This window comes from Fibrella aquatica, assembly GCF_041321135.1.
Classification (GTDB): Bacteria; Bacteroidota; Bacteroidia; order Cytophagales; family Spirosomataceae; genus Fibrella; species Fibrella aquatica.
Genome location: NZ_JBGGWF010000002.1, coordinates 403701 through 519043, shown reverse-complemented (window position 1 = coordinate 519043; position 115343 = coordinate 403701). Strand labels below are relative to the sequence as shown.

Genomic DNA, 115343 nt, shown 5'->3' with positions numbered 1-115343 from the left:
GATGACCCCATTGGTGTATGGTCCACTGGGAGTTGGATCTGTGTCGCTGTTACAGGCGGTAAACAGGGTGGCTACGGTGAAAGCGATAGCCGTTGCGCTTAATAAACGTGAGCTGATTGCGTGTTTCATTTTTTACTTTTGATCAGGTTTTGTATTCGCCGTGAAAACAAGGGTTAACGCCACGCTACGGCCCGGCATGACGTTATTTTTTACGTTGAGGTAAAATTCGTTGAAGAGATTATCCACTTGCATGACCGCTTTCCCTTGCCAGCCATTGATACGGACAGCGGTTTCGAGTAGGAGATTAACCAGTTGGTATTCAGGAAGGTATTTGCTATTATCGAAGGTAGAAGCCCTGCGGTCGCTACCCTGCCAGGTGAGGGTAAGTCGATGAAGTCCATGCTGTACGAAGGCGGTAGCCGAACCGGTGTGTAGTGGTAGGTAAATCAATTGCTTGCCAACCACATCAATGGCCGAAGGGTCGTAAACGCGCAATTGCGACGACCGGGTATATGCATACTGTGCGAAGGCACCAACCCGGAACGTACCCAACTGCTTTGCTGCCTGTCCCTGTACCTCCAGCCCGCGCGCCAGCACTTCCTGCAAATTCTCGACCCGATAATTTTTGGCCGGGTTCCAGTACGTCCAGTCATCTACGTGGTTACGGAAAGCGCTTACACTGACAGACATCGACCGGCCAGGGACACTGTTTGACACGTTCAAACCCAAATCCTGTGAAAAGCCACTTTCGGGCCTGATGTCGGGATTCCCCAGGGTTCTCCAGTAGCGCTCGTTGAGGGTTGGGACGCGATAGGAGCGGGCCACATTGCCCCGTCCGTCGAGCCGCCAATTGCCCAGATTGAGCAGTCGGTACTCAACCCCAAATGACGGGGTGAAGGGTGGATCGTAGCGTGTCACGAAGGCCTGCCGCAGGTTCAGCGCCGTAACAAGGCGGGCGGTTGGCTGATAACGGATGAGTGCGTAGATATCGGCGCGTTGCTCAGTCAGTGTTCCGTCGCTGTACCCATCTACGCGGGCGGTGTAGTGAACCCATTCGGACCCGGCCCGTATGTTCAGTGATTGCCCCGACGTGCCCAATGATTGCTCGATTTCGTGTTCGGCCCTGACGAGTAACCGGTCGGTTGCCGAATGACTGGGCGCGGTTTCGAAGGTTTCGCCTTTACCATAATCAGTAATGTCGCGGATGAAGCCCGCCCGCAGCAACGTCCGGCCCGACAGCCACTTCCCCGCCTTGCTTTCGCCAAATTCGTAGTTGGTCAGAAAGCGATACGCCTGGGTACGTGTCACCTCGCGACCAGTTGGACTAGTGGGCGAAATAGTGAGTTTGTTATCGGTCAACCACATGTTGAGCGATAGTTGATGTTGTTTTTTTGTGCGGTAAAACAGGTCCTGAATGAAGCCCCGTTGCGTGGTTTCCGATGGTTCAACCAAATAACCCTCGCGTTGACTGTAGTTGGGTGCGTAGCGGTTGATACCGCCATAGACCAGCGTTTTTCCCGCCAATTGCCGACCTCCGGGGAGACCAGTGCCAAACCGGATTCCCGCCTGTGTCTGACCTGATTGCCACGTGCCGAATCGGTGACCTACGGTAGCTGTAATGCCCTGCCGTTTCCAGGCGGGCGTGCTGTTCAACAGAATACTTCCCCCTACGGCATCGCTACCCACACACGAAGCCGCTGATCCGTACTGAATGCTCAGTTGATCGAATCCGTTGACGGGAATGGTAGAGAAGTCGGTTTGGCCAAGAGTAGGCGGATTAATGTTGACGCCATTCCAGAGTAACGCCGTATGGCTGGCCGACGTACCCCGTAAACCAACCGTGGTGAGCTGACCCGGTCCATAACTCTTAAACTGCATGGGAGCCTGCAACGCTAAAAAATCGGCCAGCGTTTGGTAACGATACGCCTCGGTCAGGGCCGAATCAGCCCGTTTTACTTTCAGGCCCGCCATGAACTTCTCAGGGGCAAAGCCGCGCACGGTTACCGTCTGTAGCTGCCGTACCGACGAAGAGTCCTGCGCGTATGCCGTGCATGAGACGCAACACCACAGCAATAGTGCTGTGAAACGAAAATCCATTAGTTATTCATCAACAACGACCCTCCGGCGAATGGGTCTGGGTATTCGGGCGGTAGGTGGCACATCCTCCGTGTGGCCCCTGCAGCAGCGAATCATGGGTAGGTCTCCTGGCTTCGCTCACCGATTGGCACCTTCCCAAGCTAAAAGAGCTCAGTGGTGATGTAGATCAATCGGCTCAAAATGTGAGCGTTACAGTTGCGGGGACAGCCCCGGATTAGCCAAATAGCGTCACCGATGTTCCCTATTAAGCCGTCGGGCCAGCGCAGAGGCTGGCAGTGGGCACCCATAATCTGGCGTAAAAGTAGTGGATTTATCTGATCAAGTTAGCGTACTACCGAACAGATTGCTCAAAAGTCCACTTAATCTTCCGGGTAAGGGATGTAAATAAAGCCGGTGAATTCACCGACGACCACAAACAGGCAGCAAAACTCGTCGGGGTTTTTGTAATGCTCTTTCCAGAGGTCGTACGAGTCTTCGCCGATGAGTTCGCGCTGCACGAACTCATCAAAAAAAGAGGCTTTGTAAGTGAATGAATTGCCCAGATCGCCTTCTCCGTATAGGAGTTGCCCAACCGGAAGGTCTTTTTTAGACGCCACAAAGACCGGATAATCCGAAAAGCCACGCTTGCGAATCTGGTAGGAGGCTTCTTTCAACTGATCGGCCACTTTCACAAAGTCGGTCGACACCATGCCCATCAACTTCTTGTTCAGGTCGGGCGAATTAGCATCGTCCATCAGGACGTTTTCGTTGCTGTTGTTAATCAAAATAGTTTGTGGTTTGTTGTGAGTGGTTTGTGGTTGCGTTGCCAATCCATGGAACGCGTGCTTCAGCAGCGCAACCACAAACCACTCACAACAAACCACAAACTATTTTAAAACCTTGAAGCGCCGAGCAACAGTTCCAGGTCTTTGAAACGCATGCCGAATTTGCGGGCCATGTAGAGGTTTGTGAGCGAGCCTTTGTGGCAATAAACGCCTTTCATGAACCAGCGGTTGGCGTAAATCATGGCTTCAATACCACCGTTTGTGCCGGTTTGAAGCAGGAACGGCAGGAAGATATTACTGAGGGCGATGCTTGCCGTGTGCGACACGCGGGCGGCAATATTGGGCACGCAGAAGTGAATGACATCATGCACCCGAAACGTGGGGTGCTTGTGCGATGTCATCCGTGAGGTCTCGAAATTGCCGCCCTGGTCAATCGCCACGTCGATAATAACCGAGTTTGGTTTCATGCGGCTTACCATGGTATCGGTCACAATGACTGGGCTATGGCCATCTTCGCCACGTAATGCTCCAATTACAACATCGGCCCGTTCAATGGCTTCGGTAAGCGTATCCGAGTCGAGGATCGACGTGTAGACCGACGTACCTACGGCGTATTTAAACCGCTGTAGTTTATACAGGTCTTTGTCGAATACCTTCACGTCGGCACCCATACCAAGGGCTGTTCGAGTGGCGTATTCGGTAACGGTTCCTGCCCCCAGAAAAACCACTTTGGTAGGAGGGACACCCGTAATGCCGCCCAGAATGATGCCCCGTCCGTTGGCGCTACTGCTGAGGTACTCACCCGCGATGAGCATTACGGTACTACCTGCCATCTCGCTCATCGAGCGGATTACAGGCATACCACCTGCCTGATCTTCAATATATTCGTAGCCAATTCCGGTAACGTTACGTTCATTGAGCTTCTCGAAGTAGGAACGTTCACGTGCGGGTAAATTCAAGGCTGAGATAACCGTTGTTCCGTTCTTGACATGCTCAAACTCCTCATCGACGAGGGGTTCAATTTTCAGAATCAGATTGGCCTCAAATACTTCCTTCGGTGAATAGGCGATCTGTGCCCCTGCTTCGCTATAGTCTGAATCGCTGAACTTAGCGCCTACACCGGCATTGGTTTCAACAATGACCTGATGCCCGTTTCTAACCAGAATCGCAACTGCTTCAGGGGTCAGTGCAATTCGATTCTCCTGTAAGGAAACCTCTTTGGGCAGGCCGATAAGCAAGCTGGTCTGCGAGGTTTTTACCATCGCCGGAGACTCTCTGGTATACAGAGCCGTTTGTTTCGCTAATTGTTCAAAACCAGTCATACATGGGTGGCAGTTGGGCAGTGGCCGTTGGCTACTTTAGTTGGGTTGTCACTGTCCGAATACCGGCTGGATCGGAAGAAAGGTGAATGTGATAGTAGTGGATCGGCCAAAGTGATTCGATACGTTCGGGCCATTCAACGAAGCAGTAAGCACCCGAATCCAGGTATTCTTCCAGACCAATGTCCATCGCTTCGGCTTCGTTTCTGAGGCGGTAGCAGTCGAAATGATAAACCGATTCACCGGTTTGGGTCGAGTATTCGTTGACCAGTCCATACGTAGGGCTCTGAACAACACTCACTACGCCTACTGCCCGGCAAAGGGCTTTGATCAGTGTTGTTTTACCTACTCCCATTTCTCCGTCGAAAAGCCACACGTGTTGATTGGCAGCCTCAGCAATGAGTTGATGAGCCACATCGTTTAGCTCGTCGAGTTGGGCGAAGGTCTTAGTCATAGACGTTGTTGGTTGGCTGGCAAAGATACGAATTTCGGGGTGCAGCGACGCGGTGGCAACCCGCATTTACCCGCCATGATCTGTTTACTGATCATAAGGCGGCGTCTTTTTGAGTGGTTACCGGGCTGTGAGCGAACGGAGTAACTGACGTATCGACGAATGCCCCAGTAAAACCAGGTAGTTGCCGGTCAGAAACCTTTTTTCGCCCACAGCCTTCACCAATCCTGCTTCATACGCCAACTGGTTATAATAGTCATCCGATGCTCGAAACAGGGTAGGCCATTGGTCACTTATGTTGGCGCAGAGGGGCTTGGTATGCACTACCAACTGATGATCCAGTGGGTTTTGGAAACGCCGTATGTGACGAACAAACTGCTGGGCAAACTGTAAGACGTCTGGAGTTAGTCGACCGTTTTTGAAATGTACCAGTCGGTGTTGAACCGACAAGATCTGCATGAGCCGGGGAGTGGGTGTTCTGATGGCAAACGCGTATTTTTTTAGAAAAAAGAACCTGCCGAGGGTGTGTTGCATGTAATAGCGGCTAAGTCGATAGCCAACGCCTCGCCCGGCAACGGAATTATCCTGAAAGGCGAGACCCCCGTATATGAATGGCACCTGACGCTGAAAAAACGGTGTCTTGAGCCGATACATATTGTACGATTGAAACCCGACCAACCGGCTGTTCCGGTACGCCATGACCAAGGTAGGATTATGCTCGAAATGAGCGCGTTCCAGGTAACCCGACTCAAGTGGAAAGCCAGTACGACGGGCTAATTCATACAAGGTATCAACCTCTTCCGGCGATAAGTCGCTGGCGGGTATAAGCGTGATGGTGAGCACAGTGGTTACGGCCTTTAGAGGTAGCAACAAGATACGACCGTATATACATTCATTTATTTACCGTTGAATCAAAAGGTTACTATAGGTTAGGGTTAGTATTGGCAACAAAACGAAAAAAACTGGGCAGTACACGGGCCTGAGGTTTTAGTTCAGGTACGTATACTGCCCAGCTGACAAAATAAAGGCTATTTACTTCATATTATGGTAGACCATCTGCACATCATCGTCTTCTTCGATGCGTTCAATGAGTTTTTCCACGTCGGCTACCTGCTCATCGGTAAGTTCTTTGTAGTCGGTAGGAATCCGCTCAAATTCAGCGCCCTTTAACTCATATCCTTTTTCTTCAAGATACTTTTGCAAGGCACCAAACGCAGTGAAATCGCCGTAAATCACGATCTGATTGGTTTCTTCATCCATTTCCAGTTCATCGGCCCCATAGTCGATCAACTCAAGTTCCAGTTCGTCGATGTCTACCCCTTCCGCGGCGATCCGAAACACCGATTTGCGGGTAAACATGAAGTCTAACATACCCTGTGTGCCCAAACTACCGCCCAGCTTATTCAGGTAGCTTCGAATGTTGGCTACGGTGCGATTCAGGTTATCGGTAGCTGTTTCGATGACCAGACCAATGCCGTGCGGTGCGTAGCCTTCGTAGACAATTTCCTTATAATCTTCCTGTTCTTTCGATGATGCCTTTTTAATCGCCCGCTCTACGTTCTCTTTCGGCATGTTGGCGGCTTTGGCGTTCTGAATGATAGCCCGCAATCGCCCGTTGGAGTCGGGGTCGGGTCCGCCAGCTTTTACAGCAATAACAATGTCTTTACCGATGCGGGTGAAGGTCTTAGCCATCTGCCCCCAACGTTTCATTTTTCGGGCTTTCCGGTATTCAAATGCGCGTCCCATTTTTTAGGAATTAAGAATTACGAATTAAGAAGTAAAAGTTGGCGGGGAAGTTTCCTGCGACTCTTACGTCTCAATGCTTAATTCAATATGTTTAACTCTTCACTATTTATTTTTAATTCTTCGTCGAGCGCAGCGACATCGACCATCCCACGGGTCAGGTCGGTAAACGTTTCCCGTTCACGAATCAGGTGCGCTTGCCCTTCGTAGATCAATACTTCGGCTGGTCGCTCACGGAGGTTGTAGGTCGAGGCCATACTGAATCCATAAGCCCCGGCATTCTCGAACGATAGAATATCGCCGGTGCGAACCTCAGGTAGCAGGCGGTCGGTGGCGAATGTATCGGTTTCACAGATATAACCCACTACGTCATACAACGTAGGCTCTCCTTCCGGATTCGATACGTTGACAATATCGTGCCAGGCATCGTACATCATCGGGCGAATGAGGTGGTTCAATCCCGAATCGACCTGTACAAAGCGGCGGGTTGGGTGTTGCTTCACCACATTTACCTGAGCCAGCAAATGTCCGGCTTCGCTCACCAGGTATTTACCCGGCTCGAACCAGAGTTCCAGCTCACGACCATATTGCTGACAGAACGTTTGGAAAGCGGCTGATACGCGGTTGCCTAAATCATTCAGATCTGTGACTATATCGCCTTCCCGGTAAGCCACTTTAAAACCGCTGCCGAAGTCGATAAACTGAAGATCAGGATAGTCGGCGGCCATGTCGAAGAGCACGGCGGCACCCTTCAGAAACGTGCCTGCATCTTTGAAATCAGAACCAGTGTGAATGTGCAACCCAACCACCGGTATACCGTACTGAGCAACTACGGCCAAAACCTGAGTGCGGTAATCGTTGGGGATACCAAATTTAGAGTTGGCATGGCCTGTCTGAATCTTGAAATTACCACCGTCGGCAACGCTCGGGTTAATGCGCAGACAAACAGGCACGTCGGCCCCGTAGGTCTCTCCAATCTGTTCAAGTAACGGTAGGCTATCAACGTTTAGCCGCAGCCCCAGACGAATAGCTTCCTGAATTTCAGACCAGGCATTGCCGCTCGGCGTATACATGATCTGTTTCGGCGTGTATCCGGCCAGCATCGCCAGTCTGGCTTCGTTGACCGAAACCACATCGACCTCTACGCCATGTAGGCGCATCAGCTTCAGGATAGACAGGTTAGTGAGCGATTTAGCGGCGTATTTTATCTTCAGATTTACCCCGGTGAACGATGAACGAAACGTGTCGATCTGACGGATGATCCGGTCAGCATCGTACACGTAGAGGGGCAGGCCAAAGTCACCGGCAACAGTGAGTATGTCGAGGCCCTGAATCTGATAAGGAGCTTGCATAGTTGTTAAAAACAGGCCGCAAATATACGATTTCATCCACGGAGGGGCAACAGATAGACTGATGGGGTTCCCTCAATAGGGAGCTACTTTGGGCCGAAAGTTTCAGCATCTACGCTCAGTTAGCTTAAAAATACAAACTCGGTATTACCACCAGCTTCCGGTAAAACGTAGATTGGTGTACATTTAGCCCATTCTTACTGAAACGTTCCTTCATGATCTATCGAGTTACCTGGTTTATCTGGCTGCTTTTTTCTCTTTCGAATACCCGTGCCGTTGCGCAATCGTCAGCTTTGGTCAGTAAGGCAAAGTTGTCCCTTGCATTTCCTCTGCAATCGGGACCAATGCTAGGCTACGCCGAGATGCGTGAGGTGATGGTATGGGTACAGACGAAGAAACCAGCGCGGGTACAGATCCGATACGTTGAGCAGGGAACTAAATCGCCTGTTATGCTGACTCAGGAAGTGAAAACGTCTGTTGACAAGGCGAATACGGCTCATCTGGTTGCCAATGAGGTAATGCCCGGCAAGCGATATAGCTACGAGGTATTGGTGAACGGTAAACCGGTAGCCTTGCCTTACGAAACCACGTTTCAAACGCAACCACTCTGGCAGTTTCGGACCGATCCACCCAACTTTACGTTCGCACTTGGTAGTTGCACGTACGTGAATGAACCGCCCTACGATCGTCCTGGCCGTCCTTATGGTGACAACTACGGCATTTTTGCGAGTATGACGGCGAAAAAACCTGATTTTATGCTCTGGACCGGCGATAACACCTACACCCGGGAAGTTGACTGGAACTCAAGAACGGGGGTGTTGAAACGGTACACGCATACCCGGTCGTTGCCCGAAATGCAGCCCTTGCTGGCCAGTACACATAATTATGCCATCTGGGATGATCACGACTATGGCCCTGACGACTCTGATCGCAGCTTCTGGATGAAAGATGTTACGTTGGAAGCGTTCAAGCTGTTCTGGGCTAACCCGAATTACGTATTCGACGAAGGATGTGCAGGTACGTTTGTATGGGGTGACTGTCAATTTTTTCTGCTCGATGACCGCACGTTCAGAGCCCCGAATGCCCAGCCTGACGGTGGGGCTGACGGTGCTGTAAAGGCGTATTTTGGCAGCAAACAACTCAACTGGTTTGTCGATGCCCTTCGGTTCAGTAAAGCAACTTTCAAGTTTGTCGTTACGGGGGGGCAGGTGATAAATCCCACGGCGGCTTTCGAAAACTATGCTAACTACGCAACAGAGCGTACCCAATTGTTAAATCGACTGGCGGAAGCTACTATTCCGGGACTTCTCTTCATCACCGGCGACCGACATCACAGCATCATTCATAAGCTCGACCGACCAGGAACGTACCCACTTTACGACGTGACCATTTCGCCCCTGACGTCGGGCCCAGCTCAGCCAACGCCCGCCGAACTGGCTCAGCCAACTGTAGTTGAAGGAACCCTGTTGGGTGAACGTAATTTTGCTACAATGGCCGTTAGCGGTCCACTGGCGAATCGTTTACTGACAATTCGGGCCTTCGATGCTACCGGAAAAGAGAAATGGGTACAAACACTTAAGGCCACAGACCTCCGGTAGTTGGCTATTTGGCTATATTTGACCACTATACTTCTATCCAGTGAAGCATCAATCCTATCTAGTCTCAGAAGAGCTACTACTTCGTAAGCTGAACAAGCGCGACGAAGTAGCGTTTCAGTGGCTATACGACCAATACGCCCACGTACTTTATGGTGTCGTGATCACCAGTTTGGGGCAATCTACACTGGCCAACACCGTAGTCGAAACCATCTTTGTGAAAGCTTGGGCTGATTTTGACCAGTTTAACCCCCGCAAGACTCGGTTGTTGACATGGCTTCTTAACAGAGCTCGTGCCGAGGTAGCTACAGTACTGGCAAAAACTGCGCCTGATCCTGCTAAATCTACTATTGATTACGAAGTGGTTGACAATCCAATTTCCGAAGAAAACCGTACTTTATTAGACGCTGTTTTTTTTCGAGGGCAATCTGTTACCCAATTGGCTAATTCAAGTCAAGAACCTGAACCTTCAGTGCACCATCGTCTACATACAGTTCTTCATGAACTCAAATCACTATTTAGCCAATGAACATTCCCGACTACATAACCTCTGGTATCCTTGAATCCTACGCATTGGGTACGGTCAGTGATCAGGAAAGACGTGAGGTAGAGTGTATGTCGGCGATTTATCCTGAACTCCGACAGGAACTCGATCGGCTTACGCTGGCGCTGGAGAATTATGCACTCCTGCACAGTGTGGCTCCCCCTTCAGATTTACAGGACAAAATCCGACAGCGGTTAACATTTGCCGATCCGCAAATGGCTGCGGAGGAATCGGAAGAAACGAAAGTAATTCCGTTAATACGCGAGCGTCCGGTTTTTCAGGTTGCCTGGCTGGCTGCCGCTGCCGTTGGGCTGGTGCTTATCGCGTTTGCTTATTTTCTGATGAATCAGCTCCAGCAAAAACGGGCGTTTGCTGATGAGATGGCACTGTCTAATTCGCAGTTGCAAACCGAGATGGGGCAGTTGCGTCAACAGCAAACGCGCGATTCTCAGCTTTTGACGCTGTTACGTCAGCCCGGGATGGAAACTATCCGGCTGGCCGCGGCCAAGCCGGAGGGAGACCCTGCCGATGTACTTGTATACTGGGATCGTCAGAAAAAACAGGTAACCCTTGAAGTAGAGCGTTTACCAACGTTGGCTGCCGACAAACAATACCAGCTTTGGGCACTTGTTGACGGTAAGCCGGTTGATGCCGGGGTTTTCAACAATCGCGTAGATCGGTATTCGCTTCAGCAAACCAACCGCCCTATCGGCGCCGCTGACACATTCGCAATCACCATTGAAAAAGCAGGGGGTAGTCCTGTTCCTACGCTGTCGGCACTGGTTGCCTTAGGCAAAGTAAGCTAGCCAACTTCATCAGAAATTGATGCTACTTGCAGCATGATTCAACAACTGTACCGGAATGCCTATTCAGGTCTGTCGAGACCTGTTTGGTTGCTGGCGGGGGTAATGCTGATCAACCGGTCGGGGACGATGGTCCTGCCGTTTTTATCACTTTATCTGACGCGGCATCTTCATTACAGCGTTGAGCAGGCCGGCATTGTACTGGCTTTGTTTGGGATGGGCTCTTTGCTGGGTACGTTCCTGGGCGGCAAACTAACCGACCTCATTGGATTTTACCCGATTCAGGTATTCAGTCTACTTTTTGGCGGGTTGATGCTGATCGGGCTCCAGTTTGTTACCCGGTTTGAGTGGCTCTGTGTCACGGTTTTTATCTTCACAACGCTCGGTGATGCATTTAGGCCCGCTAATTCGGCAGCGTTCGCTTTTTACAGTTCTGCCGATAACCGAACGCGGGCGTTTTCGCTCAACCGGCTGGCTATTAACCTGGGTTGGTCTGTTGGCGGTGGGCTTGGCGGTTTGCTGGCAGGGATCAACTACCGCCTGCTATTCTGGGTAGATGGACTTACCTGCATAGGGGCTGCCCTGTACCTGCTTATTGCACTGCCTCGGCCCGACAAAATTACGGGCACAGCGAATTCGGCTTTTGGGCATCCGACTGCCGTTCGGTCGCCATACCGTGATGGGCTATATCTCGTGTTTATGGCATGTCTGTTTTTGTTTCTCACGGTGTTCATGCAGTTTTTCAGCATGCTCCCCCTTTATTTCAGAAACTATCTGGGTGCCAGCGAAGGACAAATCGGTCTGTTTATGGCTACTAACGGATTGCTCATTGTGGCTGTTGAAATGGCGCTGGTTTACGGCCTCGAACAGCGGGTAAAACAACGGTTGCTGATCTCAGTGGCCGGGGTATTGTTGACGGGCCTTTCACTGTTCATTCTGACCACTACAGATTGGCCTGGTATTGCCTGGGTATCGATCATCCTGATTACTACCGGCGAGATGTTGGCCATGCCGTTTATGATGAGCTTTGCCGCCAATCGGTCTGACGAACGAAACCGGGGGCAGTACCTTGGCTTGTATTCAATGGGCTGGGCACTTGCGCAGGTGATCAGCCCAATAATTGGCTCGCAACTAGCCGAGCGATTTGGGTTTCAAACCTTATGGACCGTGATGCTTGGTATTGCCATTACGGCGGCAATAGGGCTGTCATGGGTGAATCGGGAGGTAACCGCAGAGCAACCTGTAGCTGCCTGACTCTAGGCTGTAATTGGGGTCAACCTGCGTTGTAACACCAGGTATTCGACCAGCAAAATCCGGCAATGGTCATCGCAACGCCATTTGATGTGCCAAAAAGGTCTATTTGCCCACCGGTACAACCAGGGTTGCGGATAAGCCGATAACATGCCCGCCAAGAAGAACGAAAAAGAGGCAAATTCGTGCTCAATGCCCGAAAGTTGTATTGTTGCGGGCGGTATTTTGCCCAATCGCATCAGCGAAATCGCCAGCAACACCTGATCCAATCGACTGTTCGACTGCAAAAAAGCGGCCTTTACATCGTCGATGAGTTTTTGACGAACGGGCTGTAGTAACTCCGGGTCGAACGTACCTATTAGTCGGGCAATATGGTACTGGATAAGTGGTGTCCGGGCGTAATTATGGGCGCTACGGAAGGGGTCCGTGCGGTAGCGATCAGTGCTGATGAGGTCAGCAATGTAAATCAGGCTATCCCGGGCGTGTACATCGATTGGAAGGCCGTATTCATACACCCCATACAGCATATTGGCTATGGCACAAGCATCGAACTCGATCGGCATGGCCAGACCGAACCAGGTCGAATAGGCCCTTAAATCGCGGTATTCCTGAAACGTGTTTTGAATCGTTAGCCGCGTGCGATTCGCGTGTTGCGCCAGCTTGGTGGTCAGAAAATGCAGTTCATCGGCCGAGGGTTTGGTAGTCAGGTACACCATAGCCGTATCATCGATGTCGTCGGGTAGCTTAAAATGCCTGAACCGGTGCATAAGCCAGCCATGCGGAAAATGAGCGCCCGGTTGGGTAGCGTAAAAATTATAAGTCGCTAGCCCGTCTTTGTTTCTAAAATGCGGGAAGGCGGGTAAAGCTCGGGCAATAATTGTATCGGCAATTGCCTTTTCGTCTATTGTTAAAAAGGAGCGTAAACGCTGAAGGGTGAAAACGCTGATTGCGGTAAAGAACAGGTTTTGATCAGGTCTTTTGTAACCCCAAGCCGGATTATACCGATAAGAAGGTAAAAGTCCATTCGTGAAAAAACGGGCGTTTACAGACTGGTTATCAGCGATTGTGTGGAGTAAGTGAGCAACGAGCTGCGATTGCATAAGCGAAAGAAAATCAGCAAGGAGTACTTTTTGGCACTGCATTTGTGGTATGGGTTAACAACCAACTATAGTGCTGATAACGAACACCTTTATCATGAAACGGACCGCTTTACTTTTGTTGCTGTTGCTGTTGCTGACCACCTCTGTGGGTATGGCGCAAAAAGCATTTATTTTTAATACGCTTCAAAAGAACGGATTTATTTCGGTATCTGCGGGCATTAGCCAACCCATGGGTACGTTCAGTCAACGCACGGCTGCGCAAAGTAGTGGCATGGCGCTCCGTGGACAATCGATGAGCGTATCGGGTGGTTACCGGCTTGCCGGCCCCCTCGGGCTGATGGGGCGGTTTGAACAGACCTTTAACGGCATAGATCCCACCGCCCTACTGGCTAATTTTGTCCCCTCTCCAGGAGATCACCTTACCGCTTCAGCCGCCACAGGCCGATCGGGACAATGGCAAAGCCGCAGCATCATGGCGGGGCCGTATATAACCATTCCGGCGGGCCGTTTCTCTTTCGATATGCGCGCGTTGGCTGGCCAAATCTGGGCTACCTGTCCCGAAACCTGCGTAGAAGGTCGGGTAAACCGGGAGACAACCATGATTCGTACAGCCAGTCAGGAATCGAAAGCAATTTCTGGTGGCATAGGGCTCACAACCCGCTATCGCATTACACCGTCTGTAGCCCTGAACGTAAATGCCGACTATAGCTCGTCGACATTTACGTTTGCTAACGTACCTGTGGCATCGCAGGTGGGTACTGTGACAAAAATTGCTGGTGTGACTAGCCAGAAATCGCTCAGTATGGCCGTTATTTCGATGGGCTTAACCGTTCAGTTTCGGGCCCGTAACTACGTTTTCTAGGGTTACTACCTGCTACGTCCAATACAGAATAGGCGCAGCCGGAAACCGTTTGGCCCATTCGTCGTAAAAGAACTGTTTCAGTTCCTTCATATCGGTCGGCTGATAGACATACTTCGTTCCCCCGAATTTATTTCGTTTCTGCGCCCGCCCCGCTTCGTCCATATCGAGTGATGTATTCGGGTACCATTCCATCAACACATCTTTTGAACCGGGCGTAAACCGGTGGCTGATAAACTCCACGTTTAGATCGATGGATGCCGCGTTGTTGCCGTAATCGAGCGCCTTGTGAATACGATCAAGTAGGAGGGAGTACTCTTCCCGCCAATTCGGAATGGGCATGATGGGCGCCAACACAATACCTACCGGGTAACCGCCGCCGCCCTGTTCGCGGGGGAATGCCAGTTTGCGTAACGCCGTTAGTCGGGCTTCAACAGAGGCTGTGCCCCCTTCGAGTTTGCGCGCTACCGGCTCTGCATTCAGGCTAAATCGGGCACGTGTTTGTCCGTTATGCGGCAGGTCGAGCAGCGTATCTACCTGATCGTATTTGGTGACGAAACGCAACTGACCCATCTCGCGGGTACCATAATACCGGATACATTCCGCCAATCCACCTGTCAAATGTTCAATGCCGAGTACGTCAGTATAGCAACTCACCTCAAACGTGGTGGGTCTGTTCTGGTCGGTGGCTTGCCAGCTTTTATTCGGTGGGTACGTTCCTTCGTAGGTAGCAGTATGGGCTAGCATAGCCGGTAAATTGGCGTAGACCCGCACAACGGGTGGCCCCTGCAAGCTACCGGCCAGATAACAATACTGGCAATGCGCCGGACAGCCTTCGGCCAGATTCATCTGCCAATCAGCCGAGGGGGGAATGGGTTGCAGACGCATTGCGGAAGGCGGCGCGTTGACTACCGCCAGTGTGTTTTTGGCAATGCGGTATGTCTCGCGTTCATCGGCACCGCGCAAACCAGTGAGGCGGTTGTTTTTCATTACCTCTATGGGCAAATTCATCGCAGTAACCCGCTCGTAAATTTGTTGCCCAAATGGCTCATTCAGGGCGTCGGGCGTAAATAAAACCCGTTTGGGCATCCACAATCGCGCTGACCGAACATCGGGTTTAAGCGCATTTTCTACACGATTCTCCAGCACATCTTTCATCATCTAGAAAACACTAAAACTGGACCAAACGGTCCATTTTGGCCTGTTTATGGGCAAATAATCGTCCGATTCTTCGCGCTAAATCAGTATCTGTTCAGGCTAAAGTTGACCAGAAAATTAGTTTGTGTTGAGCCATACTGGATGTATCTGTTGTTAAATAGGCAAAAAGACTGGCACCTAAACTCACTTACCAAAGGCTGGCTGTACTTTTACCAATCTATGACCACAATACCCTTACTGAGTAGTCTTCTTCTGCTCACGTTAACTCCTGTCCTGGCTCAGCAGTCGGCCGAAGAGTCAACGAATACTCAGGACACACTCATTGCCCAATCGCTCAATGAAGTGGTAGTCCGGGCCTACGAAAGCAACCGGTCTCTACTGACTACGGGTGCGTCGGTCGGTTTGCTGTCGCGGCGTGAGTTGGTACAGCGCTTTGCTACACCCACGCTGGTTTCGTCGATGAACACGCTTCCCGGTGTGCGAATGGATGAACGGTCGCCGGGAAGCTATCGGCTCTCCATTCGCGGTAGCCTGATTCGGTCGCCGTTTGGTGTTCGTAATGTGAAAGTGTACTACCAGGATATGCCCCTTACGGATGCCGCCGGGAATACGCCACTCAACGCCCTCGACGTCCGAATGCTGGGTCGGGTAGAGGTGATTAAGGGCCCATCGGGGAGTCTATATGGAGCCAATACCGGCGGTACAGTCTTGCTCAGTGGTCCGGCCGTTTCGCCCGGCACCAGCCGTGTAGAGATCAGTGCACTGGGTGGTGGGTATGGTCAGATCGGCTATGGTGTACTGGCACAGACAGCCAACGAACGGTCTTCTATTTCGCTCAGCGTAAATCACTTACAGGCAAGCGGCTATCGCGATCACAGCGCCATGTCGCGCGATAACGTCTCGTTTACCGGTAGCTTCCGACCCGATGATCGGCAAACGGTAACAGCCTTGCTCATTTATTCCGACCTGGCCTACCAAACGCCCGGCGGACTAACCGAAGCTCAGTTCCGGGCTAATCCGATGGCGTCGCGCCCTGCCACGCGTACCTTGCCGGGTAGTGCTGAACAGCGGGCCGGTATTTATCAGAAAGTGGGCTATCTGGGTCTGTCGCACAACATGGCCTGGAACAGCCGCTGGCAAACAACGAACGTAGTCTACGGTTCGTCCACCGAATTTAACAACCCCTTTATCACCAACTACGAACGCCGCACCGATCAGGGAATGGGGTTGCGGTCGGTGACGCGTTTTACGCAACAAAGCGATGCTGATGTACCGATGGCGCTGGTTTTTGGGGGCGAATGGCAAACTAACCGTACTGGGTCGCGCAATTTCGGTAACCGGGGCGGCCGGACTGATACGCTTCAAAATGACGACGAGCTTCGGGCCAAACAGTGGAATCTGTTCGTGCAGGAGGAAGTCAATCTGAAACCATTGGGCCTGCTGCTGACTGCTGGCTTAAGCCGCAACGAGTCGGGTTATGACTTTAACCGTTTTTCGCTGGCAGGTAATCCGGGGCCCGGTCCACAGCAACGGGCATTCAAACCGGCCTGGTTACTCCGGGTTTCTGCGCTGAAAACGCTGGGTCAGCAGGCATCGCTGTTCGTTAATGCCAGCACCGGTTATTCGGCTCCTACCAGTCAGGAGGTACTTTCATCGGCCGGGTTTTTCAACGCGAATTTGAACCCCGAACGGGGTAGTCAGGTGGAACTTGGCGTGCGGGGTAGCCTTGCCAACCGTCTTCAATTCGATCTGGTTGGTTATTCGCTACAATTGCGCGAAACTATTGTTCGCCGGTCGCTTGAAAATGGAGCTGAGTTTTTTGTAAACGCAGGTAATACGCAGCAAACCGGACTGGAAACGTCGTTACGTTACGCCCTGCTTCGTCCCGGGAGTAGGGGTACTGGTTCAGGTCTAACGGTGTGGCAAACATTGACCCTGGCTAATTATAAGTACCTGAACTACCAGCAGCTTGCTGTTGACTTATCGGGTAACAACGTACCTGGCGTAGCCCCTTTCACGGGCGTGTGGGGGATAGATTATACGCATTCAACGGGTCTGTATGCCCATTTGACGTTTCAGTTCCTGCCGCCTTTTGCCCTAAACGATGCCAACACCGCCATGGCCGACCCAACCCGGTTGCTCCAGACCACGGTAGGCTACCAACATAAGGTGGGCAAACACCTTATTGCTGATCTGTTTGCGGGGGGCGATAACCTGCTCGACCAAACCTACAGCCTGGGCTATGACCTTAATGCGGTTGGAAATCGTTACTACAACGCCGCCCCCCGCCGAAACTTTACCGCCGGACTGAGGTTGGCTATTCGGTGAAGGGTGAATTGTGATTTGGTGAGGGGTGATTTGGTGAGGGGTGAATTGGTGAAGGGTGAATGCTCTGCAGGGTGAATGCTCTGCAGGGGGACGGTTACCACCATTAGCGGAGCCCCTCACCCTTCACCAAATCACCCTTCACCCTTCACAAAATCACAATTCACCACTCAAAACTAAATGCAGAAATTATGAATATTGGTGATAAAGTTCGGATGATCCGGGCGAAAGAACAGGGTGTAGTCGTTCGCTTTTTAAGTGGAAATCGGGTCGAAATTGAGATCGAAGATGGATTCCGGATTCCGGTGATGCAGTCGGAATTGGTCGTGGTGTCGCCTATGGAAGCGGAGCGGTTCAAACCATCGGGTCAGGCGGCCGAAGCGCGGGATACGTTTGCTCCCCAGCGTACGGCAACGCCCTTGGGTAGGGCAGCAGGTCAAATCCTGTCAAATGTGGGGTTGTACCTGGCGTATGTGCCTCAGAACGATCGCGACATTGCGCTCCACGTTGTGAATAACACCGACTGGGATGTTTTGCTGACTGTGACCGAAGAGCGTGACAACAAAACGCGGGGACTGCAATCGACCACGCTGAAAGCTAAATCGCAGCTTAAACTCAACGAAATGCACCTGATCGAGCGTTTCGAGCAGTGGCCTACCTTGTTGTTTCAGGCGTTATACTTTCGGCCCGGAGCTGGTCAGCCGCCTCGCATTCCGCTGGTGAAACGATTGAAACCACGTGCTCAGGCGTTCTTCAAAAGTAAGCAGAACGTACCTGTGCTGAATCAGCCGGGTCATCTGTTTCAACTCGATGATGAAAGCAGTAACGCGACCATGAACCCTCCGGCCGATTCGATCAAGGCGGCGTTGCTGGAACCCAAAGCAGAACAGGGTACGGTCACGGTCGATAAGCCCGCCGCCGTGGTGGATTTGCACATCGAAAAACTGATGCCGGGCGGGCAAACCGGCAAATCGCCGGGCGATCTGGTCGACGTGCAGTTGCGTGCCTTTGAGAAAAACCTGGAGAACGCCATTGCCAACGGAATGCCCGACATTACATTCATTCACGGTGTAGGCACCGGCAAACTGCGGCAGGAACTTCACCGTCACCTAAGCCGCCACCCTAACGTTCGCTTCTTTGAAGATGCCCAAAAACAAAAATTCGGCTACGGTGCCACTAAGGTCACGCTTAAATAGTAGGCGGTTGGCTGGGACACTAAGCCGTTTTAGAAGGCTCCTGCCTATTGCCATTGCTTGCTGCCTGGTTGCCTGTCAGCCAAAGACAAATCATGTGAATCCCGCCGCACCCAAAGCGGCTTACCAGAACTCGAGTATGGACGTACGCTCCGATGCCCTGATATCGACCGTCAACATTCCCGTCGCCATTGCCCTTGCTGATGTAGAACGTCAGATCAACGCACAGGTAAACGGATTAATCTATGAAGACAATTCGTTTGATGACGATGGGGGCGGAACGCCGTTTATGACGAAAGTCTGGAAGCGGGCTCCTATTGGGGTGAAAGCTGGTGTGGTACAGGGAGATAGCCTGTTCTATTTCCACGTACCCTTGAAAATCTGGGCGAAAGCTGGGAAAAAAGTGCTGGGTTTCATGCAGTCGGGCGAAACCACGTTCGAGATCGACTTGCGCTTTGCCACCCGCTTTTCAATTGACAAAGACTGGACCGTAAGCACTAAAACAACGGCCGAAGGTTTTGACTACATCACCAAACCCACCATTCGACTCGTAGGCATCGAGGTGCCGATCACGGGGCTGGTAAGCAAAGCTATCAACACCAACTTGGGAACCGTTACCCAAACGCTCGATAAGCAGGTGCGGGCCAAAATCGACCTGCGCACACCCGTATTGCGGGCCTGGAACCTGATTCGCGAACCCTACAACCTGTCTGACGAATTCAAAACGTGGTTGATGGTGGTGCCGCGCCGGGTTCTGATTACGCCGCTCCGTTTCGAGAATGGCGAAATCAGAACCACCATTGGGTTGGAGGGACATACACTGACTACTGTTGGACCCAAACCCGTGGTAAAACCCGCCATTGACTTGCCCGATTTAACGTTGGTCAATACCGTAAAAGATGATTTCAGGGTGGGCATCATCAGCGAAGCTACGTACCCGGAAGTTGCCGATCTAGCCAAGAAACAGCTTGTGGGCCGATCGTTTACATTCCGCGATGGCGCGTATTCAGTGACTATTACCGATCTGGATTTGTACGGTCAGAACGAAAACCTGATCATTAAGGCAGGCTTGACTGGTAGCGTAACGGGCGATATTTACCTGCGTGGTCAGCCGTACTACGACGTTAACACACGGTCGGTTACGTTGAAAAATCTGGTGTATGATCTGGATACCAGAAATCTCCTTCAGCAGGCCGCGAGCTGGATTTTGAAAAGTACGCTGGCTAAAACGCTCGAAAAGAACCTGACTTTCCCCGTCGGCGATCAGATCGACGCGGTTCGCCAGTCAATTCAGGAGCGAATGACTAACTATCCATTGGCCAAAGGGGTGACGTTATCGGGTAAGATAGAAGGCGTCAGCCCCGATCAGGTTTTTCTGACACCAACAGCCATGGTAGCGGTCGTACACGCTAATGGAAAAGTAAACATTCGCGTGCAAGGTTTGGAGTAGTTTCCGTGGAAACTACTCCAAACCTTGCACGCGGATGCCAATCTACGGAAACAATGGATCGTTAAAAATCCAGATGGCAGTTGGTCCAGCCGTCGTCGAAGCGGGTGCCGAACTGTTTGTAGAAACCAATAGCGGGCTCATTCCAGTCGAGCACCTGCCACATCATGCCGGTGCAATTCAGTTCACGGGCTTTAGCAATGGTGGCATCGAGCAGCACCTTACCCAAGCCCTGACCCCGGTGGCTTTCTGTGATAATGATGTCCTCCAGATAGAGTCTTTTTCCCTTCCAGGTCGAGTACCGGAAATAATAGAGCGAAATGCCAACGAGTTTCTTCGTGATGTCATCTTCGGCTACCATGAAATGAAACAGCGGATTAGCACCAAACCCATCTTCGCGAAGTTGCTCAACGGTGTTGGTCATTTGGTCGGCGGCTTCTTCGTAAACAGCCAATTCAACAATCAGGTCGAAAACCTGGAGAATGTCGGCTTCAACGCCGGTGCGGATGGTGATCATACTTTGTTACGCCACTTGTCTAGAGTAGCCTGAAAATCTGTGGGTAGGGGTGAGTCAAACTGGTACCATTCCTGGGTACGTGGGTGTTCAAAACCAAGCGAACGGGCGTGGAGGGCCTGTCGGGGCAAGAGGGCAAAAGCGTTATCGACGAAGGCCTTGAAGGTTCCGTTGGGGTTTCCCCGCAAAATCTTGTCGCCGCCATAAGTTGCATCGTTGAAGAGCGGGTGGCCGATATGCCGAAAGTGAGCCCGAATCTGGTGGGTACGTCCGGTTTCCAGGTTACATTGCACCAACGAGACGTAGTTTAGCGCCTCTAGCGTTTTGTAATGCGAAACTGACCACTTGCCTTTCGTCTCGTCATCGTAGACGGTCATCACTTTCCGGTCGCTGGCCGACCGGCCAATATAGCCCGTAATCATGCCGTCGGCCGGGTCGGGAATACCCCAAACCATCGCATTGTAGGTACGTTCGATGGTATGCTCGAAAAACTGCCGGGCTAGGTGACTCATAGCGAACTCGGTTTTGGCGATCACCATCAGGCCAGACGTGTCTTTATCGATGCGGTGCACCAGTCCGGGGCGGCCTTCTCCGTTGCGGGTAGTAGGCAGGTTTTGCAGGTAGTAGACCAGCGCGTTCACCAGCGTACCATCCCAGTTGCCGTGGGCGGGGTGAACCACCATGCCGGCAGGTTTATTTACCACCATCAGTTCATCATCTTCAAAGACAATGTCGAGCGGAATGTTTTGTGGAATGATGGTGGTGTCGCGCATCGGGTGAGGCAGCGAAACCGTAATTAAATCAACGGGTTTGACTTTGTAGCTGGCCTTCACAACCTGACCATTCACTTTCACGCCGCCCGCATCAATGGCCGACTGTAGTTTGGTGCGTGAAGTAGTCGCTAATTTCGTATCCAGAAACCGGTCGATCCGAAGCATTGCCTGGCCCGCATCGACTACGATTCTGTGATGCTCGAACAGGTCATCTTCTTCAATATCGTCTGGCTGGGTATCTTGATCGATCATAATGTACGTGGGCAACGGTCAGGGCATAGTACCCGGCCTGTCGCCCCTAATTTCCCCAAAATTACACACCATGAGCGATTTAGCGGCTCACCTTAACCAGATTGTCGGCCATTCATCAATAGACTACCTACCCGATGCCTTTCCCGAGCCGGTCCCCATTCGCCTTTATCTGAAGCGCGACGACTTGTTACACCCTCTGGTATCGGGTAACAAATGGCGCAAACTGAAGCACAATCTGCTCGAAGCCAGCCGATCAGGCTTCACAACCTTATTGACGTTTGGCGGGGCTTATTCCAATCATTTATATGCCACAGCCGCCGCTGGACGGGTTTTTGGGTTTCAGACGATCGGTATTGTCCGGGGCGATGAACTGGCGCACAAACCGCTGAACCCCACGCTGGCGTTTTGTCGGGAACAGGGCATGACTCTTTACTTCGTTGATCGGGCCACGTATCTGCGGGCCGAAGATCCAGCGTTTCTAGCTGAACTTCAGGTACGTTACGGTCCCTGCTATACGTTGCCCGAAGGCGGCACAAACGCGTTGGCGATCAACGGCGTGGCTGAAATTATGCCCGAACTACACGAGCAACTGGGTAAATGGCCAACGGTGGTGGCCGCTGCGGTAGGTACAGGCGGCACGTTGGCGGGACTGATGCAGGCGGCTCCCTCAACGGTTCAGGTGCTGGGCGTTTCGGCCCTGAAAGTGCCCGAACAGAGCGTTGCCAGCTTTGCGGGATTGCCGGGTGTACTACCCCCAAACGTGACTATCTGCACCGATTATCACCACGGCGGCTATGCCCGAACAACGCCCGAACTACTCCGCTTCATACGCGATTTTGAGTGCCGGACCGGTATTCAGCTAGAGCAGGTTTATACGGGAAAACTGCTGTTTGCGCTATATGAACTGGCCCGGCAAGGCTGTTTCCCCGATCAGGCTCGGGTGGTGGCCATTCATACCGGCGGGATACAGGGCCGAAGCGATCAAATCTGAGGGTGGACGGTACTGTCAAACGCAAACGGCCGCCAATGCCAAGAGTCGGTAGCAGAAAGTGTCGTCGACAATCGAACTTGTTTCGCCAACTTTGTGTCTTCGATTCATTTCGCCATCAACATGCCCGCTTCTGTACTCAACCGTTCGCTCGAATCCCGCTTACAGCACCTGATTGACCATAAAACAAAGCCCCTGGGGTCGCTTGGACAGCTCGAAAAGCTGGCCTTACAAATTGGTTTGATCCAGCAAACGGAAACGCCCGTATTAACCAATCCGCACATTCTTGTCTTTGCCGGTGATCATGGCATTGCGGCCGAAGGTGTAAGCGCTTACCCCGCCGAGGTGACCTATCAGATGGTGCTCAACTTCATGCAGGGCGGCGCAGGCATCAACGCCTTTACTCGACAGAATGGCCTTCGACTGCTGGTGTGCGATGTGGGTGTGCGGGGTACGTTCGAGGCCAACACGCCCGAATTTGTGAAATTTAAAGTGCAGCCGGGTACGCAAAATATGCGCTTCCAACCCGCCATGAGTTCCGACGATACCGAAGCCGCAATGGATGCCGGTCGGCTTCTGGTGGATGGGGTGCAGCATCGGGGGTGTAACATCGTTGGCTTTGGCGAAATGGGAATCGGCAACACTTCGTCGGCCGCGTTGCTCATGCACCGCCTCCTTGACCTGCCACTTGATCAGTGCGTTGGGCGCGGAACCGGGCTAACTGACGAGCAACTGACGCACAAACTGGATATACTGACCGAAGTGGCCAGCCGTTACGCCCACCTGACCGAGCCAATGGACTTGTTGTCGGCCATGGGTGGGTTTGAACTGGCCGCTATTGCGGGTGGTATGCTCCGGGCTGCCGAAAACGAAATGGTCATTCTGGTCGATGGTTTCATTACAACGGCGGCCTTGCTGGTTGCGCGCGCGCTAGACCCCGCCGTAACAGACTACTGCATTTTCACCCATCAGTCTGACGAACATGGCCACCGATTAATGCTGGAGCAACTGAACGCCAAACCATTACTCAATCTGGGCTTACGCCTCGGCGAGGGAACAGGCTGTGCGCTGGCTTATCCGCTGGTACAGGCCGCCGTGACCATGCTTACCGATATGGCCACGTTCGACAGTGCCGGAGTGTCTACCAATCAGGCCTAACAGCGGCAAAGCCTTCTCCTACTACCGTGTTTCCAGTTTACCTATGAAAACTCTTTTCTTCACGGCGTTGATGTTCTATACCCGGTTGCCGGTGCCGAAAGGCATTGACCACTCGGAAGATCTGCTGAACCGGTCTACGCTCTTTTTCCCCTTCATAGGCTGGATCGTGGGCGGTATTGGCGTGGGTACGTACTGGATCGCCAGCATCCTGTTTCCACCCGAACTGGCCGTTTTGTTCAGCATGGTCGCCACGATCTGGGCAACGGGTGCGTTCCACGAAGATGGCTTTGGTGATGTGTGCGACGGATTTGGCGGCGGCTGGACAAAAACACAGATCCTGACCATCATGAAAGATAGTCGGCTGGGTACGTATGGCGTGGTGGGGTTGGGTTTGTTGCTGGCGATTAAATTTTTTGCGCTGATGAAACTACTTCCCGGCGAACCCTTCGGCTGGAAACTGGCGTTGAAATACGTCTCGGCGCATAGCCTGAGCCGCTGGGTAGCTACTACGCTTATTGCCAGTATGAGCTATGCCCGTGAAGACGAAATGTCGAAAGCTAAACCCATTGCCAAAGGTGGTATTGTGGGTTGGCCGCTGGTGATCGCCACTTTTTTCGGGCTGGCACCAACCATTCTGCTGATTGTGTTAAGCGGTTTGTGGATATACATCACCTTCCTGATACCGCTTTGGCTGGTCCGGTGGCGACTGATGCGCTTCTTTACCAAGTGGTTAGGTGGGTATACCGGCGACTGTTTGGGAGCTACTCAACAACTGACCGAAGTAGTGGTTTATCTGTCATATGTTTCATTAGTCTGGGTAAGCGTTTAGCAAAACGGTGAGTCAACACGAGATACAACTACGAACGGTTAATGTAACCAGGTACGTTACCCCGCTTCGCGAAGGCGGTTCACTACCCGCGCTGGTCGAGGCCGACGATGATTTTTTGTACGTGCTCAAATTCAGGGGTGCGGGGCAAGGGACCAAAGCCCTGATTGCCGAACTTATCGCCGGCGAACTGGCCCGAACTCTAGGCTTCCGAATACCTGAAATTGTGTTCGTAAACCTGGATCCCGCCTTTGGTCGAACGGAACCCGACGAAGAAATTCAGGATCTGCTGAAAGCCAGCGCGGGGCTGAATTTGGCCCTCCATTACCTTTCCGGGGCTATTACGTTCGACCCGCTGGTAACCACCGTTGACGCGCGGCTGGCCTCGCAGATTGTGTGGCTGGATTGTTTCGTGACTAACGTAGACAGAACGGCCCGCAACACCAACATGCTGATGTGGCACAAAGAACTGTGGCTCATCGACCATGGCGCGTCGCTGTACTTTCATCATAGTGGTCAGCCCTGGGAAGAGCAGGCTCGCCGTCCGTTTGCCTCCGTAAAAGACCATGTACTGTTGCCACAAGCCGCAGAACTCACCGCCGTTGATGCCGAGTTTAGGGCCATATTGACCACCGAACGTATCCGGGAAATCGTAGCCCTGATTCCCGACGATTGGCTGCTGACCGAAGGTGCCGAACTCTCGCCAGCCGACCAGCGTGAAGTGTATGTTCAGTTTTTGACGACCCGGCTTGCTGAGTCGGACCGATTTGTAAACGCCGCCAACGATGCCCGACATGCACTTGTTTGAATATGCCGTCATCCGCGTGGTACCAAGGGTAGAACGGGAAGAGTTTCTGAACGTAGGGGTCATTTTGTACTGTGCCTCGCAGGGATTTCTGCAGACCCGTTTTCACCTGCCCGCCGAGCGGTTGCTGGCTTTTGCCAACGTACCTGATCTGGATGAGATTACGGACCGGCTCCGGGCTTTTGAGCGTATTTGTGGCGGACGAAAAACCGGCGGGCCCATCGGTCAGTTACCAATTGCATCCCGTTTTCGCTGGCTTACGGCCACACGCAGTACCGTGGTGCAAAGCTCGCCGGTGCATCCGGGTCTTTGCGCGGATCCCGAACAAACCCTTGACCGGCTATATACACAACTTGTTTTATGACGACAATCTATCTGATCCGGCATACCGAAGTAGCCGTTGGGAAATCGGTCTGTTATGGCGGTACCGACGTGGAACTGGCTGATAATTACGCTGCACAGGCATTGGGGCTAGTCAGGCATTTGCCCGATAAAGCACCTGATGTTGTCTTTTCCAGTCCGCTGAGCCGTTGCCGTCAACTGGCCGAAGATCTTGTCTTTTCGGGGTTTTCTACCAGTGAAGAGCGGCTTGAGGTTGCCGGGAAAAGGCGGCTGACCGGGTCGGCCACGGAGTCTCCCATTTCCTTTAAGCTCGATGACCGCTTGCGGGAGTATCACTTTGGCGATTGGGAAATGCAACCCTGGAGTGCCATTCCACGCGAAGAACTCGATGCCTGGATGGTAGATTTCGTGAATCTGGCCCCGCATTACGGCGACTCTTTTCAGGAGGTATATGACCGGGTTAGTGCTTTCTGGCGTGATGAAGTGTTGCCTTTAGCCGATGCCGAGCAACCCAAAACAGTCTATATTGTTAGTCATGGCGGCGTAATCCGGGCTTTGCTGTGTTTAATCCTGGAGTTACCTTTGCAGAATGCCTACCGGCTCCACCTCGACTATGGCGCGGTTTCCAAACTAGCCGTTCAAAATGGGACCTACACGGTAGCCTACATCAACCGCTAATAAAATAAAGGGTATCCAAACCTATTCAACGATTTACAAACGGTCTATTTTCTTCTATGAAACCACTTCATATTCGCCTGACTACTACGGCATCACTCGTGCTACTTGTTGCTCTTTCGCGGTTCTTACCTCATCCGCCCAACGCAACGCCGGTGATGGCTATGGCTTTGTTTGGCGGTGCTCTTTTTGAGCGCAAATGGCTGGGATTTATCATTCCCATGCTGGCCATGCTGCTCAGCGATGCCCTGATCGGCTTCCATGGCACCATGGGCGCTGTATATGGCTCGCTGGCGTTGGGCTGGCTTATTGGTGTTGTTGCCCTGCAAAGGCCTACGTTCAGCCGGGTTGTAGGCGGTTCGCTGGCCGCGTCGATCCTGTTTTTCCTGATCACAAACTTCGCCGTTTGGTTTGGCAGCAGCTATTATCCGCAAACGGCGGGTGGGCTGTTGGCCTGCTACACCGCTGGTATGGCTTTCTACAACAACCAGTCGTTTTTTCTGAATGGTATCCTGGGCGACCTGTTTTTCAGCGGACTACTTTTCGGAGGTTATGCGCTTCTTCAGCGTCGTTTCCCCGTATTGCGGCCAACAGTAGCATAAAACGCTTTTCTTTCTTAGCGAAAGCCCTGCCTGATTTGGCGGGGCTTTTTTTGTGAGTAGAATCTCAAACTGGCAACGTACCCACAAAAAAAGCCCGGACCATTGGGTCCGGGCACATCTACATAGGTAGTAAATCGTGCGCCTAGTTAGGCATCAGCACGGTATCGATTACGTGAATTACGCCATTCGATTGATTGACATCGGCGATCGTCACGGTTGATTTGCCACCTTTTTCGTCGGTCAGCATAATTTTTTTGCCTTTCTGAGTAGCCGTCAGTGTGCCGCCAGCTACCGTTTTAAGCGTAGCTTTTCCGCCGCCGCTTTTGATTTGGTTCATCAAATCCATGGCACTTACTTTACCAGATACCACGTGGTAAGTCAGGATTCCGCTCAGCATGGTTTTGTTTTCTGGCTTCACCAGTGTTTCAACTGTACCGGCTGGCAACTTCTCGAATGCCTTATTGGTAGGCGCAAACACGGTAAACGGACCTGCACTCGACAGCGTCTCTACCAAACCGGCTGCTTTAACCGCCGCCACCAGTGTGGTATGGTCTTTCGAGTTTACGGCATTCTCAACAATATTTTTCGAAGGGTACATCGGTGCACCACCTACTGTTACTGTTTTCTCCTGGGCAAAAGCTCCCGTACTGATCGCGGCTACGGCAAGCATTGAAAAAAGAAGTTTAATCGTCTTCATGTTGTGTAATTAGTAATACTGATTTTGTGAGTGAAACTATGTGCGATCGATCGACGGGAAGACCTACGGGATAAGTTGCTGGTCTGGATTTTGTAGACTAATAAATAATTGTTAAGTGATTGATAGTTAGTCATATAAATTTGAAAGTCTCTTGATCCTTAAGCGAATATCGGCTCCGCCTGAGGAAGAAGTACGAAAAGAAACTACTCAAAAAAAGTCGAGTCCCTGCCCATTGATGTTCAATGGGCAGGGACTCGACTTTTTAATTGATCAGAACCAACTAACAACACATAAAAGCACGTTGCTATGGCTGACTTTGACTGCTGTTTAGCGAGCACCCGGTGGACAATTTTTCTTCAGAAAGTCAGTGTACATCGTGCTCAGATGCTGCCGTGTGCCCGCCCCTTCATAAATACCATGAGACCGGTTTGGGTACGCTATGAATTGAAACAGCTTGTTGTGCTTTATCAGCTCATCCAGCAACATCTCGGCATTGGCATAATGCACGTTATCGTCGCCTGTACCGTGAATGTACAGGAGGTTTCCTTTCAGGCCTTTGGCGTGCGTAATGGGTGAGCCTGCCACAAAATCTTCCCGGTTTTCCTGTGGCAATCCCATGTACCGTTCCTGATAGATGTTATCGTAGGTTAATTGGTTGGCTACGGCGGCTACGGCAATACCTGTCTGATAAAGGCCTGGATATTGGAACAGTAAGTTCAGCGTGGTTGATCCGCCGCCGCTCCAGCCCCACACAGCTACCCGACTGGTATCGATGAACGCGTGGCGGGCAAAGAGTGCTTTAGCACCCAGCGCCTGATCACGAATGTTCATTCGGCCAATCTGCCGGTAAATGCTTTTACGCCAGGCAGCCCCTTTCAAAGCCGGTGTTCCCCGGTTGTCGAGGGCGGCGTAGATGTAGCCTTCTTTCAGCATATCGCCCATGAAAAGGTCGTTGTTCCCGGCCGAAAATACATCGTTAGTCGTCACTGCCGCCGGCTCACCGTATACCTGAAAAACAATCGGATAGCGTTTGGTACTGTCGAAAGCGGGTGGTAGGGCCATCCAACCGTCGAGGGTGACGTTTTCGGAAGTGGTCACGGTGAAAAACCGAATATTTTTTCCTCTTGCCTGCGTTGGCCGCGCCCCAGCATTGGCCCGCAACGGCGCATGATCGGGTAATGACACCCACTGACGCGATGGGGGAGTGGTTGCATTGGTAAACGTATGCATGGCTATCTGCCCGTTGGGCGACACCTCGTAACCATGCGTTCCCGCCTGGTTCGCGGGCGATAATCGCTCTGCTTTGCCCGATCCGTTGAGGGGAACCCGGAAGAGGTACCGTTGAGTGGCATTATCGGGTGAGGCAGTGAAATAAACGTACCCGTTTCCGCCACTTCGCTCATCGATGCGCTCCATTTCGGCCATATCGTAGTTACCAGGCGTTAGCAACGTCTGTGATTTGCCATCGCGGCTGAGCTGGTAAATGTGCCGCCATCCGTCTTTTTCAGAGACCCAGATAAATGAATTGCCTCCGTTTGTCCATTCCCAGCCGGTTGGATCGTCGCCATTCCAGCGTGCCTTAATATCGATCCAGGCATTGTCCGTTTCCTTGAAAATAGGTGTAACGGTGTTTTTGGCTGGCTGACATACATACAGGGTACTCTCATTCTGTTTGCGGTTCAATTGCTGAATAATGAGTTCATTGCCAGTGGCTTTGGTCGATGGGAACCACTCGGCACGGACCAGATAATGTTGGGCCGGATCGCCGGGAATAGCCAGCCACTTGGTCTGTCCACCTGTAGCCGACACTACGCCGAGACGGGCAGGAGAGGGGGATTCGCCCACTTTGGGATACTCGACGGGAATGGTATACGAATAGATCGAATCGGTATTGTTGATCATCAGAAAATCCCGGATTTTGCTGGCGTCGACCTGCCAGTAGAGCAGTTGCTTGCTGTCGGGGCTCCAGCGAAAACCATCGCGGCAGCCAAATTCTTCTTCGTAGGCCCAATCGAAGGTGCCGTTGATGCGTCTCCGGGTGCCGTCGGTAGTGAGTTGCGTTGTTTTGCGGGTCGCAATTTCTTCTGAAAAGAGATTGTTCTTGCTAACGTAGGCCACCCGTTTCCCGTCGGGAGACAGCTTGGCGTATAGCATCGACTGACTGGGCTGATTGGCTCCAACCTGCCGCAACGTACCTAGGCTTCCATCGGCGTTTTTCCGGGTAAGCACGTAGTAGTCGCCGCGGGTATTATAACGCCACACACGCGCCGTGTTTGTGAAAATCAGGACCGTGTTCGAATCACTGCTAAAAGCGAAATCGGCGACTGTGACGGGCGTTTTGCTGCCCGTTGGGGTGAGTTGGGCTACTGATACCAGTTCTGTTTCGGTGCCGCTCCTAACATCGGTGCGGACAATCGCGTTTCTTGTACTGGATAAGGTTGCATTGCCGTCGGCCGACCAGCGAACGGCTCGTGAACGAAACTGAGCCGGGGCCAAATGGACTGTCAGCAACCCGGTAATCAGGAGTAGGGATCGATAAAGGTGCATAGATGATGAATTGAAAAAGTGAAGTTACGTGCTTTTTAAACAGGTGACCCGCCCTTACTGTCGTTTCACTATTTTTACGGCCACCATTTGGGAATTATGCACCTTTTTTATCAGCCTGCTCTTACACCCGCCGATGCCGCGGGTCTGCTTACCGACGACGATGCCCGGCACGCCACCCGAACCCTCCGCCTAGGCGTTGGCGACGTAATATCCGTTACCGATGGGCGCGGAAATCGGTACGATAGCGTTATAACAAGAGCCGATAAACACTGCGCATTTCGGATTGTATCAATCGAGTCGACGCCACCTCGCCCGTTTTCGGTGCGTATTTGCGTGGCACCGACCAAAAATCTGGATCGGATAGAGTGGTTTGTTGAAAAAGCGGTTGAAGTGGGTATCGAACGCATCAGCTTTTTCATCGCTCAACACTCAGAGCGGCGGGTGCTCAAACTGGACCGGATAGAGAAAATAGCGGTAGCCGCTATGAAACAATCACTCCAGTGCTGGCTACCAAAGCTCGACGATGCCATGCCGTTTGCCAACTTAGTGCCAACAGTTGCTGAAAGTCAACGTTTCGTGGCTCATCTGCCCGAGAACGTACCTGTGGGCTCGCTGATGCGAACGGCTGAGCCTACCGGGCAGTATGCTGTTTTAATTGGCCCGGAAGGTGATTTTTCGGCATCCGAATTGCAGCAGGCTACACAGGCGGGGTTTCAGATGGTCACGCTTGGTCCAAACAGACTGCGCACCGAAACGGCGGCATTGGCCGCCTGTCAGGCCCTGAATTTTTTGAATCAGTAGTTATCGCACCGTTATCGTTTAGTCAATCAGGAATACCAACCGATCTATGAAAAAGCTGCCCGCTATTGCCTTATTCGTGTTTGTTCACTGCTTTGTATTTGTCGACCTGGCAAAGGCGCAACCGTATGCCTATCGCATTGCGAAGCTTAAATATAACGGTGGCGGTGACTGGTATGCCAACAAAACGGCCTTGCCCAACTTGATCAAGTTTGCCAATCAACAGCTTCGCATGAATATTTTTCCTGAAGATGATATTGTAGATGTGGGAAGTACCGATCTGTTTTCGTACCCGTTTGTACACATGACCGGGCACGGCAACGTGTCTTTCTCTGAAGCCGAGGTGCAAAACCTGCGACGCTATTTGATGTCAGGTGGTTTCATCCACATCGACGATAATTACGGGCTTGACAAATTTATACGCCGGGAGATGAAGCGCGTTTTCCCGGACTTGTCTTTCGTAGAGCTGCCGTTCTCACACCCGATCTATAATCAGAAGTTCAAGTTCCCGGCTGGTCTGCCCAAGGTGCACGAACATGATGGGAAAGCCGCTCAGGGATTTGGCCTTATTTATCAGGGCCGATTGGTGTGCTATTACAGCTATGAGTCAGACCTGGGCAATGGGTGGGAAGATCAGGCGGTATACAATGATCCGGAGTCGGTGCGGCAGGCGGCCCTTCGCATGGGCGCAAATTTATTGCAGTACGCCACGACAATAGCCAACTAAATGCCCCTAAATTTCGTATATAAGGCATAGCAACCCGGAAAAATTGTATTTTTGTTCTGTTTGTTGTCTAACACCTTTTAACGTATTAACCCGTGATATACGTCGTAGCCGCCTTTGTCGCGCACTGGTATCTCTCTCTATTTTGTCAAACGTTTTTCCTGCATCGGTACTCGGCGCACAAGATGTTCTCGATGAGCAAGTTCTGGGAACGTTTCTTCTACGCGCTCACCTACATTTCGCAGGGGTCGTCGTACCTGAGCCCACGGGCCTACGCCGTGTTGCATCGGATGCACCACGCGTTCAGTGATACGCCGAAAGATCCGCATTCGCCGCATCACACGAAGAATGTATTCACGATGATGTGGCAAACGAAAAATATTTACAACGCCGTGTTGCACCGCAAGCAAGCCATCGAACGTCAGTTTGATCGCAACTACCCCGAGTGGAACCTGATCGAAAAATTAGGTGATTCGTGGGTTTCGCGGGCTGGTTGGGGTATTGCCTACAGCTTGTTCTACATCTTTGCGTTCATTTACCTGGACATGCATTGGGCGTTCTTCTTCCTGCTGCCCGTACACTTCGTGATGGGACCGGTACATGGAGCTATCATCAACTGGAGCGGCCACAAATACGGATACAGCAATTTCGATAACCACGATAAATCGAAAAATTCACTGATGCTTGATGTGGTGATGATGGGCGAATTGTTCCAGAACAACCACCACAAACGGCCCAATGCTGCCAACTTCGGAGCTAAATGGTTTGAGTTTGACCCAACGTACCCCATGATCAAAGTACTGTCGGGCTTGAAGATTATCAAGATGCGCCCCGCCAAGGCTACGGCTGAGTTTGAAACCGGCCACGATCGCCGTGTAGAGGAAACGGTCAGTCACTAACTGCACCAGCCAATAAAATGACCGATGGCCTGGATCAAAGCGCACTTACCTCGCTTCGATCCAGGCCATACTTTTGTCGTTCCTCCTAAAAGGGCCACAGTCGCCTTTTTTCCACTATCTAACGTCTGATGGCCAACGCCCAGTGAGCTTTACTTTTCATTGAAAAAGACGTATAACCCATCTTTTCCGGCTACTACGATATCGGTTCGGCCAGTACGGCGGAGATCGGCGGTGGCAAACTGAATACCGGTCCCCTTTCCTTCACCGGCCTGACCAAAGCTGATTACGTTCTTCCTGAACACGCCTTTATCGACGTTAAAATAATAGAGGCCAACCGGATCATTGGCTCCGGGGTCGCTGTCGTTATGCGCCCGGAAACGCTTGCCTGTTACCAGTTCAGGCCGACCATCACCCGTAATATCTACCCATTTCATGACATGATATTGCGCGTTTTTTTCGTCTATGTTGTGTTTCGTCCAGGTACGTTGTCCATTCGAACCCTTCGCCTGACTGTACCAGTGTAGCCCATACCCATGCCCTTGCCCAACAATCAGGTCGGCTAATTTATCGCCATTCACATCGACGGCTAAGACGGGTACACTAGCCGTACCGAGGCTAAATTCTGCGTGGAAAGTCCAGGTCGGATTGTTCCGGTCTCCGCCTTGCTCAAGCCAGCCGTCGCTGATAATAAAATCGCCGCGTCCATCGCCGTTGATATCCCCAAAGCCCAGGCCGTGGCCCTGGGTGGAGTGGACCACTACCGATTTAAACGTGTGATCGGGTTGATATTTCAGGTAAACCAGCGGTTTACCGGGATTATTAGGGCAGATTTCCAGCTTACCATCGCCGTCTACATCCCAGGCACAGGTAGTCTCTACATTGCCGACCTGAGCTATTTCGTGGATCGGCCAGTCGCCTTTGGGTACGTTCTCCAACCAGCGTAACCGGCCGCTCCACCAACCGCCCGTAATAATATCCGGTCGTCCATCGGCATTGACGTCGAAGGGAATTGTCGAAAAGTCGTCGTAGTACTGGTCTTCGCGTTTCTGGTGGCCAATCAGGTGCCGTTTGCGGAAAGTAGGTTGCGCGCTGCCATCGTTCTCGTACCAGAAATCGCCGGATACAATATCCAGTGTACCGTTCCCATCTACATCTACTACCCCGGCCGATTCATAGCTTTCGGCCGCCACGAAATATTTCACAAAACGCGGGGGATTGGCCGATTCGGATAAGGCAAAGCCAGAGAGAAGCAGACTGGTGAAAGCGAGGAGTGGTTTCATAGGTCGAGTTTTTCAGGTACGTCGTTATGCGCGTGGATTAAATTCCTCGGATCAACACCACTTTAGTTACTTCATCCGGTTGGCCGACACGCCTTCTTTTGTAATCTGAACCGGTTTTATGCCTCCTTTCTCATCGAATTCAAGGCGGTCGATGCAGGTTTCGCGGTGATTACCATCGGTTTCGGTTAGTGGCCGACGGTGATACACAATGTACCAGGCATCGGGTTCGCTACCTTTCTTGCCGGGTACCCTAAGCATAGAGTGGTGACCAGCCCCAGTGGCCACGTTAGGATCTTGCTGCAGAATTTTCCCCACCCGCTCGAAAGGTCCGAATGGTGAATCGGCCACGGCATAAGCTACTGAATAATCGGGGCCTGTCCAGCCTCCTTCCGACCACATAAAGTAGTATTTACCTTCCTTAATGAACATCACAGGGCCTTCTACGTATCCTTTTGGGGTTATTTCGCGAAACGTAGAGCCATCTGAAAAGGGGATGAAGCCTTTAAAATCGCTGGTCAATTTGGCAATGTTGCAATGGCGCCAACCGCCATAGATCATATAATATTGGCCGTCTTTGTCCTGAAAAACGAACTGATCGATTGGCTGAGCTCCGTTATGAATTTGGCCAATGAGTGGTTTACCCAGGTAATCGCGGAATGGCCCTTCGGGTTTATCGGCCACGGCTACGCCAATGCCGCCTACTTCGCCTTCGTGTACATCGTTGGCCCCGAAAAACAGAAAATACTGACCTCCCTTTTCAATCACAGACGGAGCCCACATGGCCCTCTTAGCCCATTTTATCGCTGTTGTATCGACAATACGGGGGTGTTTGGTCCAGGAAACCAGATCGGGCGATGAGAAAGCGTCCATAAAGACCTGTTCTTTGTAGGGGGCAGAAAAAGTGGGATAAACCCAGTATTTCTTTTCGAAAACAGCCACTTCGGGGTCGGCATACCAGCCCGGAAAGATTGGGTTGCCCGACATTTTTTTTGATACTTTCTGGGCGTTGACCATCGGGTAGAGGGTAAGCAGCAGCAATGCAGTGAACAGACAATAGCGCATAGGGTCGTTGATTGTTTGATTTCAAAAGGGGAAAAGGCTTTTGAATTACCCCTAAGAGGCTTTGTTGCGCTACCCGTTCAGCCATATTTTAGTTGGTTTACCCCCCTTAGTGGTAGCATTACTTCTATAGCCTGTAAATGTTAATTGGCTATTAAGTTGCTTACATATGAAAGTATTCATTGTAAAATAGTCATTTTTGCAGGAGTTTTATTACTAAATACATAATTGTCTGGTTGAGAACGAAATTGGGTGAATTCGCCTTTTTACCAAACAAAGCAACGTGTATATTGCGTGGCTTTCATCACAAACAAATACGAATAACCGTCCCTTTAGTACGTCGTTTATTCGAGACCAGAATCGCTCGTTGTTATCATCGTAATACAGCGTCGGTTCCAATGAGCCGCATTTCGGCTCGACGGCTACCGGCCACCTAACCTACATCTCGTTTATGGCTGACCAAGTCGACCTGAGTACAGATCAACCTGTTCAAGCGGGTTTATACCGTTCTGAATTTGAGCACGACAACTGCGGTATTGGGTTCGTTGCCCACATTAAGGGCCGTAAATCCCATCGTATCGTGTCGGATGCGCTGTCTATGCTCTGCCGGATGGAGCACCGGGGTGCGGTTGGCGCCGAAGGTAATTCGGGCGATGGGGCCGGATTGCTGATTCAGATTCCACACGAATTTTTTGTTGATGAATGCCGTAAGCTAGGCGTTCATCTGCCCGCTGCCGGTGCCTATGGCGTAGGCATGGTTTATTTTCCGAAAGATGTCTGGCTGCGCGAAGAATGCCGGGCTGTTCTGAATCGGAAGATGAAAAAGCTTGGTCTTGAACTGCTTTGCTACCGGGTTGTTCCGGTAAACAACAGTAACCTGGGCGGTACCTCCCGCTCTTGTGAACCACAAATGGAGCAGGTGTTTATTAAACGCCCCGCTACCGTAACCAACACCGATGATTTCGAGCGTAAGCTGTACGTATTGCGCAACACGAGCACCCGGATCATTAATGAGACCATTTCGGGTGTTGGCGATTTTTACTTCTCGTCGCTGTCGTGCCGGACAATCACGTATAAAGGACAGTTAACCACCGAGCAACTCGAGCCGTACTTCCCGGATCTGGAAAACGAAGATGTGGTGTCGGCTCTCGGCGTAGTACACTCGCGTTTTTCAACCAATACGTTCCCCGCCTGGCGACTGGCGCAACCCTTTCGGTATATTGCCCACAATGGCGAGATCAACACCGTAAAAGGTAATGTAAACTGGATGAAGGCTGCCGAATCGCTGCTGGTGTCGAGTCAGTTTACTCCTGAAGAGATGGACATGCTATTGCCCATCTGTGACCCTACCCAGTCCGATTCCGCTAACCTGGATAACGCCATTGAGCTGCTGGTAATGAGTGGTCGCTCGCTGCCCCATGTAATGATGATGCTGATTCCCGAAGCCTGGGACGGTAACACACACATGGACCCCGTTCGGAAAGCGTTCTACGAATACCACGCCGCCCTGATTGAACCCTGGGATGGCCCCGCCTCTATTTCCTTTACCGATGGCCGCATTGTGGGCGCAACCCTCGATCGGAATGGCCTGCGTCCATCGCGTTTCTGGGTGACCAACGACGACGTGGTTATTATGGCTTCTGAGGCGGGTGTATTGGATATTGACCAAAGTAAAGTGGTCAGCAAGGGCCGGCTTCAACCCGGAAAAATGTTCGTGGTCGACATGGAACAGGGCCGCATCATTGCCGACGAAGAGATTAAGCAATCGATCTGTTCGGCGCAGCCTTATCAGCAGTGGCTCGACGAGAACAAAATAAAAATTGCGGACCTGACAGCCCCGGCACGTACCTACAGCCGGTACGATGAAAAGGCGCTGCTGCGGATGCAACAGGCATTTGGCTTCACTACCGAAGACCTGCGCATGATTCTGGCTCCCATGGTGGAAACAGGCAAAGAAGCGCTGGGTTCGATGGGGACGGATGTGCCGTTGGCTATTCTGTCGGAGCAAAGTCAGCACCTAAGCCATTACTTTAAGCAACTGTTTGCCCAGGTGACCAACCCGCCCATCGATTCCATTCGGGAGCGGGCTATTATGTCGCTGATTTCGTTTGTTGGTGCCACAAGCAACCTGTTGACCGAGTCTCCCGAACATTGTCGGCAGGTAGAGTTGGAGCAGCCGGTTTTGACTACTCAGGAGTTCGACAAGCTACGGTTTATTGACCGCCCGAATTTCCAGGCGAAAACGGTGAATACCCTGTTTCTGGCCGATGGCAAAGGTGAATCGCTCGAACGAGCTATTGACCGGGTATGCCGATACGCAAAAGATGCGATTGAGGATGGCTACTCGATTCTGGTCTTGTCTGATCGGGCTATCGACTCTAACCACGCGCCTATTCCTTCATTACTGGCAACGGCTGCCGTTCACCATTACCTGATTCGGGAGGGGCTGCGCGGTAAAGTGGGTATATTGGTTGAGGCAGGTGATGTGTGGGAAACGCACCACGTAGCTACCCTGATTGGCTACGGTGCATCGGCAGTGAACCCTTACATGGCGTTTGAAACGATTGCCAGCCTGAGAGAAAAGAATCAGTTACAGGTTGATTACGATCTGGATAAGCTAAACAAAAACTACATCAAGGCGGTCAACGGCGAGTTGCTGAAGATTTTCTCGAAGATGGGCATTTCGACGTTGCAGTCGTATCAGGGTGCCATGATTTTCGAGTGTCTGGGCCTGAACAAGTCGGTCGTTGATCATTACTTCAGCGGTACGGTGTCTCGTATCGGCGGTATGGGTCTGGCCGAGATTGCCCGTGAAGTACTGGTTCGTCACCACACGGCCTTCCCACCCATTCCATCGGTATCGGCCCGGCGGCTGGAAGTGGGTGGTATCTACCAGTGGAAACAGCGCGGAGAGAAGCACATCTTCAACCCTGACACCATTCACCTGCTCCAACAGTCAACACAAAAGAACGATTATAAAATCTTTAAGAAATACAGTCAACTGATTGATGATCAGACTAAGAACGCGCTCACATTGCGCGGTCTGCTGACCTTCAAAAAATCGACGCCGGTACCTATCGAAGAGGTTGAGCCTGTCGAGGCAATCTTCAGGCGCTTTGCTACCGGGGCCATGTCATTTGGCTCTATTTCGTGGGAAGCGCACACCACGCTGGCCATTGCCATGAACCGGATTGGTGGAAAAAGCAATTCGGGCGAAGGAGGAGAAGACGAACTTCGTTTCGCCCCCCTGGCCAATGGCGATAGTATGAACTCGGCTATCAAGCAGGTGGCATCGGGCCGGTTTGGGGTGACAAGCTATTATCTGAGCAATGCCCGCGAGTTGCAGATCAAGATGGCGCAGGGTGCCAAACCCGGTGAAGGAGGACAGTTACCCGGTCATAAAGTAGACGACTGGATTGGACGTACCCGGCACAGTACACCTGGCGTAGGTCTGATTTCGCCCCCGCCACACCATGATATTTACTCGATTGAAGATCTGGCCCAGCTAATTTTCGATCTCAAGAATGCCAACCGTGCCGCCCGTATCAGTGTAAAACTGGTATCGGAAGCAGGTGTAGGTACCATTGCAGCCGGGGTTGCCAAAGCGCACGCCGACCACATTCTGGTGTCGGGACACGACGGAGGAACCGGGGCTTCGCCGCTATCGAGTATCCGCCATGCGGGATTACCCTGGGAACTTGGCTTAGCCGAAACGCACCAAACACTGGTGAAAAATAAGCTCCGTGGCCGGGTAACGGTGCAGGCCGACGGACAAATTAGAACAGGTCGCGATTTGGCTATTGCAGCCATGTTGGGCGCTGAAGAATTTGGCGTAGCTACGGCGGCCCTGGTAGCGGCGGGATGTATTATGATGCGTAAGTGTCATTTAAATACCTGCCCGGTAGGCGTTGCCACACAGAATAAAGAACTCCGGGCCATGTTTACGGGTAAGCCCGAGCATGTGGTGAATATGTTCACTTTTATGGCCGACGAACTGCGCGAGATCATGGCCGAACTCGGATTCCGTACGGTAGCCGAAATGATTGGTCAGGTTCAGATGTTGCAGATGCGTTCTGATATTTCTAACTGGAAATATAAAACGCTCGATTTGTCGGGTATGCTTTACCGGGAGCCAGAAAGCCTGGATGTTGCTCTGTACAAACAGGAAGATCAGGATCATGGTATTGATCATATTCTTGACCGTCAATTGATTGAGTTGGCTCAGCCATCGTTGCTTCGTGCTGAATCGGTATACGGCGAGTTTTCGGTGCAGAACATCAACCGGAGTATTGGCACGATGCTGTCGAACGAAATTTCGAAAGTGTACGGTGGCCCCGGTTTACCAACCAATACCATTCACGTAAAAATGCGTGGTACGGCGGGTCAGAGTTTTGGGGCTTTTACTACTGCCGGTGTGCGTCTTGAACTGGAAGGTGATGCCAATGATTACTTTGGTAAAGGCCTTTGCGGTGCGGAGCTGATCGTTTACCCCGACCGGACAGCCACCTTCAAGCCCGAAGAAAACAGCATCGTTGGTAACGTATCGTTCTATGGTGCCACTTCGGGCGAAGCCTACATCCGGGGCATGGCTGGCGAGCGATTCGGGGTACGTAACTCGGGCGCGAAAGTGGTAGTAGAGGGTGTGGGTGACCACGGTCTTGAGTACATGACAGGCGGTTTGGTGATCATCCTTGGTCAAACTGGTCAAAACTTCGCGGCTGGGATGTCGGGTGGTGTTGCTTATGTCTACGATGTCGATGGCACGTTTGCGCCGAAGGTAAACCGCGAAATGGTGAGTCTGGAAGCACTTAATGAGGAAGATCAGGGCATTGTTCGGCAGTATGTAGAGAAGCACTTTCAGCACACGACCAGTAACGTAGCGTTGTCGCTGATTCAGGATTGGGACACGCAAATCGCTAAATTCGTGAAAGTGTTGCCCGACGATTTCAAGCAGGCTTTAGCTAGCCGGGGTATCGCACTAAGTGACCAAATTCGTGACAAAAGCGTTGTTTATCAGGATATCGTCGTCGACGCCACACAAGGCTAGTGGGCATGAAATTGCCGAATTGTGAACAGGCACTCGTTCAGGAGATTAAGCTCACGGGCTATCTTCTGAACGAAGAAAATTCGAAAGGAAAATCGTATTTATATAACCGGATCGGTTTTACCGTAACAAATGCTTCTTTACTCAGTAACGCGTTGACAACACTGGCTTGTAGCGGTGAGGTTACCGGAACACAGCAAACCGAATTTGGCCTTAAATACTTTGTTGTCGGTGAATTAATGAATCCAATGGATAGGCACGTTGTTGTATTGAGTATCTGGATATTTGATCAAAACGGCCTTTTTCCCAGATTTGTTACGGCTTACCCAAACTGATGTAGCATTATGATCGAATTGTTCAAAGAAGCGGTTTTATTGATTGATCTGCCCGATAAAGGCTTGATGAAAGGTGATGTGGGCGTTGTCGTCGAAATCTACAAGGATCACAAAGCCTATGAAGTCGAATTTATGACGAAGGAAGGTCGAACATTTGCTGTTGAAACACTCTATGCCGATCAAATACGTGCAATCGGTAAACAGGATGTTTGGCATGTTAGAGAGCTGGCAATCATCTGATTTTCATTAGTCTGATTTTGCTAACCAATCACGTATATAACAAGTAGTTTCCTTTTCATAGGAGCATTATTCATACTGCTATTCTTTCACTCATTACCACTAATGGGAAAACCTACCGGATTTTTAGAATTTACCCGCGAACTGCCTAAAAAGCGTGATATCACCGCGCGGTTGCACGATTATAAGGAAATTGAACAGCCTTTTTCGGAGGCAGATAGCCAAAAGCAAGCAGCTCGTTGTATGGACTGTGGCACCCCGTTTTGCCACAGCGGGTGTCCACTTGGGAATATTATTCCCGAATTCAACGACGCCGTGTACGAACAGAACTGGGAATACGCCTGGGAAATCCTGTCGTCGACCAACAACTTTCCTGAGTTTACCGGCCGTATCTGTCCGGCACCCTGTGAATCCGCTTGTGTGTTGGGTATCAATAAACCGCCCGTTGCCATCGAGTTTGTTGAGAAGTCGATTGCCGAGGTAGCATTTGCCAAGGGCTTCGTAAAGTCAACTCCTCCGCTGAAACGCACCGGCAAAACGGTAGCCGTTGTGGGCTCTGGTCCCGCCGGATTGGCGGCGGCGGCTCAGCTTAATAAGGCCGGTCATACGGTAACGGTATTTGAACGGGCCGATCAGGTTGGCGGTCTGTTGCGGTACGGCATCCCCGATTTCAAGCTTGAAAAATGGACGATCGATCGCCGTTTAGCGGTGATGGAGGCCGAGGGTATCACGTTCCGTACCGGGGTGAATGTTGGCGTCGATGTGAAAGCCAAGGATTTACTGGCCGACTTTGACCTGGTTATGCTAACCGGTGGGTCAACTGTACCGCGCGATCTGCCGATACCGGGTCGGGAGTTGAAAGGTGTTTACCCCGCTATGGAATTTTTGAGTCAGCAGAATAAGCGGGTTGCTGGCCGATCCGTGACGATAGATCACCGGGGTGTACCGTATTACAACGGCGAACTGCTGGCTACGGATAAAAACGTCGTGGTAATTGGCGGGGGTGACACTGGCTCCGACTGCGTAGGTACGTCGAACCGGCACGGGGCAGCTAGTGTAACGCAGATTGAACTGATGCCGATGCCGCCCAAAGAGCGGGCCGACAGCACACCCTGGCCACACTGGCCAATGATGCTACGCACCAGCACCAGCCACGAAGAAGGGTGTGAACGGCGCTGGTCGATCAACACAAAAGCGTTTATTGGCGACGAAGAGGGTAACCTCAAAGCGCTCCGGCTGGTAGATTTGGAGTGGAAAAACGAAAACGGCCGGATGCAGATGGTTGAAATGCCAGGCACCGAGCGCGACGTTCCCTGCGAACTGGCGTTACTGGCCGCGGGTTTCCTGCACCCACAACACGAAGGTTTGCTGACGGATTTGAATCTGGAACGCGATGAGCGAGGTAATGTGAAAACGAACAACTACCAAACCGTCTCTAATCCAAATGTATTTGCGGCTGGCGATATGCGTCGGGGCCAATCACTGGTTGTGTGGGCAATATCGGAAGGTCGTGAAGCGGCTCGTGCTGCTGACACGTACCTGATGGGCGAGAGCATGCTGGAGGCTAAAGCGGTGTCTATGCTGGCTACCGCCTGATCGATCAGTTAGTTAAGTAAACATAATAGCCCGAACGTTGGTAATAGACGTTCGGGCTATTATGTTTAAGCGTATTATAGTTCACGACTGTTCGGTACCTTGTATGCAACAACCAGATTATCGCATTAAGCTGCTAACAAACAGGTTACCACTTTCCGTATTTACCTGTTTCAGTATATTCTTTTTCAGTGCCTGTCAGTCTGTTACTGACACAGAACCGAACCGTTTATCCGGTACATATCTCCTCACAAGTGTAAAACCTCTGAATGAAGATATGGCAGAGGATTCTGCATTGAACAGTAACCTGAAATTATTGGAGTATAGTTTCTATTTTTTTACGCCCGATGGTGTTGGACGACGGCTACTAAACGGGCGATACTCGGAAGATAACTATGTACTGGATAATGCCGAGTTAACCCTGTTCGATGATAAATTCAGTCAGGTTGTTCTAAATCGACAGTCATTGGCAATGTTGGCTGTGCGGCAGGTGAATGGTCAAAACGTAGTTTTACGCTATAAAGCCTACCGGCTACCAATGCCCACCGACGAATTGCGGTTTCATGCACTTGCCCGGGTTGCATTTACGCACCCAATTAAATCAGAGACCGATGAACAAATAAAGGAACGGGTGAAAAACACACTCTACTTTTACTCACTCTTCTTTAAAGCGGTCCATCGAAACCGTTTCAACCGGTTTAAACCAGCGGCTATCTACCTGCCAATTCGTTATTATCGCCGTGGTATCGGGGTTACCACCTCCTTCGATTCAACGGCCACCTGGACAACACTTTATGCCACAGAAGCCGATGCCCGTAAGGCGCAGCAGTTCATGAGAAAAGCCGCAATGGCCCTAAAAAAGTATCCGGTTCGAGAGAATGGTATTCAGCAATATGCGCTTGTGCTCGAGCAAATGGCTGATACGCTTTAATTAGTGTAATGTGTTGGCGATTGTGTTAAGCCAAAGGGCACGGCCGGTACAGTTCCAGTGTGAATCGCCTAGTGCATAAACCGATTTAGTCTGTTGACGGTACAGGCTGTATATATCAACCACAGGTACGTTCAGATCTGGGTGACGCTGAACTCGTTCGATCAGGTAATTATATGGTTTAAGCGTTGGATCGAGAATAGTGGCTTTATTAGGAATTATTGATAGAATAACTTTATCGAAACCCACTGACTGATAGTGTGTTGCCGTTTTATTGATAGTACTAACCAACCCATTCACTTCCTGGTCTGAAAGCGGAGACGTACCTGCGTTGAGCAATTTGGTTGAGTCGGTATCGAGGGCGATGAATAGATGTTCCTTATTTTGAGATAGCGATACGTTCGGGCTCACCCGCTCAAAAAAAGCCAGATTGAGTGTTGCTTTTAGTTCTTTGAACCACAAGAAAATAGCCTGGCTGAAGAGTACAGTTTCGAGTCGTTCTTCTATACCCTCCGAGTGAATAGCGTCAGCAAGCTGCTTGCCTAGTGAGGGGACATCTGTTTCTGGACTGTTCGTTCTGTTTGTGTCTTTTACCACAAGCAAGTTCTGGATAGATGCTGATGCAGCAGCGTGTTCCCGAAAATGACGTTCCACCGATTCGATTAGTAATACATTATGGGCCGCCGGATCTAGCTGCACCGTGTCTTGTTTATCCCATTGCACACGTTTGAAATAAGAAACTGGTAAATCCTGTTTTCCTAATCGTTCAGGTTCAGTAAAACTGTCGCCAATTACATACAGATGCGTACGGGCCGTGTCGGATAGGAATGTTCGGGGTGGGCAGGGAGCAACTGGGTCTTTGAACTGAGGCAGGTTCGATAACCGATATAGATCACCGTATTGATAGTCGTCGGCAATAACGTTGGTTTTATACAGATACCGCATCATCGTTTGCGAGCATCCGCCAAGCCACAATAGGCAAACAACCAGAAGAAGAAGAATTTTAGTGAACTTCATCGAAGACGAATAGTGAATAGCTGAACGGCTTTTTGAATACTGCTCACAATATACAGTTCATTGGTCTGCGCATCGTACTGGAGCGTCACCGGAAATAGACTGGGTATGGGGCGGTCGCCAATGCGCTGGCCGGTCAGCGTATAGAGTGTAGTAAAGTTGCCCGATTTTACGGCGAGCATATCAACGCCATTCCCAAGTCGGTGATATTGTAGGTGGGTGTCTGCCGGACGAAGGTTTCTAAGCTCAAACTGCCTTGTTCCGGCGGCATCCAGGATGGCTACGTCGGTGTCGGTATAACGAAGTAACACGTAACCGGTTTGTTCGGTATCAGGGAAAAGCCGGAAAAGTCCACCCCGAAGTGGTCTGTACAATTGTTTTCGTTTAGCAATAAGCCCGTTGGCGTTTAGGGATAATAATTCGCCCGACGTGGTAATCGTAGCAATTCGGTCTTCGGCAGGAAGCCAAAGGGCAGGGCCCGCAAATCGGGTACTATCTCCCTGTGGATCAAGTAGTGCCGGGAAACGGGGCGTCTGCAGCAGACCGGCTTTCCCGCCCTGATCGGTCCAGCGATTTAGCATACGGTTGGTCTGTAAGCCTAGTACAGAGGCTGTTTGACCTTGGTTAATAACTTGAAACGGAAGCAATAGGGGAGATGGGGTTCGGCTACTAAATAGACGGATCAACTTTTGCTGTCGACGATCAAGACCATAGATAGACCCGTCGCGGTGAGCGATGAGTGCCACTACATCGGGTAATTGACTACTACCGCTAAATCGGGTAATTAATGATGTTTCCAGTCCAGACGGTCTGCTAATTCGCTGAAGCTGAACGGTACGATTGCCTAAATCGGCGATATACAGAGACCGATCTGTCAGGAACAGATACTGAAGACGGCCATTGTTGCGCCAATCCACACCAATTACGTTGCTACGTATAGCGCCATCCGTGGTATCCTGCACAATTTTATCCTTGTCGGTGGTCAAAAGCACAAATTGTCGGGCAGAATTTTGTGCCCAAATCTGAGCGTTCGGATCCGCCAGTCGACCAACCACAACGGGCGAAGCAATCAAACTGGCGTTGAATGGAATTCGTTTGCGCAGCAGGACTTTGTTAAGAACAGTTGTGTCGGCCTGCCGGGTTGTTCGTCCTAGTACTACTGTCGACAGGATATGATCTTCTCCATAGGAAGCTTGATAAGCGAGGTTTTCGACCTGACCGAATGGGAATGTACCCAACAACGACTGCCAGGCGGTGGGCCAATTCCGCATAACAGATAACCCTGACCGATTGAGCTGGGTAAACGTAGTCAGGTGGGCGGGGCGTAGGGTCTGATTCAGCAGTTGATTCAGTCGGTTGTTGGTTGTCCAAACGGCTTTGCTATTCAGTTGTGTCAGGTACGTTTGCAATGCGGCCTCTGAGTTGCCGAGTATAACGTACCTGTCATGTTGAGTGATCCAGGTTTGAGAAAAACCGGTAAATAGGTTAGAGAGTAGGGTTGCCGGCAGTTCGTTGGTGGATAAAGGCAACAGTTGATGACCTAGAAACGAACGCGGTGCTCCCGCCTTACTGGCTCCTAGTCGGTACGCTATTTTTTGAATGGCCTGGCTCAGGGCGCGTACATCCGTTGCTTCCAGCACAATAATCTGACTGGTGGCTTCGCTCGTCGCTTCAGAACGGCACAATAATAAGTCGCCTGCTAACGCGGCGTAGAAATCAGGTAAAAGAGTTTCTGAACGTTCAATACGCTCTTTAAGATACTCGTTATCAGTATCTTTCATTAGATTAATGAGTGCTTTACCGAAGCGGGGGCTATCTGACAAGCCTACATGATACAGCGTAGCCACCCTCGATGGAATCAGATTTCCGCTACGAATACGATGTGGCGTTTGGCCAGCAAACAGATTCGCGACCGCCTGCCGATCACCAACGGCATCGGAGGCAAATCCCAACCATTGGGTAGGTGACGCTGACCGCCGAAATTGGAGGGTCATTGTTTGGGGAAGAAACACACGTAACAATGATCCTGACGACGTTTTATCAGCCAGTAATTTGTCGATCGTTTCTGAGCGCACGTAGAGCGTAGCCAGATTATCGGGTGAATCGGGTAAAGTAATACCGGTAGCGTGTATCGTTTTCTGAAGGTGCCGGGCCACATTTTCGGCCAGTACACCCGAGGCGCTACCGATCAGGCAATTGTTGTGTAGCAGATAAAAACCATACGACTGATTGGTCAGGTCGCGCAGGTTATAAATGGTTTGGCCTTTGTATTGGCGGCTGAGCACCCGAAATCGATTAGGGTCGGGGCGTTGTAATTGCTCAACCAACAATTGATCGTTGGCCACTGGAATATAAAAAATAAAGTCGAGGGCATCGCGGGTGACTTGATGCAGCGAATAGCGAATGTTTTTGCGGGTTAAAAAACGGGCGGCTCCGCTCGAATCGAGTCCTGAAGCGATAACGCGTTGAAGCCGGTCGGCAGCCGTAGCGAAGAGGGGAAGTTGCCGGATCGATAACCCTCGCTGTACGTTTTTGAAAGTATATTGTAGTTCACGGCTATCAACGATCAGTTGGGCGTCGTCGGGAACGTAGCTGGCAATAGATTGCCGGGTTCCGGCCCAATACTGGTACCCCAACCATGCCAGCATGGCCAGCACGGCGCTACCCAGTAGCCACCATACGGGTCGTTTCATCGCGCAGTAATCATAAAAAAAGGCGGCTGGCAAGTGCCAACCGCCTGTAGATCAAATCTATTTTCCCCACATGGCGTTAGCCGTTTCGGGAAAGAATATTGTTAATTCAGGTACGTCTGCTACCACTTTGTTCGCCCATTCAACACCCTGCATCAGCGAGTGATCCTGGTTGCTAACCTCGTATTTCCAGGCGCCAAAGCGGCCACGTGATTTAATGCCGAAGGGTTCCAGGGCAGGTAGTACTGCCTTCAGGATGCCATCACGCTCAACCGAAGGTGTTGGATAACCGTATTCAAAAGCCTTGTGGAAAGTAGACACCACATCATCAGCCGATTCGATCAGTTGATCTTCAATTAGGGCTTTAATAGTATCCTCAATCAAGGTTTCCCGGTTCACTGGTTTGGCCGACGACTCGCTGGTTTCGGTCATCAGTGACCAGTATTGCTCGGCGTCAGGTACGTTGTTAGGACTGTAGTTCGAGAATACCGTCACCCGGTAATACGGGCTATTCGATTCTGGGAAGTACATCCAACACATGGTTTCCAGGCTCTTTTTAGGCTTGCCTTTCAGGCCAATACCGACCACGTTGGTCGAAGAATGCTTCAATCCCTGAGCGGTTTCAACTACTTCAGGACTCAGACCTTCTATTTTCCGGGTGAAAATATCGAGGGGTACTGTGCTCAGCAGATGATCGTACGTGATGGTCTCACCGCTAGCCAGAACAATTTTCTTTTCCGGCCCGACCACTTTTTCTACCGTAGCGTTCAGCTTGATCTTGTCACGACCAATCAAATCACCTACAGATTCCCAGATACCACCGGTACCACCCTGTTTAGGGAACTGGAAGGTGCTGTTCGGACCCCATGAGAAGTCGTCCTGATCGAAGAGAATGTTCTTTGTTACCCGGCCTAAATCGGTCACGGCAACGCGTTCTCCCACCCATACGGCGTTCATTTCTTCGGTTGGGTAGGCCCATACCTTGAAATTGTAGGGGAACATAAATGTTTCTCCTAAACCCGGTCCGAAAGTCTGAAGAATCCACTCCCGGAAGTTTTTAGGCTTTTGGGTAGTTGGGTTTTTGTAGACGTGGATAATCCCTTCAAGGCATTTCCACATAGTTTCGGTAGTGAGGTACTTGATGTTGTTCTGGAATGGATACGGAACAAACCGGTTTTCGATCCATACCCACGACTCGCGTTGGTGTTTCAGCCAGCCATCTTCGCCTAATGCCTTTAGCATCAGGTCATCAAAGTACTTATAGTGCGAGAACTGCACGTGGCCGCCCACGTCCCAGGTAAATCCCTTTTCATCGACGAAACTTTTCGATAAGCCTCCGATCCGGTTTTCTTTTTCAAGGACGACAAAGTCTGTGACGCCCAGTTCGTTGAGTCTGTAAGCAGCCCCCAAACCAGTTGGTCCAGAGCCGATTATTACGTATTTAGTGTGCATTTGAGAGAATGAATAAAACGAATTGACAACGGAAAAGTCATTGCCTATAATTTACTGTAAAACAGATTCGGGTTTACGAAGAGCCGCTACTTTGCCGCCCAATTCAAGGCGGAACTGAGCCAGCTCCTTAAAACTTTGAATACATACTTTCAACAAATTCCATTTAAGAATAGACACCGTACCCGTCTGACGCTCTTTGTGGGTAATCGGAATATTAAAGAGGTCGTTACCTGCCTTCCGGGCCATAACCGCCAGAAAAATATTGGGAGCAAAAGGCGTTGGTTTAGGCAATTGATTCAGCAACCGTTTCAGGAAGTTACCGTGTATCAGCCGGAAAGGAATATTACTATCTTTAATATAGGTTCCGTAAATGAGGAAGATGCTAACACGCAGGATTCGGGTAATCACCAACCTGGCGAGAGCATCGTACCGAACCTCACGACAGCCCAGAATAAAGGGTGATTCGTGGCGTTTGGCCCACAATTTCATAAAATCGTCGGTCACAAACTGATCGTCGCTGTCGGTTTGGAACACGTATTCAGAGTCGATGGCAACAGCCTGCCGATAGGCATGTACTACCGCATTCCCATGCCCTCCGTTAGGCTGGTGAACGACAATCAGCTTAGGGTAATTTGGTTTGATCCGATCGAGTATAGCACCCGTTTTATCTTTAGATCCGTCGTTAACGACAATCAGCCGTGTGGATTCTGTAGGGAACTGCTGGTCTAACAGGGTTGTCCACAGGTTTACAACGTCTTCGATACAGGCTTCCTCGTTGTAGGCCGGCATGACAATCGATAACAATACGCTCATGAAAGTTGGTTGGTCAATAGGTGCTGAATGATGGAAAACAGCGTGCAAGTGTCACTATGCTATAAACTACACAAAGATAGGTATTTGTTTGGCCCACTCACCTTTGCAGCGATGCGGGTTAGGCAGTGGACTTACATTAATACGCGAATCGATCTTTTAATCGATTAACTGGTTTTTCGATCAGGAACCAAGACAGCGTTGCCAGACTCACGGTTATCAGGAAAAAGTACACAAACTGAAAAGCAAACGTGGTATTCAGCATCGGAATCCAATCGGTAATCTTTCGCCATACACGTAATACAATGTGCGATTGAGGCGTGTGGTACGCATTGTAGATGAAGTTATGGTACAAATAGAGTCCGTAACTGATCTGACCTAAATACTGACTGTAGGGATGTTCCAACAGTGCTTTCATTGGTCCATTAAAGCCTACGATCGCTTTACCGATCAGAAAAAAACCGATAAAAGAGGCCGCTAGCCGCTCCCATACATGAACATACACGTTGAACGATTGATGCTCGACGAGCGGATTCTGAGCAGCATATGATTTTGATGCCCATATGATAAGTCCCAACGCAGCGATACTCAAAATGAGCCCAATCGACGAACTGAACAGAGCATCGAACCGGGGGCGATGATACAGCCATAACCAGGCCATAGCCAGCCCTAGCCCGAACGCATCCAGACAAGTCGGCATTGAGACGTATCCAACAAACCAGGGGTCACCATGAATCATCAATCCGTAGCGGAGCGCTACGCTACCGATCAGCATGATCAGTGCGGTGGGCATTACCCAATTGCGCGGCAGGAGAAAAAGCAACATGGGCATAAACAGATAAACCTGTTCTTCTACGGCGAGTGACCAGAGGTGATCAACCGTGCCCATCCAGGTGGCGTAGCGGGCAATATAAATATTACTGGCGTAAAGCGACAGCCACCCTATGGTGCGCCGAACTGGCGGCTCATTCAGCAGGTACAGCACAAACAGGGTCAGGTAATAGATCGGGAAGATGCGGAGTGTACGCCGGATGTAAAATGTTTTCAGGTATCCGCCCAGGTACGTTGTTTTGGGTTGTGGTAGTTTGTCTTTCCCGGCCAGTAAAATGCGTGAGATCAGAAAACCACTTAAAACAAAAAAGATGGTTACACCCAGTGAGCCAAGCGGAAAAGTGAGTGAAGCCGGGAGTTGTTCGGCGGTCCAGTGATCGAAAAGTACAAGGGCTACGGCCAAAAATCGGACACCATCCAGTTGGGTAAGGTGGCCCAGGGTAGGGCGGGTAGCTGTCTTCGGAGAGGTTGTCATTACGTTTGTTGATCTACCAGTTTTTGGCCGGACCGGTACTGAGTTGATGGGGTGCGGCGGTGAGCAACTGGTTAGTAGGCCTTACAATTCCCTGAGGCCGATCGGGGCTATACGTCACTACGGCTACCTCATACGTACCTGCGTCGATCTCGTTGTCAGGAATAATCACATCGAGGGGTTGGTTCGCCGTGTAGAGCGGGAGCAGGTTTACCAACACGCGCCAATGCCGACGGGGTTGCGGAAGCGCGCCAAACAAATAGGTACGTTTAGCCGATCGCAACAGCACGTTCACACCCATATCGGGCCGACCTAATGTAGGAAGAAGCGCACCCGTTTGTGCATCTATGCCAAGTCGGATTGTGTAGATCCGTCCCGATTTATACACCGTGTCGATGGGGAAAGGCATCTCATTACTGGGTGTGAAAAAACGGGGCAACGTAGCGTCGTAAAAAGCTGGTGCATTGTCGATCAGGCGGCGAGTGGTGTCATCAATAGTCGATACGGGTTGGCCGGTAGTATAGGTCCAGTTGTACTGGCTGGTCAGTAACATTTTCCGGAGGGAAATGCTCTCGTGTGTGTTGAGTCGGAAGGCGCTCCACCACAGTAATCCACTGGCACCAAGCCCCAAAATGGCGAGAATCCAGGCTTGTTTAAGCGAAAAACGGTTACTAATATAATGACTTGATAACCAGTAAGCATACGTCAAAGCTAACAGTGTTAGGGAGTAGATTCGATAGCGACTTGTTAGTAGCATGTCATGCCCGTAGCCGTAGCGTCCCCAAACCACAACTAGCGCTGTACCAACCAGAAAAGCCAACGCGCCAAAACTGAATGCCTGCACCCTTGTCCAGGCAATTTTTTGGCGAATAGCGGGTACTGATCGCGCAACATCAACCACCCAGAAAAGGAGTAATGCCCCGCCTAGTAGGGTGCTGTAGAAGTAGGGTTTCGTGGTTGGCAACGCCTCGACAGCGGCCCCCAGAAAGGCCAGACAGCCCCCGATTAATTCGAGTAAGCTACCCCTGGTAGGCGGGTGCGTAGTTGGCTGTACGTAATCGCCGAAGTAAACGGCAATTAGAAGAACAGCAGCAATGCTCCAGGGAGTCAACACTGCAAATCGACGTTGGGCGAGCAGCAGCACAAGGCCGATAGGCCAGACTAAAAAACCGTTGCCGCTCACCAACGTCGCAATCATGGCCAGACCAATGGCCCAGCCAATTTGGTGCCGGTGTGAGAGGGCATACAAAGAGGCCAAAGACCAAACGACAATGGAGAAATTCTGGATGGATGACAGTGCCCAATACAGGTTTTCCCATTGTGCCAGCGAAATGATGAGCAGGGCTACAGGGGGGACAAACAAATACCATTGTTTGATGTGCTGTCTTAAGAATACCCCAAACAGCGCAACCAATGCAAGCAAGCTCAGGTCGCCGTACACCATCAGGCGTTTGAAACTGAGTTTGCCAAAGACGGTATAATCGGCCCAGGTGAGCAGACGGTCGTAGGCAATCCGGTGTTCATTGTGTTGCTTAACCACCTGATTGAACCAGCCGAGCGGCGAGGTTTCGTGTTCAAGAGAAATCAGAAACATTTTCAGGGCGTGATCGTCCCATTTGGGTACGTTCACGGCGGCACTCGACCAGGCCCATGCCACCGCGCCGATGGGAAGGGCCGTGAAAATGACCGCATAGAGCCAGCCTATCCAGTGCGGGGCACTGGACTTTTGTGCTGTAGAAAAAACAGCGGGTTGGTTTGGCTGACGGTGTTGTGTAAACGACATGAACGCTAATGGGACGGCCTTTAGTACCGGTAAGTCTGACCTTTAAAATCAAAGATAAGCACGCGCTGCCCGGTTTTCCCCTTTACCAGCCAAATACGGTCCGACTGGGTAGTGTCCATGCGTTGGTAATAGCGGGCGTCTCTGGGCAGGTACAGGTTTGTCATCTGCGCATCCTTGATCGAGAAAGGCCAGTAGGTTTTCTCGATTTCGTCGGCGGGTTTTAAACGAATAGCAGGGTAAAGAATGGTATCACCCGGCGCATATTGTTGCTTGATAGATGAGGCCGCTGTCATGTATGGGTTTTTGATTCTTGGGACGCCAAATTGGGTGTATTTAGGTGCCCGATCATCCAGAATGCGTTTGTTGAGGGCTAGAATGTAGTAGCCCTGTACCAGAGTCACTACCCCTAGTGTCCATTGCAGGTAGCGTGGCATACGGAGTAGCTGATCAAACAGCATACCGAGCAGGATAAGCGCGTAAGGAAACGAGAAACTGGTGTAGCGCTGTGTGATGCCATAAGTATGGTCGTTTTTGAAAGCCATAGCCAGCAAAAACAGCGTTGGTGTCACCAGTAGCATGCCCATCAATACGATAAATCGGCGTTGCTCGGGCTGCTTGTACTGCCCGATTGCCTGATACAGTACGTAGCCAAACAGCGGTATGGCGGCGAGAACAACCTGTTGCCCCGTTTTGATGGTGGCAATAAGCAATACGCCGCTGAGCAGGACAGGAACGGCTACCGGTAACCAGACTGGCACTGTAACGGCACGCCGATAACGCCAGACCAGGGCCAGCGCACTGATACCGGCCAGTAAGCCAACCACCGTATTGCGTCGGCCCAGTGCGTCGAGGGTAAGTCCGTTGGTGAGCCAGAAGAGGTCGGCAAAAACGGGTAATGCCATCTTCAGCACGTTGGGTACCGTGCCGGGCAGCATAAAGCCAAATCCATTGTTTACTGGGTTAGTATAGGCCAGATTGCGGTAAAACTGAGCCTGATAAGCCATAGTCATGAATATGTACTTCCCGCCGCCGATGGTAAACCAGGGGAGAAGCAAGACAACGGTGGCTATCAGCCACGTAAGGCCAAGGGCCAAGTACGTTTTCAGCTCACGGATGTAGAAGAGCAGGTAAAGCCCGTGGGCCACGAACACCATCGCGCCCAGACTATGCCCTAAAATGGTCATGGCATACGTCAGGCCATAGGCGACATACATACCCCAGGGATGTTTGCCTGCCGACCGTCGTTCCAGAATGAGTAGAAATAGGTACGTTGACAGCAGCGAGACGAAGATCGTCATGCTATAGCTACGGGCCACGTGGGCATAAGCAACAAAAAATGGTTCGGTGGCGGCGAGGGCGGCGCTAAAGAGTCCAACGCGTTCAGAGCCTGTATAGCGAACGGCGAGCAGGTACGTTAGCACCACAACGCCCATGCTGAAGATGACAGAAAGAAAACGGGTTGAATAGTCGCCGATGCCAAAGAGTTCAATCCAGAGGGCCAGCAGACCGGTATAGGCCGGACTGTTGCTGATGTCGCTGCGAATAATGGCCTCGTTATAGTCGGCCAGCGTTTTGGGCTTCCAGAATTCGGCGGGTGTAAAATACGTTTTGCCGGGGGTGAAGAATACGTCTTTCTGATTGGCTCCTTCCTGTACTACACCCTGCGTGCATACCAGCGTAAATTTTTCATCGAGAAAGATACCGTGGGCATCCAGCTTATAAATGCGGAGCGCAAAGGCAACCAGCAAAATCAGGGAGAGAATAAGCAGGGTACTCCGGGAAGCAGAAACGGGGCCGGTTTGGCGAAAATTCATGGGTGATCATAGCCCGCAGGCATCGGGGGATAGCTGCAAAGTTAAACCAACCCCCCGCTAACTTACAACGTCAGTATAGTGAATTCTACCCGCCGGTTCAGTTTTCGCTTCTCTTCCGATTCGTTACTGGCAATGGGTTTACTAGGGCCCCACGCTTTGGTTTGAATGCGGGATTCACTCACTCCTTTCGCGCTAAGGTATTGTTTCACACGAAGAACCCGATCTTCTGCCAGCTTCATGTTCAGGTTCCACTCGCCCTGATTATCCGTATGGCCTTCCACTAAAATAGACATGGTCGGGTATTGCCCCAGCAGTGCTGTGAGCTGATCCAGTTCGGCTTCTGATCCGGGAAGTAAGTCAGCTTCACTCTGTTTGAAAAGCACGCCGCGCAAGATCACTTTTGCGCCCATTTGAATGGGCATTACGTATAAATTGCGCCGGATATCGCGGAATCGTTTGTCCCGGGTCAGATCAATGGTTTCGGAAATAGGGAAGTAGCCGTCTTTACGAGCCGAGAGCTTGTAGGCTTTTTGCGTAGGCAAAACCATCTTGTATTCGCCTGTTTCGGGGTCATACTCTACCTTGCTGAATTCCTTGTCTGTGTCTAGTAATCCCGACACAACATCGGTAGGTACCGGTTTCTTGCTAATGGCATCGAGTACTTGTCCCGAAACAATGGCTACGGGCTCCGGGCGGATAGCCGGATAGAGTTTTACCCGGAAAATATCGTCTTCGCCCAATGAGTTAGCGCGTGAACTCAAATAAGCATAATCGCCCGATGCAGGTATGGTAAAATAGCCATCCCATTCCGGGGTATTTACGGCAGGGCCGAGATTTTCGGGTGTCGACCAGTTGGTCCAGGTGTCGTCTAAACGGCGGGTAACGAAAATGTCACCATCGCCAAATCCAGGATGGCCTTCTGAGGTGAAGTAAAGGGTTCGGTTATCAACGGCAATGAATGGGGCACTTTCTTCGGCGGCTGTATTCACAACGGCTCCCAGTGATGTTGGCTCGCTCCATGTAAAATCGGGTTGACGAAACGATACGTATAAATCTCGATCTCCCTCCGTTTCTTTACGCTGAAGGGCCAGGAGCATGATTGTTCCTTCTGGCGAGACGCTAAACTCCATCTTGGGGTAGCTCTCTTTTTCTTTCTTTTCCCCGTTTGTTGTTGGCGTTGGCTGTCGGGTGTAATTATTAGTTATTTTACATTCGCGGGGAAAGGACCAGCCGCCTTTTGAAAAGGTCGATTTCGACACGCCGAAATCCTGACTGCCGTCGGGTTTGTTTACGTTGAGTAGGAAAATGGTCTTTCCATCGGGCGAAATACTACTGATGGCGTTGTTACCAGCGTTGTTGATAGGTGCCCCAATGTTCTTGGCCTCGCCCCATGTTCGGTCTGCGTTCAGGGTGGCGTACCATACATCCTGATTTTTGGCACTCCCTATATTGTCTTTGTGGACCCGGGTGAGGTAAATTGTTTTGCCATCGGGTGCGATTACGGGAGCTACTTCCTGACTTGGGGAGTTGATGGATTTTCCCAGATTTTCTTTTTCCAGGTTTTTGGGCGTGTTCGCAGCTACAGTCACACTGATAACGACGGGCTTTTCGGCAGATGTGATGCCAATGGCGTCAATCTGGTTCATGCCTTTTGTACGGCTGGGGTTCAACACCACTTTTACTTGCTGACCTACCAGCGAACTGTCTGCCAGAATAATCCGAAGCATCGGGTCGATCGTTTTGTCGGTAGCCCGTATACCCGCCTGTTTCTCTGAAAAAATGACATGCTCCTGATTTTTGGTGTCGTACACGATCACGCGCACAATTGCCCCCGGATTACCTGATTCGGCTACCAGCACCTGACGAATGGCCTGCGGTTTGGCCATGGCCACGGTGATATATTCCTCCGTGTTTCCGTCGACATTGGCTGGTGCCCAGGCGCAGGGGTTGCTGCTCACCACTTGCAGCATATTGGGTGGACCCAGCACCTGCGAGGCTTTCATCTGCTTACCGCCGCCTTCTCCTTTTCCTTCCGACGATACGCCAACAACTCGGTTTGCCCATTGGATAGACTGACCTTGTCCTGCCATAGGCAACAATAGCCAGAGCAGACATAGCCAGCGTTTACTTGTCTGAAAGAGGTACGGAGGATGCGAGTCGATCAGGTACATAAGTTGATGAATAGGCCAGTTAGTTGGTCATTACGTGGTATTCCCATGGCTTGAGGGTCATGGTCATCCCTGTTTTCAGCTCAACGGGTTTGTGTTCGAACACGTCAGTATATAGCCCGGCGTAACCCTCGCCAGTCAGTCGAATGGTCTGTAACTGGTTGCTTAGGTTTGCTATGACAATAACCTGATCGTTATCGCGCTGGCGGTGAAAAGCGTATACCTGAGCGTCTCGACCGGTCGGAATTTTAACCAGTTCACCACCCTCATTGCCATTCCAGAGGGCTCTGTTACGGTGTTTAAGCGTCAGCAATGATTTGTAGAAGGTTGTTTCGCTGTAGGTGCCCCAGTCGATGGGATCTTTCTCGAAAAATTGCAATCGGCGGTTCAGCCCCGACTCCATACCGTTGTAGACCAATGGCATGCCGCCAATGGTGCTTGTCAGTGCCACAAAGGCCTTGGCTCCTGGACCGAATGATTCGGTCAGGGTACCATTCCAGGCGTTTTCGTCGTGATTTTGCGTAAACTGCATCTGGTAGGCCCATTCTGGATATTCCTGTTTCCGCTTGGCTAGCAGTGAGTCAATCTCAGTCGCTTTTGCTTTGCCTTTAGCAATATTTTTCAGCAGTGTGTGCATGGCCCAGCCGTAGTTCATGTTGAAGCAGGAACGAAACAGAGCGGGGTCTCCTTCCCATTCTCCCAGCATAAATACAGGCTTGATTTTGTCGAGCGAAAGTCGGGCCTCCTGCCAGAAGTTATCGGGTACCAGACTGGCTACATCCATGCGGTACCCATCAATATCGGCTTCACGTACCCAGAAACTCATAGCATCGATCATTGCAGTCCGCATATCGGGGTTGTTGTAGTTTAAATCCACCACATCATCCCAACCGGTTGGCTTCCCATTTTCATCAACGGGCGATGTCATTTTGCCCTTTTCCATCGTATACCAGTCTGGATGCTGTTTTACCCACATATGATCCCATGCCGTGTGGTTGGGTACGTAATCTAGAATGACACGCATACCCAAGTCATGGGCTCGTTGAACCAGATGTTTGAGGTCTTCGAACGTGCCGTAGTCTGGATTTACCGATTTATAGTCGGCTACGGAATAAGGGCTTCCGAGTGTTCCCTTCCTGTGTTCTTTGCCTATCGGGTAAATCGGCATTAGCCAGATTACATCAACACCAAGTTCCTTTAGACGGGGTAACTGGGTTTCAACGCTCAACAAGTCACCTTTAGCCGAAAACTGGCGTACGTTTACCTCATATATTGTTGCGTTTTTGGTCCATTCCGGAACGGATAACGGCGTTGCTGTTTGGGCCGTTGTATCTGTTCCTGTATTCAGGGTTAATGAGGCAGTCTGGGCTTCTGTCTGCTGCGAGTTGGTTTTACAACCGCCGACTGTAAATAGTAGCAGAAGTATGGCCAGGTGAATACTAGTTCGTTTCATAGGTGTTTTTCGATACGGTGGCCCCATTTGGGGAGATGAACAGTGATTAGGCTAGTCCAGGTGCGGGCCGCTCTTTGAGCCGTTGAATAGCCAGCATTGGATCGTCAGCACCAAACACCGCGGTGCCAGCCACCGCATAATCTGTACCAGCCGCAATCACCGCGCCAATCGTTTTCACGTCAACGCCGCCGTCAACGCCAATTAGGGCGGAACTGCCAGCTTCGGCGAGTAGTCGACGCATTTTCTGAATTTTGGGAATCGAGAGTGGTAGTAATTTTTGGCCGCCAAAACCCGGGTTTATCGTCATAATCAGCACCTGATCAAAGACATCGGTGAGGTCAACCAGTACGTCAACGGGAGTTTGCATATTCAGGGCTACACCCGCTTTGCATCCGGCTTCTCTGATTTGGGTGAGGGTGCGGTGCAGGTGCGTACAAGCCTCGTAGTGAACCGTAATGGCGGTGGCCCCTGCTTTGGCAAAGTCATCGACATATCGTTCTGGTTGAACAATCATCAAGTGAACGTCGAGGGGTTTGGTGGCATGCCGTTGCACGGCTTCTAAAACCGGAAAACCAAAGGAGATATTGGGGACAAAAACGCCATCCATCACATCAATATGAAACCAGTCGGCGTCGCTGCGGTTAATCAGTTCAACATCGCGTTGTAAATTGGCAAAATCTGCGGCCAGTATAGACGGAGCCAGTAGAATATCGGTCATCATAAACTCATAAGCACACCTACTTGAGACTAGCGGGTTTGCGGACTGTAAAGCTAAGTCTGGAAAACTAATTTTTTGCCAGAATGGCTAAACCCTGCCATCTTCGTAATTCATTTCTAAACGGTCATTCTTTGACTGCTATTGCCTCTTTATCCATGTCTCCACAAGACCGTATTCAGGAGCTGACCACCCAGCTCAATTACTACAACGATCAGTATTACCAACACAGTCAGTCGGTTGTCGATGATTTTACCTTCGATGCGCTGCTGACTGAACTCCAACTGCTGGAAAAGCAACATCCCGAACTAACTCTTCCTGATTCGCCAACGCTTCGTGTGGGTGGGACAATTAGTAAAGATTTTGCGACGGTGTACCATCGTTTTCCTATGCTCTCGCTGGGGAATACGTACTCCGAAGCTGACCTGACCGAATTTGACGCCCGGGTACGCAAAGGGCTTAATGGTGAATCTTTCGAGTACATCTGTGAACAGAAGTTCGACGGAGTGGCGCTTAGCATGACCTATCAGAACGGATTACTGGTGCAGGGAGCTACGCGTGGCGACGGTGTTCGTGGCGATGATATCACCAATAATATCCGTACCATCCGAACGGTTCCGCTTCGTATCGCTACCGATTTTCCCCCGCTGTTTGAGGTGCGTGGCGAAGGCTTTTTGCCCTTAGCCGAGTTTGAACGGATCAACAAAGAACGGGAAGACATTGGTGAACCGCTCTTGGCTAACCCGAGAAACGCGGCTTCAGGTACGTTCAAACAGCAGGATTCAGGCGCGGTTGCTAAGCGTGGGCTCGATTGTTATATCTATTCTTTCCTGGCCGACGATAACCTGTTCCATACGCACGAAGAAAGCCTGGTGCAGATGGTTAAGTGGGGATTTAACGTGTCCCCGACCTGGAAAAAGTGTGCTGATATAGAAGCTGTTATGGCCTATATCGCTGAGTGGGAAACCAAACGATTTACATTGCCGCTCAATACCGACGGCATTGTTATCAAGGTGAATCGATACGATCAGCAGCGCGAACTGGGATTCACCGCTAAAAGTCCGCGCTGGGCGATCGCCTATAAATACAAGACCTTAGCTGCATCAACTACGCTCAACTACGTTAGCTATCAGGTGGGGCGTACCGGGGCTGTTACCCCTGTTGCACACTTGTCGCCAGTGTTACTGGCTGGTACGGTGGTGAAGCGGGCGTCGCTCCATAATGCCAATGAGATTGCCCGGCTCGGTATTATGCTCGGCGATACTGTTTTTGTGGAGAAAGGAGGGGAGATTATTCCGAAAGTAACAGGAGTTGATCTTAGTAAACGAACGGAAGCGGTTCGCCCCATCGAGTACCCAACGCATTGCCCGGCCTGTGGTACCGAACTGATTCGGCGCGAAAAAGAAGCCCACTTCTATTGTACGAACGAAAAGCATTGTCCGCCCCAACGTCAGGCTCGGTTTGAGCATTTTATTCAACGGCGGGCCATGAATATCGAAAGTCTGGGTGAAGGCAAGATTGAATTACTCATTGAGCGCGGCCTGGTGGAAACCCCAGCTGACCTATATGACCTGACCAGTGAGAAACTATTGGGCCTGCAACGAACGTACCCAGCCAGTCCGATTGTCCATGACGATGGGAGCGAGGAACCGGGTAAAGTGCGTACCGTGAAATTTGGCCAGAAAACTGTCGATAATATTCTGTCGGCTATTGAAAAAACAAAGTCACAGTCATTTGCCAATGTTCTGTTTGCGCTGGGAATCAGGTACGTTGGCAACACGACTGCTGTTAGGCTGGTCGACTATTTCGGGTCTATTGATGCTCTGATGGCGGCAACGCTGGAAACGCTTTCTGCCGTTCCCGACGTAGGGCCACGCATTGCCGAAAGTGCTTTCCTGTGGTTTCAGGATGAGGAAAACAAACGGTATATCGAACGGCTCCGGGCGGCAGGATTACCATTTGTCTCAGAAAAAAAAGAGGTTGCCCAAGAGAGTGAGTCGCTGGCTGGAAAAACGTTTCTCTACACAGGTACATTCGCTAATTTCAGTAGGGAGGCTCTCGAAGAACGCATCGCTGCCAACGGTGGCCGATTGTTGAGTGGGGTATCGAAGAAGCTGAATTACTTGATCGTTGGTGAAAACGCCGGCCCGTCTAAAGTTCAGAAAGCACAACAACTTAACGTACCTCAACTCAGCGAAGACGAATTCATTGCCATGCTTGGATAAGTTTCAAGTTTAGGGTTCCAGGTTTCAAGCAGTCCGCCGTTGCGATGCGCTGCTTTGGGAAGATACGGTTTAACAGCGAAGCACCGCAATGGCGAACCGTTTGAAACCTGGAACCTAAAACTTGAAACTTATAACTGTTATCTTTGTAGAGGCCATATGCCTATTCTCTGCTCATGCACACACAGTTTCACGGTGTGGGTGTTGCCATCGTAACACCTTTCAATGCGGACCATTCCATCGACTTCGATGGTTTTGGCCGGGTAATAAACCACGTCTCAGAAGGGGGCGTGCGCTACTTTGTGCTTCAGGGCACCACGGGTGAGTCGCCCACGGTGACCAAAGCCGAAAAACGGCAGCTACTTCAATATCTTAAAGAGAACAATCCGCGCAATCTGCCTATCGTTTTTGGGGTTGGAGGCAACGTGACATCAGACGTTGTTGCCGGCATGAAGGATATTGATTTTGACGGGGTTGATGCCATTTTGTCGGTTTGTCCGTACTATAATAAGCCCGGCAAACGTGGTGTAATAGAGCATTTTACGCGCGTGGCCGATGCCAGCCCGGTGCCGGTTATTCTGTACAATATTCCGTTTCGGACGGGGATCAATATGTCGGCCGAAACGATTGTTGAACTGGCTCAGCACCCCAACATTATCGGTGTTAAGGAGGCATCGTGCGTGATTGAGCAATGCATGGAAATTGCGCGCGACAAGCCAGAGGACTTTCTGCTTATTTCGGGCGATGACGTGCAGGGTGTACCCATTATCAGTATTGGTGGAGTAGGGGTGATGTCGGTAGTTGCCAATGCTTTTCCAGCCCGTTTCTGCGGCGTAATCGACGCTGCTCTGCAGGGCGATTTCCGTACAGCAGGTCGCGAATTAGGCCATTTTCTGCGCATTGATCCACTACTCTACGAAGAAGGTAATCCGGTGGGCGTTAAGAAAATCCTGGAAATTATTGGTCTGATCGAGTCTGATGTGCGTTTGCCTCTGATGAAAGCATCAGACGAATTAGGCGAACGAATGAAGCTGGTGCTTCAGCAAGATAAATTTATGGAAGTAGCTGTGTAGCAGCTTTCGGGAGTCGGGTAGGGGAGATTATCATATCGTTACTTCTCCCGACTCCATACTTCGTTTACAACACCGCCGGTCGAACTTTTTCCGGTATGTTGCCAATCATCGCCGGTAAGGTTTACCGTAAACGTGAGCGAACGGCCCACGCGGCTATTATCGCGTGAAAAAAAATCGATTGTTTCGGTATACTGATCACCTTCTTTCAGGTACGTTCCGCCGCCAGTGCCCATAAACTGCTTCGTTTGCGGATTTATGGCTGCCCATTGAAACCTGCTTCTAGTTAATAATTTAATGGTTTTTCGAGGGCCTGCCTGCATGGTTGTTCGTTGCCCGGTTTCATTTACCCGGCCCGTAATGCGCCATAGTCCGGCCATTGGCGTCGATGAGGTTGGCTCATCCAACCGAGAAAAAACCTGCTTTCCTGCCGGTCCATCCAGCGTTAGTTGTCGGTTATTTATAGCAATGTTGTAAGTTTCGACCTGCCCCACGCGGCCACTGTCTTTGGTGTCAAATTCTACGGTTATTGAAAGTTTGCCGCCATTACGTTTCCAGGCACCACCACGGGTAGCTATAAATTGATTGGCAGTATAGGTAGTCTGCATCAGATAGTTGGCTACGATAGTGACAATGGTAGACTGACCCGACCTATCAGTTAATTGCCAGGCTCCGTCAACATCGCTTTTAGATTGGCTAAATCCTGAAATACAAACGGTTAGCACGAGCAGACATATGTAAAGTGGTTGCCTCATGGTGAAATTTAGTTGGGGTTTGGCTCAATAACGAATAGACCTGCCGTATTGTTGGTGGCTCAGCAATGGGAGTGCGTCTTAACGTACCTGAACATTTAGACAAAATTCTGTGTTTGACAGACAAATGTCTATATTGGATGCTTTAACATCCAACGTCCACTATTCGAATATATGAATATTCAGGATCGAAACCGGTTAGTACTTGCCGCCTTGCGGGGAGTGCCGGCGTTGTTGTTTTTTGAGGTAGCCGACCAAACTGGTTATCGGCGCGAACAGGTAGCTGAAGTTTTTGATACGTCACTGAAAACGTTTCAACGTTATCAGCGGGAAAGTCGCTCCTTAAATCCGCAGGATAGTGAGAAGGTGCTTAAGATTCAGGCACTTTTCAATCGGGGAGGCGATGTTTTTGGTTCTGGTGAAGCCTTTCGTCGCTGGATGGATAAACCTGCTTTTGGGCTAGGTGGGCAGATACCCTTTGCACTGCTACATACCTCTGGTGGTATTGACCTCATTATGGACGAACTTATCCGTATCGACTACGGTGATCTGGCCTAAGCGTGGAAGTATATCGAATTACCCGGGCCATTTATACCGATAAACTAGTTGCATCAGGCGGTGTGGCCCGCTGGAATACGCGGGGGCGGTTTGTGATATACACGGCTGGCAGCCGTGCATTGGCCTGTCTGGAAAACGTGGTTCACCGCAGTGGTGAAGGCCTACAGGAACTATTTAGGGTTATGGTTATAAACGTACCTGATGTACTACCTGTTGAGGTTGTTTCATTGGCAGAATTGCCGATGGATTGGGCTGATTATCAGAATTACGACATCTGTCAGCAGATTGGTGAGCAGTGGCTTAAGCGAGGTATTGCACCGGTGTTACGAGTGCCATCGGCCATTGTACCGCAAGAATGGAATTACCTGCTAAATCCTGCCCATTCTTCTTTCACTCAAATTGAGTTGCTTCGTACTGAAGCGTTTGCGTTTGACCCTCGTTTAAAAGCGTAAAAATTATTGTCTTTAAGCTACTTAGCAGGCAATTCTGGCAAACCAGAGTTGGCCAATAAAGTGTAGAATTATCTTCTTTCTGGGATACTATTTTAGATAGCGAACAATTGTATTTCAGTAAGAACATAGGTATGTTCCACGGCTTATAAATTTACGTTGGAGTGTGGTTCGTAAAATAGGTGTATACGCCTTTAGAACCTTGATTTGAGGGTTTGTTTTCACTGTTTGCCGAAAATTTTGTATATTTGTGTATAGCCCTTCCGTGTGAAACGGTACGGGTAAAAATTGCAAATTTTCGCGAAATTCCCCCTTCCGTTTATGGCAGAACAGACTCCCGAAATGGAGAACCCTAACAGCATCGTTCCGATTAATATTGAGGACGAAATGCGCGGGGCATACATCGACTATTCGATGTCAGTCATCATCTCACGGGCTTTGCCTGATGTGCGTGATGGTCTCAAACCCGTTCACCGCCGCGTATTGTTTGGCATGGCTGAACTGGGTGTTAACTACAACAAACCACACAAAAAATCAGCCCGTATTGTTGGCGAGGTATTGGGTAAATACCACCCGCATGGCGACTCATCGGTGTATGATACCATGGTTCGTATGGCCCAGGACTGGTCATTGCGTTACCCGATGGTTGATGGTCAGGGTAACTTTGGTTCAGTAGACGGTGATTCGCCGGCAGCCATGCGTTATACAGAGGCGCGTCTGAAACGGATTGCTGACGAAATGCTGGGCGATATCTATAAAGAAACGGTTGACTTTCAGCCCAATTTCGATGATTCGCTGGAAGAGCCAACCGTTATGCCGGCCAAACTGCCCAACCTGCTCTTGAATGGCTCGTCGGGTATTGCGGTAGGTATGGCTACGAACATGGCCCCGCACAACCTGATTGAGGTTGTTGACGGTATAACCGCCTTTTTGGATGATCCCGAAATTACCATCGATGAACTGATCAAGTTTGTGGTGGCTCCCGATTTTCCAACGGGTGGTACCATCTTTGGTATGAGCGGGGTTCATTCCGCGTTTCATACGGGTCGTGGCCGGGTCGTTATCCGTGCTAATGCAACTATCGAAGAAAACCGAGGCAAGACGCAGATTATCGTAACGGAAATTCCGTACATGGTCAACAAGTCGGTGATGCTCGAAAAAACCGCTGATCTGATTAACGAGAAAAAAATTGAAGGTATATCGGCTTTCCGTGATGAGTCAGATCGGGATGGAATGCGGGTAGTGTACGATATTAAACGGGATGCCAATGCCAGTGTGGTGTTGAACAACCTGTATAAGCATACAGCCTTGCAGTCGTCGTTCAGTATTAATAACGTAGCACTGGTAAAAGGGCGGCCTATGATTCTGAACCTCAAAGACATGATGCGCTATTATGTAGAGCATCGCTATGAGGTAATTACACGACGTACCCAGTATGAATTACGCGAAGCGGAAAAGCGGGCGCATATTCTGTTAGGTCTGCTTATCGCTCTCGACAACATCGATGCAGTCATCGAACTGATTCGTTCGTCGAAAGATGCCGAGGTGGCTAAGAATGGCCTGATCGAGAAATTTGCCTTGTCAGAAATTCAGGCGAAAGCCATTCTGGAAATGCGTCTCCAGCGGTTAACCGGTTTGGAGCGTGCCAAAATTCAGTCTGAGTACGATGAGTTGATGCGTGATATCGCTGACTATAACGATATTTTGGCCCGGGATGAGCGTAAGAAACAAATCATCAAGGAAGAACTCGCTGACTTACGGAGTCGTTTTGGTGATCCGCGACGTACCCAGATTAATGCTCTGGGTGATGGTGATCTTGACGATTTATCGTTGATCGATGATGAGGAGATGATCATTACGATCTCGCACGAGGGGTACATCAAACGTACGGCCCTAACCGAGTATCGTCAGCAGGGGAGGGGTACAAAAGGGTCGAAAGGTGCTTCGTCGAAAGATGGTGACTTCACTGAATTCCTGTACTCAGCTACCATGCACAATACGTTGCTGATCTTCACACAGAAGGGACGCATGTACTGGCTACCTGTTTACAAACTTCAGGAAGGAGCTCGTGACGCCAAAGGTAAACCACTGCCAAACTATATTCAGATCGATAGTGATGATAAAGTTCGGGCGGTAATCAATGTCAAAAACCTGGACGATCCTGACTATACCAAGAATAACTTTATTGTTATGTGTACAGAGCAGGGAACCATCAAGAAAACCTTGTTGGAAGCTTACTCGAATGTGCGTAGGACGGGTATTATTGCCATTACCATTGACCAGAGCGATCGGTTACTGGATGTGGTGATGACCAATGGCGACAATGATCTTGTTATTGCGTCTAGGGCTGGAAAGGCTGTTCGTTTCCATGAAACCCGGGTACGTCCGATGGGGCGTACGGCAGCCGGTGTAAAAGGGATCACCCTTGACGACGAAGCTGATGATGATCGCGTAATTGGGATGGTTTGCATTGGCCGACCTGACGCTCAGTTACTCGTTATCTCTGAAAATGGCTATGGAAAGCGATCGCCTATTGATGAGTACCGGGTTACTAACCGTGGCGCTAAAGGCGTAGGGACGTTGAAAATAACTGAGAAGGTAGGTGCCTTGGTTGGTATTCTGCAGGCATCGGATAGTGACGACTTGATGGTTATCAACCGATCGGGTATTTTACTGCGTACGCCGGTACAGGCTATTAACGTGATTGGCCGTAATACGCAGGGTGTTCGGATCATAAAACTACGCGAAGGCGACGCTATCTCGTCGGTAATGACTGTTTTGCGCGACGAAACAGAAGTAGCTGAAGAGGCAACCGAAGCTATTGATACAGAAGGTCCAGCACCGGAAGTTACTGAATAAGCGGTAGATAGCCGATACTAAAGTGTTTTTCAGGAGCCTTCGGATTAAACCGGAGGCTCTTTTTTCTGTCTAAATGCCGGGTGAAATGTGTATTTTCGCCCAATTGTTGAACAAAACTAAGTAAGACTACATGGCACATCAAACGATGGCACATTCCATGACACATTCCGTGAAAACCATGATGGCCGTATCGGCAGCTACACTGCTATCAGTGTCAGCTATGGCCCAAAACAAAGCGCTTTTGTTCAAGGAACAAGGTGCGCTTGACAAAGCTAAAACCGAAATTGATAACAACGTCAATGACCCGAAATTGGCAAATAAAGCCAAGACGTGGGTTGCACGGGCGCAGATTTATGAGGCGTTGGCAAATGATACAAAGGCCGCTGCTTTAGATTCAAATGCAGCTATGGTCGCCTATGACTCGTACAAGAAAGCGTTGGAAGTAGAGCCTAATGGCAAGATGACCAAAGAGGTTACTGAGGCCATGAATGGACAGATGTTGTATTCTGCGATGATGAATCAGGGTATTCGTCGGTATCAGGCGAAGAACTTCGATGATGCCTACACGGCCATGACGTTGGCGTCGACAATCAATGCGAAAGACACTACTGCGCCGATGTATGCGGGTATCAGTGCTCAGCAAGCCATGTCGGCAAAAGGAGAGGGTGCCAACCGTGCTGATTATATGACCAAGACCAAGCAGCAATTTGAAAAATACGCTGAAAATGGTGGTCGTGATGTTACGATATGGGCTAGCCTGGCGCAGATGTATAACAGCGACAAAGAGGTTGATAAAGCACTGGGTACGTTAGATCGTGCAATGAAGCTATTCCCAAGCAACCGTGACCTTGGTACCACCCGTGTGAGTATCCTGCAATCATCAGGTCGTATGGATGAGGCTATCACAAGCATGAAAGAGTTGTATGAGAAAAACCCAAGTGATGCTCAGTCAGCGGTGAATCTTGGTATCATGTATGACAACAACGCGCAGAATTTGTCTGCCGATGCCAAGAAAGCAACAGATGAGGCAAAGAAGGGAGCTAAATTGACCAAGAAGATGGCTGATGAGAAAGCTGTGTTGGATACCTACATGAGCGAAATTGCCCGTCTGACTGCTGCCATTAAAAAGCAACCTAAAAGCGCTGAATTGAAGCGTCAATTGGGCGAGGTTCAGGGAAGAATTGCTGAGCAGAAGGGAAAGATGGCTGAGATTGACAAGCAGATGAAAGAAGAAGCGTCGAAAGGCGTTGATGCTGTAGCATTGCAGACTAAAGCTACTGAGTTGACTAAAAAGGCTAACGAAACGAAAGCAATGGCCCGTGATTATTATAAGAAAGCCCTTGCCGCCGATGCGAATAACTTCGAAGCAAACTTCAACACAGGTGTTGGTATTTTCAACGACGCTGTTGAGATGAAGAGTGAAGTTGATAATATGAGCATGGCTGAGTATAGCAAAAGTGGCAAAGAAGTTGAAGGTCGCGTTTGCGGAAAATTCAAACAGGCGTTGCCTTATTTCCAGAAAGCTAAATCAGTTAATGCCAATGACTCAGTACTTAACAGTACGTTGGAGCAAGTCGAAGGTATTCTGAAGCAGTTTGAAGAGAAGAAAGTAGCTTGTGTAACTCCAGGCAACTAAGTTGAAGAGAGGAAGGCTAGTACAGCCTTCCTCTCTTTTTAAGATTATTACTTAACATAATATAAATTATACAACTAAATATATACGAGTACTGTGGGTTATAGAAAGAGCATATTCACGTGAAACGTTAATGTATTACTAGAGAGGTAGTTAACTAAAAAACCCGCCATATGGTCAGTATAACGGGTTTTTAAAATAGCAATAGACTGTATTTCCTGTAAAACGTTGTGAGCAAGCCAAGTTGGCTCACTTAAAGTAAAAGCCGTTAGGAACAAAGCCGACAGCAACTGAATCGATGCGAACGCCGGATGGCTGAAAACGCCGAATTACGGCGTTCCTGGTAGAATCGCGTGTGTAGCCGCCATAAATGATCCCTGTGGCCGGATCAACACCAAGGCCAGTAAATGGCTGGTTAATGAGAGGTTTATCCACTGAAATAGAACTGGCGTTGACGGAGCTGGTATATACAGCTCCTTTTAACAGAAAGTAAAAGCGATTGCTGGCCGAATGGAAAACCAGGTTGGAAGGGTTACCGGAAATAGGTCGACCGCCAATACTAACACGGCTCACCACCTGACGGGTTACCGGGTTAATTCGTACTATTTCTGCGGTGGTCATTCCTCCTGCATTTAGCCGTGTGGGTCGGCCGCTGCAAAGCACATGAATCAATCCTCCTGTCGGATCATAAACAACTGATGTGGGTACGTCACCAACAGGAATAGAAGCTACAACCTGATCGGTAGAAGTATTGATAACTGAAACGGTATTGCCAATGATTGCCCCGCCTGAGTTAGCCACGAATAGTTGATCCCCGACAACCGCCATCTGCTCGGGTCCTTGACCTACCGAAATCTGTTTAATTACTTTTCTGTCGGCCAGACTGACAACCGCCACTCCGGGAGCCATGGTTTTACCACCCCAATAACTAACGTATCCTTTCAGGATGAATCCACTTTGTGGTGGGCCAGGTACCATGTACCGACATTGCTCTACTCCTTCATCAATAACAGCAATGCTCCGAAAAGTGCTGTTCTCAATAACCTCAACCTTATCGTTGGTACTAACCAGCAAATAACCCTTGCCCTCTATCTCTTGGTACGAACGTAGAAGGTCGCCAAGGCTTCTACCGTTTGTATTGGCGAAGATGTTGGTAGAAACACGGTTGTCCTCAGGAGAAATGAAACTGACTGAGGCATTACTCCTACCTGCCTGGCCCGCTTCCAGAACAACTACGCCGTGTTCATAGGGTTCGGTTCGCAAAGGTTCGGTAATGGAACAACTGTAGAGAACAGGTAGCCAGGTAAGTCCTAAAGTATGTAATAGTAATCTTTTAAACGGGTTCATAACTGATAAACGAATTGAAAAGGCTAGTTGGCAAGAATTGGAAATAAAAGGTACAATTTTATTCAAGTCCCCCCAACTCAAAGAGCAGGTGTGTATTCTTTGAATGTCCCGTCTGTATAAAAGATTAAGATACGATCAATTGTATGTTTAGCCAGAATGTCTTGTTTTGGAATGGTCGTTTTTCTATCATCTGTCGTCGAAATATCTTCAGATATAGCAGGTATCGTAACGGATGATGATGAGCTACTATTTGCAATAGGTTGGCGGGGAGCACGAGTTACAGTAGTGATTTGAGGCACTTCAGTATGATGATCGTCGGTTGACAATTGTAAGTCGGAATCAAGGAACCACTCATATGTAAATTCAGGAAAGCGACGTACAATTTTCTGAATGATATCAAGGCTGGGTCTGTTTCTGCCGGAAAGGATATGCGAAATGCTGGATCGTTGAACTCCGATGTCATCTGCCAGGTAAGAGGGAGATAAATTCTTGATAGTCAGCACTTGTTTAATTTTGTCATTTATTGACATCTGTGTATTTGATTAGGATTGTTACTAATGTAAATCATAATAATGTAAATATACAAATGTCAATCTGTAGAACAAAGAATAGCCCTGGATTACATTTGTAAAACAGGGCTATTGAAATTAACAAGAGCGAACTTATACAATGTTAAACTGCTACATTGTTCTCCCTTAATGCTTCATTAAGCGAAGTTTTTAAATCGGTAGAAGCCTTTCGCTGCCCGATGATTAGCGCACAGGGAACTTGAAAATTTCCTGCAGGGAATTCCTTGGTGTAGCTACCCGGGATAACAACCGAATTAGCAGGCACGAACCCTTTATATTCTACTGGTTGGTTACCTGTAACATCGATTACTTTAGAAGAGCCGGTAATGGTAACGCCAGCTCCAAGAACGGCTTTCGCGCCAATTCTGGCACCTTCAACAACAATGCAGCGTGAGCCGATAAAGGCTCCGTCTTCAATAATAACCGGAGCTGCCTGGGGTGGCTCCAAAACACCGCCAATACCTACGCCACCGCTCAGATGCACGTCGCTGCCAATCTGAGCGCAGCTTCCTACTGTGGCCCAAGTATCGACCATTGTACGCTCTCCAACGTAGGCTCCGATATTCACATAAGACGGCATCAAAATAGCGCCGGGTGCCAGGTACGCACCATGGCGGATAGTGGCTGGTGGTACGACACGCACACCCGCTTCGGCGAAGCCTGACTTAAGGGGAATTTTATCGTTAAAAGAAAAAATACCAACCTCTTCAGGTTTCATTGTCTGACTGACGAAGTAGAGTAGGATAGCTTTCTTTATCCACTCATTGACGATCCACTCCCCCCCTGCTTCACCGTCGACTGGCTGTGCTACACGTAGCTTCCCGTCATTCAAATCTTGTATTACATCGTCAATAATGGCTTTGTAAGTTGGATCAAGCAAGAGCGAACGATCTGTCCAAATCTCAAGAATCTGAGCTATTTTGTTACTCATAATAGAAAGTTAAACTTTATTAATGTGGTATTAACTAGTTGAAAATCACCAGTATTAACTTTCGTCGCATTTTTATAAGCAAATTAAATTTTGTCATAAAAATGGAGGAGCTAATAATCAAAGTCAAATCTATTTAATATGACATGACAAGGCGATTACAACCTGCGTGTAAATATAAGACGATTACTTTTTAGTCTATTTGAATGCGTCTGGTTGTGTTCAAATTGGGCGTCGATTAAAGCATTGATATTGACTTTTTGGGTGATCCGGTCAATAGTATTGAGACCTATTATGGGTTTTATTGATGCGTGAACAGATCGGATTTATTCAGTAGGTCAGGATCGGTCGTTTACGGGTGAAGACATCATCGTCTGGTTTCTCAAGAAGATCTGTGGTCATTACCGTAAACGTGATTTACTCATCATTTGGGATGGTGCTTCTATTCGTTGAAGCGAGCCCAGTCAAAGCCTTCTGAAGCAGTTACCCGGTCGAGCGTATTTAGAGTCGTTACGTGTTTATAGTCCAGAGCGGTCTGCTGGCGCGGTTGAATCCGGTCGAACTGGTCTGGAATCAGTTAAAGGGTAAGCTGAAAAATTAAGTATCTTTTTCATTATAGGATTTTATGAAAGTATTTGGGAGTAACTCCACATCTTTGAGAAAGAGCGGAAAAAAGAGATTGGCATCCTTACTGACTAATTCACGCACCAATAATAAGTTGAAGACGGGAGATGATGATGATGTTTTAGTAGAAGTTATATGATGTATTTCGAGATGATTTTAAGAACCTAGGTTTATGGGCGGAGTTTAAAATATTGTACAGGTCAGTCTATGTGCAAGCATGCAATCAACAATAGATATCAGAGAATTGGCAAGATGGTTACATTATTTGGACGTTGAGAGTATAGTTGGATAGTTAATTCCGGAAGGTGAATAGAGGAATTCATAAGTAGTATATATAAAACGATAGTAATTGGTTTTCAAAGCAAAGGTGTTTATTGATGTGCGTGACAGTTATCTCCAAAGCAGGTCCCCTCCTTTTAAGATCTATAAACAACAAGAAGTTGTTATTAGCAAATATCATTAGCAATTCGATTCGTCTATTTTAGTTTTGTTAAATCATATTAGCAACATTATTAGCATGTTCTTATATTTGATAATTTTCTTGCAAAATACTTGCGGATTTTAGGTAAAAAATAAAAAAATTTGGCAAAAAACTCATATATTGGCTATTTATAGTAGCATATGTTTAGTTTTACTAATACGCTTTTACTATTTACTAAATCAGTTTGCTAAAGCATCGGCTTTTAAGTCTTTTTGCTAAATGGCTCTCAATGTCACATAGCTACCCTATCTTTGGGGTGTTAACCAAACCTGTTTGCATAACGAATGGCAACCATTAAAGTAGCTATTAACGGATTTGGACGCATTGGCCGTCTATCATTCCGCAGATTATTGGAAAAGGAAAACATTGAAGTAGTAGCGATCAATGACCTTACCGATAACGCCACATTGGCTCATCTTCTTAAATATGACTCTGTTCACGGCCGTTTTCCAGGACAAGTAACAGCAGACGCAGATAGCATCACCGTAAATGGTAAGCGGATCAATGCCTATGCCGAACGCGACCCTAAACTACTGCCCTGGAAAGAATTAGGAGTAGACGTTGTGTTAGAATCAACAGGACGTTTTGTAGATGAAGCCGGAGCTGGCCAACACCTACAGGCAGGTTGTAAGAAAGTAGTAATTTCAGCCCCTGCCAAAGGAAATATCCCAACAGTAGTATTAGGTGTTAATGACAATATCCTGACAGGCTCAGAAACTATTATCTCCAACGCATCTTGTACAACTAACTGTCTTGCTCCGATGGCAAAAGTCCTTGACGATAACTTCGGTATCGAAAAAGGATTTATGACTACGATTCACGCTTACACAGCTGACCAGAATCTACACGATGCTCCGCACTCAGATCTTCGTCGGGCACGTGCCGCTGCTTTGTCTATAGTTCCTACATCTACAGGGGCTGCTAAAGCTGTTGGTTTAGTACTACCACATCTGAAAGGAAAATTGGACGGTAACGCCATGCGTGTACCAACACCAGACGGATCACTAACCGATCTATCTGTAATTCTGAAGCGCGAAGTAACAGCTGAGGAAATCAACGCTGTCATGAAGCAGGCAGCCGAGACCACCATGAAAGGTATTCTCGAATTCGCTACCGACGAACTTGTCTCTATCGATATCGTCGGCAATCCTCACTCATGCATATTCGATTCCAAGCTAACTACCTCAATGGGTAACTTTGCTAAAGTGGTAGGATGGTATGATAATGAGTACGGCTACTCTAGTCGCGTTGCAGACCTTATGGTACGGTTATTTAACTAGTCATTCCAAAACGAAATTACCTGAAAGGGGCTGGCAGTAATCTAAACGCCAGCCCCTTTCAGGCTTTGAAGATAATTTATAGAATGTCCCTTCGCGTAAAACATGGCCTCATACTTCGTTTTTATACCGAGGTGAATATCATTAAGTGGAGACTCGTACAAATCCTTAGTCGACGCAAGGATGGTATAACCACTCCTCGGAAGTGATTCTAAACTATACTCGAAGAATAGAGAATGATCCGTTTTTAGATGAAGTAATCCATCTGACTTCAATAGTATGTTATACAGAGTGAGAAACGAGGCATAAGTCAGTCGATGTTTCTCCTGCTTATCACGTGGCTGAGGATCAGGAAAAGTAATCCAGATCTCATCCACTTCCCCCTCACTGAAAAATTCGAGCAAATACTGAACGTCCGTCCGTAGAAAAGCAACGTTCGATAAACCCATCTCAATAGCTGATTGAGACCCTCGAGCTATTCGATCACCTTTAATATCGACGCCGATAAAGTTTCGTTCAGGATAGGCTTCAGCTAAACCGACTGTATACTCACCTCGCCCACAACCTAATTCAAGAACAATGGGGTTATCGTTTTTAAAATAATCGGTTAACCATCGTCCCTTAATCGTTGTATAGATAGGCTTACCTCGTTCGATTACATTATCTGCTACTCGATTTTGTTCAAAACGGTACATTTTTCGGCGTCTTGCCATAACACTCAAAGGGAATTTAATTCGGCAACTACATAAGTACTGCCCGTGATAAGAATAAGATCAGTTACTTCTGCGTCATCAAGCGCGGCAACAAGCGCATCATTAACCGTTGTGTATACTGTACCGACTAAACCAATAAGAGTAGCCTGATTTAACAACTCAGAAGCAGGCAGAGCCCTCAGCGAATCCGCCTGGCAAAAATAATAGATCGCATTTGCCGGTAATAGCTTTAATACAGCCAACACATCTTTATCCCGTACAAAACCAACCACAATCCGTAGAGAAGAAAATGGCATGGTTTGAACGGTATCCAACAATGCCGTAATACCGGGTTTGTTGTGAGCCGTATCAGCGATAACCGTTGGGGTAGACTGTAACTGTTGAAAACGACCTTTAAGCTTAGTTTGTGCCACAACTAACGCACAGCCTGTTTTAATGGCTTGTACAGAAACTGGCACAAGATTTCCGGCAGCCTCAATCGTCGACAATACCGTCTTGAGATTATGGAGCTGGTACAATCCGATCAGTGGCAATTGAATCTGAAAAGGCTCCAATAACCGTCCATCAGCTTCAGATAACGCTGAGCAAATTACCGTTCTTACGCCCTCCCTAACGCCTCCGTCCACAAGATCCCAGGACTGATCAGCAAATTCGATTGAGGCCTGATTGGCTAATGCCTTGTCAATGAATACCGGAGCTGTTTCCGGATTAGTTTCACCGATAACTACAGGTACGTTCTGTTTGATTATACCAGCTTTCTCGGCAGCAATCAGGGGAAGTGTATCACCCAACACATCAACATGATCCCAACCGATGTTTGTAATTACACTAACTATGGGAGTGATGATATTAGTCGAGTCAAGCCTCCCTCCCAGCCCAACTTCTACAATAGCCAGATCGACTTGCTGACGGGCAAAGAAGTCGAACGCCATAGCCACAGTAACCTCAAAAAAGGAAGGCTGAATCTCCTCGATGATGACTTTTTGACCGACGACGAAATTAACTACCTCCACTTCCGGGATAGGTTCTCCATTTATACGAATACGCTCAGTAAATGACTGTAGATGTGGTGATGTGTAAAGACCAACCTTATAACCGGCCGATTGATAAATACTGGCCAATAAGTGAGACGTACTGCCTTTCCCATTTGTACCACCCACATGAATACTACGGAATTTATGCTGTGGATTCTCCAGCACATCACACAGTGCCAACACATTGGCAAAGCCGGGTTTATAAGCAGAAACGCCCACCCGGTGAAAAACGGGCAGGCGATCGTATAGGTACGAGAGAGCCTCGTGATAAGTCATACGCTAATTAGCACTAATTGAGATCGTTAAGGTACCTGTTGACAGCTCGGAGGGCGTTACTGAGCCTTTAGGACGCAATTTGAACCGCATTACTTGACGCCGATAAAAACTTTCGACCGAAGGACTAACCGTTTGCTGTAAGGGCCGGGCCGAAACAATGTTGCCATCACTATCTACACGGATCTGGTAAACGATTTTGCCACTATCATCCGAATCATCTTTTTCCAGCTTATTATTTCCAAAAGCCCAGCCAGACACATTAAGCGCCAAACCACTTTTGCCACCCCCCGGTTTACCATAAAATTCTTTGGCATTGATATTACCTTCAGGATTACCCTTATCACCTACTCCCGACTTATCATCACCATTGTTATTGCCACCAGTACCGGATGCCCGGCCATTAGTACCATTAGACCCTGCCACGCCCGAAGACCGTTTGTACAAGGCGCTCGGATCAACAGTCTCTACTTTTTTAACGGGCTCGGCACGGGGCGGGGCGGGACTAGACTTGGGTGAAGTCGCTTCAGGACGCTTCGTGTCAGGTCTCTCTGCTACACTCACCGGACTTTCAGAACGGCTGGTAATTACTGGCTTTTCAGCAGGGGCCTTAGACGTCTTCACATCGGGCGTACGAGTAGTAGGCGCTACCGGGGTTCGCTCGACACGGGGCGTTGTAGTCACTTTAGGATCAGGACGATCTTCTGATTTTTTTACGTTCTCGGCCCGAGGCGACGGATTAGGTTTATTATAGGTCTGAACCGAACCACTGCCAACATTCGACGTACCAAAGTTTACCTCAACATACTCTACAGGAGGCGGGTTTGGCGTAGTACTCGACAGCGTTACCAGAAAGAGAATGATCAACAGGCCTACCGTTGACACCGTCGCAAACGCAAGAGCAACAGTACGGGCTTCGGTTTCGTTTTCGTACGCAATACGCATAAGTAAGCATCGGCTGTTTGTACCGATTTATCTTCTAACGATTATCAAAAGGCTTTCGTTATGTGAGTAATCGCACAAACATAAAAAAAGGCGACCACAAGGCCACCTTTTAAGTTGATCTAAAGAGAAGGTTCACTTAACGATTTCGCATAATAAATGGAGCAATGCCAGTTAATGCAGTCAATGAATCAACCCCTGCTTCGGCCTCACGTAGCGATTCAGCACCAATAGCAGCCACTTTTATCAAACCACGACCCTGCAGTATGTAAGCGTCTGAATAACCAGCCTTCACTAGCAGCTTACGGAAACGAACCGCATTTTGACGGCTGGCAAAGCTTCCGGCGATTACCGTATAATTTGTTTTAGCTTTCGAACCTTCCAATACCAACGGTTCAGGTACGTTCACCCTGGTATCAACTGGCTCGGGCTTACGAACTACAGGCTTTACTACAGCAGTTGGAGTAACAACAACTCGATCTGCCGATGCAGCAGGGGCAATTACCTCAGCTACAGTTGGCTGTTCAACAGTCGCGGCAACCATGGTTTTCACCGGTACAACACGAGTGGGTACAACAGCCGCTTTCTGAACTGATTTTTGAGTCGATTCACCAGACAGGAAAGACGGTAACCGAAATAAGAAGGCCGGATTAAGACTGCTCTGCAAAGGATCTCCAGGACGGATAACCGAGAAATAACTAATCAACCCTAACGAGCCAACCAGCAAAGCAGCAGTAGCCCAACGCCAGGCTATACCCGCGCGGCGAACAGGCATGGTGAGTACCTGACCTTCTTCAGCAACAGACGCCACCCCGGTAGTAGACACGGATGCCACTGCAGGCAACCGACGTACCTCAGCAACAGGCATTGGCTTGACAACGGCAACGGGCTGAGCAAGGTGAACTACTCTATGAGCCAGCACAACTGGTTGCATGCCATAAGCATTCGCCAGAAAATTATGCCGGAGTTCAGGCTCAAACTGAAGGCTGTTCTCCGTGTTGTAAGAGAATAGTCCAAGGCCATCGACAGAAAAACTCCCCCGCAAGCGGACTGTTTCTTTCAGCGTAGTCACAAATAGATCGATGCCGCGCAGTGCTTCTTCACGAGTGATGCCTTCGTGCATCATCACGTAATTTAACAGGATGCCGTCATCGAGCATCAACGCACTGTTGAAGGCAACTTTACGGCGCGGAGGCAGAAATTGACCAGTAGCTTCATTAAAAGAAGCTGATACCGAGTGAATCAGAAACGCGCCCAACGTAGGTACCACAATACAATCATATTGGTACAGCAGCTTCTTCAAGTAATCACCGATAGGTTGCATAGTAGAAAGGGTAAAATCAGAAGGAGTATGAAATTCCTCCGAGAAAGTTAAGACCCTGCACCCGATAATACAAATGGCGCTGGTAAGTTTGACCGAAGATATTATTTAACGAAACAAACGCAGAGACCTGTTTACCAAGGAAATAGTCAATTTTTAGGTTCAGATCATAAATCGCCGGTAGCTTGACAATTTCGTTAGTTATGAAGTTTTTGTTTCGTATTCCAGTGTTCACGTACAGATCTGATGTAATGAACAGTTTTTTGTTCAACGTATAGCTATTGAGCCACTGTACCGTAGCCCGGGGTCTTCCCCAAGCGTCGTCGAGCCGGTCGAGATCATACCGAAACACATCACCTTTCAACGTGGATGTAAAGCGATCGTTGAGCGAATAACCAACCTGTCCCGAAACGGTCAGTACCTGAGCCAGTCCACCATCGTATAGGGCAAAAAACTTAGTCGTATCGGGCCAGGTGTTGTTAATACCGTAAAAATTACGGTAACGGGCATACGATACTTTAGCTTCGTAATTGAAGCCATTGCCGAGTTGTCCCTTAGATCCACCATAGATATCGTATAACTTAATCGTATTGGCCAACACTACATTGGGGGCAAGCCAACGGTTTTCGCTCAACAACGACCGCAGGGTATTTCGAACAATATCGCCATCAACACCGGCAAAAAAGTGAATATTTCCGGTTGGAACCAAATCGACATTGGCAACAGGAAACGCCCTTGTGTTATTAATGCCCAATCGCTTATCGGTTTCGTTCACTGCATTTAGCCCCAAAGTAACTGTCAGTGTAGGCGACGCATACCTGAAAGCCGGGCGTAACCGAAACAAATTCCGATTATCCACTTCCTGATCAGACCGTTGTGTCACGTAGGCATCGGCATTGAGCAGGGCCGTAACCTGATCAGTGATATAGAGTGACGTTTGTAAGTTCGTAGCCCAATCCGTTTCTGATGCACGGTAGCCATCTTTTAGCGTTGTCAGGCTGGTCTTGAGGGCATAATCGAGCGTTTGGTCTTTGCCGTTGTTTTCTATGCCCAGATTGACCCGAAAAGTGCTGAGTTGCTGACGAAGCGAATCCCGATTGGGCACCACTCGATTTCCATCCAGAAACTGGGGGCGGTAGCCATAGAAATAGTAACGTTCCTGCTCATAACCGACTCCACCAGTGAGCTTGAACAAATCAGTATTGTAGGTTCCTTTCAAATCCAGCCTCGTTTCTCGCTGAGCCGAGTTAGCCCCGTCAACCGGACCAATACCGGAACCAAGATGACGGACCGAGGCTTCAACGCCCATACCGGTTTCTGTGGTGAGGCCATAAAAGCCTTCTCCGTAGAACGTATTATAATTACCGGCACCCAATTTAACATAATTACTGAAAGCAGGTGGTACGTCTGCTTTAGTAGCGTTGAGAGGCAGGACGGTTGGCTGAATACGAGGATCACCAATGGTTAGTTTACGGTCCTGAAACTCATACGTTAGCTTTTTAACATCTGTATTCGCCTTCGGTGATGGTATTTTGTTTTGAATTCGGTTAGCTGGAGGTAGTTCAATTCGCCGACTTTTTTCAACCGTTATTTCCTGATTTTCAATCTTTCCAGGCTGTTGCGCATGGGCTACCGACAAGGTAAGCACACTAAGAAACAGCGATTTGTAGGTACGTGACATAGGGCTATTTCGTCTCAATGGCGGCTAACTTAGTTTTAGCTTCGGCCACAATCTCGGCTTCGGCAGCATTTTCAATAATCGAATTAAGTACCCCTCTTGCCTGGAGTAAATCGCCTTGGGCTATATTATTGTCAGCAACAAGCAAAAAAGCTTTGCCCTTCCAGTACTCGAACCCATCAAATTGCTCATTGAAGCGAAGCAGCGTAGCGATCGACTCTTTGTATTTCTTCTGCTTATACTGCGCATCACCAATCAGGAAGTTAGCCTCTGCCCCACTCACATCTTTGGCAAGGGCAATGGTTTTTTCAAACTCAGTCGTAGCCGTCTTATAATCAGCTTTCGACAGAGCTACTTTACCCAGCATCAGCTGAGCTCGATTCTGCGCCCCCGGCACCACATTACCCGCCGAAACAAGCTGACGAGCAATGACCGCCGCTGAATCGACCTTAAACGTGTAATACGTATCCATCAAACCCAGTTGAGCTGTGACCTGATCAGTCCGTTCGTTAGAGCGGGAAAGCACGTATTGATAGTTTTTGATAGCAGCCGGGTAGTTTTTCTGACGGCGTTCCAACTCAGCCGCACGACTGGCCGATTTAACCGCAAATACCGACTTTCCTTCCTGCACCAGAATACCATACATTCGCAGAGCAGCAGGTACGTCGCCGGTTTTGGCAAAGACGTCAGCCCCGTAGTAACGGGCCTCATCGCGGTTGGGGCTGTTGGGATATTCCTGTGAGAACGCTTTGAAAGCAGCCAATGCCTGGGGATATTTCTCAGCAAAATAGAGGGATTTGGCATTTTCAAATTCAGCCTTCTCTACATCGGTACTCCCCGGATTAGTCCGTTTGTATTTGCCCAACACATCTGAAAATTCGTCTGTCCGATTAGCATCATCCAGTGCATTCTGCAGGCCAAGCAAGGCACTTTTTGCCTGAGGACTGTTGCCATACTCATCCAGTATTCGCTTATAATCAGCAACGGCTGGATCGTATTGCTGCTGATTCGAATAAGCGACTGCCCGTTTTAATAAAGCAGCCGGCAGCAGGTAGCTGTTTGGCCGTGAGGTAATCAGTTTAGTAAATCCTACAACCGACGCGGCGAAATTCCCTTTCTCGAAATCAACGTTAGCCGCCTGAAACTGAGCATCGTCGGCATAACGCGACGATGGATTTTGCTGCACTTGATCGAACAGGGCTTTCGCTTCGGTATCGCGACCAACATAAGTCAAAATAATCGCTTTTTGATAAGTGGCATAATCGGCATCAGCGCGACCGGTTGCAATCGCCTGATCATAAGCGCGCATGGCTTCGTTATACTGCTTGGTGGCCAACAAGCAATCGGCCGAACGGATATAGGCATCACCAACGGTTGGATCTGCATTACCAGCCGAGCCTTTGATAAACTCCCGAAAATAGGTCAGCGCCTTCGGGTAGTCTTTCTGATTGTAATAAGCATATCCCAGACCATACAGACTCTTCAAACCGTATTCACCGGAACGTACCTGCGTATAAAGCGGGATAGCTTCGGCCCACTTTTTCTGGCCCGACAGCGATTCCGCTTTCCAGAAAGTCGCATTTGTTTTCAATTCAGAATCACCCGAAACGGTCAGCGACTTATTAAAATTAACCAAAGCCGCCGGATACCGTTCCGCATTATAATCGGCCACCGCCTGATTATACGTCAACCGCTGATAGGTAGCGTTAATTCGGGCAGTACGGTTTTTCAGCTTCTCGATATAGGCTATGGCTGCCGGGTAGTTATTCGAAGCCAGATAGGCCTCTCCTACCAGTTCGTTCGCTTCATTTTCAAACCGGCTATCCGGGTATTTTTTAATAAAATCGTTCAGTTCAGAAATGGCCTCTGATCCACGCTTCTGATCAAGTTGCAGTTTAGCGTGAGTAAACCGTGCTTCTTCCTGAATGGATGGATTAAACGTCAACCTCCCCGCCTGATCAAAAGCCGTGAGGGCATACGACGGGTTATCCGTCTGCAAATAGCTAATGCCCAACGTGTAGGCTGCATATTGAGCTGTAGTATCTTTACCGGCTGCAACAGGTTTCAACTGTGTAATGGCGTCGTTGTAGTTACCTGATTTATACAGCGACTGTCCGTAACGATACTTTACGGCAGCCGGTGCAGCTGCTCCTTTGGTGGATAAATACCGTTTATACGCAGGAATTGCCTGAGCATACTGGCCTTGCCGATAATAAACCTCAGCCGTAAACAAAGACACTTCGGCCAACGCCGGGCCAGTGTTTCGTTTCAATAAAGGCTCCGTATAAGCCGTTAATTCATCGTAACGGCCCTGCTTGTAATACGCCTGTGCCAGCCAATTGGGTACGTCGCTCTGATACGTCGGGTTGTTTTCAATCCTACGAAAATCACTGATTGCTTCGTTGAACTGTCCATTTCGGAAGTTGATGACCCCGGCATAGTACGATGCGGCAGCAGCGTTGACGTAATCGGAGTCGGTCTTTATGGCATTGAGCAATGGCAGCGCTTTGGCCAAATCCTGCGTGTTGTAATACGCCAAAGCCAGATTAAACTGGTAATCCCGCTGTTTACTCGCCGTATTTGACTGCCCAACTGCCTTTTGCAGGTACGTTATCGCATTGGTATAGTCTTCCCGACTCACATAATAAAGGCCCAGATCACCGTAGAGTTGACCAGCTTTGGGATGTTCGCCATGGTTTCTCACGAAACGGTCAACCAGGGCTTCGGCACCGGGCTGATCTGCGTATAAGCTCGCTAATGCCATGTAGTACTCGGCCGACACAGCGTTGGGGTCGCTGGCCGGTGAGCCCGCAGCGGGCGTACCCGATGTGTTAAGCAACGGTCGGCGCTGACTCAGGTATCGCTCAAACTCAGAGCGGGCGGCAGCATAGTTGCTTCGTTCAAAAAGTTCAACCCCGTTGCGATAGTGCAAATCGGGCTCGGTGTAGGTTAACGTCCGTTGGGCCATGAGTGATGAGGTCGATAAAGACCCGACAACCACACATAAAGCCCCCCAAACGCGGGGGTTCGCTGGATGCATAGAACCGATTAACGGTTGTGTAATGAAGAGAAAGGGTTGTAGTTTAGCTGAACAAACCAGATACGTATATCTGGTGTCGCTTCATAAACTTACCCATACTACGATTGTTTCAACGAATGTACTGGTCTTTCCGTATGAAAAAACGATTGCTCATTCTGTTTTTACTGCTCACTCAGCAAACACTATCTACTGTTGTACTCGCTCGTCTACTGCCGGCTAACCTTCCTGTTGATGATCCTACCGAAGCACCTACCCCTCGAATCAGCTACGTGCTCTCGATGCCGCAACCTCAAACCCACTATTTCGAGGTAGAAATGCGGTTGCAAAATGCGGCAGCAGCGACCAATGCCCGTAAAAATGGGTACATCGATCTTAAAATGCCGGTTTGGACACCCGGCTCCTACCTCATCCGCGAATATGCCAAAAACGTTGAAGGCTTCGCTGCCACGTCGGGCGGACAGGCAGTACGCTCAGACAAAATTCGTAAAAATGCCTGGCGGATCTATTCCAATGCCGACGATATTACGGTACGTTACCGGGTGTACGCGTATGAACTCAGCGTTCGTACCAGTTTCCTCGACGACTCGCATGGATACCTCAATGGAGCCAGTATATTTTTGTACCACGATGCACTAAAAGATAAACCGCTTACCGTACAGGTTAATCCTTACAAAGACTGGAAAAAGGTAGCCACAGGAATGAAAGCAGTGGCCAATGCCCCGTTCACCTACGAGGCACCCAACTTCGATATCCTGGTCGATTCACCCATCGAAATCGGTAATCATACTACGTTCACCTTTACAGCTTCCAACGTTCCGCATACGGTAGCCATGTACAGCAACGGCCCGCTCGACTACAAAGCCGACAAACTAGCTGCCGATTACAAACGCGTTTGCGAAACAGCCGCCACGGTAGTGGGCGAACACCCCTGCAGCGACTACACGTTCATTGTGCATCACACCAATCAGGGTGGTGGCGGACTGGAACACCTCAACTCCACAACTTTACAAACCAACCTGTCGGCTTATGCCTCAGAACGCAGTTACAAAGGTTTCCTAACACTGGTAGCTCACGAGTATTTTCACTTGTGGAATGTGAAACGGATTCGGCCCATTGCCCTGGGGCCCTTCGATTACGAGACGGAGAACTACACCCATATGCTTTGGCTGTCAGAAGGTTGTACATCATTCTACGAAGATTATATTCTGCGCCGGGCGGGTTTTCACACACCGGAAGACTATTTGAAAGTGGTGGCTGGTGATATTAACGGCATTGAAAATCAACCCGGTAATATGGTACAATCAGTGGCTGAATCGAGCTGGGATGCGTGGATCAAATACTACCGCCCCAATGAAAATTCGGCGAACAGCACCGTATCTTATTACTCGAAAGGTGCCGTGATGGGTACGTTGCTGAACCTCGCTATTCTGTCGGGAAGCAACGGCGAACGGTCGATGGATGATCTAATGCGATTCCTGTACAACGAGTATTACAAGAAACAAAAACGCGGCTTCACCGACGAAGAATTCCGCCGTGCAGCCGAGCAAATAGCAGGTACGTCACTCACTAGTTTCTTCGAAAAAGGCATCAATGGAACCGGCCCGATCGATTACGCCCCCTACTTTGAGCCAGTAGGAATGAAACTGGTCAATAGTGGCCCCACCTCGACCGACGGCTTTTTGGGCGCTTCCATTTCAGCAGCCGGAGTACGGCAGGTAGTTACAGCAGTACGCCGGGGTGCAGCAGCCGAACAGGGTGGCCTGAATGTGGGTGATATAGTAATTTCCCTCGACGGTAACCGACTTACCGATGAGTTAACAAAATCACTTGTCGGCAAAAAACCGGGCGATACCATTCAACTATCGATTATCCGTGGCGGACAACCTCGTGAGCTAAGCATCAAACTGATGCCAAACCCCATGTTGGCCTATCGGATTGAAGCCCTGCCCAACCAGACAGAAAAACAAAAAAAACTTTACAACAAGTGGCTGTATATCAAATAATTATACAGCCCATGATCTCTCATTCATAACTGTTGATTGACTCAGTCCAGTCTTTATCCATTTCCTGAAAGCGGGAAAGCACAGATTGTACAAACGAATCAGTCACCAGCGATTCGACCTCATCGGGGCCGGTCACATCGAACTCAGCTACTTTATAGGTCTGTTCGTATGGACCGGCCTCTATTTTTAGGATATACTTACTGTTCCAGGAGAAGAGACTGATTTTTAATTGAGGGTGATCAATATCCTTTATATACCGCATAGTTGATACGTTGTTTGAACTTTACCATTCACTCAACTATACCCGAAAGTTTAAGTACTTTATCTGGTATCTTTAGAGTAAATATTTCTTATTAATGTAAATTACAGTGGTTTTAGCGTTAACGTTTAGTGTGTATTTGACAACTAGATAACTAGTATAACTCGCTTTGCTTCACATTGCTTTTGTAAACATACGGTAAGCGCATTTAGATCTATACTATAATGACCGCCTTCACCCCACACAGCCATTTCATCGACGGTCATCCTGGTTATGCAACGAGAGGCACCTTAACATTTAGTCCTATCCTAGATAGTGATGGACATGTGACCGATTTTGAAGTAACAAATATCGATGCATCAACGCCCTTTCTTTGGCCATATTCAACAAATGAAATAGTTGGCAGTAGTCTTCACAACTTGTTTGATGATGCGGATATTCCTTTTTTGAAAGATCAGTTTCGCCTTGTTCTAGCGTATAATCGAAAACTAAACTTCACGTTAAACAATCAGAAAACCACAGTAGCAGGTAATCTACCAGTCAGCTTTCATCTATCATCGGCCAACAATCGCGTTATTGCCGCTTTTACTCTTACAGACACTTTTCAATCTAATAAAAATGGCCATATTGATCAAACGTCCGTTTTACAGCAGGTCATTGACAATACGCAGGCGGGGTTAGTCTTTGCCAGGCCACTTAGAGACGGAAACGGAGTAATTATCGATTTTCAGTACATACTCACCAACAATTACAACGCACGGGTAACCGGCAAATCTGTGGCAGAAATGACTGGAAATGCGGTAGGTACCGTTTTCCCCGGTTGGCAAGCGTCAGATCTCTTCGATCGATTCGTGCAGGTAATTAAAACAGAAACTACACAACACCTTACTTTACCATACGAAGACTATGATATGAGAGGGTGGTATGACGGTACTTTTTGCTGTATCGATGGCTGTATATTATATACATATATTGATGTAACATCTCTCAAAGAAGCCGAGGTACTACAGCAACAACAGGCTGCCCTGCTCAAGCAGGTGATGGACACAACCCCAACCTCCATCGTCGTGCACGAAAGCGTTCGCGATACTAGTGGTATGATCATCGATTTCAGAATGACTCAGTTGAATCAGGTGGCCGCCGATTTGCTCGGTTATCCCATACAGGCTATTCAATACAGGCGAATTTCACGCTTCTTTCCCGGCTTGCTTGACACGCCCCTGTATGAACAGTACAAGGAGGTTGTTCGAACCGGAGTACCAACTCGAATGGATGTCCCCTGGGGAGATCAATGGTTCGACTTTTCGGTAGCACGTTTCGGTGACGGCATTGTGGTAGCGGTTCAGGACGTAACAGCGATGCATACCTACCGCAACCAATTAGAACAAGCAAATCGAGAGCTAAAACGATCCAACGAAAATCTGGAATCATTTGCTTATGTAGCGTCGCATGACCTTCAGGAACCCTTACGCAAACTGAGCTCGTTTACTGATATTTTGCACAAACAGTATGCGGGTCAGTTCGACGTTGATGCCACTGATATTATAGCTCGAATCAATACCTCAGCGGTACGTATGCGTTTACTTGTGCGTGATTTACTGGCCTATGCTCGAATTGGTTCTCAAAAGATACCCTTCGAGGCCGTTGACTTGAACACTCTCTTTGCCGAGCTTCAGAATGATGAGTTATGGGCTGTTCTTTACCAAAGTAAGGCCATCGTCAACGTAGATTCCTTGATTACTCTGGTGGCTGACCCGATCCAGATGCGCCAGCTTTTTCAGAATTTACTGACCAATGCAGTTAAATTCTGCCCTAAAAATACAACTCCGGTTGTTTCGGTATCGGGAAAAGAAGTAGCCTTTGCCGATATCGCTACTCTCTCTGTCGGTAGCAATGCAGCGCAACTTTTTCAGTCAGTCGAGGAAAAATTTTACGAAATCAGCATTCAGGATAATGGGATTGGCTTTGACGAACGCTACCTCGACCGGATTTTTCAAGTTTTTCAGCGCCTACACGGACGAAATCGATACGAAGGGTCGGGAATTGGACTTGCCATCTGCCAAAAAATAGTAGAACAGCATGGAGGTTTCATTTCAGCCAACAGTAAACCGGGGATAGGTAGTACGTTCAAAGTATATTTGCCCTTTCGAACGTTAATGTAACCCCACATCATGAGTAGTCAGTGGTATTCGTCAGTTTTTATTGTTTGTATAACACTTGCTCTTATTTCCTGCTCCTCGTCAGATACCGACGAAGCTGCTCAGTTTTTTCTGCGGGGCAATGTGCAGCTTCAAAAACGGGAGTATAAAGAGGCGATCCGTTTCTATTCAGAAGCGATAAATAAAAAACCTGACTTCGCTGATGCCTACAGTAACCGGGGCCTCGCTAAATTCCGAGACGGGCAAATTGAGGCTGCCCTAACCGATTACGCCAAAGCTATTGAAGCCGATAAGGATTTCGGAACAGCCTACTTCAACCGGGCCGATACGTACCTGTCGATGGGCAATGCACAGAGCGCCCTTTCGGATTTGCTTACTATTCAGAAGACGTATCAGGACTCAACCTTCTACCAATCTCGGTTAGGTGAGGCATATGCCGGCCTGAGTAACGTACCCATGGCCCAGGCCGCTTTCGATAAAGCGTTGCTGCTAGATTCCAAAAACGTAGAAGCCCTTACAAACCGGTCGGCTCTTTGGTTTACCCAAAAACAGTATGCCTATGCCCGAACCGACGTTGATAAAGCGCTGCTTATCAACCCCAATCAACCCGAAGCGCTCAATAATAAGGCGTTGCTTCTGGCGCGGGAAAGAAAATTTACCGACGCCCTGATTGCCGTCAATAAGGCTCTGGGAGAGAAACCCAATCAGCCTTTTTACCTTAACAACAAAGGGTACTTGCTGTTGATGCTAAATCGAGACGCTGAAGCTCTGCCCCTGCTCAACGAAAGTTTGCGTCTGAACGCACAAAACGCCTGGGCACAACGAAATCTGGGTATTTACTGGCTACGGCAAAAGCAAGCTGAAAAAGCGTTAACGTACCTGAAAGCAACCGAAAAACTCGACGCTTCAGTTGATAATCTATATGCCTATTTAGGTCAGGCTCACCAGCTGGCGGGCAACAAAACAGCCGCTTGTGAAGCCTGGAACCGTGGTAAACTGGCCGGTGATTCAGAAGCCATTCCCCTGCTAATCAGCTTTTGCCGCTAAGGCATACACGTTGCCTTAGCATGTAGGGAGCCATTATACACAGATCAGTGTTCAATGATCACAGTAACAACTCCTTTTTTACGTGCTGACCAACGTTCTGCTTCTCACGCCCCCATTTACACAGTTAAATACGCCCTATCCGGCAACGGCTTACCTGAAAGGGTATCTGAACACGCTGGTTTGGGACGATGGTACGGTGAAAGCACATCAGGCAGATCTTGGCATCGAGACCATTTTGGCTCTGTTTTCAGAATCAGGTCTCAATCGCCTATTTTTAGCCGTTGACGAGGTCGTTAAAAATGGCATTAGTTTATCTGATAATAGTCAGCGAATCAGCCGTTTACGAGATGCATATACGGCAACCATCGATCCGACGATCCGCTTTTTACAGCATAAAAACCCAACATTAGCTCACGCCATCACAGGCCGAACGTACCTACCCGAAGCCAGTCGATTTGCTGAGGTTGACGATTTGGAATGGGCGTTTGGTAGCATGGGGTTGCAGGATAAAGCCCGGCACCTGGCCACCCTATATCTGGAAGACCTCAGCGATTTAATCGTGGAAGCCATTGACCCGCATTTCGGATTTAGTCGTTATGCCGAACGATTAGGCCGATCTGCTACTCATTTCGATGAGCTTGATACAGCCCTGCAGGCATCACCTTCCCTGATTGGCACGTTGCTTCTTCATTTGCTGGATCAGAAAATGGCGGACTACGTACCTGACCTGGTTTGTTTAACCGTGCCCTTTCCCGGCAATCTGGTTGGTGCGCTGTTGTGTGGGAAACACATCAGGCAAAACTATCCCGGTGTGAAAGTGGTACTCGGCGGTGGCTACGCTAACACCGAACTACGTAGTCTGGCAGAACCACGACTGTTCAACTATGTCGACTTTGTCAGCCTCGACGATGGCGAAGCACCCCTCCGCTCTTTGGTGGAATATGTTCGCGGCACTCGTCCGCAAAAAGCCCTCAAACGTACCTTCCTGCTCAATGCCGACGGGCGGGTAATCTACCAAAACGGCGCTGTTGACAAAGATGTAGCGCAGCGGGAAGTAGGGACACCCGACTACAGCGACCTCGCCCTGGATACGTACCTGTCGGTGATCGAAGTGGCCAACCCCATGCACCGCCTATGGAGTGATGGCCGCTGGAATAAGCTCACGCTGGCTCACGGTTGTTACTGGGGAAAGTGCTCGTTCTGCGACATCTCGCTCGATTACATTGCTCGCTATGAACCCGTTACGGCAAATTTATTATGCGATAGAATCGAGACATTAATTGCTCAGACAGAGCAACATGGCTTTCATTTCGTGGATGAAGCCGCCCCGCCTGCTCTTATGCGTGATCTGGCGCTGGAGATCATCCGCCGCCGCCTTACCATTGTTTGGTGGACAAATATCCGCTTCGAGTCAGCCTTCACCGCCGATCTCTGTCAGTTATTGAAACAGTCGGGCTGCATCGCTGTTTCAGGTGGATTAGAAGTAGCATCTGATCGGTTACTGGCCCGTATGCAAAAGGGGGTGACCGTTTCGCAGGTGGCCCGGGTTGCCGATCATTTCACACAGGCGGGCATTATGGTACATGCCTACCTCATGTATGGTTTCCCCACGCAAACGGCGCAGGAAACGATCGACTCGCTCGAAATGGTCAGGCAGTTGTTTGCGGCGGGTGTGATTCAATCTGGCTTTTGGCACCGCTTCGCCATGACGGCTCATTCGCCCGTTGGCCTGCATCCAGAAACATTTGACGTACAGCGCGTAGGACCCACAATGGGTCCCTTTGCCGATAACGATTTATACCACGACGATCCTCTGGGAGCTGATCATGAACAGTTTAGCGAAGGACTACGTAAATCACTGTTCAATTTCATGCACGGGATTGGCTTCGATTTTCCACTTAAAAAATGGTTTGACTTCCCCGTTCCACCAACGTCAATCCCGCGCGCTTACATCGACCGGGCCATCGCCGAGCCGGACTTACCCAAGTTACGCGCTAACGCCTTACTGATCTGGCCCGGTCACGCACCCAGCCTCGACCGCATTCGGATGAAACAGGGCAAACGAACCGTCGAACGTGCGGAACTGCTTTTATCCCGTCGGCAGGACGACGTAGTTATAGACATGCCCGTCGAATATGGCGATTGGCTTACAGGCCTGTGGCCTAAGCTTAGCACACAGGCCCCAGCTCCGTTGACATTCCGGCAATTTCAACTCGAATTTGAGCAGGCAGGCTTAGGAAGCCTTGACCAGTTTCTTACTTCTGAAACGTGGGCCGATTGGAAAGAAGCTGGTTTGCTAGTTGTTTAATTTTTAAACTTGTCAAACCTCTGCCCCCACTTCCGTCTTATACAGAGTAAGACAGGTGTTTTGACAAAGCAAACCCTTCATCATCATGAACTACTACGAATCCATCATCGACACCATTGGGAATACCCCTCTGGTCAAGCTCAATAAAGTAACCAAAGGCATTCGCGGAACGGTATTAGCCAAGGTTGAATATTTTAACCCGGGAAATTCGGTGAAAGATCGAATCGCCGTGCAAATGATCAACGATGCTGAAGCGGCCGGACTCATTAAACCAGGAGGTACCATCATCGAAGGAACATCGGGCAACACCGGCATGGGACTGGCGTTGGCCGCTATTGGTAAAGGTTACAAGTGCATTTTTACCATGGCCGATAAACAGTCGCAGGAAAAGATCGATATCCTTCGGGCTGTGGGTGCGGAAGTCATTGTTTGTCCAACCAACGTAACACCCGATGATCCCCGCTCCTATTACTCAGTAGCCAAACGACTAAGTCGCGACTTGCCTAATGCCCTGTACCCAAATCAGTACGACAACCTCTCGAACACAGCAGCCCATTACGCTACAACCGGTCCGGAAATCTGGCGCGATACCGACGGCAAAATCACTCATTTCGCGGCTGGCGTCGGTACCGGAGGCACGATCTGTGGCACTAGCAAGTTTTTAAAGGAGCAAAACGGAACGGTCGTTTCAATAGGAATAGACACCTATGGCTCCGTTTTTAAGAAATATAAAGAGACCGGCGTTTTTGATGAAGGTGAAATTTATCCGTACCTCACCGAAGGGATTGGTGAAGATATTCTTCCGAAAAACGTGGACTTTAGCTTGATCGATCACTTCGTAAAAGTAACCGATAAAGATGCGGCCATTATGACCCGTCGACTGGCGAGGGAAGAAGGTTTGTTTGTAGGTTGGTCGTGTGGGTCGGCAGTACATGGTGCTTTGGAATGGGCGAAGCAACACATGCAGGATGATGATGTACTGGTTATTTTGCTTCCCGATCACGGCACCCGCTATCTCGGCAAAATCTACAACGACACCTGGATGAAAGATCACGGTTTCCTGGAGTCCCGTCAGTTTGCCACAGCTCGCGACATTGTTAATAGCCGCAACGGACATAGTTCATTAACAACGATCGAAGGCAACGTACCTGTCAGCCAGGCCATTAAACTGTTAACTCAGCAAAGCATTTCGCAAATGCCCGTCATCGACGATAGCGGTCACATTGTTGGAAGCCTCACCGATTCCGCTATCTTATCGCTCCTGATCGACGACCCGTCGGTGAAAGACCAACCTGTTGAAACGGTGATGGATAAGCCGTTTAAATTTGTCGGTCTAGACAATACCCTCGACGTCCTATCGTCCCTAATCGACCGCGAGAATCGCGCCCTTCTCGTCCGCGACGACTCAGACAACATCCACGTAATCACCCAAGCTGACCTGTTAGCAGCAGTGACGGCGTAAAAACACGTTTTGTGTTTAGGGTTTGATGTTGCGCCGCTGATCTACCCAATTTGTAAATCAGCAGCGCAACATCAAACCCTAAACACAAAACTCCCTTTCTATGAACTTCGGAACCAAAGCCATTCATGCGGGCGTACAGCCTGATCCAACTACCGGGGCCATTATGACCCCAATTTATCAGACATCCACTTATGTGCAAGAATCGCCGGGTGTTCATAAAGGGTATGAGTATGCACGTACCCAGAATCCGACTCGAGATGCGTTACAGGCCAATCTGGCTGCGCTCGAAAATGGGAAGCACGGCATTTGCTACGCCTCAGGCCTTGCTGCTACTGACGCCATTCTGAAACTGTGCAAACCCGGCGACGAAATCATTGCCAGCAGCGACCTGTATGGGGGAACCTATCGAATCATGGTCCGCGTGTTTGAACCCCTCGGCCTGAAATTCAAATTCGTCTCACTCGACAATCCCGCTAATTTGGAAGCGGCGCTGACAGAGAACACGAGAATGGTCTGGATCGAAACACCAACCAACCCGTTATTACGAATTGTTGATATTCAGGCAATTGCCAAACAAACCAATGCGCGTGATATCCGGCTTGTGGTCGATAACACCTTTGCGTCCCCCTATCTACAGAATCCGCTTGATCTGGGCGCCAACATCGTGGTTCACTCGGTAACTAAATACTTAGGTGGTCACTCTGATACGGTGATGGGCGCGATCATCTGTAATGACGATGAAACGGCGGCACAACTGAAGTTTATTCAAAATGCCTGTGGTGCCGTGCCTGGTCCACAAGACTGCTTTCTGGCGTTACGGGGAATAAAGACGTTACACATTCGGATGCAACGCCATTGCGAAAATGCCCAACGTGTTGCCGAATACCTGCAAGCCCATTCCCGGGTAAGCCAGGTTTACTACCCAGGTTTGCCAACGCACCCCGGTCACGAGTTAGCCGCCCGACAAATGCGCGGTTTTGGTGGTATGCTCTCTTTTGAGCTTCACGGTGATTCGTATCCCGAAGCGATCAAGGTGATGGAAAGTATCCAGTTGTTTTCATTGGGCGAATCGCTCGGCGGTGTTGAATCGCTCTGTACCCACCCCGCTAGTATGACGCACGCCAGTATTCCGAAAGAAGAACGTGAGAAAAATGGACTGAAAGATACACTCATCCGTCTAAGCGTAGGTATCGAAGATGTAGACGACCTCATTGCCGATCTCGAACAGGCGTTGGCAGCCTGGCATAGGTTTTGAGATACAAAGAAGTCCCAGTCGAGGTACGATTTAGTCACTGTTTTTCCAGGAGAGTCTCAAAAAAGTAAAAGTTTAGTCTTTTATTTTTTTGAGACTCTCCTATTTTCTACGCTTAATAAATTGAAAATCAATGACTTGCTAATTGCATAACATATCATTAAGATTGTCATATAAATCATTTTAATTACTAAATAGTCTTCAACCCTAAGCATGGCAAATTTCCTGCTTTAACATATACAATAATTCATTTAAACTTCTTTTTTATGACACGTGTAAGCCTTGAGATCAACGAGTTACGGATTAGAAGACCAAAAAAACGGTGGAAGATTTATTTTGTTCTCGTGGTAGAACACCCAACAAATGCAGAGCAAATGGTAGTTACTGTTGTTCCGGGTGATCCTATAGTGGTTGTACCAAGTCAGAACAACGTAATTGATTTTCAAGGTAGCCGACCAGATGCTGAAGGATTATTTCTTCTGAGCAGAACACTACCCGAATCGCGGGAGCTTAATGTTCATTTATACGTGAGACACTCCCGCATCTCAACCCGAAAAGCCGGAGACATACTCAATGACATTAAAGATGAGCTGGGTACTGGCAATTTTGGAGAAATCGCGGATATACTGGGAACAACTGCTGTGCCCTGGCTAGCCATAGCTAAATCGGCACTTCCACTGATTGGGAAAATATTGCAAAAAATCCCCGACCGCGACATGGGCTTTGTCAGTCTATTCGAACGCTTTAGTTCTGAATTTGAAGAGGAAGAAGAAATCGATGGCGAGAAGATCGGTGGCCATATCAATATCATTTACAGTTGGTATATAAATAGAGAATAATACGTGCCTGATTTTATTGTCTCCCCTTATCAACAGCCTGTTTCAATGGATATGAGTTGGTGAACTTATAACTAGTAATACGCAAATTGTCTATTTAAAAGTGTATCTGTATCCAACGGAGACGCGTAGCCCATTATGTAAGCAAGCAAAAAAGCCGTTCGACATATCGAACGGCTTTTTTGCTTGCTTACAAGAGCCTCCAGTCGGGATCGAACCAACGACCTACTGATTACAAGTCAGGTACAAGCAGTATGTCGAATTAGAATATATTTCATAACAGTCTGTAAATTAGAACTTTACTGACCAAGCAATTACTTATTTTTACCCTTACATCACTGCTTATTCCAATTTTGTATGCAAATTGTATGCAAATTCAGAAAGAGATTTGCATACATGAAGCCATCCACAGTCACGATAGAAGTAGTTTTAGACATACGGCGAGCTAAAACGAATGGGTCATTCCCTTTAAAGTTACGCATCACCTACCAGCGAATCCAGAGGTATTATAAGCTTAAGTTAGAAGCCAACGAACAGTTTTGGGAAGAAGTCCAAGTTGGACGCAGATCCAAAGGCCACAATACGTTACGCGAAAGGGTAGAAAGCGTCAAGTCAAAAGCCAAATCAATAATTCAAACCTTTGAGACTAGAGAGCAGGCTTTTGAGTTTGATCTTTTCGAGAGATTATTCTTCGGACAAGAGTTGGAACCCCTACAGAGCCGAATGGAAGTACAAGATGTGTACGCCTCATTAAGTCAGTATATCACTCAGTTAGAAAATGAGGAGCGTGTGTCTACCGCGATGTCGTATAACAATGCTCTTCAGTCTTTTAAAAAACATCAACCTTTCCTACAATTCAGGGACGTGACCCCTGCCTGGCTCTCGAAGTACGAGAGAACGATGTTAGAAAAAGGAAAGTCAATTTCCAGTATTGGCATTTACCTCCGTGCGCTACGAATCGTAATGAACCATGCTCTTGATAAGGGTATCATTTCTGCTTCCGAATATCCATTTGGTAAAAAACGTTACCAAATACCAGCCTCAAAAAACGTAAAGAAAGCATTACAGATAACCGATATTCGGGCCATTAGGAACTGGCCGGTTGAACCCGGTAGTAATGAAGAGCGAAACCGTGACCTCTGGGTATTTTCATACTTATGCAATGGGATGAACCCTAAAGACATATTTCGTCTAACCTGGCGAAATATGGATGGCGACATGATTCGTTTCTATCGTCAAAAAACACAACACACCACAAGAGCTCAACCACGCCGAATTGATGTCGTAATAAGCCAGCCTGTTCAGGAAATCATAGATAGATGGGGGAATCAAGACCGAGGTGAAGACAGTTTATTGTTTCCACTTTTTGAGAAAAACCTAACTCCCAAAGAGTGGGATGCAAGATCGAGGGATTTGATAAAGCAGATCAACAAATACATGAAGCGGATCGGAATAGAGCTCAAATTATCAATCCCATTAACGTCGTATGTCGCTAGACATTCATATGCAACCGTAATGAAGCGAAGCGGTGCATCAACCGAATTCATTTCAGAAACGTTGGGTCATTCCAATCTACGAACTACGGAAACATACTTCGATAGCTTTGATGACAACGTAAAGCGTGACTTGGTGAATGCTCTTTTATAGAATTCAAGCGTAGCCTGGGGGCCTTTTCCGGTTAGATAACTGTATTATACGCCAATAATCCGTTCATAAACGGTTTGTAATCCGGTTATGAACGGATTACAAACCGTTTATGAACGGATTACGGAACCGTTATGAACGGATTACGAACCGCTTACGAACTAGCCTTTTTATCGTCTTTTAGCCCAAATATTGGGAAAGGTGGCTTCTTTGCCACATCGAGTTTAGGTCGATTATCAGTACCGATCTGATTAGGCTGGTTCTTAAGGAAAGAGGCTACAAATAGTCCTCCAATGCCCAGTAAAAGCATTTCGCCTAATCCAAACCCTCCGCTGGGTTCTTCATTTTCTTCAGTGTTGGGTTTGGATTCTACGCCAACTAAGGCAGATTCAGAATTCTCTGCTGATTTGTGAGATAACTGAATTTTGAGCGCCTCTCGTTCCCACTGAGCCCGTTCACGCTCTTTTGCAAACTCTCTTTCTGCCCGCTCTGATTCAAATTCACGTTCCTGCTCTCGCTCCTCTATCTCTAAACGCTTCATCTGTTCAATATTTTGCAGACGTAACGTCTCTAAGACCTTCGCTGTCTGCACATCAACAGGGCTCACGTATGCTGTACTCGAGATGGAATGGGATTGAACTGGGGTACTTGGTATTGCGCTACTATTAACACGTTCGGCTTTACCAGCGCGGAACGCCCGTTGCTTGCAAAGTGCTGAGCAGTACAACTGATTACTGCGACCTTCAAAATAAGAATTACACTGCGGACATCTTTTCTGATTATTCATAGTGAATGCTGTTTGTTTTTGTTCGTTGCCATTTTCCATTTTGCCATTTTGCTATTCCAGAATGGAAACTTGGCAAAATGGCAAAATGGAAACTCATGCTTTTTGGTAGTCTCCGTGCTTCGGATTCACAATCTGACCTGTTTTGACTAATCGTTTCAGGTAGTTCGTTACTGTTCTTTCAGAAATGCCTAACTCTTTAGCCAGCTTATCTGCATCTGCCCGTTTGAAAGAATCTGGTAGCTTGGCTAAAAACTGGCTCCACTTATCAGAACCATGCGACATTCTACCTGCTCGAGGCATAGTTTCATACATGAGTTTGCTATGTTCGAGTAAAACCTTAGCCATGTACATTGCATTAGCGAATTCTATATCATCGCATATGATGCTAGAGCTTAAGGTTTTATTCTCATAATGCCGAATTACGCTCAGCACCATGGCAAGCCTATAGATCACTAAGCCTAAGCGATACACGCTACTGCTGAAATCCCGAGCTGTATCGTCAATTGCATCCAATAATAGCTCAGGGCACTCCTGGTTAAAGTACCGCCACTGTGGTGTAGTCAGCTCGAACGTTATCTTTTCAAACTTTTCCAAGCAAACTGCCATCCTCTTGACTTCCTCGGCTAAATCCCCGAAATGTTCATTGAGAGAAGGTCGTCCAGACTCAGGCGAAACGTCGCGCCAAACAGGCTCATTTTCAAAGCAGTAAAATAAAAACCGACTGAACAACCCATTTTCGGCATTGGGAATCAGTTTGTTCACCTGACCTGGAGTACCCGCTAGTACTACTGATATAGCGGGTTGCTCAATGTCATACCGCTCACCCGATTTACGCAGATAGCAAACACTCTCATGGTGAAACGCCTTACGAAGTAGGTCAGAAAAATCGCCCCAATCCTGCTTTAAAGCACCCGACAACGTATCGGCTTCTGTTTCACAGATGATGCCTGTCTCCCCATTCTCTTTAAGTGCCTTGATAAACGCCGCTGCTGATGAGTTACCGGGTATATATAACGTTTTGTAAGGCGGCGGCTGTTCGAGAAACGGCTGCTTATCGGTTCGGCTCTCGGCTGCCTGACGTTCATATTCTTGCCTGGCCAAATCACTGCTTTCTGTCTTCATTTTATGGAAAGCAACCCCCATAATACGCGCCCAGGTCAGAGACCCTTTACCAGAGCCAGCGGGCGCAACAATGAAAGCAAACAGATTCGCTTGGACCTCTGTGCCATCATAAATTCCCCTGACAGTAGGCATACAACCGCTGAGTACCGCCAGTGACGAGAGCAGGAATACATCCTGCTCTCTATCACTTTTAAACACTGAACTACCATCAGCTAAAAGCTTCGGAAGTGCTTCATAAATCTTCTTTGGAAACAATGAAGTCTCAAGAAATGACGGTTGATTAGAATTTCTCGCAGTATAGCCTCTTGTGGTGTCTACTGACGACTCTTTCTTTTCCACCACTCGCGGGCGAGATCGAGATGGCCTAATGGGTGGTTCTAACATAAAGCTTGATCTCAAAGTATTCGTGCTGTATATCGCCAGGCTCAAAATCAACTTTAAGAATTACACCTTTTATCAACCCGGACATCTTCTTTTCCTGAATCTCAACTATAATCTGACTCCAAAATGAATCAAAATTATATTTTTTCAAAACCTTTAAGCTTGCGAAAAAACGATCCAATTCATTATACTTACGGTCAACAAAGTCCTGATCTGCAGTTTCCTTTTCGGCATATTTCTTTGCACTTTTTAGCTGAGAATCATATATCTCATTTAATGCATCGATTGCTTGCACGGGATTATCATACGTCATAGCCCTCTCTTCCCTTTACGCCGGGCAGTTGGCTTTAAGATGAATTGATCGGCGATACTTGCGATTGAGCCTTTGACCGGATGCTTATTTTCCAGCATCCATTCTCGTAAGCTTGCCTCCGAAAAAACTAACTTAGCACCTCGTTTAGCAAAGGGAACCATTCGTTTTGCTACTAGATTGTAGCCTGTTTGGGGAGCCATGCCGGTAACTTCGGCGAAGAGCTTAATGCCGCCTATTCGATCAGGAATTGGGGCTGAGACCGCTTGCGGAATGGATTGTAGTTCCGCACGGATTGTGTCACGGATGAGATCTCGGAAAGCAATTCCAAGCATCTCAATCGTACTCTGTGGTTTAATCATCTTTGCTTATACCCCCTGTTAAGTTTAAGAAGGCATCGCAAGATTTAACAGTAAAAGGAAGTAGATATGGGTTTTGACACTGTCATTTACTGTCATAAATGTGTCTTGCAAATTGACAGTGTCAAAAAGCCTTTTGCAAGACCAAAACGAATGTTTCAAATATTGTACTGTCAGATTTATTTGCTGTCAAATAATTTTTTGACAACTCTAGAGTGCTCCTTCCTTAGATTCCTTAATAGCCCGATAAATAGTCGATTCGCTTACTTTTTCTTTCAACATTGTATCTATAATTGCTGTCATGTGGCTGACTCCATTTGTTCTCATGCCGTTATATACTTTAAAGACACTAGCTCGTTGGCTTCGGCCTCTTCCTCCACGTTTAGCACTGGCTTTGGGCTCTGTACTACTTATGATTGGATCTGAATTGGCATTTGGCACTTTATATGTTGCTAAACTTAATTCAACCTTGTCTAGCTCGTCAAGTTGATCAATAATGAGTTGCAAAATTTTATCCCCAGCCTCGGCTACTAATGAGTCATTAAAATCAAATACAACCCCATCAACATCGATTTCAGCAGCTTTAAAATAGTCCTCGCCAATATTATTCCGAAGTCTATTTAAAAAATATTTAAATCGAGTCTCCGCAAAACCTCGAGCAAAAAATCTTACAGTACTTTTCTGACATTCGTAATCATTGAATAGGTCTTTAGTTGCTTCTATATTAGTGATTTCATATTTTTCACTTGTAGAAACTAATTCTATAAATGAATCAATGTTCTGAGGTGAAGATTCTGTAAAATACAACTCACAAGTGTTTTTTTTATTCAACCGCCATGTTTGAACGAAGTCCTTTAGAATAATCTGCCCAAATTTTATATTAATTTGATCCAGCTCATCGGCAGGTGAAATGAATTCAAGTATCCTAAGTCGCCTTGTATGTTTATGCACCTGAAAAGCGCTGGCATACAATTTATCACCGGCTTCTTCTATCCTTCTCTTAACATGATTCACTAACAATTTGTAATAGCGATGCTGTAACTTATCAAAGTAAGCTTGGAATTCCTTGTATCTATTACCATTGCCCTGCATACCTCTTTAGATGGTTATTAAACTGACCTTAAACTAGATACGCTAAGTTAATAATCTAATTCAAGAAATGATACGCAGTAATAGTCAAGCAAACTTTGCAATATAAATGGGTTAGAAAGTAGTCTTATGTTCCTTATAATACATATTTGTATATACGGAACATAAGACTATTGGTTCATGAAATAGCTTTAACTTCGCGGTACTGCTATATCGAACACAACCTATAAAGTGCAATTATCTCTTTTTACAACACCAATGCCCAAACCTTCTGATAATCAACAGTTCTTTCGTGATCTCGACCGGCGACTTTGGAACTCTGCTGATCAACTACGCTCTAATCTTGATGCGGCTGTGTATAAGCACATTGTGCTAGGCCTGATCTTTCTCAAGTACATATCTGACTCATTTCAAGACCGCCGTATCGAGTTAGACCAACAGTTTCGGGATTCCGAAAACGATTATTTTTTGGGTGATGACGAAGAGTTCATCGCTAAGGAGCTTGAAGTACGAGATTACTACACAGAAAAAAATATCTTCTGGGTACCAGCACGTGCACGCTGGGACTTCTTGAGAGCTAACGCCAAAGTGGCACCTGGTGAAGTAATTACGTTGCTCGATGAAACACCATTAATCGAGCCCAATAGTAAATCAGCAAAGTACCCCGATGGTGAGCCTGAGAAATTTAAGGGGCTCGATATTTTGCTTGATCGGGCCATGCAAGCCGTTGAGGATGATAACCCACGTCTTAAAAACGTACTCACGAAAGACTTTGCCCGTTTACAACTTGACCCTGATAAACTGGGGCGTCTACTCGACCTAGTGGCGGGAATTCCCTTTAACCACGGCGAATTGAAAGCTAAGGACATCCTGGGGCATGTATACGAATTTTTCCTGGGTGAGTTTGCTAGCGCGGAGGGAAAGAAAGGTGGACAATACTACACCCCACAGTCTGTGGTATCGCTTATAGTGGAACTACTCGAGCCTTACTCAGGGCGGGTGTATGACCCATGTTGCGGATCAGGTGGCTTTTTTGTGCAAAGCGAGAAGTTTATTGAGGAACATGCCGACAACCAACAGTTCAATCATAAGGAACGCCACAAGGCCGTAGAAGATCGTAAGCGTCAGATTTCGGTGTACGGGCAGGAGAGCAACCCTACTACATGGCGACTAGCTCAGATGAACCTGGTGATCCGCAACATTGAGGCTGATATTAAGCTGGGCGACACACTGCTGCAAGACGGCTTCCCCGATCTGAAGGCCGACTTCGTGATGGCTAACCCGCCCTTTAACCTAAAGGACTGGGGAGGCGAAACCATCCGCGACGACCGTCGTTGGGAATACGCCGTGCCCCCCTCGGCCAACGCCAACTTTGCTTGGATGCAACATATGCTCTATCACCTGGCCCCTACCGGGCGTATGGGTCTGTTGCTCTCCAATGGTTCTATGTCATCCAACACCAATACTGAGGGCGATATTCGTCGCGCTATTGTGGAGGCAGATCAGGTAGAGTGTATGGTAGCTCTACCCGGACAACTTTTTACCAATACGCAGATTCCAGCCTGTATCTGGGTGCTTAGCAAAAGCAAAGTAGCCCGTAACGGCCAGCGCAACCGAGTTGGCGAAACGCTGTTCATCGACGCCCGCGAGGTGGGCTATATGAAAGACCGGGTATTGCGCGACTTTACCGCCACAGACATTCAGCACGTGGCCGATACTTTCCACAACTGGCAGCGTGGTACCAATTATGCTGACATACCTGGTTTCTGTAAAAGTGCTACCCAAGCCGATATTGCTGCCAATGACTATGTGCTGACGCCTGGCCGTTATGTGGGCGCGGAGGCCAAAGAACGCATCGGTGATTCGTATGAAGTAGTCATGCCGCAGCTAGTAGCTCGATTGCGAGAACAGTTCGCGGAGAGTATACGGCTACAAGAAGCGATCGAGGAAAATTTAGCTGGGTTGGGTTATGACAAGTAGAGAGCGTGAATCAACAACAATTGGAGCACTATTGGCAAAGTATGGAGGCAGTGTTAAAACAGGGCCATTTGGCACTGCATTGAAAGCAAAAGAATATTCTAAAGATGGTGTTTACCTTATTTCAGTCGGCGAAATAGGATATGGTACATTTCGCATAAGTGACTCCACACCGCGAGTGCCTAAAGAAGTTACTGATCGGTTACCTGAGTATTTGCTTCAAACCAATGACATAGTTTTTGGTCGTAAAGGCGGTGTAGATAGATCTGCAATAATAAAACCTGAACAATCGGGATGGTTTCTTGGCTCAGATGGCATTCGACTTCGACTCCCTGAAACTTGCAGTGCTGATTTTATTGCTTACCAACTTCAAAGCGTTTCTTCTCGTGATTGGATAATCCAACATGCGACAGGTACGACTATGGCTTCTCTTAATCAAGAAGTTATTAGCCGTATTCCTATTATTTTGCCCCCCATTGACGAACAACGCCGCATTGCTCAAATACTAGGTACGCTGGACGACAAAATTGAGCTTAACCGCCAACTGAACGCCACACTAGAGCAAATGGCCCGTACCCTCTTTCAATCATGGTTCGTGGATTTCGACCCGGTGCGCGCCAAAGCCATTGGTGAACTTGAAGAAAGCATTTGCCGCCGCCTTGGCCTCACACCAGAGCTGCTGGCGTTATTTCCTGCTGCGTTGGAGGATTCGGTGATTGGAGAAATTCCGGTGGGATGGGAAGTGAAGACGGTAGAAGAATTGGCTAAACGTATTGCAATGGGTCCGTTTGGGTCGTCAATTAAAGTTTCCACATTTGTATCCGACGGCGTACCAGTAATTAGTGGTCAGCATCTGCGCACTTTTATATTAGAAGATAGTACTTTCAATTTTGTCACCGAGGAACACGCTGAAAAGCTTAATAAAGCTGCTGTATATAAGGGCGATATCGTGTTCACGCATGCTGGCAATATCGGTCAAGTGGCATTAATTCCAGATGGTTCAAAATACGATAAGTATATTCTCTCGCAGAGACAATTTTTTCTTCGGCCTGATTCCACACTAATATCAGCGAATTACTTAGTTTATCATTTTAATTCTTCAGTTGGGCAACACCAGATATTAGCAAATGCTTCTTCATCAGGCGTACCTTCGATTGCTAGGCCAGTATCTTACTTGCGTTCAATAAAAGTACTATCTCCAGCTAAGATAATTCTCGATGAATTTGACAGCTTAATAACGCCTATCCACGCTTTGATCGAAGAAAACCGAGCAGAAATAAAAACTCTATCATCCTTGCGTGACGAACTCTTACCCAAATTATTATCCGGCGATATTCGCCTCAAATAGCTCTCCATGAAGCGGCTAATACGCGAGTTTGAGGACCAAGTCCGGATGGAGTGGATAGATGATGATAACATCCGAATCGGCGAGGTGGATATGAACGCGCTGGGTATTCTACAACGTGACGAGAAGGCTTACGAGGCAGAATATCAGCGTTGGTTTAACGAATGGCTGAATTTGAGAATGAAACGCCTTGATAATGTTATGGGACTTGTCCCTGACAATCGAGCGCGTTTCACTGATTTGGGAAATGCGCTGGAGCGAGGCGTTGTCTTGCCCTTCGTGGGTGCTGGCATGTCAATAGCATCAGGTATGAAGTCGTGGAAAACGTTTTTGTATGAGTTGCGTACAGCAGGCACATGTACGGAGGCCGAGTTAGATGCATTTCTGGACGCCAATCCGCCTGATTACGAAGCCGCTGCTGATTTAGTCTACAATAGTATGACGCGGCAGCTTTTTCTTAACCGTATGAACACGCGGTTCAAATTAATGTCCTCTGATATCTGTGGCCCCGTATGTTTATTACCCAAGCTTTTTAACGAACGCGTATTCACAACAAATTTCGATCATATTCTGGAGGAGGTGTACGCCCTTGAGGGCTTGTCTTTTGACTTTGTGTTGAGGGGCAATGAGCAACTGGACCGCGCCCGCCAAGCATACAATCATAAAAGTCCTTCCTTGCTCAAGTTGCATGGCGATGAGCTTGCGTCTAGGGATCGAGTATTCACACGAGAGGAATACGACCGAGCGTATTCTCCATCTAGTATTTTGCGCCGGGAGCTAGGCCACGCTGTAGATGGAACCAACAGTCTATTATTTTTAGGATGTAGCCTAGACGCAGACCGGACAATGCATGTGCTCCATGAAGTAGCGCAACGTGATGATGGAACTCCAGAACATTATGCTTTTCTCCCTTACGACGCTAACAAGCATCGAGAGCGGGAAAATTTTTTAGCTGAGCGGGGAATTTATCCCATTTGGTACAATGCTCCTGATCCAACTGACCATGATGAGAGCATAGAAGCATTGTTGGTAGGCTTACTACGTAAAATGAATAAGCTGGATGCTTTATAATCCTATGCTATGTCGCTAATCTCCGAAGAATCTCTTGAAAGGCTCGTTACCACCTGGTTTAAAGAATCCGGTTGGGTAGTCGCATACGGACCAGACGTAGCTCCTGATACCCCCAATGCGTTACGTACCACCTTTAAGCAAACTAGTTTGACTGGTCGGCTAATGGTTGCCTTGCGCCGACTAAATCCAACCCTGCCAGAAGCCGTTGTGCAGGAAGTTGCCGAACGCGTGGTGCGCGCTCAGCATCCAAATGCCACAGAGAGCAACCGCATTCTTCACAACTGGTTTACTGATGGCGTACCTGTAGACGTACCCAGCCCTACCGGAGAACCACGCGGCGACCGGGCCTGGCTAGTGGACTTCGACGACGTGTCTCAAAATGACTGGCTAATTATCAGTCAGTTCACAGTAAAAGCCAGCCGACGCAACCGCCGCCCCGACCTTGTTGCTTTCCTCAACGGTTTACCTGTAGCCGTGATTGAATTAAAAAATCCACTCGACCGGGAAGCTGATGTTTGGGCAGCCTACGAACAACTCCAAACCTACCGTACCGAACTACCCGATCTGTTTTTGGCCAATGTGGCCCTGGTGGTGTCGGACGGTAAGTTTGCCCGTGTGGGTTCTCTCACCGCCGACAAAGAACGGTTTATGCCCTGGCGCACAATCCTAGACGAGCGAGATCAACGTCCATTAGAGTATGAGTTGGAAACCGTAGTACGGGGCTTCTTCCAGCCAGAGTTATTCTTGGACTACCTGCGTCATTTTGTACTTTATGAGCCAGGCACTGACGGGACGCTGATCAAGAAAATTGCCGCTTACCACCAGTTCCACGCGGTACGTACCGCTGTAGAGGCTACTATACTAGCTACCCAAAATCCCAAAAGTACCTTACCCATAGTCCACGATGGTCCCGCCCCATATGCCGGACGTCTGCTAGGTCGGGAAGAAATAGAACCTGGCTCGCGGAAAGGCGGTATCGTGTGGCATACACAGGGATCAGGCAAGAGCATTTCGATGGCCTGCTTCGCAGGTAAACTCCGGCAGCAACCAGAAATGCGTAACCCCACGTTAGTTATTGTAACCGACCGCAACGACTTGGACGGGCAGTTGTTTCAACAGTTTGCTCATGCTCAGAGTGTACTAAAAGAATTGCCCGTACAGGCTTATGACCGGGAAAACCTCCGCGCCCTTTTAGCCGACCGCCCTTCTGGCGGCATCTTCTTCACCACAATTCAGAAGTTCAGCCCACTTCCCGGCGAAGGTGTTTTTCCAAATCTTTCAGACCGAACCAACATCGTTGTAATTGCCGACGAAGCCCACCGTTCGCAGTATGGACTTAGCAGTCAGCTGGACCTGAAAACAGGCAAATACAAGACTGGCTTCGCCAAACACTTGCGCGATGCCCTGCCTATGGCCACCTTCGTTGGTTTCACTGGCACCCCACTCGAAAATGACGACGTAGACACGCGCCAGGTATTCGGCCCATACGTGAGTATCTACGACATTGAAGATGCTGTGCGCGATGGGGCCACAGTGCCTATCTACTACGAAAGCCGCCTGGCCCAATTGCATCTAGTTGAGAGCGAAGAAGAAATAGCCGAAATAAACGAAGAGGTAGAAGAGGTACTCGAAAATGAAGAAGACGTAGCTCGTCGCGAAACAGAGAAAGCCTACTGGACCAAACTGGAAAAAGTAGTTGGTTCTCAGTCGCGGTTAGACCTAGTGGCCAATGATATCGTGGCGCACTTCGATGCTCGTTCAGCAGCTGGCAACATCGCAGGCGGTGGTAAAGCCATGATTGTGGGTATGAGTCGCGAAATCTGCGCCCGACTTTATGAAGCAATAGTGCAAATCAAACCAGAATGGCACGATGACGATGTAAAAAAAGGGACTATCAAAGTGGTAATGACTGGTTCAGCTGCCGATAAAGAGTACATTAAAAAGCACGTATATGCACCTAGTGTCCGAAAACTGTTTGAGAAACGTTTTAAGAGTACAGTCATCGATCCAGATATCAATCCAAATCCACTGCGCTTAGTAATTGTGCGTGACATGTGGCTTACTGGCTTTGATGTGCTCAGCCTGCACACAATGTATATTGATAAACCCATGCAGGCACACAATCTGATGCAGGCTATTGCGCGAGTGAATCGGGTGTTTAAAAACAAGTCAGGCGGGCTCGTCGTAGATTATATAGGCATCGCTAATGAATTAAAGCGTGCGCTCAAAATATACACTGATAACGGTGGAAAAACTGGTGTTGACGGTAAAGGCCAACCGACTATCGATCTCAATAAGGCCTTAATTGAGCTACAGGAGGCTGTGCGTGATGTTCGATACCTGCTGCGCGGCGAAGGATATCTGAACACCTATCAAACAAATCCACTCCCACTGCTACCCATTGTCGGCAATTATATCTTGGGGTTGTCTCAAGATGAGCGCAAAGAATTTTACGATAAGGTGCTAGCTGCGACTAAAGCTTTCGCTTTATGTAGCACATTACCAGATGCACAGGTACTTCGTGATGAGATAGCTTTCTATCAGGGACTACGCGGTTTTATCACCGAAAGCACCACTCCCGACGAGAAGTTAGATCGCGTTCAGAGTCGTTATATGCTTAAGCAGCTTTTAGACAGGGCTGTACAGCCGGATCGAGTAGAAAATATTTTCGAGCTAGCTGGAATGGATTCTCCTGATCTCAGCATACTGTCTGAGCAATTTTTAGAAGACATGCGAGATCTGCCTCAGCGTCATCTTGCTATTGAACTGTTACAAAAACTGTTGCACGATCAGATTCATGCCCGTACTCGTGCCAACATTGTCCAGGAACGCCTGTTTACAGAGCGTCTCGATAGTACGCTTCTAAACTACCGGAATCGTTCTATCTTGAGCGCAGACATATTTAACGAGCTGGTACAGCTTGCCCGAGATTTGCGAGATGCCAACACTCGTGGTGAGGTATTAGGTCTGAATACTGCTGAATTAGCTTTCTATGATGCTCTGATCGAAAAAAGTACAGCACGCGAAGTTCTTGGTGACGACATTTTGCGAAAAATTGCTGCTGAGCTTTTAGATAAAATTAAGCGTAACACCACTATTGACTGGCAAAAGCGAGAAAGTGTACGTGCTCGACTACGCAATTTGGTACGCATAACCTTACGACGGTATCAATACCCACCAGGCGAACAAGGTAAGCAAGAGCAACAGGCAATTGAATTAGTTTTGGAGCAAGCAGAGAGATTATCCGATGTAATAAGTAGTGAGGAACAATTGGCTTAGATATCATTTAGCAATATCTTAAGCATATATAAGTCCAGGATATTTCACACACACACATACATACGCTTATGTGTGTGTGTGAAATATCCTGGACGCCTTCTACAATCAAGACTGCTACTTTTATTAATTCGCCTGAAATTTACAGCGCACGTTAACTGTATTGCAATCTTGGAAGCTATCATGTTTAGACACAATCGCAATACTTAATTCGTTTAGCAATGAAAATTTCATAGTTTTGAAAATTTACTGTTTATTTTCAACCTCACTAGACTTTAATCTCAAACAAGTAACAAGATGGACACAAAGCTAAAACAACTTTACTCATTAAGAAACAGCTTCTCAGTACTTGGTCTCACAGGCAGAACGGGTAGTGGATGTTCTGATCTAGCATCAATTCTGTCTAAAGATTTTTCGCAGCTAAATAAGTTGAGATCTATTGAAAATATCCCTGATTCATTATTTAAGAAAAAATTTAAAATAGTATATAACTTTTCAGAGGTAAACTGGAAAGAATATAAAATAATTGGGTACAAAAAAGTACTACTCCTAATTTTACTACCTAAGCTTTTAGAAGACCCATCCAACACACTTTTGTTTGACTATTACAGAAATAAGCTAAAGGATATTCCAAATGATACAACTATAAAAGAATTGAAAGATGAAATTCAAAATTTGATTCAATTAAATTTAAACATCATAATTAAAATAAGAAATTTAGGAGAATTAAGCGAAATAAGAGATGAGCTTAATCTAGAAATTTTATCAAAAATATTTTGGGGGGCAGAATTTAATACTCTTTCAGACGCAATTGATCAATTACTTAAGGCAAAAGGCGTGACTGAAAGAATTATGCTTTTACACCATACTGCTAGTAATTTCAGACGGTCAGGCCAGCCATTTAAAACAGAAAAAAAGGACCCGAAGTATATCTATACAATAGCTAAGGTAATCAACAGACTAATTAAAGCAACTAAACAGACCCAAGGTGAAAACGGGTGTCATGTAGTTATAGACTCGCTAAGAAATTCTTTAGAAATTAACTTCTTCAAAGAAAGGTATTCTGCTTTTTATCTAGTAGCTCTAAAAAGTGATAGAAGAAGAACGTCAATTGCAGAGGTATATAAAGATATGCCATCTAATGTAATTGAAAGGTTACTTGAGATGGATGAGATGGAGTACAAGAGCTCTGACTTTCAGAAAGGTTTTTTCTACGCTCCCGACGTTCAAAATTGTATTCAAATGGCTGATTATCATATAAACAACCATGAACTCGATAGTGAATTTTTGACTCTAACTGAGAGTGCATTCTATTCGCTAGATGAACAATTGATAAAATTACAAGGATTAATTCAACAGCCAGGACTAATTACTCCTGAACCAACTGAGCGATCAATGCAGCTAGCATATACTGCTAAACTCAACTCTGGCTGTATTTCTCGTCAAGTGGGTGCAGTTGTTACGGACGACGAATTTTCTACAAAAGCGATAGGTTGGAATGATGTTCCTAAAGGTGCAATTCCATGCTCATTGAGAAATGTTAAGGAAATTGATAGTTCAAATTTTGGATTTACGCAATTTGAAATTGGCAAAGGATTAAAGGAAACAGAACAGATTAGTACCGAAACTAATCATCAAGAAATAGATAAAGAGTCAGCTGATTTCAAGGATTACGTCAAGGCAAATTACAATGATACAACTTTACCAGAGTCAAAACTAGGAGGAAGAAACTGTCCCTATTGTTTCAAAACAGCATACAACTCATTCTCAGGTGAGAAAAATCAAGTTCATACCAGATCTTTACATGCAGAAGAAAATGCGATGCTACAAATTTCTAGGAATGGTGGGCAGGGACTCAAAGATGGCTATTTATTTACTACAGCTAGTCCTTGTGAACTTTGCGCAAAAAAAGCTTATCAGTTGGGCATAGTAAAGATTTATTATATTGATCCTTATCCAGGAATATCAAGAAATCATATTCTCAAAAGTATGAAGGACAGAGATCCAAAAATGGTTTTATTTTCAGGGGCAGTCGGCAGAGCTTATCATAAATTGTATGAGCCATTTATGTCTCAGAAAGATGAATTATCATTATTGACAGATTTTAAATTAGAGCCATCTGAAAAGGTTAAGGCAAAATCATTAAGAACATTATTAAAAGAAAATTCAATAGGACATGAAATTGCAGCTAAAGAAATTGAGACTCTTTTTGAAGGTGACAACGAACAAGTATTTGATACACTATTCAAGTTGCTAGAAAAAGGACTAAAAAGCAGTAGTGACTAGATGTTAATCTTTTATAATCCATGTAGGAATTAGTCCGCAAGGTCATATTATGGAAAAAGTAGTCTTAGTTGCAATACAGTCAACAATGAAATTTAATCAAATATTTCACAAATTCACCAACGGGCTAATATCGCCTTGAAAGATTACTTTTGAATGAATGAAGCTTATTTTACATATTTACGAAATGCTCTCAAAAATTGAAACAGAAAATACCCTGATAGGAGTTTAGCAAAATTGTCTATTATTCTCGCATACCCTAAATTATCTTTTTCAAATATTTTATCAAAATCATGTATTGGATTAAATGCAAAGTTTAAGTATTGAGCAACTTCGTATGCAGAAGGAAAACCAATAACCAACTTGTAACCCAGACTTAATTGAATCAATCTAAAAGCTATAGTTGTCACAAATAAGAGGCCACATATTGCATTTCTCCAATCTTGACCATGATTATTTGAATATCGATTGGTAATAAGAATTACTTGATCTCCCCAAGTTTTAGTATTTGACTTATCATTTTTATAGGCATCCATTTCTAAAGCTTCATACGCAAGCTCTTGTATACGATCATTTTGTTTGCTTGATGCATATTTCAATTGACGATAAACTTCTCTTATTCCACTGTGATTTTCCGCTTGAATATTAGAAGGGAAACGAGTGTTACTTATAGAAGCTTCACTCACATTACTCTGAATAATATTACATGACATTGTTGTGCTGAATGTAACTTGCGTAAAATCAGTCTTTCCTAATGATGCATCTTGCAAATTAAAAAACTTCGTAAAATCCGCAGTATGAAAACGCAAGTTTCCAGTATTAGAAAAATTAGAAACAAACAATTTTGAGCATCGTATATTCTTAAAAAGAGTATCGCCGTTATGTACCCCAGTAACATTTATTGATTCAAAATCAACATCCCTTAAAATCGTAATACTCTTTTCTATTTGGCTATTGAACTGAATATGTAATTCCTCGATACTTGATCTTTTTATTACCGTATTACTATTATTCATATCTGTAATGAACGAAAGTTGTTGAATACGTGATTTAATATTAAAAGTACCAATGTTATTAGGCCCAATTATATCACACACGATTGCTTCTGAGGAATCTATCGCTATTTTTTGTATTATTGAATTTTTAACAATTATCTTTTCAAATTTAGAAGAGCCAGTTATATTTAAGAATCGAATTTTTGAGTTAGATATTACCAGCTCACTTGCCGTAGTATTTTCTAATTTTAGCTCAGTTATAGAATTTCCATTTATGGCTTCAATATTATCGATTTTTATCCTCGTAAAACTAGAATTAGAAAATATCAAATCAGGGATTGTTAACTTCTCACCAGGACCATGCAACTCCTTAGGGACATCACTTATTCTACAATAATTAAAATCAATAAAGCTGTCTGAAACTATATTACTTAAATGAAATGAACCCTGAAATAAACAGTATTTTAAATCTATACCCCTTTTTAGATTCGGCTCATCAGCATAAGTTCCATCTGGCAGTTGCTTCTTAAGTTGATTATAAAAATATACTTCTTCATTAATCTTTGTATAAAATGGTTTGTCAGGATTAGGCTTTTTTCCAGAAGAATATTGTGGTCCATAATGATGTTCCCAAAGCTGTTTATTCCAAAAAGCCGGAATTCTAATTACTGCATACGAAGGTTTTTCCCGTTTTGCTTCTGCTATCCTTACTGAATCATCCTCACTAGCTTTTCCCATAGCTGGTGAGTTGGCATATCCGAAGATATACATTTGAGCATCCCCTCTCAAGATGTTTATGAAATTTTGAGAAGACAGATCAACAATGTTGTTTTCATTTATTTCATTCAGAGGTTCCATTCCGAATAGGGTGTAGTTTGCTCATAATTATGCGTTAAAGATATACAATAAAGATGGCCTTAATGACAATCAGTCGATTTGACAGCAATTGACTGATTTTAAACACTTTAAGTATTTCCTTATGCACATAAAGAAATACTTAAAGGTCGGTAGTACTTTTCCTGCGCAGTATGGACGTTGCTACTTGTATTCTACGAGCCTTAATTATTAACTGTCTCCCGTCTCGCATCTTAACCCTAATCTCATGTCGAGCAGTTGCGGAGTAACCTACCTTATTAATGCGTGAGTAGACTTACAAAGATGGCGTATTACTTTAATACTCACCTACGGATTAGAAACTACTACCAAACAGTTGTGCCGACCTCCAAGAGCAACAACGGCTTCAATGTAAGATTGCCTAAGCTTTGGGAATGGTTAATGTCTGGGTGAGCCAAACCCAAGATGGCACCGATGGCCTAATCTGGATAAAGCTTTACAGAACCCGCCTGTCGAATCGATGGACACAAACTGGCCGATGCGTTTAGGGTTAGATTAGCTCAGCTGTGATTCAATCCCAGACTCATTATTGCCTTATTTAGTGAAAGAGAAGTGGCTTTCCTTTCTGGCTAATCACACGTTAATATCTGTTTTTGCTGTTCAACTTGGCCTTTCAAAAGCTGAACTCTTCTCAGACCAGCTTATCATTTTAGGTGTAACAGAGACTTATCTCTTGTAGGCTCACGAAGTGCCTTTCCGACTTATAGCAAGTCGTAGACTAGGTGTGCAAATCCTGCGGCTGTGCATTTTGTATGCAAATTGTATGCAAATAAAAAAGCCGCTCGATATATCGAGCGGCTAACTTACTGATTTTCAAGAGCCTCCAGTCGGGATCGAACCAACGACCTACTGATTACAAGTCAGTTGCTCTACCAGCTGAGCTATGGAGGCTTTTACAATCGTTAGTGGCTGTGCTTCCTGCTGATTGTGGTACAAAAGTAGGCCTTTGAGGCGATTTGTGCAAGCGTTTTTGCCAAAAAAAAGCGCAACTAAACTGACTTTAGTTGCGCTTTTCTATAACTAGCTGATTTTCTTACTCCTGACTGCGAAGCTGCTCAATCTGACGTTGTGCATCAGCAATTTTTTTCTCGATATCGGCACGCAACTGATCAGCGTTCTTTGAGCGAGCAAAGAATTCGATATTGTTTTGGTACGTAGCAATGTCGTTTTCCAGTGAAGTAATCCGACGACGGGTCTCACTACCGCTTCCTTCGCTGCTGCGACGGTAAGCTGCATAATCTCCACTATCGCGATATCCACCACTGTCACGGCCGCCATCGCGTCCACCCCGGAAACCACCTCCTCCTTCACGAGGAGTACGGTTTTGACGTGGGGCGCTGTTGTCGCCGCCCGGACGAGGACCACGATTACCGCCATCCCGATTTCCACCCTCCCGAGGACCACGGTCGCTACGGGGTGCGTCGGAACGGGGACCGCGATCACCGCGAGGACCTCCGAAGCGAGAAACCTCTGCTTCGTTATCCTGAATGGCACGCTCTTTCTCCGTTGTAGACAAAGCGCCATTTGCCCGCACCAATGCGTTGATGGCAGCTATGTATCCTTTCTGAATACGCTCTTTATCTTTCTTAGGCACAAACCCAATGCTGTTCCACTCCTCTTTGAACGTGTTCAGTTGAGATAGATCAGCACTTTGCGTAGCCGACGCTTCAATCCGGGCAATCAGGTCTTCTTTCTTGCTCAAGTTGGCCTCGAACTCGCGGTCAGTATCCTGGTTGCGGTTCCGCTTCTTGTCGAAGAACGCATCGCAAGCTGCTTTGAAGCGCTCGAAAATGGTATTTTTCTGCTTCTCCGGTACCTGACCAATGTTTTTCCACTGACGCTGAAACTCGATCACCCGTTGCGTTGCTTCCGCCGATTCGTCACCTTCAGCCAAAATCGCTTCTACCTGCTCACACAGTTCAGTTTTGGCCTTCAGGTTCTCTTCACGCTTGCTTTCTAACTGACGGAAAAACTCACCTTTGTTGGCAAAAAACGTTTTCAGCGCAGCCCAGAATTTTTTACTAAGCTCTTTGCCTTCCTCACGGGGCATTGGTCCTTTGATGGCGTTCCAACGATCCTGAATGGCCATGACCTCTTTGGTCTTGTCATTCCAATCGTTGATGCCCGATGACGTAAAGGAAGTCAGCGGAATGAGTTCTTCGTAAATCTTTGATTTCTCTTCGTATAGCTGCGAAGACTCTTTACGATTCTCTTCATTCTGACCACGACGCTTTTCGTAAAGAGCATCCAAAGCCACTTTCATCCGCTGCCACAGCACTTCCTGCTCCGCTTTAGGGGCTGGACCGATATGCTTGTATTCTTCGAACAACGCGTTGGCATCGTCGATAGTCTGGCGCGTTACGTCTTTCTCAGCGTACGCCTTCACCATCGCCTCCACCTTGTCAATTACTTCGGCTTTCTGCGTCGCATTTTTCTTCCGATCGAGTTCTTTCAGTTCGAAATAGATATTCCGGTTACTGTAATACCGATCAACCAGGGCATGATAGGTAGCCCAAAGGGTAGCGTTGTGTGGCGAGTTAATATTACCGGCTGCTTTCCACTCATCCTGAATGGCTTTAAAACCGTTCCAACTCGTTTTGGCATCACCAGCATTTGATTCGTCCGACTCAACCAATTCACGCAGGCGACGGAGTAGGTCCGTCTTCGCGTTAAAGTTTGAGTCTTTCGCTTTATCTAATGTCTGAAAATAGGTGTTTTTCTGCGACTTGATCTGCTTGTACAGGTCTTCGTAACGGATGGCCAGATCGTCGGTACGAAACTGAAACCCTTCTTCTGAACCCGTTTCGTCAACGTACTTAGCCAGGGCTTCCTGACGTTCGGTCCGTTTCAACTGATCCATAACGGGCTTACTCTGCTTCAACACATCGTCCGACTGACGGAATAAACCGGGAGCTACTGTTTCTCCTTTCAGGCTGTTTAGGGTCTGATCAAGAAGATTTACCAGATCCTGTTTTGAGTACTGGCTGTAGTCAACGGCCGGTTGGGCAGCAACCTCTTCGGCAGCTTCCACTTCGCCATACGTTGCCTCTGTCTCAGTCGACGTTTCGGCAACGGGCGATTCAGTTACCTCGGCTGTCGTATCAGGCAGGCCCGCCTCAGCTGGATCTTCCACTGGCAACGCCTCGGCAGTCGGCTCATCCACTACCTCTGTCTCGGTCGACGGTGCGGAAATGGATGGTTCATCGGCGATATCGGCGGCAACAGGCTCCTCGCTAACGGCCGGTTCATCGGCAGCTACTACATCGGGGCTGTCAGGCACGGCTACTTCGCTGGTGTCTGTCGTAAGCTCCGTGTCAGGTACGTCGGCAGTAGGCTCTTCGGCGGCTGGTTCAGCTACTTCTTCGTCGGCAACCTCCGGGGTAGACTGACTGGAAATAGGTGTTTCGGCCGACGTAGGCGCAGTGGCTTCGTCAGTTTCTGATACGGGCGTTGAAGCGACCTCATCGGTCGCCATAGTCGTTTCCGGCTGTTGGTTGTCAGGCTTGCTCACTTCCTCAGTCCGGTCGATTTGCTGTTCTTCGTTTGTCATGTTGGTTACCCACCAATTACTTTTGCAAAAGTAATGAAAATACGCGGCTTTTACCCATTTCTCCCGGTTCTTGCCGCTTCTCCCCGCTCAATATGTCTACTATAATCGCTGATTTGCGTAAGGATTATACGCTAAACGGTCTGGATCAAACAGATGTTTCCTCCGATCCTTTCGCTCAGTTTCAAGAATGGTTCCAGGCTGCCCTTGCCGCCGGGGTTCATGAACCCAATGCCATGCACTTGTCAACAATCAGCCCGCAAGGTCGACCAGAAGGACGGATTGTCTTGATTAAAGGACTGGACGCTACCGGTTTTACGTTCTATACGAACTATACTAGCCAAAAGGCTGCGTCGCTCATCGCCAACCCGTTTGCATCACTTACTTTTTTCTGGCCCGAACTCGAACGCCAGGTACGTATCGAAGGCCGGGTAGAGAAAGTCACGGCCATCGAATCGGATACCTATTTCAACAGTCGACCACGCGGAAGTCAGTTGGGGGCTTGGGTATCGCATCAGAGTGAAGTTATCTCCGGGCGAGACGTGCTTGAAAGTCGGCAGCAGACATTGGAAACCCGTTTTGCGGATCAACCCATTCCAAGACCCGATTTTTGGGGTGGATTTAGGGTTATTCCCAGCCAACTGGAATTCTGGCAGGGCCGCCCAAGCCGCCTGCACGACCGTATTCGTTACCGCTTTGAAGCGGGCTCATGGCTCATCGAACGAGTATCACCTTAGTGAAATAGATAAAGAGTGCAAGTTGCTTATGGCATCATTTACTACCAGCATAAACAACTTTCACTCTTTATCTATTTCACTATTTATTTCAGATCAAACAGGTTTGATACGCCCAACATCCGTTTGCTGATAAATCCTTCGCCAAATTCAACGT

General features: G+C 48.3%; 89 protein-coding genes, 1 tRNA gene and 1 riboswitch (2 of these 91 cut by a window edge). Of the genes, 44 read left to right on the top strand and 46 right to left on the bottom strand.

Going from position 1 to position 115343, the window contains the following annotated elements; genetic code table 11:
• The 8 genes from ACAW87_RS06050 to lysA form a co-directional block, all read right to left on the bottom strand.
• Nucleotides 1-129 carry the start of a YncE family protein gene (locus tag ACAW87_RS06050; RefSeq protein ID WP_370722260.1) on the bottom strand. The gene continues 996 nt to the left of window position 1, outside the view, so the window shows 129 of its 1125 coding nt (coding positions 1-129); its start codon is at nucleotides 127-129; the stop codon falls past the left edge of the window.
• A gap of 3 nt (nucleotides 130-132) precedes the next feature.
• On the bottom strand, nucleotides 133-2097 hold the full coding sequence (locus ACAW87_RS06045; RefSeq protein WP_370722259.1) for a TonB-dependent receptor plug domain-containing protein: 1965 nt from the start codon (nucleotides 2095-2097) through the stop codon (nucleotides 133-135).
• 80 nt (nucleotides 2098-2177) lie between these two features.
• Nucleotides 2178-2399, bottom strand: a riboswitch (cobalamin riboswitch).
• Between the two features lie 57 nt (nucleotides 2400-2456).
• Nucleotides 2457-2861 carry a hypothetical protein gene (locus tag ACAW87_RS06040; RefSeq protein ID WP_370722258.1) on the bottom strand — a complete coding sequence of 135 codons (405 nt, stop codon included), beginning with the start codon at nucleotides 2859-2861 and terminating at the stop codon, nucleotides 2457-2459.
• A gap of 107 nt (nucleotides 2862-2968) precedes the next feature.
• Nucleotides 2969-4183 carry an alanine dehydrogenase gene (locus ACAW87_RS06035; protein WP_370722257.1) on the bottom strand — a complete coding sequence of 405 codons (1215 nt, stop codon included), beginning with the start codon at nucleotides 4181-4183 and terminating at the stop codon, nucleotides 2969-2971.
• Nucleotides 4184-4214: 31 nt separating this feature from the next.
• A complete protein-coding gene (gene tsaE / locus ACAW87_RS06030) occupies nucleotides 4215-4634 on the bottom strand; it encodes a tRNA (adenosine(37)-N6)-threonylcarbamoyltransferase complex ATPase subunit type 1 TsaE (protein WP_370722256.1) in 420 nt (139 codons plus the stop codon).
• A gap of 117 nt (nucleotides 4635-4751) precedes the next feature.
• Entirely contained in the window at nucleotides 4752-5504 is a 753-nt protein-coding gene (locus ACAW87_RS06025) for a hypothetical protein (RefSeq protein ID WP_370722255.1), read from the bottom strand.
• Between the two features lie 159 nt (nucleotides 5505-5663).
• Nucleotides 5664-6377 carry a YebC/PmpR family DNA-binding transcriptional regulator gene (locus ACAW87_RS06020; RefSeq protein ID WP_370722254.1) on the bottom strand — a complete coding sequence of 238 codons (714 nt, stop codon included), beginning with the start codon at nucleotides 6375-6377 and terminating at the stop codon, nucleotides 5664-5666.
• A gap of 77 nt (nucleotides 6378-6454) precedes the next feature.
• Nucleotides 6455-7726, bottom strand: a complete 1272-nt coding sequence (gene lysA, locus ACAW87_RS06015) for a diaminopimelate decarboxylase (RefSeq protein WP_370722253.1) — start codon at nucleotides 7724-7726, stop codon at nucleotides 6455-6457.
• 212 nt (nucleotides 7727-7938) lie between these two features.
• Here lysA and ACAW87_RS06010 point away from each other — a divergent pair, with 212 nt between their 5' ends.
• From ACAW87_RS06010 to ACAW87_RS05995, 4 genes are read left to right on the top strand one after another with little or no spacing between them, the layout of a single operon-like run.
• The gene (locus ACAW87_RS06010; RefSeq protein WP_370722252.1) at nucleotides 7939-9321 is read left to right on the top strand and encodes an alkaline phosphatase D family protein; all 1383 of its coding nucleotides are present in this window, start codon (nucleotides 7939-7941) and stop codon (nucleotides 9319-9321) included.
• Nucleotides 9322-9361: 40 nt separating this feature from the next.
• Complete coding sequence (locus ACAW87_RS06005; RefSeq protein ID WP_370722251.1) at nucleotides 9362-9847, top strand: sigma factor; 486 nt, start codon at nucleotides 9362-9364, stop codon at nucleotides 9845-9847.
• Entirely contained in the window at nucleotides 9844-10668 is an 825-nt protein-coding gene (locus tag ACAW87_RS06000; RefSeq protein WP_370722250.1) for an anti-sigma factor, read from the top strand. Before ACAW87_RS06005 ends, ACAW87_RS06000 begins: the two co-directional genes overlap by 4 nt.
• A gap of 33 nt (nucleotides 10669-10701) precedes the next feature.
• The gene (locus ACAW87_RS05995; RefSeq protein WP_370722249.1) at nucleotides 10702-11919 is read left to right on the top strand and encodes an MFS transporter; all 1218 of its coding nucleotides are present in this window, start codon (nucleotides 10702-10704) and stop codon (nucleotides 11917-11919) included.
• 2 nt (nucleotides 11920-11921) lie between these two features.
• On the opposite strand, the gene ACAW87_RS05990 is transcribed toward ACAW87_RS05995, so the two are convergent.
• Nucleotides 11922-13016 carry a hypothetical protein gene (locus tag ACAW87_RS05990; RefSeq protein ID WP_370722248.1) on the bottom strand — a complete coding sequence of 365 codons (1095 nt, stop codon included), beginning with the start codon at nucleotides 13014-13016 and terminating at the stop codon, nucleotides 11922-11924.
• A 94-nt stretch (nucleotides 13017-13110) separates the two neighbouring features.
• On the opposite strand from ACAW87_RS05990, the gene ACAW87_RS05985 reads away from it, so the two are divergent.
• On the top strand, nucleotides 13111-13878 hold the full coding sequence (locus tag ACAW87_RS05985; RefSeq protein ID WP_370722247.1) for a hypothetical protein: 768 nt from the start codon (nucleotides 13111-13113) through the stop codon (nucleotides 13876-13878).
• Nucleotides 13879-13890: 12 nt separating this feature from the next.
• Here the strand turns inward: ACAW87_RS05985 and ACAW87_RS05980 are convergent, their stop codons facing one another.
• Nucleotides 13891-15036, bottom strand: coding sequence for a spore photoproduct lyase family protein (locus ACAW87_RS05980; protein ID WP_370722246.1), 1146 nt, complete (start codon nucleotides 15034-15036; stop codon nucleotides 13891-13893).
• A gap of 216 nt (nucleotides 15037-15252) precedes the next feature.
• On the opposite strand from ACAW87_RS05980, the gene ACAW87_RS05975 reads away from it, so the two are divergent.
• The 3 genes from ACAW87_RS05975 (at nucleotide 15253) to ACAW87_RS05965 (ending at nucleotide 20001) form a co-directional block, all read left to right on the top strand.
• Entirely contained in the window at nucleotides 15253-17361 is a 2109-nt protein-coding gene (locus ACAW87_RS05975) for a TonB-dependent receptor (protein WP_370722245.1), read from the top strand.
• 188 nt (nucleotides 17362-17549) lie between these two features.
• Nucleotides 17550-18554, top strand: a complete 1005-nt coding sequence (locus ACAW87_RS05970) for a DUF8465 domain-containing protein (RefSeq protein ID WP_370722244.1) — start codon at nucleotides 17550-17552, stop codon at nucleotides 18552-18554.
• A 94-nt stretch (nucleotides 18555-18648) separates the two neighbouring features.
• On the top strand, nucleotides 18649-20001 hold the full coding sequence (locus tag ACAW87_RS05965; RefSeq protein WP_370722243.1) for a DUF4403 family protein: 1353 nt from the start codon (nucleotides 18649-18651) through the stop codon (nucleotides 19999-20001).
• Between the two features lie 61 nt (nucleotides 20002-20062).
• Here the strand turns inward: ACAW87_RS05965 and ACAW87_RS05960 are convergent, their stop codons facing one another.
• Both ACAW87_RS05960 and ACAW87_RS05955 read right to left on the bottom strand, forming a co-directional pair.
• Nucleotides 20063-20515 carry a GNAT family N-acetyltransferase gene (locus ACAW87_RS05960; protein WP_370722242.1) on the bottom strand — a complete coding sequence of 151 codons (453 nt, stop codon included), beginning with the start codon at nucleotides 20513-20515 and terminating at the stop codon, nucleotides 20063-20065.
• Nucleotides 20512-21537: an RluA family pseudouridine synthase gene (locus tag ACAW87_RS05955; RefSeq protein ID WP_370722241.1), complete on the bottom strand. Its 1026-nt coding sequence runs from the start codon at nucleotides 21535-21537 to the stop codon at nucleotides 20512-20514. The genes ACAW87_RS05960 and ACAW87_RS05955 overlap by 4 nt, the downstream gene beginning before the upstream one ends.
• A 70-nt stretch (nucleotides 21538-21607) precedes the next feature.
• On the opposite strand from ACAW87_RS05955, the gene ACAW87_RS05950 reads away from it, so the two are divergent.
• The 7 genes from ACAW87_RS05950 to ACAW87_RS05920 all read left to right on the top strand — a co-directional run bounded on the left by ACAW87_RS05950 (nucleotide 21608) and on the right by ACAW87_RS05920 (nucleotide 26933).
• A complete protein-coding gene (locus ACAW87_RS05950) occupies nucleotides 21608-22528 on the top strand; it encodes a 1-aminocyclopropane-1-carboxylate deaminase/D-cysteine desulfhydrase (RefSeq protein ID WP_370722240.1) in 921 nt (306 codons plus the stop codon).
• 120 nt (nucleotides 22529-22648) lie between these two features.
• Nucleotides 22649-23683 carry a nicotinate-nucleotide--dimethylbenzimidazole phosphoribosyltransferase gene (gene cobT, locus ACAW87_RS05945; RefSeq protein ID WP_370722823.1) on the top strand — a complete coding sequence of 345 codons (1035 nt, stop codon included), beginning with the start codon at nucleotides 22649-22651 and terminating at the stop codon, nucleotides 23681-23683.
• 43 nt (nucleotides 23684-23726) lie between these two features.
• Nucleotides 23727-24512 carry an adenosylcobinamide-GDP ribazoletransferase gene (locus ACAW87_RS05940; protein WP_370722239.1) on the top strand — a complete coding sequence of 262 codons (786 nt, stop codon included), beginning with the start codon at nucleotides 23727-23729 and terminating at the stop codon, nucleotides 24510-24512.
• A gap of 7 nt (nucleotides 24513-24519) precedes the next feature.
• Nucleotides 24520-25317, top strand: coding sequence for a HipA family kinase (locus ACAW87_RS05935; RefSeq protein ID WP_370722238.1), 798 nt, complete (start codon nucleotides 24520-24522; stop codon nucleotides 25315-25317).
• Entirely contained in the window at nucleotides 25295-25678 is a 384-nt protein-coding gene (locus ACAW87_RS05930; RefSeq protein WP_370722237.1) for a DUF3037 domain-containing protein, read from the top strand. Before ACAW87_RS05935 ends, ACAW87_RS05930 begins: the two co-directional genes overlap by 23 nt.
• On the top strand, nucleotides 25675-26334 hold the full coding sequence (gene cobC, locus ACAW87_RS05925; RefSeq protein WP_370722236.1) for an alpha-ribazole phosphatase family protein: 660 nt from the start codon (nucleotides 25675-25677) through the stop codon (nucleotides 26332-26334). Before ACAW87_RS05930 ends, cobC begins: the two co-directional genes overlap by 4 nt.
• A 56-nt stretch (nucleotides 26335-26390) precedes the next feature.
• Nucleotides 26391-26933 (top strand): DUF6580 family putative transport protein, encoded by a 543-nt coding sequence (locus tag ACAW87_RS05920; RefSeq protein ID WP_370722235.1) that lies wholly within the window; start codon nucleotides 26391-26393, stop codon nucleotides 26931-26933.
• A gap of 142 nt (nucleotides 26934-27075) precedes the next feature.
• On the opposite strand, the gene ACAW87_RS05915 is transcribed toward ACAW87_RS05920, so the two are convergent.
• Nucleotides 27076-27630 carry a fasciclin domain-containing protein gene (locus ACAW87_RS05915; RefSeq protein WP_370722234.1) on the bottom strand — a complete coding sequence of 185 codons (555 nt, stop codon included), beginning with the start codon at nucleotides 27628-27630 and terminating at the stop codon, nucleotides 27076-27078.
• Nucleotides 27631-27957: 327 nt separating this feature from the next.
• Complete coding sequence (locus ACAW87_RS05910; RefSeq protein WP_370722233.1) at nucleotides 27958-30177, bottom strand: S9 family peptidase; 2220 nt, start codon at nucleotides 30175-30177, stop codon at nucleotides 27958-27960.
• A gap of 96 nt (nucleotides 30178-30273) precedes the next feature.
• Here ACAW87_RS05910 and ACAW87_RS05905 point away from each other — a divergent pair, with 96 nt between their 5' ends.
• From ACAW87_RS05905 to ACAW87_RS05895, 3 genes are all read left to right on the top strand, one after another.
• A complete protein-coding gene (locus tag ACAW87_RS05905; RefSeq protein ID WP_370722232.1) occupies nucleotides 30274-30978 on the top strand; it encodes an RsmE family RNA methyltransferase in 705 nt (234 codons plus the stop codon).
• 46 nt (nucleotides 30979-31024) lie between these two features.
• Nucleotides 31025-31702 carry a DUF4159 domain-containing protein gene (locus tag ACAW87_RS05900; protein ID WP_370722231.1) on the top strand — a complete coding sequence of 226 codons (678 nt, stop codon included), beginning with the start codon at nucleotides 31025-31027 and terminating at the stop codon, nucleotides 31700-31702.
• A gap of 95 nt (nucleotides 31703-31797) precedes the next feature.
• On the top strand, nucleotides 31798-32598 hold the full coding sequence (locus ACAW87_RS05895; RefSeq protein WP_370722822.1) for an acyl-CoA desaturase: 801 nt from the start codon (nucleotides 31798-31800) through the stop codon (nucleotides 32596-32598).
• A gap of 149 nt (nucleotides 32599-32747) precedes the next feature.
• On the opposite strand, the gene ACAW87_RS05890 is transcribed toward ACAW87_RS05895, so the two are convergent.
• Both ACAW87_RS05890 and ACAW87_RS05885 read right to left on the bottom strand, forming a co-directional pair.
• Nucleotides 32748-33878 (bottom strand): FG-GAP repeat domain-containing protein, encoded by a 1131-nt coding sequence (locus tag ACAW87_RS05890; RefSeq protein WP_370722230.1) that lies wholly within the window; start codon nucleotides 33876-33878, stop codon nucleotides 32748-32750.
• Nucleotides 33879-33944: 66 nt separating this feature from the next.
• Nucleotides 33945-34940 carry a glycoside hydrolase family 43 protein gene (locus ACAW87_RS05885; RefSeq protein WP_370722229.1) on the bottom strand — a complete coding sequence of 332 codons (996 nt, stop codon included), beginning with the start codon at nucleotides 34938-34940 and terminating at the stop codon, nucleotides 33945-33947.
• 448 nt (nucleotides 34941-35388) lie between these two features.
• Here ACAW87_RS05885 and gltB point away from each other — a divergent pair, with 448 nt between their 5' ends.
• The 5 genes from gltB to ACAW87_RS05860 all read left to right on the top strand — a co-directional run bounded on the left by gltB (nucleotide 35389) and on the right by ACAW87_RS05860 (nucleotide 43077).
• Complete coding sequence (gene gltB / locus ACAW87_RS05880) at nucleotides 35389-39984, top strand: glutamate synthase large subunit (RefSeq protein WP_370722228.1); 4596 nt, start codon at nucleotides 35389-35391, stop codon at nucleotides 39982-39984.
• A 5-nt stretch (nucleotides 39985-39989) separates the two neighbouring features.
• On the top strand, nucleotides 39990-40316 hold the full coding sequence (locus ACAW87_RS05875) for a DUF6883 domain-containing protein (protein WP_370722227.1): 327 nt from the start codon (nucleotides 39990-39992) through the stop codon (nucleotides 40314-40316).
• Nucleotides 40317-40325: 9 nt separating this feature from the next.
• Complete coding sequence (locus tag ACAW87_RS05870) at nucleotides 40326-40556, top strand: DUF4926 domain-containing protein (RefSeq protein WP_370722226.1); 231 nt, start codon at nucleotides 40326-40328, stop codon at nucleotides 40554-40556.
• A 102-nt stretch (nucleotides 40557-40658) separates the two neighbouring features.
• Nucleotides 40659-42149, top strand: a complete 1491-nt coding sequence (locus ACAW87_RS05865) for a glutamate synthase subunit beta (RefSeq protein ID WP_370722225.1) — start codon at nucleotides 40659-40661, stop codon at nucleotides 42147-42149.
• Between the two features lie 274 nt (nucleotides 42150-42423).
• Nucleotides 42424-43077, top strand: a complete 654-nt coding sequence (locus ACAW87_RS05860; RefSeq protein WP_370722224.1) for a hypothetical protein — start codon at nucleotides 42424-42426, stop codon at nucleotides 43075-43077.
• Here the strand turns inward: ACAW87_RS05860 and ACAW87_RS05855 are convergent, their stop codons facing one another.
• The 10 genes from ACAW87_RS05855 to rpe form a co-directional block, all read right to left on the bottom strand.
• Complete coding sequence (locus ACAW87_RS05855; protein WP_370722223.1) at nucleotides 43078-44091, bottom strand: alginate O-acetyltransferase AlgX-related protein; 1014 nt, start codon at nucleotides 44089-44091, stop codon at nucleotides 43078-43080.
• Nucleotides 44088-46781, bottom strand: a complete 2694-nt coding sequence (locus tag ACAW87_RS05850; protein WP_370722222.1) for a hypothetical protein — start codon at nucleotides 46779-46781, stop codon at nucleotides 44088-44090. Before ACAW87_RS05850 ends, ACAW87_RS05855 begins: the two co-directional genes overlap by 4 nt.
• Nucleotides 46782-46838: 57 nt before the next feature.
• A complete protein-coding gene (locus ACAW87_RS05845) occupies nucleotides 46839-48230 on the bottom strand; it encodes a protoporphyrinogen/coproporphyrinogen oxidase (RefSeq protein WP_370722221.1) in 1392 nt (463 codons plus the stop codon).
• 51 nt (nucleotides 48231-48281) lie between these two features.
• The gene (locus ACAW87_RS05840; protein WP_370722220.1) at nucleotides 48282-49043 is read right to left on the bottom strand and encodes a glycosyltransferase family 2 protein; all 762 of its coding nucleotides are present in this window, start codon (nucleotides 49041-49043) and stop codon (nucleotides 48282-48284) included.
• A gap of 136 nt (nucleotides 49044-49179) precedes the next feature.
• Nucleotides 49180-50346: an acyltransferase family protein gene (locus ACAW87_RS05835; protein WP_370722219.1), complete on the bottom strand. Its 1167-nt coding sequence runs from the start codon at nucleotides 50344-50346 to the stop codon at nucleotides 49180-49182.
• Nucleotides 50347-50359: 13 nt separating this feature from the next.
• Nucleotides 50360-52126, bottom strand: a complete 1767-nt coding sequence (locus ACAW87_RS05830) for a DUF2189 domain-containing protein (protein ID WP_370722218.1) — start codon at nucleotides 52124-52126, stop codon at nucleotides 50360-50362.
• A gap of 20 nt (nucleotides 52127-52146) precedes the next feature.
• Nucleotides 52147-53940, bottom strand: coding sequence for a glycosyltransferase family 39 protein (locus ACAW87_RS05825; RefSeq protein ID WP_370722217.1), 1794 nt, complete (start codon nucleotides 53938-53940; stop codon nucleotides 52147-52149).
• Nucleotides 53941-54002: 62 nt separating this feature from the next.
• Nucleotides 54003-56111 carry an OmpA family protein gene (locus ACAW87_RS05820; protein WP_370722216.1) on the bottom strand — a complete coding sequence of 703 codons (2109 nt, stop codon included), beginning with the start codon at nucleotides 56109-56111 and terminating at the stop codon, nucleotides 54003-54005.
• 19 nt (nucleotides 56112-56130) lie between these two features.
• Nucleotides 56131-57561 (bottom strand): alpha-amylase family glycosyl hydrolase, encoded by a 1431-nt coding sequence (locus tag ACAW87_RS05815; RefSeq protein ID WP_370722215.1) that lies wholly within the window; start codon nucleotides 57559-57561, stop codon nucleotides 56131-56133.
• A 46-nt stretch (nucleotides 57562-57607) separates the two neighbouring features.
• Complete coding sequence (rpe, locus tag ACAW87_RS05810) at nucleotides 57608-58279, bottom strand: ribulose-phosphate 3-epimerase (RefSeq protein ID WP_370722821.1); 672 nt, start codon at nucleotides 58277-58279, stop codon at nucleotides 57608-57610.
• 155 nt (nucleotides 58280-58434) lie between these two features.
• On the opposite strand from rpe, the gene ligA reads away from it, so the two are divergent.
• Both ligA and dapA read left to right on the top strand, forming a co-directional pair.
• Nucleotides 58435-60501 (top strand): NAD-dependent DNA ligase LigA, encoded by a 2067-nt coding sequence (gene ligA / locus ACAW87_RS05805; protein ID WP_370722214.1) that lies wholly within the window; start codon nucleotides 58435-58437, stop codon nucleotides 60499-60501.
• Between the two features lie 173 nt (nucleotides 60502-60674).
• Entirely contained in the window at nucleotides 60675-61571 is an 897-nt protein-coding gene (dapA, locus tag ACAW87_RS05800; protein WP_370722213.1) for a 4-hydroxy-tetrahydrodipicolinate synthase, read from the top strand.
• A 38-nt stretch (nucleotides 61572-61609) separates the two neighbouring features.
• On the opposite strand, the gene ACAW87_RS05795 is transcribed toward dapA, so the two are convergent.
• Complete coding sequence (locus tag ACAW87_RS05795; protein WP_370722212.1) at nucleotides 61610-62323, bottom strand: membrane or secreted protein; 714 nt, start codon at nucleotides 62321-62323, stop codon at nucleotides 61610-61612.
• Nucleotides 62324-62494: 171 nt separating this feature from the next.
• Here ACAW87_RS05795 and ACAW87_RS05790 point away from each other — a divergent pair, with 171 nt between their 5' ends.
• From ACAW87_RS05790 to ACAW87_RS05775, 4 genes are all read left to right on the top strand, one after another.
• Nucleotides 62495-62878, top strand: coding sequence for an Xre family toxin-antitoxin system antitoxin (locus tag ACAW87_RS05790; protein ID WP_370722211.1), 384 nt, complete (start codon nucleotides 62495-62497; stop codon nucleotides 62876-62878).
• 2 nt (nucleotides 62879-62880) lie between these two features.
• Nucleotides 62881-63330: an RES family NAD+ phosphorylase gene (locus ACAW87_RS05785; protein ID WP_370722210.1), complete on the top strand. Its 450-nt coding sequence runs from the start codon at nucleotides 62881-62883 to the stop codon at nucleotides 63328-63330.
• A 318-nt stretch (nucleotides 63331-63648) separates the two neighbouring features.
• Complete coding sequence (gene gyrA, locus ACAW87_RS05780) at nucleotides 63649-66186, top strand: DNA gyrase subunit A (RefSeq protein WP_370722209.1); 2538 nt, start codon at nucleotides 63649-63651, stop codon at nucleotides 66184-66186.
• 130 nt (nucleotides 66187-66316) lie between these two features.
• Nucleotides 66317-67822, top strand: coding sequence for a tetratricopeptide repeat protein (locus tag ACAW87_RS05775; RefSeq protein WP_370722208.1), 1506 nt, complete (start codon nucleotides 66317-66319; stop codon nucleotides 67820-67822).
• 246 nt (nucleotides 67823-68068) lie between these two features.
• On the opposite strand, the gene ACAW87_RS05770 is transcribed toward ACAW87_RS05775, so the two are convergent.
• The 3 genes from ACAW87_RS05770 to ACAW87_RS05760 form a co-directional block, all read right to left on the bottom strand.
• Complete coding sequence (locus ACAW87_RS05770) at nucleotides 68069-69082, bottom strand: YncE family protein (protein WP_370722207.1); 1014 nt, start codon at nucleotides 69080-69082, stop codon at nucleotides 68069-68071.
• A gap of 161 nt (nucleotides 69083-69243) precedes the next feature.
• Nucleotides 69244-69696 carry a helix-turn-helix transcriptional regulator gene (locus tag ACAW87_RS05765; RefSeq protein ID WP_370722206.1) on the bottom strand — a complete coding sequence of 151 codons (453 nt, stop codon included), beginning with the start codon at nucleotides 69694-69696 and terminating at the stop codon, nucleotides 69244-69246.
• A gap of 142 nt (nucleotides 69697-69838) precedes the next feature.
• A complete protein-coding gene (locus ACAW87_RS05760) occupies nucleotides 69839-70666 on the bottom strand; it encodes a 2,3,4,5-tetrahydropyridine-2,6-dicarboxylate N-succinyltransferase (protein WP_370722205.1) in 828 nt (275 codons plus the stop codon).
• A 1386-nt stretch (nucleotides 70667-72052) separates the two neighbouring features.
• On the opposite strand from ACAW87_RS05760, the gene gap reads away from it, so the two are divergent.
• Nucleotides 72053-73048, top strand: a complete 996-nt coding sequence (gene gap / locus ACAW87_RS05755) for a type I glyceraldehyde-3-phosphate dehydrogenase (protein ID WP_370722204.1) — start codon at nucleotides 72053-72055, stop codon at nucleotides 73046-73048.
• A 41-nt stretch (nucleotides 73049-73089) separates the two neighbouring features.
• Here the strand turns inward: gap and trmB are convergent, their stop codons facing one another.
• From trmB to ACAW87_RS05725, 6 genes are all read right to left on the bottom strand, one after another.
• Complete coding sequence (gene trmB / locus ACAW87_RS05750) at nucleotides 73090-73758, bottom strand: tRNA (guanosine(46)-N7)-methyltransferase TrmB (RefSeq protein ID WP_370722203.1); 669 nt, start codon at nucleotides 73756-73758, stop codon at nucleotides 73090-73092.
• A 5-nt stretch (nucleotides 73759-73763) separates the two neighbouring features.
• The gene (locus tag ACAW87_RS05745) at nucleotides 73764-75068 is read right to left on the bottom strand and encodes a bifunctional folylpolyglutamate synthase/dihydrofolate synthase (protein WP_370722202.1); all 1305 of its coding nucleotides are present in this window, start codon (nucleotides 75066-75068) and stop codon (nucleotides 73764-73766) included.
• Between the two features lie 3 nt (nucleotides 75069-75071).
• Nucleotides 75072-76010, bottom strand: a complete 939-nt coding sequence (locus tag ACAW87_RS05740) for a hypothetical protein (RefSeq protein WP_370722201.1) — start codon at nucleotides 76008-76010, stop codon at nucleotides 75072-75074.
• Nucleotides 76011-76146: 136 nt separating this feature from the next.
• Nucleotides 76147-77331, bottom strand: coding sequence for an HU domain-containing protein (locus tag ACAW87_RS05735; protein WP_370722200.1), 1185 nt, complete (start codon nucleotides 77329-77331; stop codon nucleotides 76147-76149).
• A gap of 16 nt (nucleotides 77332-77347) precedes the next feature.
• Nucleotides 77348-79009, bottom strand: a complete 1662-nt coding sequence (locus tag ACAW87_RS05730) for a TonB-dependent receptor (protein ID WP_370722199.1) — start codon at nucleotides 79007-79009, stop codon at nucleotides 77348-77350.
• A gap of 4 nt (nucleotides 79010-79013) precedes the next feature.
• The gene (locus tag ACAW87_RS05725; protein WP_370722198.1) at nucleotides 79014-82046 is read right to left on the bottom strand and encodes a tetratricopeptide repeat protein; all 3033 of its coding nucleotides are present in this window, start codon (nucleotides 82044-82046) and stop codon (nucleotides 79014-79016) included.
• A 134-nt stretch (nucleotides 82047-82180) separates the two neighbouring features.
• Between ACAW87_RS05725 and ACAW87_RS05720 the strand changes: the two genes are divergently transcribed.
• Nucleotides 82181-84049, top strand: coding sequence for a M61 family metallopeptidase (locus tag ACAW87_RS05720; protein ID WP_370722197.1), 1869 nt, complete (start codon nucleotides 82181-82183; stop codon nucleotides 84047-84049).
• A gap of 19 nt (nucleotides 84050-84068) precedes the next feature.
• On the opposite strand, the gene ACAW87_RS05715 is transcribed toward ACAW87_RS05720, so the two are convergent.
• Complete coding sequence (locus ACAW87_RS05715) at nucleotides 84069-84311, bottom strand: hypothetical protein (protein WP_370722196.1); 243 nt, start codon at nucleotides 84309-84311, stop codon at nucleotides 84069-84071.
• Nucleotides 84312-84532: 221 nt separating this feature from the next.
• Between ACAW87_RS05715 and ACAW87_RS05710 the strand changes: the two genes are divergently transcribed.
• From ACAW87_RS05710 to ACAW87_RS05680, 7 genes are all read left to right on the top strand, one after another.
• Nucleotides 84533-86470 (top strand): sensor histidine kinase, encoded by a 1938-nt coding sequence (locus ACAW87_RS05710; RefSeq protein ID WP_370722195.1) that lies wholly within the window; start codon nucleotides 84533-84535, stop codon nucleotides 86468-86470.
• Between the two features lie 9 nt (nucleotides 86471-86479).
• Nucleotides 86480-87514, top strand: a complete 1035-nt coding sequence (locus ACAW87_RS05705; protein WP_370722194.1) for a tetratricopeptide repeat protein — start codon at nucleotides 86480-86482, stop codon at nucleotides 87512-87514.
• Between the two features lie 82 nt (nucleotides 87515-87596).
• Nucleotides 87597-89822: a B12-binding domain-containing radical SAM protein gene (locus ACAW87_RS05700; protein WP_370722193.1), complete on the top strand. Its 2226-nt coding sequence runs from the start codon at nucleotides 87597-87599 to the stop codon at nucleotides 89820-89822.
• An 85-nt stretch (nucleotides 89823-89907) separates the two neighbouring features.
• Nucleotides 89908-91284, top strand: a complete 1377-nt coding sequence (locus tag ACAW87_RS05695) for a cystathionine beta-synthase (protein ID WP_370722192.1) — start codon at nucleotides 89908-89910, stop codon at nucleotides 91282-91284.
• A 100-nt stretch (nucleotides 91285-91384) separates the two neighbouring features.
• Complete coding sequence (locus ACAW87_RS05690; protein WP_370722191.1) at nucleotides 91385-92539, top strand: cystathionine gamma-synthase; 1155 nt, start codon at nucleotides 91385-91387, stop codon at nucleotides 92537-92539.
• A 263-nt stretch (nucleotides 92540-92802) separates the two neighbouring features.
• The gene (locus tag ACAW87_RS05685; RefSeq protein WP_370722190.1) at nucleotides 92803-93375 is read left to right on the top strand and encodes a hypothetical protein; all 573 of its coding nucleotides are present in this window, start codon (nucleotides 92803-92805) and stop codon (nucleotides 93373-93375) included.
• 393 nt (nucleotides 93376-93768) lie between these two features.
• Nucleotides 93769-95019 (top strand): tyrosine-type recombinase/integrase, encoded by a 1251-nt coding sequence (locus tag ACAW87_RS05680; RefSeq protein ID WP_370722189.1) that lies wholly within the window; start codon nucleotides 93769-93771, stop codon nucleotides 95017-95019.
• Nucleotides 95020-95170: 151 nt separating this feature from the next.
• Here the strand turns inward: ACAW87_RS05680 and ACAW87_RS05675 are convergent, their stop codons facing one another.
• The 5 genes from ACAW87_RS05675 to ACAW87_RS05655 form a co-directional block, all read right to left on the bottom strand.
• Entirely contained in the window at nucleotides 95171-95842 is a 672-nt protein-coding gene (locus ACAW87_RS05675) for a hypothetical protein (protein ID WP_370722188.1), read from the bottom strand.
• Between the two features lie 54 nt (nucleotides 95843-95896).
• Entirely contained in the window at nucleotides 95897-97264 is a 1368-nt protein-coding gene (locus ACAW87_RS05670; RefSeq protein ID WP_370722187.1) for a DUF3987 domain-containing protein, read from the bottom strand.
• Between the two features lie 25 nt (nucleotides 97265-97289).
• Nucleotides 97290-97601, bottom strand: a complete 312-nt coding sequence (locus ACAW87_RS05665) for a hypothetical protein (RefSeq protein WP_370722186.1) — start codon at nucleotides 97599-97601, stop codon at nucleotides 97290-97292.
• Between the two features lie 14 nt (nucleotides 97602-97615).
• Nucleotides 97616-97978, bottom strand: a complete 363-nt coding sequence (locus ACAW87_RS05660; RefSeq protein ID WP_370722185.1) for a helix-turn-helix domain-containing protein — start codon at nucleotides 97976-97978, stop codon at nucleotides 97616-97618.
• Between the two features lie 207 nt (nucleotides 97979-98185).
• On the bottom strand, nucleotides 98186-99067 hold the full coding sequence (locus ACAW87_RS05655; protein WP_370722184.1) for a hypothetical protein: 882 nt from the start codon (nucleotides 99065-99067) through the stop codon (nucleotides 98186-98188).
• Between the two features lie 255 nt (nucleotides 99068-99322).
• On the opposite strand from ACAW87_RS05655, the gene ACAW87_RS05650 reads away from it, so the two are divergent.
• From ACAW87_RS05650 to ACAW87_RS05630, 5 genes are all read left to right on the top strand, one after another.
• A complete protein-coding gene (locus ACAW87_RS05650) occupies nucleotides 99323-101044 on the top strand; it encodes a class I SAM-dependent DNA methyltransferase (RefSeq protein WP_370722183.1) in 1722 nt (573 codons plus the stop codon).
• Nucleotides 101034-102389, top strand: a complete 1356-nt coding sequence (locus tag ACAW87_RS05645; RefSeq protein ID WP_370722182.1) for a restriction endonuclease subunit S — start codon at nucleotides 101034-101036, stop codon at nucleotides 102387-102389. The genes ACAW87_RS05650 and ACAW87_RS05645 overlap by 11 nt, the downstream gene beginning before the upstream one ends.
• Before the next feature lie 45 nt (nucleotides 102390-102434).
• A complete protein-coding gene (locus ACAW87_RS05640) occupies nucleotides 102435-103457 on the top strand; it encodes an SIR2 family NAD-dependent protein deacylase (protein WP_370722181.1) in 1023 nt (340 codons plus the stop codon).
• 9 nt (nucleotides 103458-103466) lie between these two features.
• A complete protein-coding gene (locus ACAW87_RS05635) occupies nucleotides 103467-106736 on the top strand; it encodes a type I restriction endonuclease subunit R (RefSeq protein WP_370722180.1) in 3270 nt (1089 codons plus the stop codon).
• A 294-nt stretch (nucleotides 106737-107030) separates the two neighbouring features.
• A complete protein-coding gene (locus ACAW87_RS05630; protein ID WP_370722179.1) occupies nucleotides 107031-109019 on the top strand; it encodes a hypothetical protein in 1989 nt (662 codons plus the stop codon).
• Between the two features lie 164 nt (nucleotides 109020-109183).
• Here the strand turns inward: ACAW87_RS05630 and ACAW87_RS05625 are convergent, their stop codons facing one another.
• The 3 genes from ACAW87_RS05625 to ACAW87_RS05615 form a co-directional block, all read right to left on the bottom strand.
• Nucleotides 109184-110869, bottom strand: a complete 1686-nt coding sequence (locus ACAW87_RS05625; protein ID WP_370722178.1) for a hypothetical protein — start codon at nucleotides 110867-110869, stop codon at nucleotides 109184-109186.
• An 854-nt stretch (nucleotides 110870-111723) separates the two neighbouring features.
• Nucleotides 111724-111796 (bottom strand) — tRNA-Thr (locus ACAW87_RS05620).
• A 142-nt stretch (nucleotides 111797-111938) separates the two neighbouring features.
• Nucleotides 111939-114455: a DUF349 domain-containing protein gene (locus ACAW87_RS05615; RefSeq protein WP_370722177.1), complete on the bottom strand. Its 2517-nt coding sequence runs from the start codon at nucleotides 114453-114455 to the stop codon at nucleotides 111939-111941.
• A gap of 92 nt (nucleotides 114456-114547) precedes the next feature.
• Here ACAW87_RS05615 and pdxH point away from each other — a divergent pair, with 92 nt between their 5' ends.
• Nucleotides 114548-115189 carry a pyridoxamine 5'-phosphate oxidase gene (gene pdxH / locus ACAW87_RS05610; protein WP_370722176.1) on the top strand — a complete coding sequence of 214 codons (642 nt, stop codon included), beginning with the start codon at nucleotides 114548-114550 and terminating at the stop codon, nucleotides 115187-115189.
• An 83-nt stretch (nucleotides 115190-115272) separates the two neighbouring features.
• On the opposite strand, the gene bshB1 is transcribed toward pdxH, so the two are convergent.
• Nucleotides 115273-115343, bottom strand: partial view of a bacillithiol biosynthesis deacetylase BshB1 gene (gene bshB1 / locus ACAW87_RS05605; RefSeq protein WP_370722175.1) — the final stretch only. 652 nt of this gene lie beyond the right edge of the window; the window shows 71 of its 723 coding nt (coding positions 653-723); the start codon falls outside the window, past its right edge; it ends in the stop codon at nucleotides 115273-115275.

Excerpts from the sequence above, each read along its gene's own strand:
- ACAW87_RS06045 (WP_370722259.1), bottom strand. The coding sequence starts at position 2,097 with ATGGATTTTCGTTTCACAGCACTATTGCTGTGGTGTTGCGTCTCATGC.
- ACAW87_RS06035 (WP_370722257.1), bottom strand. The coding sequence starts at position 4,183 with ATGACTGGTTTTGAACAATTAGCGAAACAAACGGCTCTGTATACCAGA.
- tsaE (WP_370722256.1), bottom strand. The coding sequence starts at position 4,634 with ATGACTAAGACCTTCGCCCAACTCGACGAGCTAAACGATGTGGCTCAT.
- ACAW87_RS06020 (WP_370722254.1), bottom strand. The coding sequence starts at position 6,377 with ATGGGACGCGCATTTGAATACCGGAAAGCCCGAAAAATGAAACGTTGG.
- lysA (WP_370722253.1), bottom strand. The coding sequence starts at position 7,726 with ATGCAAGCTCCTTATCAGATTCAGGGCCTCGACATACTCACTGTTGCC.
- ACAW87_RS06010 (WP_370722252.1), top strand. The coding sequence starts at position 7,939 with ATGATCTATCGAGTTACCTGGTTTATCTGGCTGCTTTTTTCTCTTTCG.
- ACAW87_RS06000 (WP_370722250.1), top strand. The coding sequence starts at position 9,844 with ATGAACATTCCCGACTACATAACCTCTGGTATCCTTGAATCCTACGCA.
- ACAW87_RS05995 (WP_370722249.1), top strand. The coding sequence starts at position 10,702 with ATGATTCAACAACTGTACCGGAATGCCTATTCAGGTCTGTCGAGACCT.
- ACAW87_RS05990 (WP_370722248.1), bottom strand. The coding sequence starts at position 13,016 with ATGCAATCGCAGCTCGTTGCTCACTTACTCCACACAATCGCTGATAAC.
- ACAW87_RS05985 (WP_370722247.1), top strand. The coding sequence starts at position 13,111 with ATGAAACGGACCGCTTTACTTTTGTTGCTGTTGCTGTTGCTGACCACC.
- ACAW87_RS05980 (WP_370722246.1), bottom strand. The coding sequence starts at position 15,036 with ATGATGAAAGATGTGCTGGAGAATCGTGTAGAAAATGCGCTTAAACCC.
- ACAW87_RS05975 (WP_370722245.1), top strand. The coding sequence starts at position 15,253 with ATGACCACAATACCCTTACTGAGTAGTCTTCTTCTGCTCACGTTAACT.
- ACAW87_RS05970 (WP_370722244.1), top strand. The coding sequence starts at position 17,550 with ATGAATATTGGTGATAAAGTTCGGATGATCCGGGCGAAAGAACAGGGT.
- ACAW87_RS05960 (WP_370722242.1), bottom strand. The coding sequence starts at position 20,515 with ATGATCACCATCCGCACCGGCGTTGAAGCCGACATTCTCCAGGTTTTC.
- ACAW87_RS05955 (WP_370722241.1), bottom strand. The coding sequence starts at position 21,537 with ATGATCGATCAAGATACCCAGCCAGACGATATTGAAGAAGATGACCTG.
- ACAW87_RS05950 (WP_370722240.1), top strand. The coding sequence starts at position 21,608 with ATGAGCGATTTAGCGGCTCACCTTAACCAGATTGTCGGCCATTCATCA.
- cobT (WP_370722823.1), top strand. The coding sequence starts at position 22,649 with ATGCCCGCTTCTGTACTCAACCGTTCGCTCGAATCCCGCTTACAGCAC.
- ACAW87_RS05940 (WP_370722239.1), top strand. The coding sequence starts at position 23,727 with ATGAAAACTCTTTTCTTCACGGCGTTGATGTTCTATACCCGGTTGCCG.
- ACAW87_RS05930 (WP_370722237.1), top strand. The coding sequence starts at position 25,295 with ATGCCCGACATGCACTTGTTTGAATATGCCGTCATCCGCGTGGTACCA.
- cobC (WP_370722236.1), top strand. The coding sequence starts at position 25,675 with ATGACGACAATCTATCTGATCCGGCATACCGAAGTAGCCGTTGGGAAA.
- ACAW87_RS05920 (WP_370722235.1), top strand. The coding sequence starts at position 26,391 with ATGAAACCACTTCATATTCGCCTGACTACTACGGCATCACTCGTGCTA.
- ACAW87_RS05915 (WP_370722234.1), bottom strand. The coding sequence starts at position 27,630 with ATGAAGACGATTAAACTTCTTTTTTCAATGCTTGCCGTAGCCGCGATC.
- ACAW87_RS05910 (WP_370722233.1), bottom strand. The coding sequence starts at position 30,177 with ATGCACCTTTATCGATCCCTACTCCTGATTACCGGGTTGCTGACAGTC.
- ACAW87_RS05905 (WP_370722232.1), top strand. The coding sequence starts at position 30,274 with ATGCACCTTTTTTATCAGCCTGCTCTTACACCCGCCGATGCCGCGGGT.
- ACAW87_RS05900 (WP_370722231.1), top strand. The coding sequence starts at position 31,025 with ATGAAAAAGCTGCCCGCTATTGCCTTATTCGTGTTTGTTCACTGCTTT.
- ACAW87_RS05890 (WP_370722230.1), bottom strand. The coding sequence starts at position 33,878 with ATGAAACCACTCCTCGCTTTCACCAGTCTGCTTCTCTCTGGCTTTGCC.
- ACAW87_RS05885 (WP_370722229.1), bottom strand. The coding sequence starts at position 34,940 with ATGCGCTATTGTCTGTTCACTGCATTGCTGCTGCTTACCCTCTACCCG.
- gltB (WP_370722228.1), top strand. The coding sequence starts at position 35,389 with ATGGCTGACCAAGTCGACCTGAGTACAGATCAACCTGTTCAAGCGGGT.
- ACAW87_RS05875 (WP_370722227.1), top strand. The coding sequence starts at position 39,990 with ATGAAATTGCCGAATTGTGAACAGGCACTCGTTCAGGAGATTAAGCTC.
- ACAW87_RS05870 (WP_370722226.1), top strand. The coding sequence starts at position 40,326 with ATGATCGAATTGTTCAAAGAAGCGGTTTTATTGATTGATCTGCCCGAT.
- ACAW87_RS05865 (WP_370722225.1), top strand. The coding sequence starts at position 40,659 with ATGGGAAAACCTACCGGATTTTTAGAATTTACCCGCGAACTGCCTAAA.
- ACAW87_RS05860 (WP_370722224.1), top strand. The coding sequence starts at position 42,424 with ATGGCAGAGGATTCTGCATTGAACAGTAACCTGAAATTATTGGAGTAT.
- ACAW87_RS05855 (WP_370722223.1), bottom strand. The coding sequence starts at position 44,091 with ATGAAGTTCACTAAAATTCTTCTTCTTCTGGTTGTTTGCCTATTGTGG.
- ACAW87_RS05850 (WP_370722222.1), bottom strand. The coding sequence starts at position 46,781 with ATGAAACGACCCGTATGGTGGCTACTGGGTAGCGCCGTGCTGGCCATG.
- ACAW87_RS05845 (WP_370722221.1), bottom strand. The coding sequence starts at position 48,230 with ATGCACACTAAATACGTAATAATCGGCTCTGGACCAACTGGTTTGGGG.
- ACAW87_RS05840 (WP_370722220.1), bottom strand. The coding sequence starts at position 49,043 with ATGAGCGTATTGTTATCGATTGTCATGCCGGCCTACAACGAGGAAGCC.
- ACAW87_RS05835 (WP_370722219.1), bottom strand. The coding sequence starts at position 50,346 with ATGACAACCTCTCCGAAGACAGCTACCCGCCCTACCCTGGGCCACCTT.
- ACAW87_RS05830 (WP_370722218.1), bottom strand. The coding sequence starts at position 52,126 with ATGTCGTTTACACAACACCGTCAGCCAAACCAACCCGCTGTTTTTTCT.
- ACAW87_RS05825 (WP_370722217.1), bottom strand. The coding sequence starts at position 53,940 with ATGAATTTTCGCCAAACCGGCCCCGTTTCTGCTTCCCGGAGTACCCTG.
- ACAW87_RS05820 (WP_370722216.1), bottom strand. The coding sequence starts at position 56,111 with ATGTACCTGATCGACTCGCATCCTCCGTACCTCTTTCAGACAAGTAAA.
- ACAW87_RS05815 (WP_370722215.1), bottom strand. The coding sequence starts at position 57,561 with ATGAAACGAACTAGTATTCACCTGGCCATACTTCTGCTACTATTTACA.
- rpe (WP_370722821.1), bottom strand. The coding sequence starts at position 58,279 with ATGACCGATATTCTACTGGCTCCGTCTATACTGGCCGCAGATTTTGCC.
- ligA (WP_370722214.1), top strand. The coding sequence starts at position 58,435 with ATGTCTCCACAAGACCGTATTCAGGAGCTGACCACCCAGCTCAATTAC.
- dapA (WP_370722213.1), top strand. The coding sequence starts at position 60,675 with ATGCACACACAGTTTCACGGTGTGGGTGTTGCCATCGTAACACCTTTC.
- ACAW87_RS05795 (WP_370722212.1), bottom strand. The coding sequence starts at position 62,323 with ATGAGGCAACCACTTTACATATGTCTGCTCGTGCTAACCGTTTGTATT.
- ACAW87_RS05790 (WP_370722211.1), top strand. The coding sequence starts at position 62,495 with ATGAATATTCAGGATCGAAACCGGTTAGTACTTGCCGCCTTGCGGGGA.
- gyrA (WP_370722209.1), top strand. The coding sequence starts at position 63,649 with ATGGCAGAACAGACTCCCGAAATGGAGAACCCTAACAGCATCGTTCCG.
- ACAW87_RS05775 (WP_370722208.1), top strand. The coding sequence starts at position 66,317 with ATGGCACATCAAACGATGGCACATTCCATGACACATTCCGTGAAAACC.
- ACAW87_RS05765 (WP_370722206.1), bottom strand. The coding sequence starts at position 69,696 with ATGTCAATAAATGACAAAATTAAACAAGTGCTGACTATCAAGAATTTA.
- ACAW87_RS05760 (WP_370722205.1), bottom strand. The coding sequence starts at position 70,666 with ATGAGTAACAAAATAGCTCAGATTCTTGAGATTTGGACAGATCGTTCG.
- gap (WP_370722204.1), top strand. The coding sequence starts at position 72,053 with ATGGCAACCATTAAAGTAGCTATTAACGGATTTGGACGCATTGGCCGT.
- trmB (WP_370722203.1), bottom strand. The coding sequence starts at position 73,758 with ATGGCAAGACGCCGAAAAATGTACCGTTTTGAACAAAATCGAGTAGCA.
- ACAW87_RS05745 (WP_370722202.1), bottom strand. The coding sequence starts at position 75,068 with ATGACTTATCACGAGGCTCTCTCGTACCTATACGATCGCCTGCCCGTT.
- ACAW87_RS05740 (WP_370722201.1), bottom strand. The coding sequence starts at position 76,010 with ATGCGTATTGCGTACGAAAACGAAACCGAAGCCCGTACTGTTGCTCTT.
- ACAW87_RS05735 (WP_370722200.1), bottom strand. The coding sequence starts at position 77,331 with ATGCAACCTATCGGTGATTACTTGAAGAAGCTGCTGTACCAATATGAT.
- ACAW87_RS05730 (WP_370722199.1), bottom strand. The coding sequence starts at position 79,009 with ATGTCACGTACCTACAAATCGCTGTTTCTTAGTGTGCTTACCTTGTCG.
- ACAW87_RS05725 (WP_370722198.1), bottom strand. The coding sequence starts at position 82,046 with ATGCATCCAGCGAACCCCCGCGTTTGGGGGGCTTTATGTGTGGTTGTC.
- ACAW87_RS05720 (WP_370722197.1), top strand. The coding sequence starts at position 82,181 with ATGAAAAAACGATTGCTCATTCTGTTTTTACTGCTCACTCAGCAAACA.
- ACAW87_RS05715 (WP_370722196.1), bottom strand. The coding sequence starts at position 84,311 with ATGCGGTATATAAAGGATATTGATCACCCTCAATTAAAAATCAGTCTC.
- ACAW87_RS05710 (WP_370722195.1), top strand. The coding sequence starts at position 84,533 with ATGACCGCCTTCACCCCACACAGCCATTTCATCGACGGTCATCCTGGT.
- ACAW87_RS05705 (WP_370722194.1), top strand. The coding sequence starts at position 86,480 with ATGAGTAGTCAGTGGTATTCGTCAGTTTTTATTGTTTGTATAACACTT.
- ACAW87_RS05695 (WP_370722192.1), top strand. The coding sequence starts at position 89,908 with ATGAACTACTACGAATCCATCATCGACACCATTGGGAATACCCCTCTG.
- ACAW87_RS05690 (WP_370722191.1), top strand. The coding sequence starts at position 91,385 with ATGAACTTCGGAACCAAAGCCATTCATGCGGGCGTACAGCCTGATCCA.
- ACAW87_RS05685 (WP_370722190.1), top strand. The coding sequence starts at position 92,803 with ATGACACGTGTAAGCCTTGAGATCAACGAGTTACGGATTAGAAGACCA.
- ACAW87_RS05680 (WP_370722189.1), top strand. The coding sequence starts at position 93,769 with ATGAAGCCATCCACAGTCACGATAGAAGTAGTTTTAGACATACGGCGA.
- ACAW87_RS05675 (WP_370722188.1), bottom strand. The coding sequence starts at position 95,842 with ATGGAAAATGGCAACGAACAAAAACAAACAGCATTCACTATGAATAAT.
- ACAW87_RS05660 (WP_370722185.1), bottom strand. The coding sequence starts at position 97,978 with ATGATTAAACCACAGAGTACGATTGAGATGCTTGGAATTGCTTTCCGA.
- ACAW87_RS05655 (WP_370722184.1), bottom strand. The coding sequence starts at position 99,067 with ATGCAGGGCAATGGTAATAGATACAAGGAATTCCAAGCTTACTTTGAT.
- ACAW87_RS05650 (WP_370722183.1), top strand. The coding sequence starts at position 99,323 with ATGCCCAAACCTTCTGATAATCAACAGTTCTTTCGTGATCTCGACCGG.
- ACAW87_RS05645 (WP_370722182.1), top strand. The coding sequence starts at position 101,034 with ATGACAAGTAGAGAGCGTGAATCAACAACAATTGGAGCACTATTGGCA.
- ACAW87_RS05640 (WP_370722181.1), top strand. The coding sequence starts at position 102,435 with ATGGAGTGGATAGATGATGATAACATCCGAATCGGCGAGGTGGATATG.
- ACAW87_RS05635 (WP_370722180.1), top strand. The coding sequence starts at position 103,467 with ATGTCGCTAATCTCCGAAGAATCTCTTGAAAGGCTCGTTACCACCTGG.
- ACAW87_RS05630 (WP_370722179.1), top strand. The coding sequence starts at position 107,031 with ATGGACACAAAGCTAAAACAACTTTACTCATTAAGAAACAGCTTCTCA.
- ACAW87_RS05625 (WP_370722178.1), bottom strand. The coding sequence starts at position 110,869 with ATGGAACCTCTGAATGAAATAAATGAAAACAACATTGTTGATCTGTCT.
- ACAW87_RS05615 (WP_370722177.1), bottom strand. The coding sequence starts at position 114,455 with ATGACAAACGAAGAACAGCAAATCGACCGGACTGAGGAAGTGAGCAAG.
- pdxH (WP_370722176.1), top strand. The coding sequence starts at position 114,548 with ATGTCTACTATAATCGCTGATTTGCGTAAGGATTATACGCTAAACGGT.